101 protein-coding genes (2 of these 101 cut by a window edge) are annotated in these 115,343 nt (G+C 64.9%); 59 read left to right on the forward strand and 42 right to left on the reverse strand.

The genetic code is table 11. The features are described from left to right. Together J2808_RS16885 and J2808_RS16890 are read left to right on the forward strand one after the other, a co-directional pair. Positions 1–277, forward strand: partial view of a ParA family protein gene (locus J2808_RS16885; RefSeq protein WP_309818919.1) — the 3' end only. The gene continues 791 nt to the left of window position 1, outside the view; 277 of the gene's 1,068 nt are visible here — the last part of the coding sequence; its start codon lies off the left edge, out of view; it ends in the stop codon at positions 275–277. Between the two features lie 67 nt (positions 278–344). After that, positions 345–1,643: a ParB/RepB/Spo0J family partition protein gene (locus tag J2808_RS16890; RefSeq protein WP_309818921.1), complete on the forward strand. Its 1,299-nt coding sequence runs from the start codon at positions 345–347 to the stop codon at positions 1,641–1,643. A 6,122-nt stretch (positions 1,644–7,765) separates the two neighbouring features. Here J2808_RS16890 and trxA read toward each other — a convergent pair. From trxA to J2808_RS16915, 5 genes are all read right to left on the reverse strand, one after another. Continuing rightward, positions 7,766–8,092 carry a thioredoxin gene (trxA, locus tag J2808_RS16895; protein ID WP_164203803.1) on the reverse strand — a complete coding sequence of 109 codons (327 nt, stop codon included), beginning with the start codon at positions 8,090–8,092 and terminating at the stop codon, positions 7,766–7,768. Positions 8,093–8,128: 36 nt separating this feature from the next. After that, the gene (gene trxB / locus J2808_RS16900) at positions 8,129–9,085 is read right to left on the reverse strand and encodes a thioredoxin-disulfide reductase (protein ID WP_309818924.1); all 957 of its coding nucleotides are present in this window, start codon (positions 9,083–9,085) and stop codon (positions 8,129–8,131) included. 246 nt (positions 9,086–9,331) lie between these two features. Beyond that, positions 9,332–10,891: an ABC transporter substrate-binding protein gene (locus J2808_RS16905; protein WP_309818926.1), complete on the reverse strand. Its 1,560-nt coding sequence runs from the start codon at positions 10,889–10,891 to the stop codon at positions 9,332–9,334. Between the two features lie 182 nt (positions 10,892–11,073). Next, a complete protein-coding gene (murJ, locus tag J2808_RS16910) occupies positions 11,074–13,269 on the reverse strand; it encodes a murein biosynthesis integral membrane protein MurJ (RefSeq protein ID WP_309818928.1) in 2,196 nt (731 codons plus the stop codon). Between the two features lie 92 nt (positions 13,270–13,361). After that, positions 13,362–13,862, reverse strand: a complete 501-nt coding sequence (locus tag J2808_RS16915; RefSeq protein ID WP_397428084.1) for an NUDIX hydrolase — start codon at positions 13,860–13,862, stop codon at positions 13,362–13,364. A gap of 207 nt (positions 13,863–14,069) precedes the next feature. On the opposite strand from J2808_RS16915, the gene J2808_RS16920 reads away from it, so the two are divergent. The 15 genes from J2808_RS16920 (at position 14,070) to J2808_RS16990 (ending at position 32,990) form a co-directional block, all read left to right on the forward strand. Beyond that, positions 14,070–15,578 carry a CCA tRNA nucleotidyltransferase gene (locus J2808_RS16920; protein WP_309818932.1) on the forward strand — a complete coding sequence of 503 codons (1,509 nt, stop codon included), beginning with the start codon at positions 14,070–14,072 and terminating at the stop codon, positions 15,576–15,578. Further along, entirely contained in the window at positions 15,575–16,159 is a 585-nt protein-coding gene (locus J2808_RS16925) for a histidine phosphatase family protein (RefSeq protein WP_309818934.1), read from the forward strand. The genes J2808_RS16920 and J2808_RS16925 overlap by 4 nt, the downstream gene beginning before the upstream one ends. A gap of 580 nt (positions 16,160–16,739) precedes the next feature. Beyond that, on the forward strand, positions 16,740–16,883 hold the full coding sequence (locus J2808_RS16930; RefSeq protein ID WP_309818936.1) for a hypothetical protein: 144 nt from the start codon (positions 16,740–16,742) through the stop codon (positions 16,881–16,883). A gap of 63 nt (positions 16,884–16,946) precedes the next feature. Next, positions 16,947–18,413 carry a glycosyltransferase family 87 protein gene (locus tag J2808_RS16935; RefSeq protein WP_309818938.1) on the forward strand — a complete coding sequence of 489 codons (1,467 nt, stop codon included), beginning with the start codon at positions 16,947–16,949 and terminating at the stop codon, positions 18,411–18,413. Next, positions 18,406–19,848, forward strand: a complete 1,443-nt coding sequence (locus tag J2808_RS16940) for a phytoene desaturase family protein (protein WP_309818940.1) — start codon at positions 18,406–18,408, stop codon at positions 19,846–19,848. Before J2808_RS16935 ends, J2808_RS16940 begins: the two co-directional genes overlap by 8 nt. A 50-nt stretch (positions 19,849–19,898) precedes the next feature. Continuing rightward, on the forward strand, positions 19,899–21,884 hold the full coding sequence (locus J2808_RS16945; RefSeq protein ID WP_309818942.1) for a penicillin-binding transpeptidase domain-containing protein: 1,986 nt from the start codon (positions 19,899–19,901) through the stop codon (positions 21,882–21,884). A gap of 46 nt (positions 21,885–21,930) precedes the next feature. After that, on the forward strand, positions 21,931–23,613 hold the full coding sequence (locus J2808_RS16950) for an ABC-F family ATP-binding cassette domain-containing protein (RefSeq protein WP_309818944.1): 1,683 nt from the start codon (positions 21,931–21,933) through the stop codon (positions 23,611–23,613). A 122-nt stretch (positions 23,614–23,735) separates the two neighbouring features. Continuing rightward, positions 23,736–24,971: an MFS transporter gene (locus J2808_RS16955; protein WP_309818946.1), complete on the forward strand. Its 1,236-nt coding sequence runs from the start codon at positions 23,736–23,738 to the stop codon at positions 24,969–24,971. Positions 24,972–25,029: 58 nt separating this feature from the next. Next, entirely contained in the window at positions 25,030–26,526 is a 1,497-nt protein-coding gene (locus J2808_RS16960) for a bifunctional phosphatase PAP2/diacylglycerol kinase family protein (RefSeq protein WP_309818948.1), read from the forward strand. A 207-nt stretch (positions 26,527–26,733) separates the two neighbouring features. Beyond that, positions 26,734–27,696, forward strand: a complete 963-nt coding sequence (locus J2808_RS16965; RefSeq protein WP_309818949.1) for an ABC transporter ATP-binding protein — start codon at positions 26,734–26,736, stop codon at positions 27,694–27,696. A gap of 14 nt (positions 27,697–27,710) precedes the next feature. Beyond that, positions 27,711–28,598: an ABC-2 transporter permease gene (locus J2808_RS16970; RefSeq protein WP_309818951.1), complete on the forward strand. Its 888-nt coding sequence runs from the start codon at positions 27,711–27,713 to the stop codon at positions 28,596–28,598. Positions 28,599–28,618: 20 nt separating this feature from the next. Beyond that, positions 28,619–29,974 carry a sensor histidine kinase gene (locus tag J2808_RS16975; protein WP_309818953.1) on the forward strand — a complete coding sequence of 452 codons (1,356 nt, stop codon included), beginning with the start codon at positions 28,619–28,621 and terminating at the stop codon, positions 29,972–29,974. Beyond that, positions 29,971–30,660, forward strand: coding sequence for a response regulator transcription factor (locus J2808_RS16980; RefSeq protein WP_309818956.1), 690 nt, complete (start codon positions 29,971–29,973; stop codon positions 30,658–30,660). The genes J2808_RS16975 and J2808_RS16980 overlap by 4 nt, the downstream gene beginning before the upstream one ends. 81 nt (positions 30,661–30,741) lie before the next feature. Continuing rightward, a complete protein-coding gene (locus tag J2808_RS16985) occupies positions 30,742–31,632 on the forward strand; it encodes an intradiol ring-cleavage dioxygenase (protein ID WP_309818957.1) in 891 nt (296 codons plus the stop codon). 29 nt (positions 31,633–31,661) lie between these two features. Beyond that, positions 31,662–32,990, forward strand: coding sequence for a M18 family aminopeptidase (locus tag J2808_RS16990; RefSeq protein WP_309818959.1), 1,329 nt, complete (start codon positions 31,662–31,664; stop codon positions 32,988–32,990). A gap of 27 nt (positions 32,991–33,017) precedes the next feature. On the opposite strand, the gene J2808_RS16995 is transcribed toward J2808_RS16990, so the two are convergent. The 3 genes from J2808_RS16995 to J2808_RS17005 all read right to left on the reverse strand — a co-directional run bounded on the left by J2808_RS16995 (position 33,018) and on the right by J2808_RS17005 (position 37,662). Continuing rightward, positions 33,018–33,671: a NeuD/PglB/VioB family sugar acetyltransferase gene (locus J2808_RS16995; protein WP_309818961.1), complete on the reverse strand. Its 654-nt coding sequence runs from the start codon at positions 33,669–33,671 to the stop codon at positions 33,018–33,020. After that, the gene (locus tag J2808_RS17000) at positions 33,664–34,833 is read right to left on the reverse strand and encodes a DegT/DnrJ/EryC1/StrS family aminotransferase (RefSeq protein ID WP_309818963.1); all 1,170 of its coding nucleotides are present in this window, start codon (positions 34,831–34,833) and stop codon (positions 33,664–33,666) included. Before J2808_RS17000 ends, J2808_RS16995 begins: the two co-directional genes overlap by 8 nt. A gap of 141 nt (positions 34,834–34,974) precedes the next feature. After that, the gene (locus J2808_RS17005) at positions 34,975–37,662 is read right to left on the reverse strand and encodes a helix-turn-helix transcriptional regulator (RefSeq protein ID WP_309818965.1); all 2,688 of its coding nucleotides are present in this window, start codon (positions 37,660–37,662) and stop codon (positions 34,975–34,977) included. Between the two features lie 516 nt (positions 37,663–38,178). Between J2808_RS17005 and rpsF the strand changes: the two genes are divergently transcribed. The 4 genes from rpsF to rplI all read left to right on the forward strand — a co-directional run bounded on the left by rpsF (position 38,179) and on the right by rplI (position 39,975). After that, positions 38,179–38,484 carry a 30S ribosomal protein S6 gene (rpsF, locus tag J2808_RS17010; protein ID WP_011693941.1) on the forward strand — a complete coding sequence of 102 codons (306 nt, stop codon included), beginning with the start codon at positions 38,179–38,181 and terminating at the stop codon, positions 38,482–38,484. Between the two features lie 73 nt (positions 38,485–38,557). After that, on the forward strand, positions 38,558–39,136 hold the full coding sequence (locus J2808_RS17015) for a single-stranded DNA-binding protein (protein WP_131132000.1): 579 nt from the start codon (positions 38,558–38,560) through the stop codon (positions 39,134–39,136). Between the two features lie 129 nt (positions 39,137–39,265). After that, entirely contained in the window at positions 39,266–39,505 is a 240-nt protein-coding gene (gene rpsR, locus J2808_RS17020) for a 30S ribosomal protein S18 (RefSeq protein WP_003800144.1), read from the forward strand. Between the two features lie 17 nt (positions 39,506–39,522). Further along, on the forward strand, positions 39,523–39,975 hold the full coding sequence (gene rplI, locus J2808_RS17025) for a 50S ribosomal protein L9 (RefSeq protein WP_309818969.1): 453 nt from the start codon (positions 39,523–39,525) through the stop codon (positions 39,973–39,975). 172 nt (positions 39,976–40,147) lie between these two features. On the opposite strand, the gene J2808_RS17030 is transcribed toward rplI, so the two are convergent. Beyond that, positions 40,148–40,570, reverse strand: coding sequence for a DUF1801 domain-containing protein (locus J2808_RS17030; RefSeq protein WP_309818971.1), 423 nt, complete (start codon positions 40,568–40,570; stop codon positions 40,148–40,150). Between the two features lie 65 nt (positions 40,571–40,635). On the opposite strand from J2808_RS17030, the gene J2808_RS17035 reads away from it, so the two are divergent. From J2808_RS17035 to J2808_RS17045, 3 genes are all read left to right on the forward strand, one after another. Beyond that, on the forward strand, positions 40,636–41,496 hold the full coding sequence (locus J2808_RS17035) for a PhzF family phenazine biosynthesis protein (protein WP_309818973.1): 861 nt from the start codon (positions 40,636–40,638) through the stop codon (positions 41,494–41,496). A 104-nt stretch (positions 41,497–41,600) separates the two neighbouring features. Beyond that, positions 41,601–42,227 carry an FMN reductase gene (locus J2808_RS17040; protein ID WP_309819351.1) on the forward strand — a complete coding sequence of 209 codons (627 nt, stop codon included), beginning with the start codon at positions 41,601–41,603 and terminating at the stop codon, positions 42,225–42,227. A 70-nt stretch (positions 42,228–42,297) separates the two neighbouring features. After that, complete coding sequence (locus tag J2808_RS17045; protein ID WP_309818975.1) at positions 42,298–42,657, forward strand: TFIIB-type zinc ribbon-containing protein; 360 nt, start codon at positions 42,298–42,300, stop codon at positions 42,655–42,657. Here J2808_RS17045 and J2808_RS17050 read toward each other — a convergent pair. Beyond that, positions 42,654–43,226: a hypothetical protein gene (locus tag J2808_RS17050; RefSeq protein WP_309818976.1), complete on the reverse strand. Its 573-nt coding sequence runs from the start codon at positions 43,224–43,226 to the stop codon at positions 42,654–42,656. The genes J2808_RS17045 and J2808_RS17050 overlap by 4 nt on opposite strands. Before the next feature lie 2 nt (positions 43,227–43,228). Beyond that, a complete protein-coding gene (locus J2808_RS17055) occupies positions 43,229–43,684 on the reverse strand; it encodes a hypothetical protein (protein WP_309818979.1) in 456 nt (151 codons plus the stop codon). Between the two features lie 668 nt (positions 43,685–44,352). Here J2808_RS17055 and dnaB point away from each other — a divergent pair. Then, positions 44,353–45,735: a replicative DNA helicase gene (gene dnaB / locus J2808_RS17060; RefSeq protein ID WP_309818981.1), complete on the forward strand. Its 1,383-nt coding sequence runs from the start codon at positions 44,353–44,355 to the stop codon at positions 45,733–45,735. Positions 45,736–45,764: 29 nt separating this feature from the next. Here the strand turns inward: dnaB and J2808_RS17065 are convergent, their stop codons facing one another. After that, positions 45,765–46,733 carry an acyl-CoA thioesterase gene (locus J2808_RS17065; protein ID WP_309818983.1) on the reverse strand — a complete coding sequence of 323 codons (969 nt, stop codon included), beginning with the start codon at positions 46,731–46,733 and terminating at the stop codon, positions 45,765–45,767. Between the two features lie 80 nt (positions 46,734–46,813). Here J2808_RS17065 and aztD point away from each other — a divergent pair, with 80 nt between their 5' ends. Next, the gene (gene aztD, locus J2808_RS17070; RefSeq protein WP_309818984.1) at positions 46,814–48,133 is read left to right on the forward strand and encodes a zinc metallochaperone AztD; all 1,320 of its coding nucleotides are present in this window, start codon (positions 46,814–46,816) and stop codon (positions 48,131–48,133) included. An 85-nt stretch (positions 48,134–48,218) separates the two neighbouring features. On the opposite strand, the gene J2808_RS17075 is transcribed toward aztD, so the two are convergent. Next, positions 48,219–48,653, reverse strand: a complete 435-nt coding sequence (locus J2808_RS17075) for a DoxX family protein (RefSeq protein ID WP_309818986.1) — start codon at positions 48,651–48,653, stop codon at positions 48,219–48,221. A 125-nt stretch (positions 48,654–48,778) separates the two neighbouring features. Here J2808_RS17075 and J2808_RS17080 point away from each other — a divergent pair, with 125 nt between their 5' ends. From J2808_RS17080 to J2808_RS17090, 3 genes are all read left to right on the forward strand, one after another. Then, complete coding sequence (locus tag J2808_RS17080; RefSeq protein ID WP_309818987.1) at positions 48,779–50,128, forward strand: MATE family efflux transporter; 1,350 nt, start codon at positions 48,779–48,781, stop codon at positions 50,126–50,128. A 25-nt stretch (positions 50,129–50,153) separates the two neighbouring features. Next, positions 50,154–50,744 carry a hypothetical protein gene (locus J2808_RS17085; RefSeq protein ID WP_309818989.1) on the forward strand — a complete coding sequence of 197 codons (591 nt, stop codon included), beginning with the start codon at positions 50,154–50,156 and terminating at the stop codon, positions 50,742–50,744. 103 nt (positions 50,745–50,847) lie between these two features. Continuing rightward, positions 50,848–51,213 (forward strand): hypothetical protein, encoded by a 366-nt coding sequence (locus J2808_RS17090; RefSeq protein WP_309818991.1) that lies wholly within the window; start codon positions 50,848–50,850, stop codon positions 51,211–51,213. 50 nt (positions 51,214–51,263) lie between these two features. On the opposite strand, the gene J2808_RS17095 is transcribed toward J2808_RS17090, so the two are convergent. Further along, positions 51,264–51,809 carry a CGNR zinc finger domain-containing protein gene (locus J2808_RS17095; RefSeq protein ID WP_309818993.1) on the reverse strand — a complete coding sequence of 182 codons (546 nt, stop codon included), beginning with the start codon at positions 51,807–51,809 and terminating at the stop codon, positions 51,264–51,266. A gap of 71 nt (positions 51,810–51,880) precedes the next feature. Between J2808_RS17095 and J2808_RS17100 the strand changes: the two genes are divergently transcribed. Next, positions 51,881–52,882: an EamA family transporter gene (locus tag J2808_RS17100; RefSeq protein WP_309818995.1), complete on the forward strand. Its 1,002-nt coding sequence runs from the start codon at positions 51,881–51,883 to the stop codon at positions 52,880–52,882. Positions 52,883–52,952: 70 nt separating this feature from the next. Here J2808_RS17100 and J2808_RS17105 read toward each other — a convergent pair whose 3' ends face one another. After that, on the reverse strand, positions 52,953–53,216 hold the full coding sequence (locus J2808_RS17105; protein WP_309818997.1) for a WXG100 family type VII secretion target: 264 nt from the start codon (positions 53,214–53,216) through the stop codon (positions 52,953–52,955). 233 nt (positions 53,217–53,449) lie between these two features. Here J2808_RS17105 and J2808_RS17110 point away from each other — a divergent pair, with 233 nt between their 5' ends. After that, positions 53,450–53,722 (forward strand): DUF2277 domain-containing protein, encoded by a 273-nt coding sequence (locus tag J2808_RS17110; RefSeq protein ID WP_309819000.1) that lies wholly within the window; start codon positions 53,450–53,452, stop codon positions 53,720–53,722. An 11-nt stretch (positions 53,723–53,733) separates the two neighbouring features. Here J2808_RS17110 and J2808_RS17115 read toward each other — a convergent pair whose 3' ends face one another. The 6 genes from J2808_RS17115 to J2808_RS17140 form a co-directional block, all read right to left on the reverse strand. Continuing rightward, the gene (locus J2808_RS17115) at positions 53,734–56,253 is read right to left on the reverse strand and encodes a heavy metal translocating P-type ATPase (protein ID WP_309819001.1); all 2,520 of its coding nucleotides are present in this window, start codon (positions 56,251–56,253) and stop codon (positions 53,734–53,736) included. A gap of 25 nt (positions 56,254–56,278) precedes the next feature. Further along, complete coding sequence (locus J2808_RS17120) at positions 56,279–56,509, reverse strand: heavy-metal-associated domain-containing protein (RefSeq protein WP_309819003.1); 231 nt, start codon at positions 56,507–56,509, stop codon at positions 56,279–56,281. A gap of 70 nt (positions 56,510–56,579) precedes the next feature. Then, on the reverse strand, positions 56,580–56,927 hold the full coding sequence (locus J2808_RS17125) for a metal-sensitive transcriptional regulator (protein ID WP_309819005.1): 348 nt from the start codon (positions 56,925–56,927) through the stop codon (positions 56,580–56,582). A gap of 271 nt (positions 56,928–57,198) precedes the next feature. Beyond that, complete coding sequence (locus J2808_RS17130; RefSeq protein WP_309819007.1) at positions 57,199–57,717, reverse strand: universal stress protein; 519 nt, start codon at positions 57,715–57,717, stop codon at positions 57,199–57,201. Between the two features lie 61 nt (positions 57,718–57,778). Further along, a complete protein-coding gene (locus J2808_RS17135) occupies positions 57,779–58,564 on the reverse strand; it encodes a class F sortase (protein WP_309819008.1) in 786 nt (261 codons plus the stop codon). A 114-nt stretch (positions 58,565–58,678) separates the two neighbouring features. Further along, a complete protein-coding gene (locus J2808_RS17140; protein ID WP_309819010.1) occupies positions 58,679–59,356 on the reverse strand; it encodes an LPXTG cell wall anchor domain-containing protein in 678 nt (225 codons plus the stop codon). A 348-nt stretch (positions 59,357–59,704) separates the two neighbouring features. Between J2808_RS17140 and J2808_RS17145 the strand changes: the two genes are divergently transcribed. The 3 genes from J2808_RS17145 to J2808_RS17155 all read left to right on the forward strand — a co-directional run bounded on the left by J2808_RS17145 (position 59,705) and on the right by J2808_RS17155 (position 61,405). After that, entirely contained in the window at positions 59,705–59,905 is a 201-nt protein-coding gene (locus tag J2808_RS17145; RefSeq protein WP_309819012.1) for a hypothetical protein, read from the forward strand. A 74-nt stretch (positions 59,906–59,979) separates the two neighbouring features. Next, positions 59,980–61,125, forward strand: coding sequence for a WD40/YVTN/BNR-like repeat-containing protein (locus J2808_RS17150; RefSeq protein ID WP_309819014.1), 1,146 nt, complete (start codon positions 59,980–59,982; stop codon positions 61,123–61,125). Next, complete coding sequence (locus tag J2808_RS17155; RefSeq protein ID WP_397428079.1) at positions 61,079–61,405, forward strand: MoaD/ThiS family protein; 327 nt, start codon at positions 61,079–61,081, stop codon at positions 61,403–61,405. The genes J2808_RS17150 and J2808_RS17155 overlap by 47 nt, the downstream gene beginning before the upstream one ends. A gap of 2 nt (positions 61,406–61,407) precedes the next feature. On the opposite strand, the gene J2808_RS17160 is transcribed toward J2808_RS17155, so the two are convergent. Further along, a complete protein-coding gene (locus tag J2808_RS17160) occupies positions 61,408–61,644 on the reverse strand; it encodes a hypothetical protein (protein ID WP_309819018.1) in 237 nt (78 codons plus the stop codon). A gap of 169 nt (positions 61,645–61,813) precedes the next feature. Between J2808_RS17160 and J2808_RS17165 the strand changes: the two genes are divergently transcribed. Continuing rightward, entirely contained in the window at positions 61,814–62,293 is a 480-nt protein-coding gene (locus J2808_RS17165) for a hypothetical protein (RefSeq protein ID WP_309819019.1), read from the forward strand. A gap of 105 nt (positions 62,294–62,398) precedes the next feature. Here J2808_RS17165 and J2808_RS17170 read toward each other — a convergent pair whose 3' ends face one another. Both J2808_RS17170 and J2808_RS17175 read right to left on the reverse strand, forming a co-directional pair. Then, on the reverse strand, positions 62,399–64,093 hold the full coding sequence (locus J2808_RS17170) for an alpha-amylase family protein (protein ID WP_309819021.1): 1,695 nt from the start codon (positions 64,091–64,093) through the stop codon (positions 62,399–62,401). Further along, positions 64,090–65,112: a TIGR03885 family FMN-dependent LLM class oxidoreductase gene (locus J2808_RS17175; protein ID WP_309819022.1), complete on the reverse strand. Its 1,023-nt coding sequence runs from the start codon at positions 65,110–65,112 to the stop codon at positions 64,090–64,092. The genes J2808_RS17170 and J2808_RS17175 overlap by 4 nt, the downstream gene beginning before the upstream one ends. Positions 65,113–65,216: 104 nt before the next feature. Here J2808_RS17175 and J2808_RS17180 point away from each other — a divergent pair, with 104 nt between their 5' ends. Continuing rightward, a complete protein-coding gene (locus J2808_RS17180; protein WP_309819023.1) occupies positions 65,217–66,293 on the forward strand; it encodes an ATP-dependent DNA ligase in 1,077 nt (358 codons plus the stop codon). On the opposite strand, the gene J2808_RS17185 is transcribed toward J2808_RS17180, so the two are convergent. The 5 genes from J2808_RS17185 to J2808_RS17205 form a co-directional block, all read right to left on the reverse strand. Then, positions 66,250–67,956, reverse strand: coding sequence for an ABC transporter ATP-binding protein (locus J2808_RS17185; protein WP_309819025.1), 1,707 nt, complete (start codon positions 67,954–67,956; stop codon positions 66,250–66,252). The genes J2808_RS17180 and J2808_RS17185 overlap by 44 nt on opposite strands. Continuing rightward, the gene (locus J2808_RS17190; RefSeq protein WP_309819028.1) at positions 67,953–68,783 is read right to left on the reverse strand and encodes an ABC transporter permease; all 831 of its coding nucleotides are present in this window, start codon (positions 68,781–68,783) and stop codon (positions 67,953–67,955) included. The genes J2808_RS17185 and J2808_RS17190 overlap by 4 nt, the downstream gene beginning before the upstream one ends. Beyond that, positions 68,776–69,717 (reverse strand): ABC transporter permease, encoded by a 942-nt coding sequence (locus tag J2808_RS17195; RefSeq protein WP_309819030.1) that lies wholly within the window; start codon positions 69,715–69,717, stop codon positions 68,776–68,778. Before J2808_RS17195 ends, J2808_RS17190 begins: the two co-directional genes overlap by 8 nt. A 20-nt stretch (positions 69,718–69,737) precedes the next feature. After that, a complete protein-coding gene (locus tag J2808_RS17200) occupies positions 69,738–71,294 on the reverse strand; it encodes an ABC transporter substrate-binding protein (RefSeq protein ID WP_309819032.1) in 1,557 nt (518 codons plus the stop codon). Between the two features lie 416 nt (positions 71,295–71,710). Next, positions 71,711–73,030, reverse strand: a complete 1,320-nt coding sequence (locus J2808_RS17205; protein WP_309819034.1) for an MFS transporter — start codon at positions 73,028–73,030, stop codon at positions 71,711–71,713. Between the two features lie 230 nt (positions 73,031–73,260). Here J2808_RS17205 and J2808_RS17210 point away from each other — a divergent pair, with 230 nt between their 5' ends. The 16 genes from J2808_RS17210 (at position 73,261) to J2808_RS17285 (ending at position 88,728) form a co-directional block, all read left to right on the forward strand. Continuing rightward, on the forward strand, positions 73,261–74,091 hold the full coding sequence (locus J2808_RS17210; protein WP_309819035.1) for an IclR family transcriptional regulator: 831 nt from the start codon (positions 73,261–73,263) through the stop codon (positions 74,089–74,091). 140 nt (positions 74,092–74,231) lie between these two features. Continuing rightward, positions 74,232–75,113 carry a shikimate dehydrogenase gene (locus J2808_RS17215; protein ID WP_309819037.1) on the forward strand — a complete coding sequence of 294 codons (882 nt, stop codon included), beginning with the start codon at positions 74,232–74,234 and terminating at the stop codon, positions 75,111–75,113. Further along, on the forward strand, positions 75,113–77,065 hold the full coding sequence (locus tag J2808_RS17220) for a bifunctional sugar phosphate isomerase/epimerase/4-hydroxyphenylpyruvate dioxygenase family protein (RefSeq protein ID WP_309819040.1): 1,953 nt from the start codon (positions 75,113–75,115) through the stop codon (positions 77,063–77,065). The genes J2808_RS17215 and J2808_RS17220 overlap by 1 nt, the downstream gene beginning before the upstream one ends. A gap of 86 nt (positions 77,066–77,151) precedes the next feature. Then, entirely contained in the window at positions 77,152–78,027 is an 876-nt protein-coding gene (gene pcaH, locus J2808_RS17225) for a protocatechuate 3,4-dioxygenase subunit beta (protein WP_309819042.1), read from the forward strand. A 1-nt stretch (position 78,028) separates the two neighbouring features. After that, positions 78,029–78,589: a protocatechuate 3,4-dioxygenase subunit alpha gene (gene pcaG / locus J2808_RS17230; RefSeq protein ID WP_309819044.1), complete on the forward strand. Its 561-nt coding sequence runs from the start codon at positions 78,029–78,031 to the stop codon at positions 78,587–78,589. Next, positions 78,586–80,124: a lyase family protein gene (locus J2808_RS17235; RefSeq protein ID WP_309819046.1), complete on the forward strand. Its 1,539-nt coding sequence runs from the start codon at positions 78,586–78,588 to the stop codon at positions 80,122–80,124. Before pcaG ends, J2808_RS17235 begins: the two co-directional genes overlap by 4 nt. Next, positions 80,117–80,938 (forward strand): alpha/beta fold hydrolase, encoded by an 822-nt coding sequence (locus J2808_RS17240; protein ID WP_309819048.1) that lies wholly within the window; start codon positions 80,117–80,119, stop codon positions 80,936–80,938. The genes J2808_RS17235 and J2808_RS17240 overlap by 8 nt, the downstream gene beginning before the upstream one ends. Further along, positions 80,935–81,384 carry a 4-carboxymuconolactone decarboxylase gene (gene pcaC, locus J2808_RS17245; RefSeq protein WP_309819050.1) on the forward strand — a complete coding sequence of 150 codons (450 nt, stop codon included), beginning with the start codon at positions 80,935–80,937 and terminating at the stop codon, positions 81,382–81,384. The genes J2808_RS17240 and pcaC overlap by 4 nt, the downstream gene beginning before the upstream one ends. Beyond that, positions 81,381–82,589 (forward strand): thiolase family protein, encoded by a 1,209-nt coding sequence (locus J2808_RS17250; protein ID WP_309819052.1) that lies wholly within the window; start codon positions 81,381–81,383, stop codon positions 82,587–82,589. The genes pcaC and J2808_RS17250 overlap by 4 nt, the downstream gene beginning before the upstream one ends. Positions 82,590–82,591: 2 nt before the next feature. Further along, positions 82,592–83,251 (forward strand): 3-oxoacid CoA-transferase subunit A, encoded by a 660-nt coding sequence (locus J2808_RS17255; RefSeq protein WP_309819054.1) that lies wholly within the window; start codon positions 82,592–82,594, stop codon positions 83,249–83,251. Positions 83,252–83,253: 2 nt separating this feature from the next. After that, the gene (locus J2808_RS17260) at positions 83,254–83,922 is read left to right on the forward strand and encodes a 3-oxoacid CoA-transferase subunit B (RefSeq protein ID WP_309819055.1); all 669 of its coding nucleotides are present in this window, start codon (positions 83,254–83,256) and stop codon (positions 83,920–83,922) included. 24 nt (positions 83,923–83,946) lie between these two features. Further along, on the forward strand, positions 83,947–84,759 hold the full coding sequence (locus J2808_RS17265; protein ID WP_309819057.1) for an IclR family transcriptional regulator domain-containing protein: 813 nt from the start codon (positions 83,947–83,949) through the stop codon (positions 84,757–84,759). A gap of 103 nt (positions 84,760–84,862) precedes the next feature. Beyond that, positions 84,863–86,101, forward strand: a complete 1,239-nt coding sequence (locus J2808_RS17270) for a Re/Si-specific NAD(P)(+) transhydrogenase subunit alpha (protein ID WP_309819059.1) — start codon at positions 84,863–84,865, stop codon at positions 86,099–86,101. Then, positions 86,101–86,391 carry an NAD(P) transhydrogenase subunit alpha part 2 gene (locus J2808_RS17275; RefSeq protein ID WP_309819061.1) on the forward strand — a complete coding sequence of 97 codons (291 nt, stop codon included), beginning with the start codon at positions 86,101–86,103 and terminating at the stop codon, positions 86,389–86,391. The genes J2808_RS17270 and J2808_RS17275 overlap by 1 nt, the downstream gene beginning before the upstream one ends. Further along, a complete protein-coding gene (locus J2808_RS17280) occupies positions 86,388–87,761 on the forward strand; it encodes an NAD(P)(+) transhydrogenase (Re/Si-specific) subunit beta (RefSeq protein ID WP_309819064.1) in 1,374 nt (457 codons plus the stop codon). Before J2808_RS17275 ends, J2808_RS17280 begins: the two co-directional genes overlap by 4 nt. Positions 87,762–87,807: 46 nt before the next feature. Next, positions 87,808–88,728 (forward strand): diacylglycerol/lipid kinase family protein, encoded by a 921-nt coding sequence (locus tag J2808_RS17285; RefSeq protein WP_309819066.1) that lies wholly within the window; start codon positions 87,808–87,810, stop codon positions 88,726–88,728. Between the two features lie 22 nt (positions 88,729–88,750). Here the strand turns inward: J2808_RS17285 and J2808_RS17290 are convergent, their stop codons facing one another. Next, positions 88,751–89,599: an ACT domain-containing protein gene (locus J2808_RS17290; protein WP_309819068.1), complete on the reverse strand. Its 849-nt coding sequence runs from the start codon at positions 89,597–89,599 to the stop codon at positions 88,751–88,753. A 148-nt stretch (positions 89,600–89,747) separates the two neighbouring features. On the opposite strand from J2808_RS17290, the gene J2808_RS17295 reads away from it, so the two are divergent. Beyond that, positions 89,748–90,812, forward strand: coding sequence for an FUSC family protein (locus J2808_RS17295; protein WP_309819069.1), 1,065 nt, complete (start codon positions 89,748–89,750; stop codon positions 90,810–90,812). 65 nt (positions 90,813–90,877) lie between these two features. Here the strand turns inward: J2808_RS17295 and J2808_RS17300 are convergent, their stop codons facing one another. Then, a complete protein-coding gene (locus J2808_RS17300; protein ID WP_309819071.1) occupies positions 90,878–92,125 on the reverse strand; it encodes an MFS transporter in 1,248 nt (415 codons plus the stop codon). Positions 92,126–92,259: 134 nt separating this feature from the next. Between J2808_RS17300 and J2808_RS17305 the strand changes: the two genes are divergently transcribed. Both J2808_RS17305 and J2808_RS17310 read left to right on the forward strand, forming a co-directional pair. Continuing rightward, on the forward strand, positions 92,260–93,009 hold the full coding sequence (locus tag J2808_RS17305; RefSeq protein ID WP_309819072.1) for an IclR family transcriptional regulator: 750 nt from the start codon (positions 92,260–92,262) through the stop codon (positions 93,007–93,009). A gap of 120 nt (positions 93,010–93,129) precedes the next feature. Beyond that, complete coding sequence (locus J2808_RS17310; protein WP_309819074.1) at positions 93,130–94,320, forward strand: 4-hydroxybenzoate 3-monooxygenase; 1,191 nt, start codon at positions 93,130–93,132, stop codon at positions 94,318–94,320. A gap of 41 nt (positions 94,321–94,361) precedes the next feature. On the opposite strand, the gene J2808_RS17315 is transcribed toward J2808_RS17310, so the two are convergent. The 3 genes from J2808_RS17315 to J2808_RS17325 form a co-directional block, all read right to left on the reverse strand. Next, the gene (locus J2808_RS17315) at positions 94,362–95,003 is read right to left on the reverse strand and encodes a thymidine kinase (protein ID WP_309819076.1); all 642 of its coding nucleotides are present in this window, start codon (positions 95,001–95,003) and stop codon (positions 94,362–94,364) included. A gap of 105 nt (positions 95,004–95,108) precedes the next feature. Then, on the reverse strand, positions 95,109–95,852 hold the full coding sequence (locus J2808_RS17320) for an IclR family transcriptional regulator (protein WP_309819078.1): 744 nt from the start codon (positions 95,850–95,852) through the stop codon (positions 95,109–95,111). Then, entirely contained in the window at positions 95,849–97,321 is a 1,473-nt protein-coding gene (locus J2808_RS17325; protein WP_309819080.1) for an APC family permease, read from the reverse strand. Before J2808_RS17325 ends, J2808_RS17320 begins: the two co-directional genes overlap by 4 nt. Before the next feature lie 605 nt (positions 97,322–97,926). Between J2808_RS17325 and J2808_RS17330 the strand changes: the two genes are divergently transcribed. The 4 genes from J2808_RS17330 to J2808_RS17345 all read left to right on the forward strand — a co-directional run bounded on the left by J2808_RS17330 (position 97,927) and on the right by J2808_RS17345 (position 103,535). Further along, positions 97,927–99,870: a primary-amine oxidase gene (locus tag J2808_RS17330; RefSeq protein WP_309819082.1), complete on the forward strand. Its 1,944-nt coding sequence runs from the start codon at positions 97,927–97,929 to the stop codon at positions 99,868–99,870. Positions 99,871–100,071: 201 nt separating this feature from the next. Further along, the gene (locus J2808_RS17335; RefSeq protein WP_309819084.1) at positions 100,072–101,574 is read left to right on the forward strand and encodes an APC family permease; all 1,503 of its coding nucleotides are present in this window, start codon (positions 100,072–100,074) and stop codon (positions 101,572–101,574) included. A 122-nt stretch (positions 101,575–101,696) separates the two neighbouring features. Beyond that, entirely contained in the window at positions 101,697–102,347 is a 651-nt protein-coding gene (locus J2808_RS17340) for a DUF5134 domain-containing protein (RefSeq protein WP_309819086.1), read from the forward strand. A gap of 6 nt (positions 102,348–102,353) precedes the next feature. After that, positions 102,354–103,535 carry a cation:proton antiporter gene (locus J2808_RS17345; protein WP_309819087.1) on the forward strand — a complete coding sequence of 394 codons (1,182 nt, stop codon included), beginning with the start codon at positions 102,354–102,356 and terminating at the stop codon, positions 103,533–103,535. A gap of 51 nt (positions 103,536–103,586) precedes the next feature. Here the strand turns inward: J2808_RS17345 and J2808_RS17350 are convergent, their stop codons facing one another. The 8 genes from J2808_RS17350 to purB all read right to left on the reverse strand — a co-directional run. Further along, the gene (locus J2808_RS17350; protein WP_309819089.1) at positions 103,587–105,416 is read right to left on the reverse strand and encodes an ABC transporter permease; all 1,830 of its coding nucleotides are present in this window, start codon (positions 105,414–105,416) and stop codon (positions 103,587–103,589) included. Then, the gene (locus tag J2808_RS17355; protein WP_309819090.1) at positions 105,413–106,480 is read right to left on the reverse strand and encodes an ABC transporter ATP-binding protein; all 1,068 of its coding nucleotides are present in this window, start codon (positions 106,478–106,480) and stop codon (positions 105,413–105,415) included. Before J2808_RS17355 ends, J2808_RS17350 begins: the two co-directional genes overlap by 4 nt. 64 nt (positions 106,481–106,544) lie before the next feature. Beyond that, a complete protein-coding gene (locus tag J2808_RS17360) occupies positions 106,545–107,630 on the reverse strand; it encodes an extracellular solute-binding protein (protein ID WP_309819092.1) in 1,086 nt (361 codons plus the stop codon). A gap of 214 nt (positions 107,631–107,844) precedes the next feature. Continuing rightward, complete coding sequence (locus J2808_RS17365) at positions 107,845–108,279, reverse strand: acyl-CoA thioesterase (RefSeq protein WP_164203965.1); 435 nt, start codon at positions 108,277–108,279, stop codon at positions 107,845–107,847. Between the two features lie 88 nt (positions 108,280–108,367). Further along, positions 108,368–108,871 (reverse strand): GNAT family N-acetyltransferase, encoded by a 504-nt coding sequence (locus tag J2808_RS17370; protein WP_309819095.1) that lies wholly within the window; start codon positions 108,869–108,871, stop codon positions 108,368–108,370. 131 nt (positions 108,872–109,002) lie between these two features. Next, the gene (locus tag J2808_RS17375) at positions 109,003–113,877 is read right to left on the reverse strand and encodes an NAD-glutamate dehydrogenase (protein ID WP_309819097.1); all 4,875 of its coding nucleotides are present in this window, start codon (positions 113,875–113,877) and stop codon (positions 109,003–109,005) included. A 111-nt stretch (positions 113,878–113,988) separates the two neighbouring features. Further along, on the reverse strand, positions 113,989–114,660 hold the full coding sequence (locus J2808_RS17380; protein WP_309819099.1) for a histidine phosphatase family protein: 672 nt from the start codon (positions 114,658–114,660) through the stop codon (positions 113,989–113,991). Between the two features lie 128 nt (positions 114,661–114,788). After that, a protein-coding gene (gene purB, locus J2808_RS17385) for an adenylosuccinate lyase (protein WP_309819101.1) crosses the window boundary here: on the reverse strand, positions 114,789–115,343 show its final stretch. Its footprint extends 888 nt past the window's final position; the window shows 555 of its 1,443 coding nt (coding positions 889–1,443); the start codon falls outside the window, past its right edge — the gene reads right to left on this strand; the stop codon is at positions 114,789–114,791.

Raw genomic sequence — 115,343 nt, forward strand, 5'->3', positions numbered from 1 at the left:
GCTGAAGAACATCGAAATGATCCAGAAGCACTTGAACGCGGATCTCGTGGTCTCCACGATTCTCCTCACGATGTACGACGGCCGAACAAACCTTGCGGCCCAGGTAGCGGCCGAGGTCCGTCAGCACTTCCCTGACCAGGTCCTGGGTGCTGTGGTTCCCCGCTCGGTACGGATTTCAGAAGCACCGAGCTACCAGCAGACTGTGATGACGTACGATCCTTCCTCCAGTGGTGCCTTGTCTTACCTGGAAGCCGCAGCGGAAATCGCTGAGCGCTAGAATCTTCAAAAAACTGCAACAACTGGAGTCCGGCAATGCCTGACTCTTCCATCGGAGGGATTTATCCATGAGCGAGAAGCGACGTGGCCTAGGCCGCGGTCTTGGCGCACTCATTCCAAGTTCCGCCGCTGGTAACGGGTCGGGCAATGGGACATCTGTGTCGCGGCCCGTGGACCTCTTCTTTCCTGAAGGCCGCAAGAAAGTCGATCCCTCGCCCGTCGACGTGGACAATGGCGAGACGACGCCGATTGGATCCGGAGACTCCGTTGTAGCTCCGGAGAAGCAGTCACCGGCGAACGAACTTCCGGCGCCGAAGAACCAGGCTGCATCCAAGATTGATTCGCCCGCGAAGGCTGTTGCCAAGGCGACGGAGAAGACTGCAGGGACGAAGGCTCCGGCGAAAGCCCCAGTCAAAACCCGGGCGACTTCGGAGTCACCGGACGGCGCGTCGGTGCCGGCTGAACTGACGGTCGAGCCATCCTCCTCGGCGACGCCTGAAGCTGAAGCACTAAGCAGCAATGAGGACAACGGCGTCGACCTGGTTGAGGTACCCGGGGTTCGCTTTGCGGAGATTCCAGTCTCCGACATCCACCCGAACCGTAAACAGCCCCGCTCAGTCTTCGATGAGGACGACATGGCGGAGCTGATTCACTCTGTCCGCGAAATCGGCGTCCTCCAGCCAATTGTGGTTCGCACTTCAACCGAAGAGGGTGGAGAACCGTATGAGCTGGTCATGGGCGAGCGTCGGTGGCGGGCAGTACAGGCCGCGGGCATGGAAACCATCCCTGCAATCGTGCGGGATACGACGGACGACGACCTACTCAGAGACGCACTCCTGGAGAATCTGCACCGGAGCCAGCTGAACCCTTTGGAAGAGGCCGCCGCTTATCAGCAGCTGCTTGAGGACTTCGGAACCACACACGAACAGCTCGCAGACCGGATTGGGCGTTCACGTCCCCAGGTGTCAAACACGCTTCGTTTGCTCAAGCTCCCTCCGCTGGTCCAGCGAAGGGTTGCGGCCAGCGTTCTCTCGGCCGGCCATGCCCGCGCCCTGCTTGCCCTCCCCGATGCGGCCGCCATGGAGCGTCTTGCGCAGAAGATTGTGGCTGAAGGTATGTCCGTAAGGGCAACCGAAGAGGCTGTGACGTTGTACCAGGATCCGACGAAGCCGGCCAAGAACAACATTCCGCGCCCCGGTGCCCGCCATGAGCGGCTGGATTACCTGGCATCGTCTTTGTCGGACCGGTTGGATACTAACGTGAAGATCTCCCTTGGTGTCCGCAAGGGACGTGTGAGCATTGAATTTGCCAGTGTGGAAGACCTGAACCGCATTATGGAGGTTCTGGCGCCAGGGGCCGAAAACTAGCGCTTGGGGGAATCTGCAGCAAGCGGCTGCGGATTTCTGACAAAGGGAGGGACTGTTTCACGTGAAACAGTCCCTCCCTTATTTGCTTGCTGTCCCCTCATTCTCAGTGAAATCCCCATTGGAATGGTTTCCCCTGGAGCCAGCCCCAAGCGTCGTCATTCATTGAGACACCACAGGCACTGGTCCTGGTGGAGATTTTTCGGCATTTCACAATCCATTCCGATGGGCCCGTTGGCCGGAACTCCGCCAGAGAGGCTTGTAGCAGCCTCCTGCCGGCGACATGACCCTGGGATCTTGGGGCATGCGTCCGGGGATAACTACCTAGAAGGGACTAGGAACGAGTCGCAGGCCCAAGTGTCTGCGTTGACATGCGGAACCGTCCCAGGTGTGCCTACCTGCAGGTTTCCGGGCCAGCATCGAGCACTAGGTGCGCAGTCCATGGGAAGCGAGCGGTTGGCACCGGAGGGGCTCGCGATAGTCCCCTGTCTGCTTTCGTTCTTGGAGCGATGGTTGGCTTTCGACTCCCACGATACAGCGACAGCATCCACTGACGACAGCCGTGGAAAGGTTACATTAGATCTGTCTTGTGTGATCTGGGTAGTCTCTGCGCAGCCGCCCTCGTCATGACGCTTTCGGACCGGTTGGGTCACTTACGGCGGTGCAGTTTCACGTGAAACATCGGGGAGGGCACGGTGTACCTACCAGTGGCCAGTCAGTTGCAGGTTCAAGCGTGAAGGCGTGGGGCACGGCGGGATTGAACGGGCATAGCTGAACATCAAATGTGGTCGTCTCACCACACGATCTTGGGCAGTACTGACAAAGGAACCGAAGTCTGAGATCTTGGTGTCAGCCCCGTGATACTCCCCCCAAGGCGGCAGACAGTGCAACTGACAGTTAGGCGCACTAGCCGGGATTGCCTGCCGCCGATCCTTGCGCATGGGTTTCACGTGAAACATGAGCCGAAGTGGTCATGACGTGACGGGGTCCATTGCAACTTACAGTCTCAGACTATGGGTGAGCGGTTACGGCCGGCATTCTCAGTCGGCGCAGTCTGGTCCCCACACACTAGCTGGTCCCCCACACACACACACACACGAGCACCAGACAGGTGCCAGTTTCCGCTGCTCCGCCAGACTCCAGCCGTACACAGGTTGTCCAAAGCGCTAGAGGCAAGGCTTGGAACTCCCGGACCGTAGAGTTGTTGGTCACCGTCGGAGGCTCCATGGTCCCTGTTGAGACCCTTTGAGCGTGCCACAGGCTTCCTCGTTCCTGGTCAAGGACTAGGCTCCACGCGTGCGGCGCCACTCGATGTAGCGTCACTCGACGTTTGAGTCCCCGCACGGAGGACGGAACCAGCGTGCGTGAGCGCGCGGAATTAGGACTAAGGACGGGCTATCGATGTGCCCAGCAAGCACTTCCCGCACCCTAGGCCTCTGACGAGGAAGTCGCATTTGAGTACGAGGCGTCTTCGTTGTTCTGGGCCGGGATAGGCCTCCCCGGCCCTTCAGACTGGCTGGAGGTCTTCCATTGAACCAAGTGGCCCTTGCTGCCCTGATGTGTGCCCAGACTTTGCGGCCTGGACCTGGGCAACCGAGGCTTATGCGACAGTGAGGCCAGCTGCGGGCGACGGTGAGATGCAAATGCTTGGTTCCGGATCCGGTGCTGGTTCGTGGTGCTCCGGGTCTCAGCACCAGTCAGTTTGTCCAAAGCGCTAGAGGCAAGGCTATGAACTCCCGGCCCGTAGAGGTGTTGGTCACCGTCGGAAGCTCCATGGTCCTCTGTCGAGGTCCTTTGAGCGTGCCGCAGACTTGCTCGTTCCTGGTCAAGGACGAGGCTCCACGCGTGCGGAGCCACTCGATGTAGCGCCACTCGACGATTGAGTCGCCGCACGGAGGACGTAACCCGCGTGCGTGAGCGCGCGGAATTAGGACTAAGGACGGGGTAGCGATGTGCCCAGCAAGCACTTCCCGCAACATAGGCCGCTGACGAGGAAGTCACATTTGAATACGAGGCGTCTTCGTTGTTCTGGGCCAGGATAGGCCTCCCCCGGCCCTTCAGGCTGGCTGGAGGTCGTCCATTGAACCAAGTGGCCCTTGATGCCCTGATGCGTGCCCAGACTTTGCGGCCTGGACCTGGGCAACTGAGGCTGCTGCTACGACAGTGAGGCGAGCTGCGGGCGACGGTGAGATGCACTAATGCTTGGTTCCGGTTCTGGCTCGTGGTGCTCCGGGTCCCAGCACCAGGTCTAGTTATGCCTGAGATGGCACGTTGGTCTGTCAGGGACGGCGGTTCTGTCAGAGTAATGAGCAACCCCGTGCCATCCCTGTCTTGAGGCGGCGACCAGCGGCGGAGGTCATTGTTGAAGCCTGGAGGCCGCGCCAGGCCGACACCGGACAAACGTGGCTTATCGGTGCAGGCAACTAGTAGTGCCGTGGATGAAGCGGCGCCACACATCCCGCGAGGTGGCATTGCTCGGGCCGAACCATCGCTGCGAAACTGAGGCAGGGCCGATCTGTCGGGGCCGAATCGGTTGGCATTGATGCAGATGGCACTTTCAATCTGGTCCACGGCATTGCCGAATTGGTGGTGTTTGGTAAGTACACCTGATGGCCAGAAGAATGTGAAGTGGGCGTACGGCCTCGCCTGCGCTTTGTCCCATGAATCTCTTCAGCGAAAATGTACTCGACGGCCACCATTGTCGGGGCACGGGATACAGGCTCATAGGGAAGAGTGGAGGCCGAATTTAAAGTCCGGTGTTGGACTGAGTCAGTGGATATCGTTGTGGATAACTTTGTGGATAGGTGTCCTCGAACGAGGGCTGGATGGGCGCTGAGTTTACGGGAAAATGCCACCGCTGGATGTGGGCGAGAACCAGGGCCGCTGCCCCTAGCGGTGTGTTTCACGTGAAACACCAGGTGCCATAGGGCCGGCACGGCCCTAGCTGATGGAATCACCGACAAATGGTGGATTTAGCTGCAGTTTTCACTGCCAAATTAACGAAAGCCGGCGATGAAGGGCTCCCGGGTCACTGTCCCTTTCAGCTGAGATTTTTTGTGAGATCGGGCGCATCCTCTGGCCTGATTGTGATCGCCATCATTGTCCTTTTCGACCGGTGGATAACCCTGTGGAAACCGGTGTGGATATCGCTGTGGATAACTCTTGGGGATAAGCCGTCGAATGGAGCCGTCGCGGTGTGCGGGGAGCACTACGTTCAGTCCCAGCCAACAACGAATGCTGGGCGATGGAAAGATGACCGTCTGTTTTGTTCCCGCCGAGGGGAATCAGGATGCCCATACGCGAGGGAATATTGGCCCGGGGCCGCACAAGAACCGGCCCGGCGCCGCACAAGAACCGGCTTCTCCTGCCCGACCCAGGCAGTCAGGAATCGCTGGTTGGCTTTTGGTTCGTACCGCGCGACCAAGGCGATGACCCCCGAGCTGACTCTGTTGGGGCCGGCCGTATTGCCCTAGTGATTTGATCATCCGATGATTGGCTACGGCTGGAGTGGTGTGGGGGGCTGACGAGGGTGCGTAGGTCGATGAGTGTCGAGGCTTTGGCACTAGTGCGGCCTTAGCGAAGCGGTCACCGGTAACTACAGCGTCGGCGCCGTAGCACAGAATTGGTATGTTCTTCGTGGCGAACTCTTCTGCAGCATGCCACCTCCCCGCCTCCCCGCCTCGGCGTACCCGTTCGGTCCCCGTTCAATTGTTGGGGCGATGGTCTTGGTGTGGTTTTGCTTCCGTAAAGGAGGATCATGAGGCAGCCGCACATTTGATGAGTGATGTGCTTTGGACAGGCGAGGGCCCGCAGTATTTGAGGGGTCCTTGGCAAGGAACGGCGCTGCCAGTCGAACTAGGATGGGTCATCCGACGCCCTCGTCCCGGAGACAGTTTCACGTGAAACAATGACGGGCAGGTAGTGAATCTCCCGCACTACACGGGCCCGCTAGGTTTCACGTGAAACATAGCGGGCGGGGGAACACACCCCGTTCCGTAAGCGAAGGGCAACCCGCCCTGTTCCGTAAGCGAAGGGGAACCGACCCCGTCCTGTACGCGCCGGGTGGTGTCCCCTTCGTAGCGGTACTCAGAGCAGGTCAGTGTCGACCCTAAGTGGCAGTATCGACGTCGGTCCATCAACATCGATATATGAGATTCCGAGGGGAATCCATGGACACCCCCCGAGCTGGAACCCTGCAGTCTGTTGCCGTGCAGACGATGGAGTGGGCGATGCTCATGAGTGACGCAGGGACGCGCTCCACCGGTGAGTTAAAGGCTGTCTTCTTGAATATCGGTACTGGACCGTCCTCAGCTGACACCGCTATCACCCTCTGGCAGAGCGGTAATTGTATGTGCCATGCGCAGCCGGCCCACTGGAATCGGGCACCGGATGATTCCTTCATCGAGTGCCCTACCTGGGGATGGAAGAAATTGCACAGAGGAATGACTCGGGTTCGTCTGAGGCGCCGTAACGGTGAGTGTGTCGGCGTTATGACAGCGAGGTGTCAAGAAATGGTGTGCGCCTTACGTTGGCTTGTCTTTGGTGTTTCACCTACGACTCCGGCGGCGTTTGTCAGGTCGAGTGGCCCCCGAATCGTACAGACTTGATCCGCAGCGCAATTTCAGCACGCAAGACTCTCCGTGGATCGAAACGCGCGAGGCAGTAGGCGGATGCGACCAGGCCGGGTGCGGCCCTGTTCTGACATCCTTAGACGACACGAGGGCCGATTAGAGCCGTTCAGAACGGTCAGCTGGGTATGTTCGGTTCTGCTTCCCCAGTGCGCAGTACGTCAGACTGGCAGTCGTCGGAGCCCAGGTACAGATTGCTTGGTGCGGAGCGCCACCCTCCTCCTGATCGTTCATCCGCGAACGGCCAGACGGGAGGCGGGTACCGGGGACGGCCCTACAGCCGATTGAGAGCAATCGGTCTTCCTCGGGTCTGATGTTGTTCCACTTGGTCTGTCCATAAAGAAGCTATTTGGGTTTGTGAATTCCATGTTCAACGGCCACTCCCCTGCAGTGCCGACTAAGCAGTAAACCTTATTTTGTTGAGTATTTAAGAAGTGGCCCGTGCTTGTGTAGCCTCCCGACTTTTTGCCCCGGATAGGAACAGTGCATGCGGCGTCAAGTAAGGCCGCTCCTCCTGTCCCCTCTTGGTGAGTTTGGCCAGATGGGGTTCGGCGCACGTGGACGTCGATAGTGCTGCGCTCCTGGCAAAGACTGCGTTCGTATGTTTCACGTGAAACATCGCTTATTCGCATGTGCTGCAGCGGGACGGCTTCCTATACTACTTAGCCTGTCGCCGTCGAGGAACGGCGCGATTCTGGACTAACAATCGGGTCGCCGACCGGTTCGCCCACTCTTTGTCCCTGTGCCGGTTAGCCTCAATCGATGCTGGTTATTCACCCCACTGCCGCTCTAGCTAGCAGCAAAATTGGGTCAAGCCAGCCGGCGCGGTGGCGCAGCTTTGTCTTTGGCGGTCTCGACGTTCGTTCGTCGGGTCGGATATGTTTCACGTGAAACATTCACGCTAAGCGAGTGGATACCGGATGTGGCCCGACGGATTCAGCACAGCGCTGTCCTTCTGACGTATGGGCGGACGTGTAACGAGTAGCCTAGGGCGCAATTCGATGCCTCCCGTATTCCGGGCTCGGATCTCAACAGCGATCCATGCGCCCACAGGGCACGCGGCTTCCCTGCCGTCGTGGGCTGCCGTCTATCCGGAATCTAAGTACCGTCAATAGGGTTAGGGGGACCGTATTGAAGGCCCCGACTAACTCATCACGACAATCGAGTGTTTCACGTGAAACATGTGGACTTCACCGCTCGCCACCGGAGGTCCCAATTACTGGCCGATCCAGCGACACCTGCCGGCGCCTGATCCACCGTCCAGGAAGGCAACCTGGTACGACGCCTCATCTCAAACTCTCCAGAGCCGCCTGGACGCAGACCCCATCCGAACTAAACTCGGATTATTTTCATATGCATACATTAGACGGTGGCATAAATGCGTGTGGCCACCGCCTCATCGAGGCAGTGGCCACAATTCCCTACAACGGTGGTCGCAAGAGGTCGGCTCACGAACTTAGCGTCAAGGGCCGGACATCATCGCGGATTTGGTTTCCGTTAGGAAAGGACGTCAGCAAATTCCTTTTCGAAGAACTGCTTCGGTCGGGCTCCGATAACGGTGCCCTTCACTTCGCCACCCTGGAAGAGGTAAACGGCCGGAATGGACGTGATGCCGTACTCGGCAGCAATGCCGGGGTTGTCGTCAACGTTAACCTTCACGACGTCGACCTTCTCGCTGTACTCAACGGAAATCTCGTCGAGGATGGGTCCCAGCTTGCGGCAGGGTCCGCACCATTCTGCCCAGAAGTCCACAATCACCGGTTTGTCAGCGGACAGTACGTCCGTGCCGAAGCTTGCATCTGTTACGTCTTTAGCGTTGCTCATAGCTTTGTCTCTCTCTTCGAATGGCGGTGACGCGGATTACGCGTGCAGGTCTGCGAGGTAGTGTTCCACATCGATGGCAGCGACACAGCCGGAACCAGAGGCGGTGATGGCCTGACGGTAGGTGGGGTCAACAACATCACCGGCGGCAAAGACACCCGGGACACTGGTCCTGGAGCTCCGGCCGTCCACGGCGATGGTGCCCTCAGCCGTGATCTTCAGCGTGTCCTTGACCAAGTCAGTGCGGGGGTCGTTTCCGATGGCGACGAATACGCCTGTGACCGCGAGATCGGATACGGCGCCGTCCTGAAGGTTCTTGATCTTAAGGGCGGTAACTTTGTCCTCGCCAATGACGTCGTCCACGGTGCTGTTCCAGATGAACGAGATCTTCTCGTGGGCCAGGGCCCGGTCGGCCATGATCTTGGAGGCCTTGAGCGAGTCGCGGCGGTGGACTACCGTGACGGACTTAGCGAACTTCGTCAGGAAGAGTGCTTCCTCCATGGCTGAATCGCCCCCGCCGATCACCGCAATGTCCTGGTCCTTGAAAAAGAAACCGTCGCAGGTTGCACACCAGCTGACGCCATGACCTGACAGGCGCTTCTCATTGGGCAGCCCGAGCTCGCGGTACGCGGAACCGGTGGAGAGGATGATCGCCCTAGCCTGGAAGGTTTCGCCGGTACCAATGGTGACGGTCTTGATGTCGCCCTCGAGGTCCAGGGCGGTTACGTCCTCAAACTGGATTTCGGTGCCAAACCGGGCTGCCTGCTTCTCGAAGTTCTCCATGAGGTCCGGTCCCATGATGCCTTCGGGGAAACCTGGATAGTTTTCGACGTCCGTTGTGTTCATCAGTTCGCCGCCGGCAGTGACTGAACCCGCCAGGAGCAGGGGCTTGAGGTTGGCCCGGGCCGTATAGACCGCTGCCGTGTACCCAGCCGGGCCCGAGCCGACGATGATGACATCACGTACTTCGGACGCGCTGTTTTCTGCGTTGCTCACTGAACGGTGAACCTCTTCCTTAGTCGATGCGCCGGTTTTCTGGACCGGCCACATGGCACAACTGAATCTTGGTGGTGAATATTCCGGGCACCGCGCGAACGGGCGAACCGTGAACGGTCGCGGCGGAGTCGCCTCAACTGGATGCCCTCCCAGATTACCGTCTGGATACGGCTGAGCCGCGTCTGTTACCGCGGTAGCAATGCTCCGGCGGAACAGACACGGCTCACGCAGCGACGCAGGTCTCCGCTACTGGACCTTGATTTCGGCCAGACGGATACCGTAGCCGAAGCGGGTCTTTGGGGCCGCCAGCTTGGGCAGCGTCTTGATTGACACAATCACATACTGGGCTTCCACCGGTTTGGCCAGCGGCATGGTGAGATCGGTGGAGGTGAAGCTGTTGGTGCCCACCAGCTTCGCCCCGTCCAGTGACGGACGGTCGTTGGTGTAGACACTGAGGTTGCCACCCGAGGCTCCGAGCTGGGTCAGTGTGATGGAAGAAACCGTAGCGGGGCTCTTCAACTTCACAAACAGCGGTACGCCGTCGGTGGCCAGACCACCCCAACCTTCAGTGGCGAACTCCATGTCGGACCAGTAGCTGGCCGCGTTGCCATCAAACGCCTTCACGAGGTCCACGTCGTAGGTGGCTGCGAAGTCGAAATCGCCCTGGCGGGTGATGTCTTCGATGGCTGGCGGCACTGCCGGGGGTGCTGAACTCGGCTTCGCGGTAGGCGTTTCCGTGACTGGACCTGTGGTCCCGGCCGAATTGGGAGTGGGGTTGGCCTGAGGGGCGGACTGGAACAGGCTGCCCAGGTTGGTGAGGGCGAACACCAGCCCTGCAATGAGCACCACCGCCAACAGGCCACCCACGAGCCACCGCATGGACCTGGGCTCGCGCTCGGGCTCGTCGTCATCGTAGGCATCACTATCGCCGGATGGAGGCACTGCCGCCGCGGGCGACGTCTTCCGGGCAAGGGAAGGGAATGCGGCCGCTGCGCGATTGGACTGTCTGGCTGGCCGGGCCTCCTCTGCAGCGTCGTTGTAGCCAGTGTCCTGGTCGTCGTAGGAGTAGTCGTCCTCGGACCACAATGAAACCTTGGGTGTAGCGTCCGCGTCATTTTCAGGTCGGCCGGCCGCCCCAGCCTCGGAGCCGGACTCGCGCTCGGCGGGCTGCACCGGCTGCGGGGCGGTGCCATGTTGACGCGCAGCAGCAGCGGCGCCATCGACCGTCCCAGCGGCAACTCCGGTACCGGCGGCGGCACGAGCCGGTCCCGAAGCGGGGCGCGTGGCCGGACGGATCGGCGGCCGGGGCGGAACCACTGGCGGAACAGGTGGGGCTGAGCGGTAAGGGTCCACCTGGCTGGGGTGATTTGCCGAGTAGTTGATATAACCGGCATCGACGTTTTCTTCGTCGTCGTACGGTTCCGGCTCGTGTGAACGCGCCTGGCCAAAGATTTCGCTACCCAAGGTGTCCGTGAAGAACGGCTCAACATAGGGCGCATCGGACGCGACGACGAGATCGAGCAGGTCTGCCGCGGAGGTGTGGTTGGTGATGAGGTATGTGGCGGCCTCGGTGACACCGAGGTCAAGGACCTGCACGCTGCCGGGACGTTCACCGGTAGCAACCTCGCGGGCGCTCTGGGCAACCTGCTCGGTGTTGTCCGGGCCTGCGACCAGAATGCTGACCGGACGGTTGAGCACCTGGTCCACCCCGTCCAGCACCAGATCATGGTCGTGTGAGGTCAGTACTGTGGCTGTGACCTTGTAGCGGCCGCCGAGCACTGATCCAACGTCGATCGGGTGGGACACGTGTTCCTCCTAGACTGTCCGGGAATTGCCGGCGCAGATGATGACACCGACTGACAGCAGCCGGTCAAATGCCGGCCGGCCAGCCGGTTTTCGCTTGCCTGCAACAACCCCTGTTCACTGTCGATCCTAGCCGATTAGCCATAGGCGCCGCGGTCGACAGGCAGCCGGAAACTCCCGGAAGGTCACTTTTTCCGTTGCCGCCGGGGCTTGAAATGAGGGTTCTGACCGGGCTGCCCCTGGAAGGTGCGCCGGCCAGGCAGCGGTATCTCCTCGCGCAGCAGCCCACCGCGTGCGGTGCCGGGCACATCCTCGGCGGGAAGATATTCTCCGGAGGGCATAGTTGTGTTGTCCGCGGTATCGGCAGGAAGATTGGGTGCCGTTGGAATATGGCGCTCGGGCTCCGGTCCGGCGCGGAATGACGCGGCGTCGAATTCGCCCGAAATCCGCGGAATCAGGCCGGTATCCACCGAGACCGTGGCGCGTTCCGGCGTCGGACCTTCCGTTTCAGAACGGGAACCGGCCCCGGAAGCAGACGACGACGGCGTCCCCCGGTTTCCGTCTGACGGTCCCGCGCCGCCGCGCCCCAGCCGCCCGAGCAGGGGGCGGAGGAGATCGCGGAGTTCCTCGACGTGGAAAATCTTGAGCAGGAGGACATAGACCAGGAGCATGATGGGTCCAACGACTATCAGGGTCACCAGGGCTGCCAGCCGGTCGCTCCACGCGAAGCCGTCCGGGCTGTAGCTGCCCATCAGCCACAGGGCGCCAGCGCCGGCAACAGCTGAGCCGAGCGCGGCGTAACCCATCCGGATGTAAGAGTTAGCAATGCGTGGACCGTCGAGGTGGCCGAGCAGGCGGCGCAGGAAGAAGGCACTAATAACCACTGAGAGGATGTTGCCCACCATGTAGAGGATGGCGATCGCGTAGATGATCTGCCCCACCGGCATGAACTGGATGGCAAAAGCGCCGGCCACGTAGACGACGGCGAGAAGAAGCTGGATGTAGAACGGCGTGCGGGCATCCTCGTTAGCGTAGAAAACCCGCGACATCATGAAGTTGGCACTCATAAACGGCGTGCTGAGCGCCAGGATGGTCAGCGTCTGGGCCAGCATCACGCCGTCCTGACGCAGACCGCCGGAGAAGAACATACCCAGCGGTCCGGCCAGGGCGAAGAGCGCCAGCGCGCCGAACACGGTGGCCACTGCCATGGTCCTGAGCCCGTGCGAGAGCGCATCGCGCAGTTCCGCGCGGTTGCCGTCCTGCGACGCGCGGGTCATCCGGTTAAAGAGGACGGTGGCGAGGGACAGGGCAATGATGGAGTGCGGCAGCAGGTACAGCTGGCTGGCCACCTCCAGGACAGCGTTACCGGGCAGCACTTCCGCGGCCGGATCCCCCGCCTCTTTCAGCCGCAGGCGCTCCGCACCGGGAATGGTGGCGATGCGCATGACATACAGGAAAGCCAACTGCCCGACGGCGGCCGTCAGGAGCGTCCAGACGCTCAGCTTCGCTGCCTGGCCCAGGCCCACTCCCCGCCACCCGAATTTAGGCCGCAGGCCAAGCTTCAGGCGGAAGACGGGGATCAGCAGGATCGCAGTTTGGGACACAACGCCGATGGTGGAGAAGCCGGCCACGAGCAGGGTCTGGGTAGTACCCCAGTTATCCAGCGTGTGCGGGTTGACGGCGTTCTGGCCGAAGATCCAGATGAACATGCCCAGGCCGGCGATGCCCACGACGTTATTAAGGATGGGGGCCCACATGGCCGGGCCGAACGCACCGTTGGCGTTGAGGACCTGTGTGAGGAGGGCGTACAGGCCGTAGAAGAAGATCTGCGGCAGGCACCAGAAAGCGAAGGCAATGGCCAGGGTCTTTTGCTGGGGTGAGTATCCCTGGGTGGTCAGCTCAATGACCCACGGCGCGGCCAGCGTGACCAGCGCAGTGAGGCCCAGCAGCAGCAGGACCGCCAGGGTTAGCAGCCGGCTGATGTAGTCCGCTCCCCTGTCCGGAGCCTTGCTCGCCTTGATGATCTGCGGCACCAGCACGGCGTTGAACACGCCGCCGGCCACGAGCAGGAAGATCAGGTTGGGCAGGTTGTTGGCATTGATAAACGTGTCATTGACGGTGGAGCCCAGGCCGAGGGCGGCACCCAGCATCCAGGTCTTGCCGAAGCCCAGGAAACGCGAGACCAGGGTACCGGCCGCCATAATGGCGCTGGACCTTGTTTCGCTCGCACCGGTGGGAGCGCCCGGTTCGGTGGGAGCCGTCGGTTCACTAAGCGCTGGCTCGGTGGGAACCGGATCATCGGCCGGCGCCGTCGGCCCGGCCTCAGGCCCGCTGTGACCGGGGCGGCCTGCTCTATCGGAGGGGAAATTGGAAGCTGACATCGAGTTCATCGTCTCACTCGGACGCTGTTTGTTCTGCACCGAACCGGACGGCGCCGTCGTCCTTAATAGGGCACTGACCGCCGGTGGCAGGTTTAGAGGTGTTCGGGCAGGACGTCCCGGGCCAGGTCCGCGATGCGGCGCTCATTGGGGAAAGACAGCTTCCGTGCAAGCTCCCTAATGGGGACCCACGCAACATCCACGGCTTCATGATCGGGATCGTTTTCGATGGTGAGCTCACCGCCGGTGGCGCGCAACAAGTAATGGTGCACGGTCTTATGCACGCGGTGCCCGCTCACAGTGAACCAGTAGTCGATGCTGCCCAGCGGTGCCAGGATGTCGCCTTCGATGCCGGTTTCCTCGGCAATCTCGCGGACTGCCGCCTGATCGTTGTTTTCCTTGCCCTCCGGATGGCCCTTGGGCAGGCACCACTCCAGACGTCCGCCCCTGTTAAGTCGGGCAATGATCGCAACCCTGAGTTCGGCGTCGGACGTGTCCACCACTACCCCTCCAGCGGAGATTTCCTCCACCGTAGGCAGCGAGGCCGGAGCCGAATGCAGGGCAGGCGCGACGTGGGCACCAATTGCCGACGGCAACGGTGGGTTTGTCCTCCTGCCGGGAGCGCTCGGTACGGGATGGGCCATGCAGTCCACTCTAACGACTCTTGCCCAATCTTGATGACCGGAACATGACATCAAGATGGACTGCGTGTGACGCACTTTGAGGGCCCGTGAGCGAGTCGGCACGATTTTGACCAGATTTTGGCCTGCCAAGCCGCTGGTTTCTGACAAGCTTAAGTAACTATGGCGCACGCACATCACAAGACTGATTCCCACACCGTCGATTTCCAGGTGGACCCGGTGGTCCTGGAGCTCGGCCAGCGCTTTGTCGACGCCGGTCACGAGCTGTCGCTGGTGGGAGGTCCAGTTCGGGACCTCTTCCTGGGCCGTACGTCGCCGGACCTGGATTTCACCACGGACGCCACCCCGGACCAGACCGTTGCGCTGATCAAGAAATGGGCGGACAACTTCTGGGAAATCGGCAGGGCCTTCGGGACCATCGGCATGCGCAAGGCAGGTTTCCAGATCGAGATCACTACGTACCGGGCTGAGGCGTATGACCCCGAATCACGCAAACCTGTTGTGGCGTTCGGGAACTCGCTCACTGACGACCTGCTGCGCCGGGACTTCACCATCAACGCGATGGCCCTGCGGCTCCCGTCGCTTGAACTCGTTGACCCGTTTGGCGGTGTCCGGGACCTCCACGCCTCCGTGCTGACCACGCCCGGTTCCCCCGAGGATTCCTTCTCCGACGATCCATTGCGCATGATGCGCGCTGCCCGGTTTGCCTCGCAACTGGGCATTTCAGTGCACCCGGACGTCCGTCTGGCCATGAGCCAGATGGCCGAACGCATTACCATCATTTCCTCCGAACGCGTTCGCGACGAACTGGTCAAACTCATCTGCGGCGCACGCCCGAGAATTGGCGTGGACCTGCTGGTGGACACCGGACTGGCAGAATTCGTGCTGCCTGAAGTGTCCGCCCTGCGGCTGGAATCGGACGAGCACCACCGCCACAAGGACGTCTACCAGCATTCCCTGCAGGTGCTGGAGCAGGCCGCTGCCCTGGAAACCGATGCCGAAGGCGCAGTGCCGGCCCCCGACTTTGTGCTGCGGTTCGCAGCGTTGATGCACGACGTCGGCAAGCCGGCTACGCGGCGTTTCGAACCGGGCGGCGCGGTCAGCTTCCGCCACCACGACATGGTGGGCTCCAAACTCACGTCGAAGCGGATGAAAACCCTGCGCTTCGACAATGACACCATCAAGGCCGTCGCCCGGCTGGTGGAACTGCATATGCGCTTTTATGGCTACGGAGACGCTGGCTGGAGCGATTCCGCTGTCCGGCGCTACGTCACCGACGCCGGCCCCCTCCTGGAACGGCTGCACCGGCTGACCCGATCGGATGTCACCACCCGCAATCAGCGCAAGGCCGAACGGCTCGCCTTCGCCTACGACGACCTGGAAGACAGGATCGCCACCCTGCGGGAACAGGAATCCCTCGAGGCGGTCCGCCCCGACCTGGACGGGGCCCAGATCATGGCCCTCCTGAACCTCAAACCCGGTCCCGTAGTGGGCCGTGCCTATAAGTTCCTGCTGGAGGAACGGATGGAGCACGGACCGCTGCAGCCGGAGGATGCCGAAGCCCGGCTGCTCGCCTGGTGGGCACAGCAGCCCGAGGCGGCACCTCCGGTTCCGGAAGAAACAGAGCCAGCCGACGCCGTCGAACTTTCCCCGAATGAGGAGTCCAAATGACTGTTCCCACCTCTTTGCCCCGCCCCCAACTGTGGATCCTGCGCCACGGCGAGACTGAATGGTCCAAGAGCGGGCAATACACCGGCCTCACGGACCTCCCACTGACCGTCGAAGGCGAGCAGCAGGCAGTGGAAGCCCGGAAGGTGCTGGACCAGGTGGACTTTGACCTGGTTTTGACCTCGCCGCTCCGCCGCGCCCGGCGAACAGCCGAACTGGCCGGGTATCCTGATGCGCAGCACGAGCCGCTGGCGGTGGAATGGAACTACGGCGACTACGAGGGCATCAGCTCGGACCTGATCCGTAAGGACAACCCCGACTACCTGATCTGGACGCACGGCGTGCCGAATGGCGAAACGCTGGACGAGGTGGCAGCCCGGGCGGACAAGATTGTGGCCCGCGTGCTGGAATCCGGTCTCGACAACGTGCTGATCGTGGCCCACGGCCACTTCTCCCGGATCCTGACCGCGCGCTGGCTTGAATTGGCCCCCACTGAAGGACGCCACTTCATTCTGGGGACCGCAAAAGTCTGCACGTTGGGATGGGACAAAAAGACGCCGGCCATTGTCCGCTGGGGCCTATAAACACGCATTTATAAACTTTCTTGAAAATCTTTGAGAATTAACTGGCGGAGTGCCGCATTCGTACGGTATTTTTATTCGTGACCCCAGAGCGTCTCTGCCGGGGTCACGGCGCGCGTTGCCAGGCCAGGTGGCTGATGCAACGGCATAACAGAAAAGGAGGTTGGGAGAAATGATTACTTTGACTAGCGGATGGAAGATGACCATCACCGCCAACCCGGCCTCTGCTGCTTCTGCGCGCCTTTTTCGCGGAGTGTTTGCCTCCTAACGCCAATACCTGATTCCGCCTCCGTGGCGGCATCGCTGGTGCAGGAGCCATCTCCTCTGACTTCCTGGTCGTAGAGCCTCCAGCAGCGCCTCGGCGCTTCATCAATGCCGGCCCGTGAGGTAACGCAGCAACCCCATGCTTCGGAACCCTGCTTCCTGCTGGGTTCTACGACGCCGCCTTTTCAGGGGTCCGTTGTCGCATTTGCGAGCCACTCATAAACACCGGGCATTTCTGTGCCGAATTACCGCCTTATTGTTCCGACTTTAATTGGCGCTATTTGCCATGCCCAATTCTTTTCGAAAGGAGGTGACCGCCATGATCAAGAAGATCAAGAAGGCGATGTTCCTGCTGCGCCGGCCTGTCCGGGCTGACCGCCGCGAATTCAACGGGGAGCTGCTGGACCAGCGACGCGAAGACGTTTTTGTCCTGATGCACCAGCAAATGACCGGCCTGAACTGAGGCGCCCACGCCGGACGAATATCCCACGACCTGCCCGGGCATCACCCCGGTAAGCTCAAGGGCATGCAGGAGACGAAGTCACCGGGGCGCCCACAGCGTGCCCGCCTGGTTGTTCCCAGCCGCAGTGACCTGCTGCTGAAGAACTTCACGGAAGTGATAGGCGGGCCGATGGGCGCCCGGTCGGCGCCCGGCCTCCTCTCCCCCGGTGTGTTCACCGTGGAACGGGTGCTGATCATCCTGACTGTCCTGGCGGCGTTGGCGAGCCTCGCCGTAAAAAGCTACTGCCGGACCAACGGCTGGCACACCCCCGGCCAGTTCTACTCCACCTGCTATTCCGACTTCCCCGAGTTCTTCCGGAACCGCGGCCTGGGCGAGGACCCGTTCACGTTCCTCAGCCAGGGGAACCTCTTTGAATACCCGGCCCTTCTGGGGTTTATTGCCGGGGCCGTCGCCTGGCTCATCCCAGGCGACGGCGTAACGGACTCCCGGGTTCTGGGATATTTCGACGCCAATGCCACGCTGATCGCGGCCGTATGGATTGTTACCGTCCTGGCCACCGCCAGAATGTCGCAGCGGCGGCCCTGGGATGCGGCCATGGTGGCCCTCGCGCCGTGCATCGTCCTGGCAGGGACGATTAACTGGGACCTGTGGGCGGTTGGGCTGCTGGCCGCGGGCATGCTGTGTTTTGCCCGCGAGAGGCTGGTGCCGGCGGGCATCCTCTTCGGCCTCGCCGTGGCCACCAAGCCCTACGCCGCGCTGATTCTTGCCGCCATCTTCCTGCTGGCCGTCCGTACCGGGCGGATCAGGGCATTCCTGGTCACCGCCGGTACGGCCATGGTTGCGTGGCTGGCCGTTAACATACCCGTTGCGGTGGCCAATCCAGCCGGTTGGCGGCACTCCCTCGGAGCCACCCAATCGCAGGAGGCCGGCTACGGTTCGGTGTGGTTCGCCTACAACCTGGCAGCGCGGCGCCTCCGCTGGCAGGTGCTGGATCCGGCGGCCATTAACGTGCTGGCCCTGACCTTCTTCCTGCTGGCATGCGCCGCCGTGGCATTCGTGGCGCTGACGGCCCCCAGACGGCCCCGCCTGGCGCAACTGGCATTCCTGCTGGTCGCCGCCCTCATTCTGACGAACAAGGTCTACTCACCCCAGTATGTACTCTGGCTTATTCCGCTCCTGGCCCTGGCCAGGCCGCGGTGGCGCGATTTCCTGGTGTGGCAAGGGGCGGAAGGCCTTTACTGGGCGGCCATCTGGATGTTCCTGGCGCAGGTGACCAGCCAGGGCCCCACACAGCACAATATTGATATGCCCTATTACGTCTTGGCGGTGGCCGCACATATGTTTGCAACGGCATATTTGATACTCAGGGTGGTCTGGGACATCTACGACCCGAAATACGACCCCCTGCGCCGCCACCACCTCGATGATCCCCACGGGGGGCCATTCGACGGGCTGCCCGACCATTTGCGCTTCAGCCCATTCCGTCGCTCCGAGGCGGTTCTTCCACGGCGGGCGAAGCACCATGCCTGATGTCGCCGTCGTAGGATCCGGTCCCAACGGGCTGGCCGCCGCTGCCGTGATGGCCCGAGCCGGGCTATCTGTGGAAATCCATGAGGCGGCAGGAACTATCGGCGGCGGAACGCGCACGATCGAACTCATGCAGCCGGGGCACCTTCATGACATCTGCTCGGCTGTGCACCCCATGGCCTTGGCGTCCCCTTTCTTCCGCGACTTCGAATTGGAACGCCGGATAGACCTGGTGGTTCCGGAACTCGGGTTTGGCTCACCGCTGGACGGCGGGCGGGCGGCCCTGGGGTATCACTCTCTCGACCGGACAGTCGAGGGACTGGGCCGGGACGGAGCGGCTTACCGCAGGCTCCTGGGCCCTCTCGTCGGCCGCATCGACGGGGTCATGGAGCTGACGCAACACCAGTTGCTGAGGGTCCCCCGGGCTCCGGTGGCCGCCGCGCTGTTCGGGCTACGGACCTTCGAACAGGGATCCCCGCTATGGAATGTGCGGTTCCGGGAGCAACTGGCGCCTGCCTTGCTCAGCGGCGTGGCTGCCCATGCGGTGTCGCAATTGCCTTCGCTGGCCGCGGCGGGGGCCGGCCTGATGCTGACCGCCTTGGCCCACGCCCAGGGCTGGCCGATCCCCCGCGGCGGTTCGGCGGCCATCGCGGCAGCTTTGGTTACTGACATCCAGGCCCACGGCGGCGTGATCCGCACTGGGGAGCCCATCGACAGCCTGGAGCAACTCGGCGGTGCGCGCGCCACCTTACTGGACGTTGCACCGCGGGGGCTGTTGGACATCGCCGGCGACCAGCTGCCGGGCAAGTACCGGCGCTCCCTTGACTCCTACCGCTACGGGAACGGCTCCTGCAAAGTTGATTACATCCTGTCCGGCCCAGTTCCATGGGCTGCCCCGAAACTGGCGGACGCCGGAACCGTGCACGTCGGCGGCACGCGGGAGGAACTGGCACGTTCCGAGAATGAGGTTTCCGCCGGCAGGCACCCGGAACGCCCCTACGTGCTGGTGGCCCAGCCTTCGCGGTTCGATAGCGGCCGCGCGCCTGCCGGGCGTCACATCCTGTGGGCCTACTGCCATGTTCCCGCCGGATCAACGCGGGACATGGGCGAGGCCGTGACCGCCCAGCTGGAACGGTTCGCACCTGGGTTCCGGGACCTGGTGGTGGAAACGCATGTGACCACGGCCGCGGGACTGGCCAGCTACAACCGCAACTACGTTGGCGGCGACTTCAGCGCGGGCATCATGGATGTGCGCGGCCTCTTGCAGCGGCCCGTTATCTCCCCTGTTCCGTGGCGGACCCCCATCCCCGGCGTCTATCTTTGTTCTTCCTCCACTCCGCCAGGACCCGGAGTGACGGGGATGCCCGGCTTCTTCGCCGCGAAATATGCCTTAAAAGACATATTCGGCCTTAAGGTTCCGGCGCTGGGAATCTCGTAGAGGCGTTTACATGGGACTAAGCGTTTGCCGCGCTGGGGGATAATAGCGCCGTGGGGAACTCAAGAAAACTGTCACTTGCCATAGCTGGTCTCATCCTCGGCGCCTCCCTGGTGGCCTGCGACGACGGCAGAGGGGGTGCTGAAAGCGCGGCTAAGGAGTTTGCCGCCGCGGTGGCCGCCCTGGACGTCGGCTCTGTTGCCTTTGACGGCAAGGACTCTGCCGTGGCCAAACAGCAGGTCCTGGACGTTTTCAAGTCGCTCGATCCGGACAAGCCCACGGTGGAAACTGGGGAGCTGTCGCTGGATGGCGATACCGCGTCTGTGCCCCTGAACTACACGTGGAAAATCGGGTCCGGCGAGTGGAAATACACGGTCTCTGCCGAATTCACGAAATCCGGCGATAAATGGCTGACGGTGTGGAACCCCGCATCCTTGGTTCCAGAACTCGCCGAAAACGAAATCCTTACCAAAGGCATGCAGTCGCCCCAGCGGGCTGACATCCTGGGCGCCGGCGACGCGAAGCTGGTCACGTACCGCCCTGTGGTGAAAGTTGGCATCGACAAGCCACTCCTGGGCTCAGCAAACGCGTCCGCGTCCGCCACCAAACTGGCGGAACTGGTGGGCGTGGATTCCGCCGCCTACGCCGAGCAGGTTTCGGCGTCCGGAGCCGAAGCATTCGTGGCAGCCATCACCCTCCGTGAAGAAGGCCGAACCGTCACGGATAAACAAATCGCGGCCATCCCGGGTGCCCGCGCCATTCCCGAAAGCCTGCCGCTGGCGCCGAGCCGCACGTTCGCCCGGGCTGTCCTGGGTTCCGTGGGCGAGGCCACCGCTGAACAGATTGAAGCGTCAGGCGGGGAACTGACCGCGGGAGACATGACGGGCATCGGCGGCCTGCAACAGCAGTATGACGCCCAGCTCCGCGGCATCGACGCCGTGGTGATCCGTGCGCACCGGGCGGACCTTACCCGCGAGCAGATCAACGCCGCGGGAACTGATCCCCGCCGTGTGGTCTTCGAAACAGCACCAACCCCCGGTACACCCCTGAAAACCACCCTGGACCCGGCCCTCCAGTCCCTCGCGGAAACCACGCTGGCCGGCGTGGATCCGGCGTCGGCTATTGTGGCGCTCCGGCCATCCACCGGTGCCGTCCTCGCGGCCGCCTCGGGGCCCGGAAGCAACGGCTACAACACCGCGATGCTGGGCCAGTACGCACCGGGATCCATCTTTAAGATGGTTGATTCGCTCGCGATGATCCGCAACGGGCTGACCCCGGATTCGAAGGTAGAGTGCACCCCCACCCTCAAGGTGGACGGCCGCACTTTCAAGAACTCGGAAGGCTATCCGAAGGATTCCCTGGGCTCGGTTGCACTCCGTGATGCTTTCGCCCACTCCTGCAACACGGCCTTCATCGCTGCGCGGGACACTGTCACCCAAACCGATCTTGAAGCTGCCGCGGTTGCGATGGGCGTCGCCGTGGAGGCCCCGAAGCTCGGTGCCGTGGCATTCCTCGGCTCCGTCCCGGGCGAGGCCGCCGGCACAGAACATGCGGCGTCGATGATCGGCCAGGGCAAGGTGCTGCTGTCCCCGCTGGCCGCAGCCGTCATGGCCGGTTCCGTGGCCAAGGGCTCCCCCGTCTCACCGCAGCTGGTCCTGAACCCCGATGCCGGAGCCACGGGAGGCACTCCCGGAGAACCGACCGCGGAGGCCGCATCGCCGTCGTCCACTGTGACGCCCGAGGCGCCGTCCCAAGCGTCCGAGAAACCCATCACCGCCGAAGAAGCCGCGGCACTGTCCGACATGATGCGGGCCGTGGTCACATCGGGCCACGCCGGGTTCCTGTCCAGCGTGCCGGGGGAGCCTGTGGGCGCCAAGACCGGAACGGCTGAGTACGGCAAGGAAACACCGCCTAAAACGCACGCCTGGATTGTGGCGGTCCACGGCGACCTGGCCGTTGCCGTGTTTGTCGAGGATGGGGGCCTGGGCGCCACGACGTCCGGGCCGCTGCTCAAGCAGTTCCTGACCGCCGCCGGCTAACCCGCTCCGATGAGGTGTGCCGCGCGGGCGTGGGAAGATTGTTGGCGTGGCCCACATAGACGTTTCCGGTATTGACTACTTCCTCTCCGACGGCACCCAGCTCCTCAACGGCGTGACTTTCAAGGTCCCGGACGGCACCAAAACCGCCCTGATCGGACCGAACGGCACTGGCAAAACCACGCTGTTCCGGATCATCTCCGGCGACCTTGTCCCGGACGAAGGTGTGATCGGGCGTTCCGGGAACATGGGCATTATGCGCCAGTTTGTGGGCCAGGTCCGGGACGATTCCACCGTCCGCGACCTGCTGGTATCCGCCGCGCCGCCGGCACTGGCCGCGGCTGCCCGCGAGGTGGACGAGGCTGAGCTCGCCATGTTGGAGCTCGACGACGAACCCTCCCAGATGCGTTACGCCCAGTCCATCGTGGACTGGGGGGACGCCGGCGGCTACGACGTGGAGACCGTCTGGGACGAGGTCTGCATGGCCGCGCTGGGGCTGCCCTTTGACCGCGCACAGCACCGCCCGGCGTCGAGCCTTTCCGGCGGCGAGCAGAAGCGTTTGGTCCTCGAGGCCCTTTTCGCGGGGCCGGACGAACTCCTGCTCCTGGACGAACCGGACAACTACCTCGACGTGCCCGGGAAACGCTGGCTCGAGGACAAACTCAACGAGTCCAAAAAGACCGTCTTCTTCATCAGCCACGACCGCGAGCTGCTCAACAATGCCGCTGGCCGCATCGTCACCCTCGAACCGGGCATCAACGGCGCCGGCGCGTGGGTGCATGGTGGTAGCTTCGGCTCCTACGTCGACGCCCGCGCGGACCGGAACGCCCGCTTCGAGGAGCTCCGCAAACGCTGGGACGAGGAGCACGTGAAGCTCAAGGAACTCGTCAACATGTACAAAAACAAGGCGGCCTTCCGCTCCGACATGGCCAACCGGTACCACGCAGCGCAGACCCGTCTGGCGAAGTTCCTGGAAGCGGGTCCGCCCGAGGCACTGCCCATCGAGCAGAATGTGCAAATGCGGCTCAAGGGCGGCCGGACTGCCAAGCGCGCCATCGTGGCAGAGAAGCTGGAACTCACCGGGTTGATGAAACCGTTCTCCACCGAGGTCTGGTTCGGTGACCGCGTGGGCGTCCTCGGCTCCAACGGGTCAGGCAAGAGCCACTTCCTGCGGCTGCTCGCCACCGGCGGTACCGATCCGGAGCGGGAGCACCTGCCCGTTTCCGACGTCGAAATCGCCGAAGTGCCGCACGAGGGCACCGTGAAACTCGGCGCCCGCATCCGTCCCGGTTTCTTCGCCCAGACCCACGTCCGTCCGGACCTCCTGGGCAAGACCCTGCTGGAAATCCTGCACCGCGGCGACGAACACCGCTCAGGACTGGGCCGCGAGGCTGCTGCCGGAGCGCTGGACGGTTATGGCCTGGCCTCACAGTCGGAACAGAAGTACGAGTCCCTGTCCGGTGGCCAGCAGGCCCGGTTCCAGATCCTGCTCCTCCAGCTCTCCGGAGCCACGCTCCTGCTGCTGGACGAGCCGACCGACAACTTGGACCTGCACTCTGCCGAGGCGCTGGAAAAAGCCATCGACCACTTTGAGGGAACCGTCCTGGCCGTGACGCACGACCGGTGGTTCGCCCGCACGTTCGACCGCTTCCTGGTGTTCGGATCCGACGGCAAGGTCTATGAATCCGCGGAGCCCGTATGGGATGAAAAGCGTGTGGAGCGCGCCCGCTGACCCCCGACGTTCTCATACTCTCCTTAGGAAAGTGAGAGAACGTCGGTCATTTAAGCGCATCAGGTGAGAGAGGTTGGGCCAGGGCTCGGGTTGGATTTCCCATCGGTTGCTAGCATTCCAGCATGAAGACCGACATCTCCAGTACCTCGGCCGGCCCCTCCCTACGCGCTGCGGCTGCCGCCACTTTTGTGGTCTTCGGCGTCAATGGCTTTGTTTTTGCCAGCTGGGCTGCGCGGATCCCCGCGGTCACGGAGACGCTGCATCTGACATCCGGGCAGATGGGCACCCTGCTGCTGTGCACGGCCATTGGCTCGTTGCTGGCGCTTCCGACGGCGGGCCTTGTGGTGGGACGGATCGGCACCGCCAACGCTGTACGCGCAGCCGGGGTGCTGGCTGCACTGGCCGGCGTCGGGATAGCACTCTCCCTGTCAGCTGGATCGATTCCCGCCACTGCCGTGGCCCTGTTCTTTTTCGGCATCGGCATCGGACTGTGGGATGTCTCCCAAAACATTGAGGGTGCCGACGTCGAGCACAAGTTGCGGCGGACCATCATGCCCCAGTTCCACGCTGCCTTCAGCGGCGGGGCCTTTGTTGGTGCACTGATCGGTGCGGGGCTGTCGACCATCGGCGTCGGACTGCCGGAGCACCTGCTGGTCATCGCCGGGGTTGTGGTGGTGGTGGCACTGTTTGCGCCCCGCTATTTCCTCCCCCACGTGCCCGTGGAGGCTCCTGTCGACGGAGAGCCCAAGGCTGTGAAGGGCCCGTCCGCCTGGCGCGACAGCCGTACCCTGCTGATTGGCGTTGTAGTCCTCGGTGCCACCCTCACTGAAGGTGCAGGAAACGACTGGATCGCCAAGGCAACAGTTGACGGCCTGGGGACTTCAGAGTCCACCGGTGCCCTCATGTTCGCCCTGTTTGTCCTGGCCATGACCGCGATGCGATTCTTCGGTGGCCGGGTGATTGACGCCTACGGCCGCGTGGCAGTGCTCCGTGCCAGCATGGCCGCAGCAGCTGCCGGGCTCTGTCTGTTTGTGCTCGCCGGGAACGTCTGGCTGGCCGGCCTGGGAGCTGCGCTCTGGGGTGTCGGCGCGGCTCTCGCCTTTCCCATGGGAATGTCCGCGGCAGCAGACGATCCGAAGCATGCTGCGGCCCGGGTATCGGTTGTATCCACTCTGGGGTATATCTCGTTCCTTGCCGGACCGCCCCTGCTGGGCTACCTTGGGGACCTCACCGGAATCCACCTGGCCCTGCTCGCCATCCTCGCTCCGATAGTGGTTGCGCTGGTCCTCGCGGGAGCCGCGAAACCTCTTTCCTCCCCGCAACCGCAGGCGGCTGGTAAGGCCCAGGACTCGAACTAGGGCAGGACAACGTCCGCGGGTCCTCGAAGGCCGTGCTCACCGGGATTAGGGTGGAGAGATGCACACCAAGTGGCGCAAAGGACCGGGGTGGATCAGCCGCCTTGACCGGCATCTGGTCCGGGGTGTTTCCTCCTTCCCCGGAGGGAATCATGACACGTTCTTCCGCCGCCTCTCCGCGTCAGCCAACCACGGAAAGCTCTGGATGGGAGCTGCCGCGGTCATGGCACTGTTTCCGGGGAGGCCCCGCAGGGCCGCCCTGCACGGTCTGATCGCCCAGGCCGTGGCTTCCGCTGTGACCAACGCCGGCTTCAAAACATTGTTGCCGCGTACCCGGCCCCTGCCGGAGCACCTGCCGGTATTCCGGTTTGTCCATCCGCAGCCCACCAGTTCCTCCATGCCATCCGGACATTCGGCCTCTGCTAGCGCTTTCGCACTCGGTGCCGGACTGGTCAAGCCAGCCCTCGGTGCAGCACTGGCACCAGCGGCATTTGGTGTTGCCTATTCACGCGTCCACACGGGGGCGCACTGGCCCTCGGATGTATTTTTCGGCTCTGCCATCGGTGCGGCCGCCGCGCTGGTCACCCGCACGTGGTGGCCCGTTCGTCTCCCGTTTCCCGAGGTGACCCGAACCGTGACGGACGCCCCTGAACTGCCGGGAGGCTCCGGCCTCACCATCGTGGTGAACACCCTTGGCGGTTCCTTCACGGAGCAAACGGCTGCAGCCCTCCAAGAAGTATTCCCAGATGCGCATATAGAGTCGGTCCAGCCGGACGAGAGCCTCGCGGTAGCCATCCAGACCGCAGCGACATTGGACGGCACGCGCGCCCTTGGGGTGTGGGGCGGTGACGGAACCGTAGGCGCGGCGGCCGCGGCCGCCGTCGAGCATTCACTGCCCTTGCTGGTGTTGCCAGGCGGCACGCTGAACCACTTCGCACGCGATACGGGGACCGGGAGCCTCAAAGAGGCAGTCATTGCCGCAACCAGGGGTGAGGCCGCGCACGCAGACGTGGGCATCGTAACCGTCGAGCGCGGGCTGGCCGGAAACCCGGAGACGGCCGAACTCATCATGGTCAATACGGCCAGCGTCGGCCTGTACCCCGACCTGGTCCGGCGACGGGAACAGTTGCAGCCCGCCCTGGGCAAGCCGCTGGCCGGAGTGGTGGCCATGTTCCGGACCTTCGCCGTGGGAACCCCCAACACACTGATCGTTGACGGTACGCGGCACAAGGTCTGGATCGCCTATGTTGGGCGCGGCCGCTACTACCCCCGGGACCACGCGCCCCTGCTGCGGCCGGTGCTGGACGACGGCGTCCTGGACGTTCGGATGATCACCGCGGATGAATCCTTTGCGCGGCTGCGGCTCCTGTGGTCGGTGCTGACCGGAACGGTGGCGACGTCACGGATCACCCATCTGAGGGAGGCCACGGAGGTCCGCATTGAGTCGGAGGGCTCTCCGATGGCCTTGGCCGTCGACGGCGAAGCGCTGGCCGGCGTGCGCAGCGTCCGGGTCCGGGTGGAGCCGCGGGCCCTGACCTATTATTCGCCCCGGTCCTGAGCAGGGGGGCTTAAGGCCAGTGTTCCCCCGTGAAGTGGCCCTGGGCCCGCGTTGGTCCCCTGATCATCCGTCCGGATGACCCTGATTCGACCCTGAATCATCCCTGAGACAGGCGAAATCGGGGATTCCCGTCGGTAGCGTGGAGCGTACACACCCAAACGTCCCAGCATCCCGCAGCCTCCTGGCTGCTGTTCGAAGGAACACTCCATGATTGAGGCAACAGGCCTGAGCAAGGTCTACGGAAGCAAGACGGCCGTTGACGGCGTCAGCTTCACCGTCAAGGCAGGGCAGGTGACGGGCTTCCTGGGCCCGAACGGTGCCGGCAAATCCACTACCATGCGCATGATCATGGGACTGGACCGGCCGACGTCGGGCACGGTCACCGTGAACGGCCTGCACTATGCCGACCACAAGGCCCCCCTGCACGAGGTGGGTGCGCTGCTGGACGCGAAGGCGGTCCACACAAGCCGCAGCGCCTACAACCACTTGCGCGCCATGGCAGCCACGAACAACATTCCCACGGCCCGGGTCCATGAAGTCATCGAAATGACCGGCCTCGAAGCCGTGGCCAAAAAGAAGGCCGGCGGATTCTCACTGGGTATGGGCCAGCGCCTGGGCATTGCGGCCGCGCTCCTTGGCGATCCGCAGACCCTGATTCTCGACGAGCCAGTCAACGGCCTTGATCCCGAAGGTGTCCTGTGGGTCCGCAACCTGGTCCGCTACCTCGCCAACCAGGGGAAGACGATCTTCCTGTCCTCGCACCTGATGAGTGAAATGGCCCAGACGGCGGACCACCTGATTGTGATCGGCCGAGGCAAGATCATTGCCGATGCCCCCGTCCAGGAAATCATTGCGGGCACGCGCCAGGTCCGGACCCTCGTGCGCACATCGGCCGCCACGCAACTGTCGGCCCTGCTGGCGGGCAATGGAGTGACGGTGGACCAGAACGAGCAGGAAACACTGGAAGTGACCGGCCTGGATTCGCGCCAGATCGCCCAAGTGGCCCTGGACAACGCCGTGCTGGTCTATGAACTCACCCCACAACTGTCGTCTCTGGAAGACGCCTACTTCGACCTCACCAAGGACGAAGTGGAATACCACTCGCACCTGACCGGTGGACCAGCGGGCGCGTTCGCCCCGGAAGCCGCCCCGGCAACGGCAGGAAAGTAAAGAGGATGACCACCATGACTGATACCCAGACTTCCCGGGTCCGTTCCACAGCCGGCACGAGAGGGGTTACGTTCACCGGCGTGCTGCGGTCCGAATGGATCAAGCTGTGGTCCCTGATGTCCACCCGCATCCTGCTGCTCCTGACCCTTGTGGCCATTGTGGGCGTCGGTGCCCTCGCCGTCCTGATCCGGTTCTCCTTCCTGGACGAAATGACCCGGCAGGCAAGGGACCAGGGCCAGACTATGACGCCGGAAATGATGGCGCAGTCCTTCCCGCCGGGATCGGGCTTTGACCTCTACAACCTGCCCAACGCCGGCCTCCAGATCGGCATCCTGGTGTTGGGTTCGCTTGCTGTCTTGTTCATTTCATCGGAGTACGCCACCGGCATGATCCGGTCCACTATGAACGCCGTCCCGCGCCGCACTCCGGCCTTCGTGGCGAAGGCGATCATCCTTGCGGTCATCTCCTATGTCATCACCACCATCGCCGCCGTAGCCACCTTCCTGATCGCGATGCCGGTGTTTCAGGGACTGGGGTTCGACCTGGATTGGTCCACTGAAGGCGTGATGTACAGCGTCTTCACGGGAGGCCTCTACGTTGCCGGCGTGGCCCTGATTGGTCTGTCGCTCGGTGCACTGCTGCGCAACTCCGCCGGCGGCATCACCGTTCTGGTGGGGCTGTTCTTCGTCCTGTCCATCGCCTCCAGCTTCCTGACGCTGATCCCCGGTGATTTCTGGAAGTACGTGCCCCAGTACCTCCCGAGCGACGCCGGCGGGCGGTTCCTGTCCATCGGCCACACCGATGGCGTCATCGATCCCTGGCAGGGTGGCCTGATTTTCCTGGGCTACGTGCTGCTGTTCCTCGTTCCGGCGATGCTGGTGCTCAAGAAACGCGACGTCTGAGCTGAAGCTAGGCTCAGAGCATGAATGAAGCGGCACTGGTAAAGGACGCGTCGGCCGGACTGGCCGACGCGTCCTTTGCCGAAATCACGGCCAAGCGCCGTGGCCTGCTCCGGCGGTACCTTTACCAGCGTCCGCGCGTTATGGATGCAGTGGTTGCCGGCAGTTACACCCTTCTGGTGGCCCCCACCATAGTGGATGCCATCCTGCAGGGAGCCTGGCTGGCGGCGGCGCTCCTCCTCACGGTGGCAGGTGCGCTGTTTGTCCGGCGCTCCTATCCCGTGGCGCTGGCAGCATTCGTGGCGGTGATGGAAGTGGCGGTCACCCTGCTTCACCCGTGGGGCTCGAATGTCTCGGCGGGGCTGTGGTTCTCGCTCTACGCGGTGGCGGTGGTGCATACGCGCAGGTTCGCCCTGGTGACCATGGCGGCGGCAACGGCACCGCTTGCCCTGCTATACCTCCTTGCCGCGGTAACTCCCATGGAGAATTCCTTTGTCCGTGATGCCGCGAGCAACCCCGGGGACTTCCACCTCCTGACGAGCATCGCCACCGGCGCCACCATCGCCCTTTCCAACGTCATCGCCACCGGGATCGGCATCTCGGTGCGGCAGCGCCGGGAACACGAGCAGGAGATCGCGGCCTGGGCCGCGCGGACCGCCAGCCTGGCGTCCGTCAACGAACGGAACCGGATCGCCCGCGAAATGCACGACGTCGTGGCGCACTCCCTGACCGTCATGGTCAGCCTCTCCGATGGTGCCGCCGTCGTGGTCCGGAAAAGTCCCGACCGTGCCGGCGAGGTGCTGGGCGAGCTTTCGCGGACCGGCCGGACCGCGCTTGCAGACATGCGCCGCGTCCTGGGCGTCCTCCGGGACGACGCCGGAACGGCGCCGCGGCAGCCGCTCGCGTCCGGCGACAGCCTGGCGAAACTCCTGGAAGGCTTCCGCACCGCAGGCCTGCCCCTGTACTACTCACACACCGGACCCGCGCTGCCCAACGATGCGGCGTTCCAGCTGACCGTCTACCGGATCGTGCAGGAGTCACTGACCAACGTGCTCCGCTACGGCAGGTCACTCGGGCGGGTGGACGTCAGCATCGTCCGGGACGGTTCCACCGTCACCATCGAAGTGCTCGACGACGGCGCGGCAGCGGCAGGACAGGGCACCGCCGAGGGCAGCGGGCCGGGGTCGGGGCACCAGGGTGCGGGGGGTACCGGGTCGGGCCAGGGGTTGGCGGGCATGGCGGAGCGGGCGCGCATCTATGCTGGCACGGTGGAGGCCGGGCGCGGTGGCCGTGGCTGGCGCGTGCGTGCCGTCCTGAGCTGGCCGGGCGAGGACATTCCGGAATCTGAGCACGTTCCCCAACTGCAAGGCAGAGCATGACTGAGACCCAACCGATCACCGTCCTGCTGGTGGACGACCAGCCGCTGCTGAGGATGGGGTTTCGCCTCATCCTGGAAGGCGAGGATGACCTCAGCATTGTGGGGGAAGCGTCCGACGGCGCCGAAGCCGTCCGCCAGGTGCGTGACCTCAAGCCGGACGTGGTGCTGATGGACGTCCGGATGCCCGTGCTGGACGGCATCGAGGCAACGCGTGCCATCACCGCCACGGGGGCCTCCGCGCGGGTGATCATCCTCACCACCTTCGACGTTGATGAATACGCCTTCGCCGGACTCCAGGCCGGGGCATCCGCGTTCCTGCTCAAGGACGTGGCGCCGTCGGAACTGATCCAGGCCGTCCGGGTGGTGGCCAGCGGGGATGCCGTGGTGGCTCCGCGCGTCACGCAGCGGCTGCTGGAAACCTACGTCCGCGGTGCCGCCCGCCCCGCGGCCTCCACGCCGCGGGATCCCCTGCTGGAAGACCTGACCCCGCGCGAAACCGAGATGCTCGAAGCCATGGCCGAGGGCCTGTCCAACGCCGAGATCGCGCACCGGTATTTCCTGTCAGAAGCCACCGTCAAGACCCACGTCCGCAGGATCCTCACCAAACTCCACCTGCGGGACCGGGTGCAGGCAGTGGTCTACGCGTATGAAACCGGCCTGGTGGTCCCCAGCAATCCTGACTACTGACTCGGGCGCGGACTACTGACGCACAGCGTGGGCACAGGTACGGCCTATGCAAGCGACAGGGGCGGCGGGTTGGATTGAGCCATGAGCAATCACGTTCCCCATCCCAACCACGACCGTGGCCTCGAGTTTGACCTTTCCACCCTCATGAGCCGCCGCTCACTCGGCATGTTCTTCGGCGCAGGCGGCGCGGCAGCGGCCCTGGCAGCATGCACCCCCGGCGGGTCGGGCAGCACAGCCGGCACGCCGTCGTCGGCCGCCACGGAAAGTGCCGCCGCAAGCGCCGCAACAAGCACGACGGCGACCTCCACCACCAGCCCCACGCTCACACGTGCGATCGCCGAGTGCGGTGTGGGGATCCCCGAGGAAACGGCAGGCCCTTACCCCGGTGACGGCTCCAACGGCCCCAACGTGCTGACCGCCTCGGGGGTGGTCCGGCAAGACATCACCACAAGCTTCGGGACCGGCAGCGCCAAGGCCGAGGGCGTGCCGTTGACCTTCACCCTGACCCTGCTGGACAACGCCAACGGCTGCGTTCCCCTGTCCGGAGCGGCAGTTTACGCCTGGCACTGCGACCGGGAGGGAAGGTATTCCCTCTACGATTCGGGCCTGTCCAACGAAAACTACCTTCGCGGCGTCCAGGAGGCCGACGCCAACGGTCAGGTCACCTTTACCTCAGTCTTCCCCGGCGCCTACTCCGGGCGCTGGCCGCACATCCATTTCGAAGTGTTCGCGTCCATGAGCAACGCAACGGCCGCGGGACAGGTGCTGGCGGTGTCACAGATTGCGCTGACGAAGGCCGCCTGTGACGAGGTCTACGCCACGCCGGGCTACGAGGACAGCGTGGTCAACATGAATCGGACCACGCTGCAGTCGGACAACGTCTTTGGGGACGATGGCGGCATCTACCAACTGGCCACGATGACCGGCTCCGCCGCCACGGGCTACACCGCGGGCCTGAACGTCACCCTGTAGGCACCGGGTGCGGCGTTAGACTCGGAACCATGCCTTCACCTTCCGCCGCCGCAGACCATATCCATGACCTCGGCGCGTACGTCAGCGCATCGCCATCGAGCTTCCACGCCGTCCGCGAGGCCGCGCGCCGACTGGACGAAGCAGGGTTCACCGGCCTGAACGAGCGGGAACAGTGGGCCGGCGGGACGGGCTCGTTCTACTTTGTCCGCGACGGCGCCCTGATCGCGTGGGTGGTGCCGGAGGACGCCGGACCCACCACCGCGTTCAACATCCTGGGAGCGCACACGGACTCGCCGTCCTTCAAGCTCAAGCCCAAGCCCACCACGGGCGCGTTCGGCTGGCTGCAGGCCGGCGTCGAAGTCTACGGGGGCCCGCTCCTGAACTCCTGGCTGGACCGCGAGCTGCAGCTGGCCGGCCGGCTGGTCATGCTGGACGGAACCCAGCACCTCACGGCCACCGGCCCGATGCTCCGGTTCCCGCAGCTGGCCATCCACCTGGACCGCGCCGTCAACGACGGCCTCACGCTGGACAAGCAGCGGCACATGAACCCCGTGTGGGGGCTGGGCAACGCCGCCGACTTTGATCTGCTGGAGGTTCTTGCCTCGCATGTGCCGGGCGGCTCTGTTGATGCTGCACGGATCGGGGGGTACGACGTCGTCATTGCGGACACGCAGCAGCCCGCGGTTTTCGGGGTCAACGGGGAGTTCTTCGCCTCCGGGCGGCTGGACAACCTTTCGGCGACGCATGCAGGGCTGGCGGCGCTGATCGCGCACTCTGCCGCCGCTGCCGGCGGAGGATCTGGCGGCGGGTCCAGCGCCGGTGCGCCGATCGCCGTCCTCGCGGCCTTCGACCATGAGGAAATTGGCTCGAACTCCCGTTCCGGGGCCTGCGGTCCCATCCTTGAGGACGCACTGATTCGGATCTCCGACGGCCTCGATGCCACGGTGAGCCAGCGGCGGCAGGCTCTGGCGGCGTCGTTCTGCGTTTCAGCAGACGCCGGCCACGCCGTCCACCCAAACTACCCCGAACGGCACGATCCGGCCAACCACCCTGTCCTCAACGGCGGCCCGCTGCTGAAGATCAATGCCAACCAGCGGTATGCCACGGACGCCAACGGTGCCGCTTTCTGGGCACGGCTCTGCGGGGAGGCTGGCGTGCCCTACCAGGAGTTCGTCTCCAACAACGTGATGCCCTGCGGCTCCACTATCGGACCACTGACTGCCACCCGCCTCGGGATCAGGACGGTCGACGTCGGGGTGCCGCTGCTCTCGATGCACTCCGCGCGCGAGCTGTGTGGTGTGGAGGATCCGCATCGGCTGGCCGCAGTGGCGGAGCTGTTCTTCAGGACCGCGGCTTAGGGCCCGGCTGCCATCAGCCCGGGGGCTTCAAAGCCCGTAGCTGGAAGCTTCGTGGTCGATTCCGCGGGCCGGGACGCCTACCCAGGTTTCGCGGTCGGGCACTTTGCTGAGCACCGCGGCGCCCATGCCAACGGTCGCGTAGGCTCCCACCGATGTCCCTTCCCTGACGCTAGAATTCATCCCCAGGTGGGCTCCACGGCCAATCCGGACTCCGCCGCCCAGCGACACCCCGGCGTCGAAGGTCGCGAAGTCCGCCACGTCGTCGTCGTGTGTGAACGTCACGGACGGCATCACCACCACGTGTGAACCGAGGGTGACTGAGGCTGTCAGCGTTACATTGCGCAGGAGGATGCTGCCCCGGCCGATCCGGCACCCCTCCGGGCACTCCACAGTCGGGTCGATCGCGGTAGCGTACCGCGCCTCGTGCAGCCCCATGTCAGTGAGCCGCTCCACCACACCTTCACGCAATCTGCCCGAGCTGAGACAAACGAGGACGAACGCGTGCAAGTAGGCTGGCGCGTCATCGATGGTTCCCAGTACCGGCGCCCCGTCCACGGTGACCCCAGCCATCTGCTTGTCATCATCGAGCAGCCCTACGACGTCGTATTGACCACTGCTTCGCACCATAGCTAAAACTTCGCGGGCCAGGCCGCTCGCGGCGATCAGGATTAGCTCACTCATGGGCCACACCCGGGCCAGCGGTCTGGATGGTGTTGATGACACGGTTAATGCTGACCGTGTCCAGTTCGTGGAACACGGGCAGGATCAGCGTGCTGTCAGTAAGCCGCTCGGTGTGCTGCAGCCTTGCGTTGCCTGTGTCGCGCCAGCGGTAAGCCGGTTGCCGGTGCGCCGCCATGACGCCTCGCGTGGCTGAGATGCCGGAGTCAGCCAGCCGGGAGAGCAGTCCTTCGCGGCCGGCGGCAAACCCCGGCTGGACCTCAACCCAGAAGGACTGGAAGTTAGTGGTGCCGTAGGGCGGGTCCGCCACGAACCGCAGGCCTTTCAGGCCGGCCAGCCCGGCCACATACGACGCCGCGATTTCCCGACGCCGGGCCACCATCTGGGCGAGCCGCCGCAGCTGCACAATTCCGACCGCAGCCTGCATATCTGTCATCAGGTAGTTGAAACCGACTTCGAGATGGAGCCGTGGCGGTGACTGCACCGAGTCCTGCCGGTCCGTCGGGGGCAGGCCCTTGGAATGCTCGCGCAGGGTCCGGGCCCGCGCCGCCCAATCCGCCCGGTGCGTGGTGAGCATCCCGCCTTCACCCGTGGTGACGACTTTGTCCGAGTGAAAAGACCAGACGGTCAGGTCAGCCCCGCTGCCCACGGGACGGCCCTTGTAGAGTGAACCCACCGCGCAGGCGGCATCTTCGATCACGGTGATTTCGTGCCGGTCGCAGAGTTCCCGGATGGGGTCCAGGTCCACGGGCACTCCGCCCTGGTCCACCACAATGACGGCGCGGGTATCCAGGGTCAGCGCCGCGTGGATGGTCTCGGCTGTGGCGTTGCCACTGGCCGGGTCCACGTCGCAGAACACCGGTCGTGCCCCGACGTAAGTCACAGCGTTGGCGGTGGCGACGAAGGACAGGGATGGCACTACCACGTCGTCGCCCGGACCAATTCCGGCAACCACCAGCGCGAGGTGCAGCGCGGCTGTACAGCTAGATGTTGCGACGGCATGACGGACCTCCTGCGAGGCACTGAAGCCAGCCTCGAACTCCTTGACCTTGGGCCCCTGCCCAATCGAACCGGACGCGACCACCTCGGCAAGTGCTTTGGCCTCCTCGTCACCGAGCCATGGTTTCGTGATGCTGATCCGGGCAAGGACGGTCTCCGCAGTCATAGGGCACCTACTTTTCTTGTCGCGGCGGTCTCACGTGTTTGCAAAATCTAGTCCTAAGATGGCGGTTTTCACGGGGAAATCCGGGGCTATGTGGGTGGGGCGAACGAACAGTGTGGAAACTGCGGGGCCGTTTAGGTGCAGTTAAAGAAATGGAAGGACGTATTGCTCCCGGATGGCGGCTGACTTCCCGGTGGCTATGGCGGAGAGTTGCGCGCGGGATTCGATACCAAGCTTCCGATAGATGGCGGTGAGGCGAACTTCAACCGTCCGTACGGACACGAACAGGCTGGCGGCAATTTCCTTGTTCCGCATGCCGCGGGCCACCATTTGGGCAAGGGCGCGTTCGTGGTCGGCGAGTATCAGCATCGCTGGGTTGGCAGGCCCGCGGGCGGGCGCGATCTGATCGTCAAGTAGGAGCGAATCCACGTGCTGCGTCCACGCGTCGGCTCCGGCTTCGTCGAACAGGACCTTCGCTCGCAACAGGCCATCCCGGGCATCCCGCAGCCGCCCAACGGCGCTTAGCCGTTCTGCGTAGCATAGAAGGGTCCTGGCGCGCTCAAGCAGTGAAGCGTGGGAGTTTTCGCAGTCCAGTGCGACGTTGAAAAGGCGCAGCGACTCCTGACCGTCGGCCAGCATGGCGCGGCTGCGCGCCGCAGCAATCAGGAGCCAGGGGGATATCAGCCCTGCAGAGCGGCTCTCCAGACGTTGAAAGGCGTGGGTGGCTTCGCGGTGCCGCCCCAGCCGAACTAGGACCTCCACGAGGTCCGCATCGCAGCGGAGCAGCGTGGGATTGGCGAACCTCAGGCCGATCTCCGCGGCACGGGACAACTGGGCGCAGGACTCGGCCAGGTTGCCGCGCATCAGCGCGAAATGACCCTGGCAGGCAGCCAACTGGGCAGTGATGGCCGGATGGCTTTCTTCCCCGGCGAAATGCAGGGCCTCGGCCGCATAGGCCTGGGCAAGTACTTCATCGCCCAGGGAGTGAGCCCGCCACACCCGGAAAATGTGGCGCATCCCCCGGTGGTATTTCGTTTCGGGTTCGGTGCCCTCCAGGCCGTCGATGAGCCGGACAGCTTTCCGTACAGTACCCGCACGGATCTCATTGTCCACTGCTAGGTACGCTGCGGTTTGTCGCCAATTAATGCAGTCCTCCTCGGCGGAGTGCCGGACTATCGCGAACACCTCCTGGGCCAATTCATAGTTCTCGGCGTAGCTGAGCGTGCGGCCCTCCACCAAAAGAGCCGCCGGGCCCCCGGCCGCCCCATGTTTGCGGTGGAAATGTTCCGTGTTGCCCTTGATCGCCTCGATGAGCAGAGTAGCGCTGTCTGCCACCGCGAGGCAGTCCTCGGAGGCGGCGTCCCAGAAGTCCCGCGCCCGTTGGAGCAGGCTGTGGGCATCGCCCACCTCCCAGCGTTCGGCGTAATAGAGTGAACCGGTGGCCAGCAGGGTGGCCGCGTAAGTGGGGTCATGCTGGCCGAATTCCTTCACCAGGCGCAGCACCATGCTGGACCGGACGGCCGCTCCCTGCATGAACTGGATTTCGAAGGCTAGCCCGGCCAGCCGCAGGATCAGGGCCGGGTTGCGGGTCTCGCGCTGTGCCCAGTCCAGATATCGCTTGGCATAGACGAACTCCCCCCTCTTGAACAGGAGCTCGGCCACGGTGGTCAACCGCTCCGCCGTCTCCGCCTCGCAGGGTCTAATGGTGAGCGCGCGCTCGATGTACTCCACGGCAAAGGACACCTCCCCGCCGCGGATCATGTCAACCGCAAAGCGGAGGAGGTCAAACGGGGTCTGGCGCCCAAGCGCGCTGAAACTCAGGTGCCATCGGCGGGCATAAGGGTCGGCAGTACCGGCTGCCTCTGCCAGCGCGCAATGGCTGGCGTTCCGGAGGGCCGGTGACACGGTGGCGAAGACATAGCCCCGCAGCAGCTGGTCGACGATCTGCACGTGTGGACCGGACCGGTTGACCAGACTCTTGGTCCGGAGCTCATCCAGCCCTGTCCACGCCTCACGCGCAACCTTTTCCAAGGTTGCGATGTCGCTCCGGCAGGACAGGGACATCAGCTCCAGCACCTGCCGGGCGGGTAGCGTCAGGGACCCTACTATCGCGGTGTACTCGGCTTCAAAGCGGCCTTCGCAGGGCAAAGGAATGGGAAGCGTGTATTTCCCATCAGACTGGCGTTCCAGCAGGCAGGTGTAAAGCTCGACCGCGGCGAGCGGGTTGCCCTTGGTTGCCGCGGCTACCGCATGGACCGCCGTCGTTGCAGTCTGCCGCGCCGGGATCGACTCCAGTATCCGGACCGTGTCGTTGTAGTTCAGTGCATTCAGATGGAGGGCAGGGAGGCCGCCGAACGGGCTGTCCGGCGCTTCATCGCGCACGCTGATGAACAGTGCAATGTCCGTTCCGGCCAAGCGGCGGGAAAGGAAACCCAAGACCGCCTGGCTGTTGGGATCCAGTTGGTCCGCATCATCGACGACAATGACGGTCCGCGCGGACGAGCGCTGATGAAATCCATTAAGGAGCATGGTGGAAACGGCGGGAACATCGAGCGCGCCGGCTGAATCCCGCAAAAGTTCGTCCGCGAACCGGCTCAGGATGGGATCGTCGATGCCGTTCAGCAATGCTGTGAGGCCCGAAAATGGCCAGTCTGACTCCGAGGGACTTGCCCGCAGAAAAACGGTCCGGCAGTCGGAGAGGCGCGGAATCTCGGAGAGAAGCGCTGACTTGCCGAGACCCCGCCTGCCCACAATTGTCAGGGAGGATTCCTTCGACGTCCGGATGACGGACAGGATCCGGTCCAACTCCTTGTTCCGGCCTATTAATGACATCTGGTCCCCATCCATCGAAGAAGGAGACCTGTTTTGTTGCCTGGCAGTCCACATACAACTATGCCCGTACAGCCATCTGCATGACCGTGCGGGCAAGCTACCTGGCCGCATCTTTACGTCCAGATCGGTACCCAGCCGATGGATGCAAATATAGCTGCGATCCCAATGCGGCACCAGAGAATTATCGGGGATCAAGTACTCGTCTTTTTGACCGCTATTGGGCGTCTTCTACTTGTTTCGGGGCTCAGCGCGGCGCAGGGTTGACAGGATCCGCCGCCCAGGTTTACCGCCTGGTGGGTTTTCCACATAGCCGCACCCCGGCCTCCGTGCCGGAACGACGGTCGCCTAGCCTAGAGTCAAGCGCGAATCGCCTATCCGGTCCAAATGCACTAAGATATTGAAGTCTGTGCTGCGCCCTGCCTCCGTTCTGTTGGCCGGGCATTGCACGGCATCGCAAATGAACCTCCTGTTACGGAAATGCCGTAACCGCTTAGCCCAAAGGAGGTGGGTTCACATATGCGTCCTTACGAATTGATGGTAATCATCGACCCCGAGGTCGAAGAGCGTACCGTTGAGCCGTCGCTTCAGAAGTTCCTGAACGTCATCACCAACGATGGTGGAACCATCGAAAAGGTTGACATCTGGGGCCGTCGTCGACTGGCTTACGAAATCAAGAAGAAGTCCGAAGGTATCTACGCTGTGGTGAACTTCACCGCCAAGCCGGACACCGCCAAGGAACTTGACCGCCAACTGTCTCTTAACGAGACCATCATGCGCACCAAGATCACCCGCCCCGAAGAGCAGAAGGTTGTTGCTGAGTAATTTCAGCCCCAATTTTCATTCTTCACCCCGCAGGATCGAATTCTTCACCCAGGATCGAACAAGGAGGCAGTAGATGGCAGGCGAGACCACCATTACGGTCATCGGTAACCTCACCAATGACCCGGAATTGCGGTTCACACCGTCAGGTTCGGCAGTAGCGAACTTCACCATCGCTTCCACCCCACGCACCTTTGACCGCCAGTCCAATGAGTGGAAGGACGGGGAAACCCTGTTCCTCCGCGCAGCGGTATGGCGTGAAGCAGCCGAGAACGTCGCCGAGTCCCTCACCAAGGGCATGCGCGTGATCGTTTCCGGCCGTTTGAAGAGCCGTTCCTACGAAACAAAAGAAGGCGAAAAGCGCACCGTTATCGAGCTCGAAGTCGATGAAATCGGCCCGAGCCTGCGCTATGCCAATGCCAAGGTCAACCGCACCCAGCGCTCCGGCGGACAGGGTGGACAGGGTGGCTTCGGCGGCGGCAACAGCGGCGGTGGCTTCGGAGGAGGCAACTCTGGTGGAAACCAGGGCGGCAACTCCGGTGGCGGCTTCGGCGGCGGCAACCAGCAGGCTGCACAGGAGGATCCCTGGGCAACGCCCGGTGTCTCCAATGCAGGCGGCTGGGGCAACGGCCCCGATTCCGAGCCTCCCTTCTAACCACCAAAAATAAGGCCCGACGCCGGGACCGCCGAAGGTGCCGCAAGGCACCTGACGCGACTGCCGCCGTCGGACCACCACCATCCCGTGGATCAACATCCACGGGCTCCATAGAATAGGAGCTCCACGATGGCTAAGGCTGAACTCCGTAAGCCCAAACCAAAGTCCAACCCCTTGAAGGCCGCTGACATCACTGTCATCGACTACAAGGACGTAGCATTGCTGCGCAAGTTCATCTCCGACCGCGGAAAGATCCGCGCCCGTCGCGTCACTGGCGTCACGGTCCAGGAACAGCGCAAGATCGCCCAGGCAATCAAGAACGCCCGCGAAGTTGCACTGCTGCCCTACTCCGGCGCTGGCCGCGGCTAAGGAAGGGACTGACTAACATGGCAAAGCTCATTCTGACCCACGAAGTAACCGGTCTCGGTGCCGCTGGCGACGTTGTCGAGGTCAAGGACGGTTACGCACGTAACTACCTGCTGCCCCGCAACTTCGCCCTGACCTGGTCGAAGGGTGGCGAGAAGCAGGTTGAGTCCATCAAGGCTGCCCGCGCCGCCCGCGAGCACGCTTCCCTGGAAGATGCTCAGAAGCAGGCCGCTGCACTCTCCGCCAAGCCGGTCAAGCTCGTCGTCAAGGCTGGCGAGACCGGACGCCTGTTCGGCACCGTCAAGCAGGCCGACGTGGCCGATGCTGTTGAGGCCGCTGGCCTTGGCAAAATCGACAAGCGCAAGGTTGAACTGCCGGCACACATCAAGTCGGTTGGTTCCTACCAGGCCAACGTCCGCCTCCACGCTGACGTTGCCGCTGTGATCGAACTCGACGTAGTAGCAGGTAAGTAGTCTTCACGGCTATCCAGTCCTGAACTGCACGAAAAACCCCCGTTGCCGGACTCCGGCGGCGGGGGTTTTTCTGTGCCTTCCCCCTATGCAACGCGGGGTCACTTATTGCCCAAAAAGTGCCTCCGGAGGGGCATCAAGTGACCCCGCGTTGCTGTGTGTGGGGGTTGGGATGTCAGGGGCTGTGGAGGACCGTGGTCACGTGCCGGTAGCCGGCCCTGATCAATTCGGCCAACACGTCCTCGTCGACGTCCTCCAGCCTGTTCACGTACAGGCAGCCCGCGCCGGTCTTGTGCTTTCCGAGCCGGGGCAGCAGGTCCGCGGCCTCGGGTCCGTACGTCAGCCCATACAGTGAGAGGCTTGCCTTCCGGGGTGAAAAGCCCACTGCCACGGCGTCCCCCTCCCGGCCGCTCTTGTATTTATAGTGGTACTGCCCAAAGCCCACGATGGTGGGGCCCCACATCTCTGGTTCTTCACCGGTGATTTCCCTCATCAACTCCAGCAGTCGGAAGCCGTCCCGGTGCCGGACCGGATGCTCCACTGCCGCCAGGAATTCCTCCACTGACGCGCCGGTCGCCTGGGTCTTGTTTTCAGCCATGACGGAAGTCTGGCAGAGCCCGGGCCGCTTGTCAGCGGCGCCGCTCCGGGTGATAGCCTGCGGCGGTGAGACACAACCCTGGCCCCGCCCGCCGCCGTCGTCCGTTCACCCAGGTGGACGTGTTCACCGACGAACCCTACCGGGGCAACCCCCTTGCGGTAGTAGTCGATGCGGGAGGCCTCAGCACTGAGCAGATGCAGCAGTTTGCCAACTGGACCAACCTCTCCGAGACCGCCTTCCTCCTGCCGCCCACGCATCCCGGGGCTGACTACCGCGTCCGCATCTTCACGGCCCACGAGGAGTTCCCTTTCGCGGGCCATCCCACATTGGGATCGGCGCACGCATGGCTGGAGGCCGGCGGCGTTCCCAAGCAGGAAGGCGTTCTGGTCCAGGAATGCGGGGCCGGGCTTGTCCCGGTAATGCGCGACGAGGAGCTGCTGGCGTTCGCGGCGCCGCCCCTCACGCGCTCCGGGCCGGTCGCTGAGGAGGACATGGCGCGGATCGCTGCGGGCCTGCGCTTGCCCCGTCACGAACTTGTGGATGCCTCCTGGCTGGTCAACGGCCCCGAGTGGATCGGTGTGCTTCTGGAGTCCGCCGGGCACGTGCTCGGCATCCAGCCGGATTTCGCCGCCCTGGAAGACCTCAAAGTAGGTGTGATCGGCCGGCACGGCGCAGAAGCTGGACCCGACTTCGAAGTGCGGACATTCATTCCGGGCGACGCCGCAGCCGAGGAGCCCGTCACGGGCAGCTTCAACGCCGGCGCGGCGCAGTGGCTGATCGGCGGTGGCCGTGCGCCGGTGTCGTACACGGCTGCGCAAGGTACCGTGCTGGGCCGGGCGGGGCGTGTCCACGTAAACGCTGTCGGCGGCGACGTCTGGGTGGGAGGCCGTTCAACCACGTGCATCAGCGGAACTGTGGTGCTTTAGTGCCGCTGGAATAAACCCGCTGGAATAAACGCGGGATGCCGCCGGTTACCGTAGTACATGCAAACACATGTAGTGTAGTTAGTATCGAACCTGAGGAGTCCATGGTGGAGACCCGCCGCATCACTGTATTGTCCGCTGGCCTGGGCGTGCCGTCCTCGAGCAGGCTGCTCGCTGACCAGCTGGCTGCCGCCACAGAGCACCAGTTGGCGGACGCCGGCTACCAGGTGGCCGTGGACGTAGTTGAGCTCCGGGACCTCGCGGTGGACATCGCCAACAACTTTGTCACCGGCTACGCAGCTCCGCGTCTGGCAGAGGTTATCGCCGGCGTAGAGGCAACCGACGGCATCATCGCTGTCAGCCCGGTGTTCAGTGCGTCCTACAGCGGCCTGTTCAAATCCTTTATCGACGTCCTGGACCCCAAGTCCCTTGAAGGCAAAGCCGTCCTGCTGGGCGCCACCGGTGGCACGGACCGCCACCAGATGGTCCTCGAATACGCCATGCGTCCACTGTTCAGCTACCTGCGTACCCGGATGGCCGCGACGGCCGTTTTTGCCGGCCCCCAGGATTGGGGAAACGCCGACGACGGCGCCTTGCCCCTTTCGGACCGCGTGGAGCGGGCAGCGGCAGAGTTCGCCGGGCTCCTGAAGGGCGCGCAGCCTGGCCGGAAACCGGCCGTGGCGGAGTCGCTGCCGTTTGAGCAGCTCCTGGCGGGCATCTCCGGCGGACGGTAGCGGCTGGCTCCCCGGCGCCACAGGTTCGGGGTGGGCGAACTAACTGTTGCCGCCAGTCGTTGACCGGGACATGAAATGTCCTGTGGATTCTATTGACCTGATCATGAGCGAACGCAGCGGCGTGGAGATCGACTACTGCCCGCAGTGCCGTGGCGTCTGGCTGGACCGCGGCGAGCTGGACAAGATCATCGACCGCGTCAACGAGGCTACGGGCGGCAACGGTCCGACGCCACCCCGCCCGGCAGCCGCGTCTCCCGCTCCGGTTCCGCCTCCGCTGTATCCGAACTTTGAACCGCGCCGCGAGCAGCCGCGGTTTGAGCAGCCGCGCTACGACGACCGGAAGTACGGCAAGCAGGGCTACGACCGCGACCACGACCGCCGGCGGCCAAAGAAGAAGGAGGGCTGGCTTGGCGACCTGTTCGACTTCTAGTCGTCGAGGAGCGCGATGAACTCGCGGGCCTGCTTGAGGGAAATATCTGAGTGCTTGGTCAGGGCAGTGGCCGCGGCCTCCGTGTCACCACTGCGGGCCAACGTGCGGATCCGTCCGTAGATCTCATCGTTGAGCATGTTGCTGCTGACCTCACGCGTAACGTCGCCCTTGCTGGCAATGGCACGGTAGCGGTACGGGAACCGCTGGGGCGTATCGTCGTCGTCGGGCTCCGTTTCTGCCGCTCCGGGTTCCGGGCTCCGATAGGGCTGCGGGTGGGCGGCAAGCGCCCCCACGGCGTCCCGGGAGGCGCGCAGGCCGTCCCCCGTGGACTCGTAGTAGAACTTGATGGCAGCCATCGCCTGCCCCTGGGCAATCAACGCATACAACTTGCGGTGCTGGTCTTCGCTGAGCTTGCCGGCGACCAGGCGGGCCAGCTCGGCTGAGTCCGGCGCCGGGGCGCTTCTGGCCTGGCGGGCCGAAGCCTGACGTTTGCCGAACGCGCGGGCTGCCAGTGCTACGCCGGCGGCCACGACCGCAAGGATAATGACGGGGATCACGAGCGATTCCATTTCTAAAGCCGATCTATGTACTTCTTGGCGGTGGCCAGGTCTGTATGGGTTGCTTGGCGCAGGAGCTTGATGGCCTGGATCTTGTGCCCGTCGCGCGCCATCATCTGCAGCTGCATGGCAAGCTGTGGATCCAGCTGCCCGCCAGGGAGTGCCGACAAACTATAGGGGCCGGTCCCCGGCCCGGACTGTGCACGCCGTGCCGCGCGGGCGTGGTCTTCCTGCTGGGACTGCTGCTGCTCGTTCTGGCTCGGACGCGTATTGGCTTCGAGGCGTGCGCGCACCGCCGTAGCCACCCGTACCTGCTCTGCGTAGTGCTCGGCGGAGCGCCTGGCGAGGTCCTGCTGGTATTTTTCGGCATCCGAGGTCCCGGAATCGCGCGGCCTCAGAGCTGTTGCGAGCGTCCATAGAACTGCCACCAGGATTCCGGCCGGCAATAGCACCATCAGTATGTCGCCCATGCTTAGAGCTTATGCCAGATGGCCGTTATCCACAGCACATTCCTCATGTTGCATACAGCCCCGCCGCCGCGTCGTCAAAACCGGGCCGTCGCGTGTGAGGTTCATCATCAAGGCAGCATGGATTGGCCCGGCAGAGCCCTTAACCCGCCCTCGTATCAACAGAGCCGCCCTGCAAGCTGTGGATGAAGGTTCCCGAAAAGAATATTTAGTCCACATCCCGATGGGAACGTTTCCGCAGGTCAACCCCGCAAACGAAACCAAAGTTTTTTTATATCCACAGGGTCATGCACAGGCTGTGCACAAGCTATGCCGCGTAGTGCACAGGTTATCCACAGGCCGCCGGGGTTGCTGGCTTGGAGGCTGGCGCGGTGACGGCTACCGTTGCGGGATACCTGTTTTTGGGGAGCGAGGGAACGCCGCCGCCGACAGGCGGGACCACCCCGACGGCCCAGGCCTCGGCTCTGGACATACCTTCTGTGGATAACCTGTGGATTGTGGGGATAACTCCTGCGCGCGCCGCGCTGGTCCCATTGAGGCCGGACGGTCCTGGCTGTCAGTGGCCACTGGTAGACCTGAGGGTACGCCGCTCTGTGGAAACTCCGCGGGACGGTTCCCGCCAGGATAAATGGCTTACCGCCGCATCAGCGGCACAACGGAGGACGGCAGCTTTGTCAGTAACGCACCTGGACTCGATCGAGGGTACCCGCGGTTCGGAAGCCAGCCGTAAGCCTCCCCAGGACATTCCGGCGGAGCAGTCTGTACTCGGCGGCATGATGTTGTCCAAGGATGCCATCGCCGACGTTGTGGAAATCCTCCGTGGCCAGGACTTTTACCGGCCCGCACACGAGACCATTTATGAGGCGATCATCGACCTCTACGGCCGCGGTGAGCCCGCGGACGCCGTGACCGTCTCGGATGAACTGACCAAGCGGGCGGAAATCAACAGGATCGGCGGGCCTGCCTACCTGCATGAGCTCATCCAGACTGTCCCAACGGCCGCCAACGCCGGGTACTACGCCGAGATCGTGGCCGAGCGCGCGGTCCTGCGCCGCCTGGTCAACGCAGGCACCAAAATCGTCCAGCTGGGCTACGGCTCGGATGGTGAAGTCGAGGATCTGGTCAACCAGGCGCAGGCCGAGGTCTACGCCGTGGCCGAGCGGCGGACCGCGGAGGACTATGTGGTCCTCAAGGACGTCATGGAATCCACGGTGGACGAGATCGAAGCCTCGGGACACCGCGGCGAAGGCATGACCGGGGTGCCCACGGGATTTTATGAGCTGGATGAGCTCACCCACGGCCTCCACCCGGGCCAGATGATCGTCATTGCCGCCCGCCCCGCCGTCGGCAAATCCACTTTCGCCCTGGACTTTGCCCGGTCAGCAGCGATCAAGAACAACCTGGCCACGGTGATGTTCTCGCTCGAAATGGGCCGGAATGAAATCGCCATGCGTCTCCTGTCCGCCGAAGCAACCATCGGCCTCCAGGACCTCCGCAAGGGCACCATCAAGGACGAGCAATGGTCCAAGATCGCCACCACCATGGGCCGGATGAATGATGCCCCGCTCTTCATTGACGACAGCCCCAACATGTCGCTGATGGAGATCAGGGCAAAATGCCGCCGCCTCAAGCAGCAGCATGACCTTAAGCTGGTGATCCTGGACTACCTCCAGCTCATGAGCTCCGGCAAGAAGGTGGAATCACGCCAGCAGGAAGTCTCCGAGTTCTCCCGCGCGCTTAAGCTTCTGGCCAAGGAGCTCCAGGTCCCGGTCATCGCCCTTTCGCAGCTGAACCGTGGCTCCGAACAGCGCCAGGACAAGCGGCCCATGGTCTCTGACCTCCGCGAGTCCGGTTCCATCGAGCAGGATGCCGACATGGTGATCCTGCTGCACCGCGAAGACGTTTATGACAAGGAGTCACCGCGTGCCGGTGAGGCTGACATCCTGATCGCCAAGCACCGTAACGGACCCACGAAGGACATTGTGGTTGCCTTCCAGGGCCACTATTCGCGTTTTGCCAACATGGCCGCCGACGCTGGAGGCGGCGGCTTCTAAGCGGCCCACCCCGGGAGGAGCCGGCCGGCTCAGCCCTGCTGCAGCAGGTGGTTGGGCAGCCGGTTCCCCGGTGCCGTCCCGCGGATCTCGAGCAGTTCGCGGGCATGGGCGTGCAGGCGTTTGTCCTCTTCCGAGACCGGCACCCAGTGGGGGATGGACACCGAGTTGCCGTTCGCGTCGCGCGCCACCATCACGGTCAGGCAATAGGTGGTGAGGTTCAGTTCCCCGCCCTTGGGGTCGCCGGAGCGGACGTGTACCGCGATGTGCATGCCTTTCGTCCCCGTGTAGACCAGTCTGGCTTCCACTTCCACCACGTGGCCGATCAGCAGCGGCCGGTAGAAGCGCACGCCGCCGGAGAACACCGCCACGGTGTCCTTCCCGCAGTAGCGCGAGGCGCAGACATAGGCAGCTTCGTCGATCCACTTCATCACGATTCCGCCGTGGACCTTCCCGCCCCAGTTGACGTCGGTGGGCGCGGCCATGAACCGAAGCGTCACGCGTTCGGCCGTTCCGGCGTCGGTATATTCCTGGGCGTTCATGGCTTCGACGATCTGTTCACGGATCTTGATCCGCGCCAGGGCGTGGTCCCGCTCCTCGATCTCAGCGGCTGTCACCGGTTCGAACTGCTTGACGGGGATCGGCTTGCCGTCGTCGCCAACCGCCACGAAGATCACCATGCACTGGCTGCGCATCGTGGCCGGCCCGCCCTTGGGATCGCCGGAAGAGACCACAGTGCGGATGTGCATGGAGGAACGGCCCGTGTAGACGATGGTGGCTTCAACCTCCACCATGTCGCCGCTGTTCACCGGGTCAGCGAAGTGGATGTTGCCCACGTAGGCCGTGACGCAGTAGGACTTGGCCCAGCCCACCGCCGCGGCGTAAGCGGCCTTGTCCACCCACTCAAGCACCGTCCCTGCATCCACCGAACCGCTGTGGCCCACGTCCATGGGTGCGGCCAGGAAGCGGAGGGTTACGGAATTGGCCGCGGTCTCAGTCATGCTGCGATCTTACTGACGGCTGCGGTTACTTTGCGGTAGAGGCGATTTGCTACGCTAATGATAATCACTATCATTAAGCCATGCAGACAACTTCCCATCAGTCCGGCCCCCGGGCCAATCGCTCCCCTCTCCTCACGCCGGCACTCCTGGCCGTATCCGCTCTGGTCCTGGCGGGCTGCGGCACCGGCGGCGCAGGCTCCGCGGTGGGCCAGGGGTCCGCTGCTGCCACCAGCGGTGGAAATGAGACCAGGCCGGAGGCCAAGGAGGCCCCCGGCCCCACGCCGCGCCTTGTCTTGACCCACGATCAAGGTCTGTCCGTGCTGGACGCCAAGACGCTCGAATCCGTGGCGGAGCTGCCCATGGATGGCTTCAACAGACTGAACCCCGCCGGCGACGGCCGCCATGTGCTGGTGTCGGGCGGGGACGCATTCCACGTCCTCGATGCGGGCGTGTGGACGGAGGCGCACGGCGACCACGGGCACTCCTACGCCGCCGCGCCCCGGCTCACGGACCGGGCCTTCGCCGCCAACAAGGCCGGCCATGTGGTCACCCATGCGGACACAACGGTCCTTTTCAGTGACGGCTCGGGCACGGCCGAGATTTTTGACCCTGCCACGCTGGCGGGCGCTCTCGCAACGGGACTACCTCCCACGAGCACCTACACCGCTCCGGAAGCCCACCATGGCGTGGCCATCGGGCTGGAGGGTGGGAAGCTGCTGGTCACGCTGGGCAACGAGGAGGGCCACTCCGGCATGGCGCTGCTGGGCGCGCCGGATGCTGGGGGTGGACAGGACCGCCGGGAGCTTCTGCGGAACGAGGCATGCCCCGGCGTGCATGGCGAAGCGGTGGCAGGGGAGGCGACGGTGGTGGTGGGCTGCGAGGACGGCATGCTGATCTACCGCGACGGAGCCTTCACCAAGGTGCCCAGTCCCGATCCATACGGCCGGATGGGGAACCAAGCCGGAACTGCGGCCTCGCCGGTGATCCTCGGCGACTACAAGGTGGACCGGGATGCCGAACTTGAGCGGCCCACCAGGATTTCGCTGGTCAACACGGACACCGGCAAGCTGAAGCTGGTGGCCCTCGGGGTCAGTTATTCCTTCAGGTCCCTGGGGCGGGGCCCGGCAGGTGAGGCCCTGGTGCTCGGGACTGACGGGGCGCTGCACGTGATTGATCCGCTTACGGGGGAGGTCACCGCGGATATCCCGGTGGTGGGTGCGTGGGAGGAGCCCGAAGTGTGGCAGGATCCCCGCCCGGCATTGTTTGTCCTTGGCTCGAAGGCTTACATTACCGAGCCGGCCACGTCGAGCATTCATGCTGTGGACCTGAAGACGGGCAAGGTGGTCAAGAGTGCTGAACTGGCGCACGCGCCGAATGAAATGAGCGGAGTCGTGGGCTGACCGTTCCACGGGAAACGCTGTTAAGCGCGACGACGGTTGGGCACCAAGGTGCCCACCCGTCGTCGTTCTTGGTGAAGCTAAGCCGTTAGGCCAGGACTGCCAGTTTGTTGTTCATGCGGCCGAACAGCGCGCGGTCCACGGAAATGCGTCCGGCGCCGGTGAGGGCGAGGGCCAGGGCTGCCGCGCCGAGGAGGAGGACGAGTTCGTACCCGCCCTTGTCGGCGAAGACGCCTGCGGCGGCGTGCACCATGAAGAGGGCGCCGATCATGTTCACGGCCAGCAGGGCAGCGACAACGCGGGTGAGTACGCCCAGGATGAGGGCGATGCCACCGGCAAGCTCAAGGCCGGCGACGAGGGGTGCAGTGAGGTTGGCTGCTGGTACGCCCATCTGGGCGAACGCTGCCTGCGTGCCGGCGATGGTCCACTCGTTGAACTTCTGCCAGCCGTGGGCAGCAAAGAGGAAGCCGAGGGCGACGCGCAAGATGGTCAGGGCGGATGTGGTGAGGCGTGACTGGTTCATATTTCGAGTGTCCCGGATGGTTTGTTGAAGTGTCAACTAATTTGTGGGTTTTGTGTCCTTTGTCATGGCGCGGGGCGTCACGGAAGCCCGGCCGGGACGCCGGTGAAGCCCGCTAGGCTGGCTTTGTGCCCAACCAATCCGCCCCCGCCGTGGAACGTCCCGCCAGCCACGCCCGGGAGATCCTGCGGCTGGCCGTCCCTGCCTTTGGCGCGCTGATCGCCGAACCACTGTTCCTGCTGGCGGACTCTGCCATCGTGGGCCATTTGGGCGTTGCCCAGCTCGCAGGAGTGGGGCTAGCCTCCGCGGTGCTGCACACCGCCGTCGGCCTGATGGTATTCCTTGCCTATTCCACAACTCCGGCGGTGGCCCGCGCTATGGGCCACGGCCAGTTGGGAAAGGCACTCGCCGCCGGGCGCGACGGCGTCTGGCTGGCACTCCTGCTGGGAACCGTCCTTGCGGCGGCGGGGTTCTTCGCGGCTGAACCGCTGGTAACCCTGATGGGTGCGGAGGGCGATGTGCACGCCTTTGCCGTGGACTACCTGCGCTGGTCAATGCCCGGGCTGGTGGCCATGTTGCTGATTTTCGCCGGCACGGGTGTCCTCCGCGGTCTGCAGGACACCAGGACGCCGCTGGTGGTGGCGTCCGCCGGTTTTGCCCTGAATATTGTCCTTAATCTGTGGCTGGTTTACGGCCTGGGCTTGTCCGTGGCCGGCTCGGCGATCGGCACCAGCGTGGCGCAATGGGCCATGGCTGCCGTCTATCTGGTGATGGTCCAGCGGAATGCGGCGCGCCACGGCGTCAGCCTCCTGCCCAGTTGGGCCGGTATCAGGGCGATGACCCGCGTCGGTTCGTGGCTGATGCTCCGCACGCTGAGCCTGCGCATCGCCATCCTGGCCACGGTCTTTGTGGTCACCGGCCAGGGCGCCGTGAATCTCGCGGCGCACCAGCTGGCCATGACCATCTTTTCCTTCCTCGCTTTTGCCCTGGATGCCCTCGCCATCGCTGCGCAGGCACTGATCGGCAAGGAACTGGGGGCCTCCAACCCCGCCAAGGCTCGGCATCTCACCCGGACGATGATCCGCTGGGGTGCCGGATTCGGTGTTGTTACCGGGATCCTGCTGGCCGTGGCTGCACCCTGGGCAGGGGCGCTGTTCACGTCCGACGCCGCCGTCCAGTCGGTTCTGATGTACGCCCTGTGGATCCTGGCGGCGGGCCAGCCCATCGCCGGATACGTCTTTGTTTTGGATGGGGTGCTGATCGGAGCCGGCGACGCCAAGTACTTGGCGCTGGCGGGGGTGGCAAACCTCGCCGTCTACGCCCCGCTGCTGGTGGCGGTGGCAGCCTCCGGGGTTTCCGCGGCTGCCGGGCTGGTGTGGCTGTGGGCCGCATTTGCCTTGGCCTACATGACCGCCCGCGCCGTGACCCTGGGACTCCGCGCGCGGTCGGACCGCTGGATGGTGCTGGGTTCGCCATAGGACCCGCGGCCACTAAACTGGACCGGTGAACCCACCACTGACACCTGCAGACACAGCTGCCGGCACCGCCCAGCAGGCTGACCTGTGGAAGCCCGTCCTGCTCCGTGCCCTGGCTGCACTGGTCTTCGGGGCCGTGACGATCTTCTGGCCCGGGCCGTCCCTGGCGGTCATGGGCTGGTCCGGGGGACTGTACCTGCTGGCTACGGGCCTTCTGCTGCTCTGGGCAATCCCGAAGGCTGGCTTTGCCCGGGACGGCATGCCGGGCAAGATTCTCTCCGCGGCCGGGGCGGCGCTCACCGGTGCAGGCGCCGCGTTGGCCCTGCTGCACGGTGACAGGGTCTTCGGCATCGTCGCGGCCCTGGGTCTCGCCGTCGCAGGAGCGGTGGAGCTCTACTGCGGAATCCAGTACCGGGGCCGGCACGTGCTGGCCCGCGACTGGCTGGCGTCAGGCATCATCGGCCTCGGCACCGCGGCCACCCTTCCCTTTTTCATCAGCCTCGGAGCCCATGCCCTGCTCGGCGTCGCCGGCGGCGGGGCCATCATCTCCGGCGTGCTGTGGGTCCTGTCCGGGCTCACGTTGAGGCACGATGCCCGGACTGCCTCCCCGAAGCCGTAAACTAGAAGCAAACGTTTCTACCCGGTGTAGAAAACCCTGCGGGACAACCGCACACATACGAACCAGCGGGCCATAGCGGCGTGGCTGTAGGAGAGGAAATATCGTGGCAGACCAGAAACCAGGCAAACCGCGCAAGCTGCGGACCTCGGTGAAAGGGCCGCTGATGTTCTCCGCGTTCTGGGCCGTACTCACCTTCGTTTCAGTACTCATTTTCGCCTCGGGCGGCAGCTCCCACGAGCCGCGGTTCGATCTTGCGTTCACCGGCGCCGGCATCGCGTTCATTGTCACGCTGGTTATTGCGGCCATGCTTTCCATGAGCCATAAGGAAAACGCCGAGCACCTGGGCAAGGGCTCCGGGGTCAACCTCAGCTCGGCCAAAAAGTCATCGCATGGGTTCGGCGGCCACGGCCAAGGCCAGCAGGGCGGCACTTCCGGGGCGCCTGACGCTGACGGACCAAGCCACTCCTAGCTCGCCGGCGCCCCCACGCGCGCCAGGCCTGGTGAGGCGGAGGCCTCCATCTAGCGCACCGCAGCCTGCCTCGCTCGGTAGGCGGCGACATGCGCGCGGTTTGCGCAGTTTCCGGTATCGCAATACCTTTTCGACCGGTTGCGGCTGAGGTCCAGGAGTACCGCATCGCAGTCCTCCGCCTCGCAGACCAACAGCCGGTCCATCTCTTTGCTTCGGATGACGTCCACCAGGGCCATGGCAGCCTCAGTGCTCATCCGGTCTGCCAGGGGCGCTTCCATGGTGGTGGCGTGCAGATGCCAGTCCCACCCGTCATGCTTCATCAGCTGGGGGAGGGCATTCGCCTCCCGCAGCAGCCCGTTAACAGCGGCCACCGCAGTGTCCTCATCGACGGTCCACAGCGCCGCCAGCCGGCTGCGCAGCTCATGGACGCTGGCCAATTCCGCCGCATCCCGCGTACGGGAGCCGCTGAACCGCTCCTTTTCAAGGAAGAGATCCAGCTCCGCCTCGGTGGCTAACGTTTCCCGTCCGTTCGCGGCCGTGTTGATCAGGTTGACCACCGTGCGCAGGGCAATCTCAGTGTCAGGGGCAAAAACCATCTTGACTCCTTACTCGGTCGGGGCGTAATGTCAGGACCATAACCCCACTTTACTCCTGACAGGAGGCGACGGTGTCTGCCGCCCTCAACCCCGCACCTGCGCGGGAACTCCTTGGCTCCGGCCTGGGTATCGCATTGTTCTCGTCGGCCGTCTTCGGACTGTCCGGCTCTTTCGCGAAGGCACTCCTGGAGAGCGGCTGGTCTCCCGGCGCGGCTGTGACGGCCCGGCTGACCGGCGCCGCGCTGATCCTTGCCATCCCGGCCATCCTGGCATTGCGGGGACGGTGGCACCAGCTGCGGGACAACTGGGTCACCATCGGCCTTTTTGGCCTGATCGGCGTGGCCGCGTGCCAACTTTTCTACTTCAACGCGGTGGAGCGGCTCTCCGTGGGGGTTGCCCTGTTGCTTGAGTACCTCGCCCCGGTGCTCATTGTGCTGTGGCTGTGGGCCGCCAGCCGCAAACGCCCAAGGGTGTCGACTTTCGGCGGAACGGTGCTGTCCCTCGCCGGCCTGGTCCTGGTACTCGACCTCACCGGCAGCGTCAAAATTGACGGCGTCGGGGTCCTCTGGGGATTGGCCGCCGCGGTGTGCCTGGCCATTTATTTCTTCATCACGGCCAAGGAAAACGATTCACTGCCGCCCATCGTCCTGGCGTCAGCCGGACTGATGGTGGGTGCGGCCGTCATGTGGATTGCCGCAGCCACGGGACTGCTTCCCATGGCCTTCAGTACCGCGGACACCCGGCTCGGGCCCTGGATTGCGCCCTGGTGGGTTGCCCTGGGCGGCCTGGTGATCCTGGCGACTGTCCTGGCCTACGTGTCAGGCATCATGGCTGCCCGCGCGCTCGGCTCCAAAGTTGCGTCCTTCGTCTCGCTGACTGAGGTGCTGTTCGCCGTGATCTGGGCATGGCTGCTTCTGGGTGAACTTCCCGGCGTCATCCAGCTTTTGGGCGGATTGCTCATTGTTGGCGGCGTGGTCCTGGTGCGGCTGGATGAGCTACGCCCCGGTGCCGTGGTTTCCACCGGGGAGCCTGCACCGCTGGATCACGCGAACGACGTCGAACCCGTCCCCTAAGCGCCGACGCCCTTAAACGCGCGAGGGCCCGGACACTCTGTGGTGTCCGGGCCCTCCGTCAAGGTGGTGGCTAGCGTGAAGCCTGGTCCTGCTCGTTGGCGTTCTGGGTTGCCTTCGTGCCGGCATCCTTCAGCGCCTGGATGACCTGGTTCAGAGCACTGGTGTGCGTGCTGCTCCACTCGCTGCGGAAGAGCTTTGCGTCCGGGCCTTCCCACGTGGTGCTGTCCAGCATGCGGGAAAGGTTAATCCGCTGCTGCTCGATTTCCGAAGCACCGGACTGCAGCCTCGTGCCAAGAGTCCTGAGCTGCTCTACATCTGCGCCCCAAATAGCCATCAGTTTCTCCTCATATGTCATTGGATCCGATCCAGATCGGCATCCCCAGCGGCCCCCGGCTCATCCGGAAGATCCATTACCTAGAACCTATCCCGGCCCCCAAACAGTGTCGATGGGCACGCCTGCCCATGCGCAATATCGGTGGTTGGGCTTGTCGAAACCTGGATCCCGACAAGCTCGATCACTGCAGGGCAGGGGTCGATTCCAGGCGTTCCAGAGCCTAGCATGGCGGTATGTGCCGGAATATCCGAACCCTCCACAACTACGAACCGCACGCTACCTCCGAGGAGGTGCACGCCGCCGCCCTGCAGTACGTCCGCAAGATCAGCGGCAGCACCAAGCCGTCCAAGGCCAACGAGGACGCCTTCGAAGCGGCAGTGCACGAGATCGCCCACATCACGCAGCACCTGCTGGATTCGCTGGTGACGCACGCACCCGCCAAGGACCGAGAAGAAGAGGCTGCCAAGGCCAAGGCCCGGGCAGCCGTCCGCTTCGGCACCGCCTGAGCGGGGCGTCCCTAGCCGGTTGGGCCCGGCGCAGACTCTTTGCCGAAGCTGCGCAGCCGCAGTGAGTTGGCCACCACCAGGACTGAACTCGCCGCCATCGCGGCACCGGCGATCATCGGGTTCAGAAGGCCCAAGGCGGCCACCGGAACGCCGATGGCGTTGTAGAAGAACGCCCAGAACAGATTGGTTTTGATGGTGGCCAGCGTCCGCCGCGAGAGTTCGATGGCCTGGGCCACCTGGCCGAGGTCATCGCCCATCACGGTGAGGTCCGCCGCTTCAATGGCCACATCCGTGCCTGACCCCATCGCGATGCCCAGATCAGCCTGGGCCAGCGCGGCGGCGTCGTTAACGCCGTCGCCGGCCATGGCCACCGTGGCACCGCCGGCCTGGAGCTTCCTCACGGCCTCGACTTTTCCGGCCGGCAGTACGCCTGCGTAAACATCACCGGGGGAGATCCCGACGGCGGTGGCCACTTGCCTTGCCACTGCGGCGTTGTCACCGGTCAGCAGGATGGGCCGCAGTCCCAGCTTCTTGAGCCGCGCGATTGCTGCCGCGGAGCCCGGCTTGACGGTGTCCCGGAGACTGATGATCCCGGCAGGTGAACCGTCCACGGCCACCCAGATTGCCGTGGCACCGGTCGCCTCCGCGGCGGCCAGCGTCTCCTGCTGCGCTGGGGAAATGCTGACGCCGTTTTCGCTGAGCCAGCCGCTGCGGCCTGCGAGGACAACGCGCCCGTCCACGGTTCCGGCCACTCCGCCGCCCGGCGCTGAACGGAAGTGCTCGACGGCGGGAAGCCGTCCGCCGTCGTCGTACCCGGTTTGTCCCGGCAGGGCTGCTGCCGCGATGGCGTGGGCGATCGGGTGCTCCGAGGCGGCCTCTACAGCGCCCGCCAGCCGCAGCACGTCCCGGCTCTGGTGACCGTCAAAAGCCAGGGTGTCGTCCACGGCGAGCTTTCCGCTGGTGACGGTGCCGGTTTTGTCGAGCAGGATGGTGTCCACGGTGCGGGTGTCCTCGAGCACCTGCGGGCCTTTGATCAGGATGCCCAGCTGGGCTCCCCGTCCGGTTCCGGTGAGCAGGCCCACCGGGGTGGCAAGCCCCAGCGCGCAGGGGCAGGCAATGACCAGGACCGTGACGGCGGCGGTGAACCCGGCCCGAAGCTCGGCTGGATCAATCACCGGGCCGCTGAGGAAAAGCCAGAGACCAAAGGTGAGCACCGCTATGGCAAGGACGATCGGAACAAAAACGGCGCTGATCCGGTCGGCGAGGCGCGCGATAGGGGCCTTGCCGGTCTGCGCCTGCGATACCAGCCGGGCCATCTGGGCCAGCGTGGTTTCAGAACCCACCCTTGTTGCCCGGACCAGCAGGCGGCCGGAAGTATTGATCGTCGCGCCGGTGACCTTGCTCTCCGGGCCCACCTCTACCGGGACGGACTCGCCGGTCAGCAGCGAAGCGTCCACGGCGGAGCTCCCGTCGATCACCACGCCGTCGGTGGCGATCTTCTCGCCGGGGCGGACTACCACGACGTCTCCCACCCGAAGCTGCCCGGCAGGGACCTTTCGCTCGGAACCGTTGTCCAGGATGGTGGCGTCCTTGGCGCCCAGGTTCAGCAGCGCCTTGAGCGCGTCGCCGGCCTTCTGCTTGGCGTTCGCCTCCAGGAACCGGCCCAGCAAAAGAAAAGTAGTGACCACGGCGGCGACTTCAAAGTACAGGCCGCCGGATTCCATTCCTTCCATGGCCGGATGCTCGGTCATGCGGGGGTCGAGGGCCAGTTGCCAGACACTAAAAAAGTAGGCGGCGGCGACGCCGATGGAGACGAGCGTGTCCATCGTGGAGGCAAGATGGCGCGCATTGATGGCCGCAGCACGGTGGAAGGGCCATGCCGCCCAGCTGACCACCGGAAGGGCCAGCAGCCCGGCCACCCAGCCCCAGTTGGCGAACTGCAGCGCCGGGACCATCGAGATCAGGAACACGGGAACCGTCAGGACTGCGGCCACGATGAGCCGCGGCCTCAGTTGGGCGGCGGCGGGGCCATGGGCCATGTGGTCACCTTGCGCACCGCCGTCGCGTGCCGTGTGGTCTCCATGTGCGAGGCCCTCAACACCGTGGGCCATGTGGTCACCAACCTCGGCGCCACCGGCGACATTCTCTGCATGCTCGCTCATTCTTCGCTTAGACGCATGCTGCCGCATGTCCCCGGCGTCGCCGCTGTGCCCGTCTCCCAGAGGGTCGTGCTGACCTTGGCCGTGATCGGCGTGTGTGTGCTCGTGCGCGTCGTGAGTGTGGGTGGGGGACTGGCGGACTGTTGCCCTGTAGCCCGTGGCGTTGACTGTGTCCACGATCTGCTGGTCGGTGATGCCGGCCGGGACGGTGACGTGGGCGGACTCCAGCGGGAGATTCACCGAGGCTTCCACGCCGTCGAGCTTGCCGAGTTTCCGCTCCACGCGGTTCACGCAGGAGGCGCAGGTCATGCCCTCGATGTCCAGTTCAACCACCCGGCTGGCCGCCTGGTTCAGTAAGTGTTCGGTGCTCATGGGGGATCCCCCGATCTGTACTCGTTTAAGCGTTGTTGGCTACAACCAGGTAGCCGGCCTCGGCCACTGCTTCACCGATCTCGGCCGGCGACAACTCCTGGCTGGACGTGATGGTGACGGTTGAGATGCCCCCGGCGTTGAGGTCGACGTCCACCTCTTCGACCCCGGCAAGCGACTCAATTTCTTCACTGACGGAGGAAATGCAGTGACCGCAGGTCATGCCGGACACGCTGACGGTGGTGGTGATGGTGCTCATGGGTGGCTCCTTGGGGAGGGTCGGCGAATGGCCGGTTGGTGGATGCTGTTGAAGGCGTTACCTGGCGGCGTCAGCGCAGGAGGCGGCCGATGGCCTCCGCCGCCTCCTTGACCTTGACGTCGATGGCTTCCGCCCGAAGGTCAGGATCAGGTTCTGCGGCAGCGCCTACCACGCAGTGTCCGATGTGCTCTTCCACAAGTCCAAGGCTTACGGCGTGAAGGGCCTTGGTGACTGCGGAGACCTGGGTCAGGATGTCGATGCAGTACTTGTCTTCGTCCACCATCCGGGCGATCCCCCGGACCTGGCCCTCGATCCGCTTGAGCCTGCGCAGATAGGCGTCCTTGTTGGCGGTGTAGCCGTGCAGCGGGGCGGGGGCGGCGCCTGCGCGGTTGGCAACGGTTGCTTGTGGAGATTCCATGATCTCAACATATACCCCATGGGGGTATCGCGCAAGTACCCCCTAGGGGTATCAAAGGGGCTGATTTTGACCACAAAAAAGCTCCGGAGTGCGTTATTGGGGGATACGCACTCCGGAGCAGTCTTTGGGCAGAATCTCCCCGGCCCGCGGCCGGATCTCTCTGCATGAATTAGCTTACTTGCCAGTATGGCTGTCCGCCACCACCTCGAATAACTACTTTCGCTTTATTATCCCGAGGCTGTCTCGGGCCCCTCCTGGGCGGGGGCGGGACCTACTCGCGGTCCTGGTGCGCCGGCCTCCGGTAGGGGACCACCAGCACGGGCCGGCTTTGGTGATGGGTCAGCCACAGACCCACCGAACCGTTGAGCATTTCGGAGAGCCGGTGCGACAGGCCCCGCTCTGACGTGCCCACGATGATCATGGGGACGTTGCTTTCCGCGGCGAGCCGGGCGAGTGCACGGGCAGGGTCCCCCGCCAGGGTGCGCAGCGTCCATTCCACGGGCACGCCTCCGGTGCCGGCATTGGCCACGGTACTTTCGATGACCGCCTTGAGGTCGGTGGTCACCGCGCGGACGTCCTCGTCATCCTGGCCCGGGTGCAGCGACAGGCGATGCGCGGACCTGCCCGGATCCCATTCCACCAGATAGCTGGCCTCGTCAACGTAGGCGCACAGCAAAGGCGCCGACAGCCTGGCCGCGAGGTTTGCTGCCGTAGTCAGCACCTCCGGATGCTGATTGGGCAGCACGCCCACCAGGAGAGGGGGCGGGCCACTGAACCGTTCGGGAGTCATAACCCCATTTTGTGCCCGACGGCGGTCGTTGAACAGGCCCAGAGGGGGCGGATCGGGCGGACTACGCGACGGCTGGCGATGCCGAGACCACCACGTTCTTCCCCCACGGATCTTCGGTGTAGCAGCTGATGAGCACAACACGGCTGGGCACCATGTCCCAGATGGGGCTGTCCTTCAGACCGGCCTTGAGGTAGGTAGTGACACTGTCCACGCGGTAACGGATGCTGCCCGTTGCCGTGACCACATTGAACTCGTCGCCTTTGGCCGCGGCGGAGCTGAGGTGGTTGAAGGGCGCGTCCCGGTCTTCCCAGCTGTGCCCAATGATGTAGGTGGTGTTGCCCGAGCCGTTGCCCGGAACTCCGAACGGCGTCAGCCAGTACCCGTCCATGGTGGATGGCGGCACCACGGTGCGGCTGGCCGCCGCAGAGGCATCCGGTTCGAGTGGGTGGACCGCGGTGTCGATCGCTGCCGCCGGGTAGAGGATGCGCAGCGGCGCGGATGCATCCGGGAGAACCGGCCCGGGGGCGGCGGCAACTGGAGTTGGGGTGGCTGCGGACGTCCCGGAGGAGGCCACAGCTGGCTGTCCCGTGCGGGACAGTGGCCACGGAATGGACGACGGCGGGCCAACGGACAGTGCCGGCCCTCCCGCGGCGTGCACGCTGGCAGTTCCTGGGTTGCCGGTGTCCAACTCGTGGAGCAGCGGACCGCCGAAGGTGAGCGAAAGGAAACCCAGGACGCCGCACACAAGGATGGCGAGGTCTCCCCGGTTCCACCCCCGAACCCGGCTCCACCCGGGCCCGGGCAGGACGCGACCGGGGGCGCCATGCCTGCCTGACTGCTTTGCCATGATGCCCCCTTGCCAGTGCAGATGTTCAGGTGCAGAAGATTGAGAGAGTGCTGAGGGCGTCCTGCCAGGCCTGGCAGGACGCCCTCAGTGGAGTCGTCGGAAGCGCTGGTGGCGTCAGCCCGCCGTCGGCGATTCCGTACGGGACTTGCGCCGCACCGCAACCACGGCGCCCGCACCCAGCAGGACGCCCAGTCCGGCCAGCCAGGTGGTGCTGTCCCCGGTTCCGCCAACGGACGTTTGCGCGTTGAAGCCTTCGTTAGTGCCTCGGCTGACGGCCGCTGCCGGCGCCTGGGCAACTGCGCCCTGAGGAGCGGCGACCTGGCCTGCAGGCGTCTGCGCGGCCGGGGTGAGCTTGACCGGGGTCTTAATAACCACGGTCGGTTGTTCCTCCTCGGCGGTCGGCTCTTCGTCGTCCACGGACGGCTGTTCTTCGCCGGGTTCCTCTTCGCCTGGCTCCTCGTCCACGGGTGGCTGTTCCTCGCCGGGTTCCTCTTCCGCCGGCGGCTCTTCCTCGGCCGGCGGTTCCTCTTCAACCGGTGGAGTCACGGCAAGGCACGGCAGCTCAGGATTCGCGCCCGTAGGCCAGTTCATGCCGTTGGGCAGCAGGTCATTGGGCGGGATGACATCTTGCAGATGAATAGTGTGGCCATTGGGTGCACCCAGCGCGTGAATGTCCACGCTGATTGGTTGCCCGTCGTGACAGATGGTGACGTCGTTGGCCGCGTACGCCGGGGCCGTAACGCTGAGCAATGCCAGCCCTGCGACCCCCAAAATTGGTAAGGCTCGTTTCATGGTGTTCTCCCCAGTTGTTTGAAACGGACCATGACGAGGGGACGTAGCAGTTTCCTTATGCCCCAGCAGCACGGTCAGCTTGCTTGTTATTTCAGGCTAGGGCTGGCGGCAGGTGCAGGTCGTGAGTAGGGGGTACTCGTCTTTTGCAACCGCTGACCTGCGGCGATACCTGTTTCTACGCGGAAACGGAACGCGCTCCCGGAATTGGACACCCGGGTTGCGATTTCAATGCCTTGGTCCGGGCCCTAGGCGGAGCTCACACCGGTGGCGTGGCTCCGGTATCCCGCACCCTTGAACGGAGACTTGCCCGCGCCTAACGTTGAGTCATACGAAAGATGGGTGACGGGCATGGAAATCTACATGTGGTGGCTGGACCTGGACCTGGATAGCAAGGAATGGCTGCGGGAGAACCTCCGTGCGGCGGAACTGCCGCTGAAGGTGTTGCAGGGCATTGCCGAGGCAGGCGGACCGCACCCCGAGACGCCCGTTGCGGTCCTCACGGAGGCGGACTGGGATTTCATCGAGACCCAGTCCGAATTTGTCGACTGAGCCGTCGGCGCCCCCGTCGGCTTAGCCCCACATAGCCGAACAAACCGTTGCGGCCCCCCGGCCGTGGTGGTTGCATGGGGTGCATGGCAACCGCAGAGAGTTTTGTCCTGGCAATCGGGACCAAAAAAGGCCTTTGGCTGGCTACGAGCCAGGACCGGCAGTATTGGTCCTTCTCAGGCCCGCACTTCCTCATGAGCGAAATACCCAGTATCGGCATAGACACCCGGGATGGCCGGACGCGGATCATGGTGGGCGTCAGATCCGAGCATTGGGGTCCCACGGTGGCGCACTCGGATGATCTGGGAGCCACCTGGACCGAACCCGAAAAGGGGGCCATTACTTTTCCCGAAGACACGGGCGCGGCGGTGGAACGGATCTGGCAGATCTACCCGGACGCAGAGTCGCGGCCAGGCGTGGTCTGGGCAGGGGCCGAGCCGATCTCCGTCTGGAAATCGACCGACGGCGGCGAGCACTTCGAGCTCAACCGCGGACTCTGGGACCATCCCCACCGCAGCGAATGGGGCGCGGGCTACGGCGGGGCGGCCGCCCACTCCATCGTGGTCAATCCCGCGGGGGACAACGTCCACATCGCCATGAGCACTGGGGGCGTGTACCGCTCGCTCGACGGCGGAACCTCCTGGGAGCCCCGGAACAAGGGGATCTCGGCCTACTTCATGCCGGATCCCAACCCCGAGTTCGGCCAGTGCGTGCACAAGATCGCGGCGGATGCCACCGTCGAAGGCCGCCTGTACGCGCAGAACCACCACGGCGTCTACCGCACGGACGATAACGGCGAGAACTGGAACTCCATCGCCGAAGGCCTCCCGGCGGACTTTGGCTTTGTGATGCTCACCCACCCCCGCCGGGAGGGGACTGCCTGGGTTGTCCCGCTGGTGGCCGACAGCGAGCGGAACCCGCCGGAGGGCAAACTTGCCGTGCACCGCACGGACGACGCCGGGGCCACCTGGAAGCGGCTTGACTCCGGGCTGCCCTCGGGCGAATACAACAGCGTGCTGCGCGACGCCGCGTCCGTCGATTCCGCTGAACCGGCGGGCGTCTACTTCGGAACACGCGGCGGCACGGTCTACGCCAGTGCTGACGAAGGCGAGACGTTTGCGGAGGTGGTTTCGCACCTTCCGGACGTCCTGTGTGTCAGGGCAGCCGTGATCTCTGATGAGTTGCTGCCGGTTCCGGAAACGGCAGCAGCCCACAGTGCCTGACATCAGTGTGGTGCTCCCCAGCGTCCTGCAGCCGCTGGCCGGCGGGCAGTCCATTCTGACTGCGCCCGCCGAAGGGCCTTTGACGGTGGGGAAGCTGCTCGAAACTGTGACCGGGGATTACCCGGTGCTGGCGCGGCGCCTGCGGGACGAAACCGGGGCACTTCGCCGCTACGTGAATATTTACGTGAACGGCGACGAAGTGCGGCGTCTCCAGGGCCTGGAAACTGAGGTGGCTGCCGGTCAGGAGGTGCTGGTTATCCAGTCAGTGGCCGGCGGCTAGCCTCAGGCGACCCGCCACACGCTGCATTCGTCCGTGTTGATGGCCTTCCGAGAGCCGGTGTGGTGGTCCATGATCCACACAACGCCGATGCCGGGGGCTGTTTCCTGGACGCTTCCGCGGCGGATGACCACGTCGTCGTAGTTCGGGCCCACTGACAGGCGGGCTTCGATTTCGTCGCCGCGGTGGAGCTGGTCCAGGGCACGGATTCGGGTTACATGGGCTTTGGCTTCCTTCAACATGGCGGGGGCCTCCTGGCTGGAGCTGATGCCTGCACTTGCCGGCTATTCCAGTGTGGCGGCGCTTTGTTGCAGGCTGGTTTCCTGACGGTTAGGGCCCGGTTAGTTCTCTGCGCCGGGCCGGTTTCGGCCGCCAGCAACTCTTCGGCGAGTGGATGCCTAAGGTGGTGGCATGGAGTTCGCAGAGGGAATCTGGACCGGAGTGCTGGCCGCGGCGGCAGTGGCGCCGCTGGCGACATTCGGGGTGGTCCTGGTGGCCTATCTGACCTACCGGCAGAAAGCGCACGCGGATAAGCGGGACCAGTGGTGGAAGCGCGCCCAGTGGGGCATCGACTCCGCCCTGAACGACGCCGATCCGCAGCGGCGGCTGGCTGGCATCAAAGTCCTGGTCCAGCTCATTGGCAGCGATCTGGCCACGCCGGAGGACGCTGACCTGATGAGCGCACTGGCAGTGGGGATCCAGGACCAGGAGTTGGGCCGGCCCCCGCGTGAGGCCCGGACAACCGGGGTGCGTGCCGATGGACCGCCTGGCACCCGTCACGAAGTGCGGCTTGATTCACGGGACCAGACAGTGGTTGTGGACTCCGCGGCGGCGGCCCGTATTCTCCGCGAGGCCGAGAAACTCATCGCAGTTCCGCGGCCTATGGCATGACTGCGCCCCCGCCGGGAGAAGAGCGCGCCCGCGCCGGGACGGCAAGCGATGATGAGGCTGCAATGACGGGCCCTGGGCGAATGACGGGCCCTGGGCGTCAACCCATCACGGCGCCAGCCGATCACCCGGCTGCTGCACCCGGAACCACCGGTACCCGTAGCGGCCCAGCTCAACCGTGAAGCCGCCGTCGGGCTCCAGCGGCACGTTGCCGCCGTCGAGGACATCCAGCAGCAAGGCCCCCTTGTAGGCCCGCGTCGGCCCGTCCTCGGGTGCCACAGTCCCGGTGACCTTTGCCTTTGCGGTGCCGAAGTTGTGCAGCAGCACCATGGTGCCTCCGTCCGAGGTGCAACTGTGGGCAAACACCGCGGGTTCGGGCTGGTCGATCAGCGCGAATTCGCCCCAGCCCAGCTCAGGGGATTCGCGGTAGCGCTGGATCAGAGTGGCCATGAAGTTCCAGAGGGACTCCGGGTCCCGTTTGGCCGCGGCGGCGTTCACGTGGTCCGGGCCGAATTCGCCCCGGACCAGCGGGGCCACCAGGTCGGAAACCTTTGCGTCGGAGAAGCCACCGTTTTTTGTGTTGTTCCACTGCATGGGGGTGCGCACGGCTGACCGGCTTTTTTGCCGCAGGTCCTCTCCCATGCCGATTTCCTCGCCATAGAAAAGGACAGGGGTGCCGGGGAGGGAGAACATCAGCGAGTACACCATCCGGATCCTTTCGGCGTCACCGCCGAGCATCGGCGGGATCCGGCGGCGGAGTCCGCGGCCGTAGACCTGCATGTTCTTGTCGGGACCAAAAGCGGCGAAGACCTCTTCGCGCTCGGCGTCGTTGAGCTTGTCCAGGGTGAGTTCGTCATGGTTGCGGACAAACATGGCCCACTGGTTGTCGGGATGCAGCGGCGGGCGGCTCTTCAGGTTTTCCGCCAAGGGACGCGCATCATGGCGGGCGAGGGCAAGATACAGGTGCTGCATGGTCATGAAGTCGAACTGCATATTCAGCTCGTTGCCCTCTTGGCCGCCGAAGTACTCCAACTGCTCCTTGTAGGGCAGGTTCACCTCGCCCAGCATCACCGCACTGCCGTTTCGCCGGCTCAGGAAGCTGCGGAGCGCGCTGAGGTACTCGTGCGGGTCGAGGTTCGCGGCCTCGTCCTTGGGCTGGCCGCGGGTTTCGAGGAAGAAAGGCACAGCGTCCAGCCGGAAGCCGTCCAGTCCCAGTTCGAGCCAGAGGCCCATGGCCTTGGCGATTTCGTTCCGGACCTTGGGATTGGTCACGTTCAGGTCCGGCTGGTGCTCAGCGAACATGTGCAGGTACCACTCGCCGGTGGCCTCGTCTTTGGTCCACAGCGAGGTCTGCTCGCCCGGGAACACCACTTCCGAGGACGTGTCCGGGGGAGTGTCTGCCCGCCAGACGTAGTAGTCACGGTAGGGGTTGTCCTTCGACTTGATTGCTTCCAGGAACCACGGATGCTGGTTGGAGGTGTGGTTAACCACGAAGTCGGCGATCACCCGCATGCCGCGGTCCTTGGCGCTGCGGATGAATTCCACCAGGTCCCCCATGGTGCCCAGCCGGGGATCCACGGTGAAGAAATCCGTCACGTCGTAGCCATCGTCGCGGTCCGGGGAGGGGTAGAACGGCATCAGCCAGATGCACGTCACGCCCAGCGCTGCGAGGTAGTCCACACGCTGGGTGAGGCCGGCGAAATCACCGGTGCCGTCGCCGTCGTCATCGAAGAAAGTCTCCACGTCCAGGCAGTAGATGACGGCATTCTTCCACCAGAGGTCAGAGGTTTCGGCGATCCTCACGGCGTGGCCTCCACCCGTGACTGGGCCGCTGGAGGTTGGGCCCCTGCTGCCGGAACGGGCGCCCGGCGCAGCTGAGGCAGCACCTCAGCCGCGAATGCGTCGATGAACGGGGCCTGGTGCTGCCCCACAAAGTGCAGGTACAGCTCGTCGAACCCCAGCGCGACGTAGCCGGCCAGCCACTCGGCGTGCCGGTCCAGGCTGGCGGAGATGTTCACCGACTTCCGGACCTGCTCCTCGCCGATGTGGCCGCTGACGCCGTCGAAATGGGCGGCGGTGGGCAGGTCCCACGGGACGGGAGGAGCGAACGTGTTCGTCCGCCACTGGTCCAGCGCAAAGGCTAGGGCATCCTCTTCCCGCGGCGCCCACGACAGGTGCACCTGCAGGACCGCTTTGCCCTGTCCGCCATTGTCCCGGTAGGCGGCGAGCATGTGCTTCAGCTTCTCCGGCGGCTGGTTCACCGTGACCAGGCCGTCCGCCCAGTCCGCGGCCCGGCGGGCCGTCTCCACGCTGATGGCCGGGGCGATCAGCGGCGGGGGAGGCTCCGGAACATCCCAGATCCGGGCCTGTTCCACGGTCACCAGCCCGTGATGGGTCACCTCCTCGCCGCGGTGCAGGCGGCGGATGATGTCCACGCACTCCTCAAGCCGCTGCTGGCGGGTCTCCTTGGGCGGCCAGGCATCCCCGGTGACATGCTCGTTCATGTTTTCGCCGCTGCCGGGCGCAATCCAGAACCGCCCCGGAAACATGGCTCCCAGGGTTGCCGAAGCGTGGGCGATCATGGCGGGATGGTAGCGCTGGCCCGGCGCCGTCACCACCCCGAAACGAAGGCCGGTGGTGGCCAGTGCGGCCCCCAGCCAGGACCACGCAAAGCCGGAATGACCCTGCCGGGCCGACCACGGCTCGATGTGGTCGGAGCACATGGCGGCATCAAAGCCTGCCTGCTCCGCATACTGGACGTCCTTGAGCAGCTGTCCGGGACTGATCTGTTCATGGGAGGCATGGAAGCCGAGAGTGACCATCGTTAAGGTCTACAGGGCCGCCGCGTTCCGTGTCGAGGCTTCCAACTGGGCGTTTGCGGATCCGGGCCTACCGCCGCCGTGCCTCCCGGGCAAGAATGGGGCCTATGAAACTTCCCGTGATGCCGCCCGTTTCGCCCATGCTCGCCAAGGCTGTCAGCGGAATGCCCGGCGGCGCCCTGAGCTATGAGCCGAAGTGGGACGGTTTCCGGTCCATCATCTTCCGCGATGGGGACGAACTGGAGATCGGCAGCCGCAACGAGAAACCCATGACCCGGTACTTCCCGGAGCTGGTGGAAGCCCTCAAGGAGAACCTGCCCCCGCGCTGTGTCCTGGACGGCGAGATCATCCTGGTGGGCCAGTCGGGGGACCGGCTGGACTTCGACGCCCTGCAGCAGCGCATCCATCCGGCGGTCAGCCGGGTGAAGCTCCTGGCGGAGCAGACCCCGGCGTCGTTTGTGGCTTTCGACCTGCTGGCGCTGGGCGATGAGGACTACACAGGCCGGCCCTTTTCAGAACGACGGACCGCACTGGAAGAGGCGCTCGCCGGCAGCAAGGCACCCGTCCACCTCACGGCCGCCACGCTGGACAAAAACACCGCCGAGCAGTGGTTCCGGCAGTTCGAGGGCGCAGGACTGGACGGGATCGTGGCCAAACCGCTGGAAGGCAGCTACCAGCCGGACAAGCGGGTGATGTTGAAGGTCAAGCACGAGCGGACGGCCGACTGCGTGGTTGCCGGTTACCGGGTGCACAAGAGCGGGCCCGACGCCATCGGCTCGCTGCTGCTGGGTTTGTACAAGGACGACGGCGGCCTGGCAAGTGTGGGCGTGATCGGCGCCTTCCCGATGAAGCGCCGGCTGGAACTGTTTGAACAGCTCCAGCCGCTGGTCACGGACTTCGACGGCCACCCGTGGGCCTGGGCAAAACAGGCGGAAGGCGAACGGACCCCACGCAACTCCGAGGGCAGCCGGTGGAGCGCCGGCAAGGACCTGTCCTTTGTGCCGCTGCGCCCGGAACTCGTGGTTGAAGTCAGGTATGACCACATGGAGGGTGAGCGCTTCCGGCACACTGCCCAGTTCTCACGCTGGCGGCCGGACCGGGATCCCGAATCGTGCACGTACGCCCAGCTGGAGGAACCAGTTAACTTCGACCTGGCCTCGGTGCTTGAGACTGGCCGGCCGTAGCCGTTGGTATGCCCTGACCGGGCGCGCGGGGCGCACGGGGCAGTTCCGTCGCGTCCAGCACGGTCCACAGCCCGTCCGCCCGGCACGGGATCGAAGCTTCAACGAGCGCCTGGCTGTGCGGGTGCGTGGGTGCTGCGAAGAAGTCCTTGGTTTCCGCCACCTCGATCACTCGGCCCTGGAGCAGGACCGCAACCCTGTCGCACATGTACCGCACCACGTCCATGTCATGTGAGATGACGATCAGGGACAGGTTGTGTTCCCGCTGCAGCCGCAGCAGCAGGTTCAGGATGGTCCGCTGCGTGAGGGCATCCAGTGCCGAGGTGGCTTCGTCGCAGATCAGTATTTGCGGCTCCAACAGGAGGGCGCGGGCGATGGTGGCGCGCTGGAGCTGGCCGCCGGAGCATTGGCCCGGGCGCTTGTCCAGCAGCGCGGCGTCCAGTTCCACCTCGGCCATCACCGCGGCGGTCCGCTCGTCGCGCTGTTCCTGCGAAAGGGCACGATGTGAGCGAAGCGGGGCCTGCAGGCTGGCCCGCAGCGTCATCCGCGGGTCAAAGGCGCTGTGTGGTTCCTGGAACACCAGCTGGACGGCCGTGGCCGGGCGGGGGCCCGCTGCATCCAGCAGGCGGGTGATGGATCCTGTGCTGGCCGCCTCCAGGCCTACGATGGCCTTGGCCAGGGTGCTCTTGCCGGAGCCGGACTGGCCCAAGACACCGAGGATTTCCCCGCGTCGCAGGCTCAGCGATACATCCTGCAGGGCGGCGTGGCCGAGCTTTCGCCGGGACCCGAAGTGCTTGCCCACGCGGTCCAGAACCAGGACTTCCCGGTCCGTGGACGGCGGACGACGGCGGGACTCCGGCGCCAGGCGCGCGGCGGCCAGCAGCTCCCGTGCATAGTCTGTCCTGGGACGGGTCAGAAGCTCGCCGGCCGGGCCGGCCTCCACGATTCTTCCGGCGTTCATCACGAGCACGCGGTCGGCGAAGGCGGCCACCGAAGCGACGTTGTGGGTGATGTAGAGAATGCCCAGGCCGCGTTCCCGGCGCTCCCTGTCCAGTAACTGCAGGATCTGGCGCTCGAGCACTTTGTCCAGCGCCGACGTCGGCTCGTCCGCCAGCAGCATCCCGGGCCGCCCTGCCAGCGCAAGGGCCGTCATGGCGCGCTGGGCCATGCCGCCCGAGAGCTGGTGTGGATAGGCCCGGACTCCCTTGAGGGGGTCCGCGAAGCCCACCTCCTCGAGCAGCTCCAGCGCCTTGTTGCGTGCCTTCGAGCCACGCAGGCCGGCATGGAGCCGCAGCGGTTCCTTGAGGTGCTGTTCAATGGTCCGGTTCGGGTTGAACATGCGCTTGGGCTGCTGGAACAGCATCCCCAGCTGGCCGCCGCGCACGGTATTGAGCTCATTTTCGGATGCCTTGGTCAGATCCAGGCCCCCGAGCCGGATGGATCCGCCGGTGACGTCCAGGCTTGGCGGCAGGAGCTGGAGGCAGGACATCGCGGTCAGCGTCTTGCCGGAACCGGAACCGCCCACCAGGGCCACGAATTCCCCGGGGTCCACCGATAGGGAGACACCCGAGAGGATGGGACTGCCGTGAGTCCCGCCGTCGGGCGCCCTGTGACTTACCTCCAGGCCATCCAGGACCAACCCGTTGTTCCGTGTGCCGCCGCTCATTTTCCTGCCGCCTGCGGCATAAGCAGCGGCGCCGCGGCCATGTGGGCTGCCCGCTGGCCAATCAGGGTCACGCAGAGGGCCACGGTGAAGATGACCAGGCCGGGGGCAAGGATCCCCATCGGGGCGCGGTCCGCGAAAGGCTGGGCGGCTGCCAGCATGGAGCCCCAGTCCGATTGCGGCGGCTGGACGCCGAGGCCCAGGTAGGAGAGCGCGCCCACGCTGATGAGCAGGTGCCCGAAGCGGAGCGTGGCCTGCCCCAGGATCGGCGCTGCGAGGTGGGGCAGGACGTGCCGGAAGATGATGAACGACGGCGGGCAGCCCACCACGCGCGCTGCCTCCACAAAGCCCCGGGCTGAGACGTCGTAGGCCAGGGTCCTCGCGAGGCGGGCAAAGGGTGTCCACCCGGTGACCGTCAGTGCGAGCAGCAGCGGACCGAAGCCGGTGCCAAGCGCCGCCACGATGAACAGCGCCACCACCATTTCCGGCAGCGCAAGCAGCACATCGTTGGTACGGGTCAGGAATTCGTCCACCCAGCCCCGCCGCCTGGCACTGAGGATACCGATGCCTACGCCCAGCAGGCAGGTCAAAAGGGTGGCCAACGCGGCCACGGACATGGAGAACTGGCCGCCTTCAAGGATCCGGCTCAGGGTGTCCCGGCCCAGGTTGTCCGTGCCCAGCCAATGCGCCGCTGAGGGCGGCGCCAGCCGTTCCGCCAGGTTCTGCCCGGCGGGCGGGTAGGGCGAGATCCAGGGCGCCAGCAGCACTGCCAGCACAATGACGGCAAGCACAGCGGCTGCGATGGTGGTAACGGTAAACCGGCTACGCAAGGGTTCCTCCCACTGTGCGGCTGAGGAAACGGTGCATAAAGTCGGCCAGGGTGGTCACGCCGACAGCGAGGGCCACCACAACCACCACGCCGCCCTGGGCGAGGGGGATGTCGCTGTTGACGACGGCGTCGAAGAGCAGCCTGCCCATCCCGGGTACGGCGAAAATGACCTCCACAATGACCGATCCGCCCAGCAGGCCGGCGAACCACACCGCAAACAGGGTTGTGAGCGGCACGAGGCCGTTGGGTACCACATGCCGGAGGATGGCCTGGCCCTGGCTCAATCCCCTGGCGCGCGCCGCCGGCACGTGCTCCGCGGCGGCGGCATCGATGATGCCGGACCGCACGGCCGAGGTGAAGAAGCTGATGGGGCGCAGGGCCAGGGTCAGGGCCGGCAGGACCGCGGATGAGAGATCGTTCCAGCCGGCGGTCGGCAGCACGGACAGCTTCAGCGCGAACACCAGCACCAGCAGAGGGGCCACCCAGTATTCCGGCATGGCGATCAGGGCCTGGGTCACTGCCGTAATGCCCTTGTCTGCGGTGCTTCCCGGCCGCAGCCCGGCAATGATTCCCAAGGGAAGCGATACGGCCGCAGCCAAAACCAGGGACATGGTGACCAGGCTGAGCGTGACGGAAAGTGCCGGCAGCACTTGCTCCGCCACCGGGGTGCGGCTGACGAAGGACAGTCCCATGTCTCCGCTGAAGAAATCCCCCAGCCAGCGGAGGTACTGGACCGCCAGGGGGTCGTTCAGGCCCAGGCTCTCGGTGAGGCCCCGCACCGCGGCCTCGTCCACCGCGTCGCCGGCCACCCGGGACCGGATGATTTTCCGGACCGGATCCCCCGGCGTGAAGTACGGGATCAGGAAGACCGCAAACGAGGACACCACAACGGCGGCCACCAGGGTGGCCGTCCGTTTGGTGATGAACTGCAGCATATGCGGCGGGCTTCGGGGTTCTAGGAGCCGGACTTGGCCGTCTTCGCCGTCAGGACGTAGCGGGACAGCGGGTCCTGGACGTAGGAGAGGACGTTGGTGCCGATGGCGTCCGTTGCCTGTTCGTTGACAAGCCAGGCGTTGACCGCCTTGTCCTGGAGGATCTGGCCCGCCTCGGCGTAGAGCTTGTAACGCTCGGTGGTGTCCACAGTGGTGGCAGCCTGAGCGATGATCCTGTCGTACTCCGGGTCGCAGAAGTGGCTCAGGTTGTAGGTGCCCTTGCACGTGTAGTCGGCGGTGAGGAAGCCGATGGGGTCGGCGATGTCGATCAGCCGGTTCCGCTGGCTGAGCAGCATGTCGTAGTTCCCTGCCAGGACGTCCGGCTCCGCTGCCGCGTACTCCTTGGACTGGATGGTGACGGGGATGCCGATACTTTGGAGGTTTTCCTGCACGACCGCGGCAACGTCGGCGAATTCCGCCCGCTCCACGATGGCGATGATTTCCAGCGGACGGCCGGCGGTGTAGCCGGCGCCGGCGAGCAGTTTGCGGGCTTCCTCAAGGTCCTGCTGCTGTTTTTCCTGCTTTTCGCCTGCCCAGGGCTCGGATGGCGCAAACGGTCCCGCGGCCGGGAGGGCGGCACCTTCGTAGACGCTGGCAGCGAGGGCATCGAGGTCCAGGGCTTCCCGGATCGCCTTGCGGGTGTCAACGTTGTCCAGCGGTGCGCGGCCGTTGTTCATGTACAGCGTGGCAGTGCGGGGAGAATCGGCACCCAGGACGGTGACGCCGTCGTCCGCTTTCAACGCTGCAAGGCTGGCGACGGGGATGGACAGCGAGATGTCCGCTTCGCCGGTCTGGACCTGCGCGGCGCGGGTGGCGCCGTTGGTGATGAAGCGGATTTCGGCGCCGGCGAGCTGCACGTCCCCGCCCCAGTAATTCTCGTTGCGGTCCAGTGTCAGGGACTGCTTCGCCTTCTCGGAGACGGGAGTGAAGGGCCCGGTGCAGTGGCCGAACGGATCCACGCCCTCAGCCTTGTAGGCGGCCGGTGACAGGATGCCGGTGTTGACGCTGGCGAGCCGGTAGGGCACCAGCGGGTTTTCGGCAGGCGTGCTGACCCGGACGGTCTGGGCATCCACGGCGGCGACATTGCTGATCATGGTGCGGTTGAAAGCGCGGGCCGGAACTTTTGCGTCGAGCACGTGGTTCAGTGCCGACACCACGGATTCGGCGGTGAGTTCCGTTCCGTCCTGGAACTTGACGCCCGGCCTGATGCTGAAGTCCCAGTCAAGGGGTGAAGACTGCTTCCATTCGGTGGCGAGGGAGGGGACCACCTTGCCTGCGGCCTGGTCATAGCTGGTCAGCGTCTCAAGGCAGCCGGACAGGGAAAGGATGTAGGCCGCATCGGACTCCAGGGCCCAGTTGGCCACGGGCGCCCGGAAATTGTCCACCACGATCCGCTGGCTGGTGTCTGCCTTGGCGGTCGCCTGGCCGGGCTGTGTCTGGTTACCGCTGAAACCGCACCCCGACAGGGTGAGCGTCAGCGCTGCAGCGATGAGGGGGGAGAGCCGAAGGAAGGAACGCACACGAAACCGCCTTGCAGGGCTGCCTCAGGGGGGGCAGCGAAAAATGGGGACCACTTAGGGTAGCCTCACCTGTGCACGAACAAGAACTTCGTGTCATCCCGCTTCCCGTTCATGTCGGTTCAGGTCCGTTCGGGCGCGCCGCTGTGGAAGGGGCCACCTAGAGTTTTTGGAAGCCCCCTTGCGAACGGAATCCCAAGCTCGGCGCAGCCTTCCACGCCGTGGAGCCGGAATGAGGGTGGACGGCGCCGGCCGGACAAGCCGGGCGGGGGATGCGGATTTCGAACGCATTTACTCGTCGCGGGACCTTGGTCCGGCAGGGACAAGGAGAAGCCCGGCGCGTCCTGGGGACACGCCGGGCTTGGCCGGTGGGCAACCGGGCTGGAAGGGCCGGGTTGCCCGTCCCGGCCCGCGGGGGCCTACTTCAGGCCGAGCTGCCGGGTGGGGACCTTGAAGGTTTCCTTGGCCGTCAGGGCGGAGAAGGCGGCGATGCCGCAGATAACGGCGGTGAAGATGCTGATCTGGACCCAGCCGCCGGGCCTGATGCCGCCCATGGCTGCCACGATGGCGGGAGCAAAACCGGCCATCAGGAAGCCGAGCTGCGTGCCGATCGCCAGGCCGGAGAAGCGGACCTTGGTGCTGAACATCTCGGCGTAGAAGGACGGCCAGACCGCGTTGGAAGCGGCGTAGCCAAAGGAGAAGAACCCGATGGCGGCGAGGAACATCAGCGGAGTGCTGCCGGATTCCAGGCTGAGCAGGAACACCGGGGTGAGGACCGCGCTGGCCACGGCGCCGTAGATGAAGACCGGCTTGCGGCCAATCTTGTCGGCGAGCATGCCGAACAGCGGCTGGGTGCCGAGTGCCACCAGGTTGGCACCAACTACCAGCCACAGTGTGGTGGTGCCGTCCACTCCGGCGACGGTCTTGGCGTAGCTGATGGCCAGGGTGCCGAACACGGTGGATACTGCGGCGATGAACGCGCAGGCAATAACGCGGAGGACGTCACGCCAGTGTCCCTTGAGGAGATCGGCGACGGGGAGTTTGGCGATCTGGGCCGTCTTCTGGGCTTCCTCGAAGGCCGGGGGTTCGTGCAGCGTGCGGCGGATGAAGAACGCAACCATAACCACCACGGCGCTGAGCCAGAACGGGACGCGCCAGCCGATGCCGTACTTGATCTCGTCCGGGAGGGCGAGGACGGGGATGAAGACGAGGGCGGCGAGGATCTGGCCGCCCTGCGTGCCGGTGAGGGTCCACGAGGTGAAGAACGAGCGGCGGTTGTCGGGTGCGTGCTCAAGCGTCATCGAGGAGGCGCCGGCCTGCTCGCCGGCGGCGGAGAGGCCCTGGCAGAGCCGTGCCAGCACCAGCAGAGCCGGAGCCCACCAGCCCACGGTGTTGAAGTCGGGGAGGCAGCCGATGAGGAACGTCGAGGCGCCCATCAGCAGCAGCGTGAACATGAGGACCTTCCGCCGGCCCACGCGGTCACCGAAGTGGCCCAGGATGACGGCTCCCACCGGGCGCGCCACATAGGCAAAACCGAAGGTGGCGAAGGACATGACAGCCGCGTTGGCGCCGGCGTCCGGGAAGAACACCGTGGGGAAGATCAGTGCCGCCGCAGAACCGAAGATGAAGAAGTCGTAGTATTCGACGGCGCTGCCCAGGAAGCTGGCGAGGGCTGCTTTCTTTGGCGTCCCGGCCGGGGCAACTGTGCCCTGCCCGGCGGACGGAAGTGTCTGGCTCATTGTGTTCCTTTGATGTGACGACATTGTCGCGGATGGATCTGGAGAAGCGCAGCCGCACCTGCCTGTGCTGGCAGAGGCGGTGCAGCTGGTGTCCGTTGAAAGACCCGGACCAGTAGCCACATGGTGGGAGCTACTTGTGCGATACAGCAATGATGGCTGTGAGCACAGTCACTTGTCAAGAAAATAATCACCATCTAGAAATAGTTCCCACGATGTGGCAACATCGAGTTATGAGTGTGAATCAAACCACAGCCGATGACGGCGTTGTTCCCGACGATGACAGTGCCGCCGGGTTGAAGCCCAAAGCGGACCGTACTGACATGGTGGGCAAGGCCTTGGGCCTGCTGGTCCTCCTGGGTGACGAGCCCCGCGGTGCCAGCGCCGCGGAGATCTCCCGCCGTGCTGAGCTCCCCTTCAGCACCACGTACCGCCTGCTGGGCTCCCTGACCAGGGACGGCTTTGTGGATTATGAGCCGGACGGCCGCCGCTACCACCTGGGCCTGCGGATCTTCCAGCTTGGCCAGCGGGTCTCCCAGCATCACGGCTTCGCAGGCGCGGCCATGCCGGTGCTTCGCCGCGTGACCGAGCAGACGGGGGAGGCCACCATCCTCAGCGTTCGCGACGGCCACCACCACCTCACCGTCAACAAGGTGGACGGCCCGCAGATGTTCCGGGTGACCAGCGACCCGGGCCACCTGGGTGCCCTGCATGCGACCGCCGTCGGGAAGGCTCTCGTGGCGTTTGCGGACGATGCGGAGCGGGAAGCCCTCATTGAGGAGCTCGAGCTGGCACCGCTCACGGAGCGCACCATCACCGACCGTGCCGCCTTCCGCGCCGAAATGGACCGGGTCCGCCGCCAGGGATATGCCGTGATGGATGAGGAAAACGAGAACGGGATGCGCGCCGTGGCCGTGCCGCTGCTCAACTCCCAGGGCCACGCCTTCGCCTCGCTTGCCACGGCCGTCCCCGTCTTCCGCCTCAGCATGGAGGGCCTCCTGGCCCACGTACCCCTGCTGCAGGACGCCGCTGCCGAGCTGGCTGCCCGCCTGCCCCAGCGCTAACCGCATTACTCAAATGTTCGCATGTAGAACAAGCGTGCGATAAGTGAACAAGTGTTGTACTGTAATCCCTATCACCTGGCCCGCAGTGTCCGCCTTGAGCGCCGCCGCCCGCCACGTGCCGTATCAAAGGAGCTGCCCGGATGAGCAATCGAACTGAGTCCTACCTTGTGGGACTGGTCGGCGACGGCGTTATGCCGTCACTCACTCCTCCCATGCACGAACGCGAAGGCGATGTCCAAGGCCTGCGCTACCTCTACCGCCCCATCGACCTGCTGGAGCTCGGACTGTCCGGCGACGCCGTGGGGGATCTGCTCAAGAGCGCCCGCAGCCTCGGGTTCAACGGCCTGAACATCACCCATCCCTGCAAGCAGCTGGTCCTCCAGCACTTGGACGAGGTCTCGCCGGACGCCCTCCGGCTCGGCGCCGTCAACACCGTGGTGATCGAAGACGGCCGCTTCATCGGGCACAACACCGACTTCTCCGGCTTCGCCGCCGCCCTGGCGTCAGGCCTTCCGGGGGCACGGCTGGACCGCGTGGTCCAGCTCGGCGCCGGAGGTGCCGGCTCCGCCGTCGCCTACGCCCTGCTCACCGCCGGGGTGAAGACGCTGGACCTGGTGGACACGGACGCTGCCCGCTGTGCGGCGCGCGCCGCAGAGCTGGCCGGCTTCTTCCCGGACCGCACCATCACACCGCGTACGACGGCGGAGCTGCCGCAGCTGATGCCGCTGGCCGACGGTCTGGTGCACTGCACGCCGGTAGGCATGGCCGCCCATCCGGGCGTCCCACTGGACCTGGACCTGCTCGAATCCCGCCACTGGGTCGCGGACATCGTCTACCGCCCCATCGAGACCGAACTTGTCCTGGGTGCCCGCGCCAAGGGCTGCGAGGTCCTGGACGGTGGCCGGATGGCCGTGGGCCAGGCGGCGGACTCCTTCCGGATCTTCACCGGACTGGAAGCCAATGCGGACCGCATGCGCGGCCACTTCCTGGAGCTTGTGGCCCAGGAAGAGGTGGCTGCCTGATGCGCACCGGAATCGCCACGGTCTGCCTCTCCGGCACCCTGAAGGAAAAGATGCAGGCCTGTGCGATCGCGGGCTTCGATGGCATTGAAATCTTTGAGCAGGACCTGGTCACCTCCCCCGTCACGCCCGAGGACGTCCGCAAGATGGCGGCGGACCTTGGCCTCACGCTGGACCTCTACCAGCCTTTCCGCGACTTCGACAGCGTGTCCGAGGACCTGCTCACAGCCAACCTCCGCCGTGCCGAAGCCAAATTCAAACTGATGGCGCGGCTGGGCATGGACACCATCCTGGTCTGCTCCAACGTGGCCACCGCCAGCATCGACAGTGACGACCTCCGGGCCGAGCAGCTCGGCCGGCTGGCCGCATTGGCAGGGGACTACGGCGTAAAGGTTGCCTACGAGGCCCTTGCCTGGGGCAAGTACGTCAACGACTACGAGCACGCTCACCGGCTGGTGGAGGCCGTGGACCACCCCAGCCTGGGCACCTGCCTGGACTCCTTCCATATCCTCTCCCGCAACTGGGACACCGCGCCCATCGAGGCCTTCAGCCCGGAGAAGATCTTCTTCGTGCAGGTGGCGGACGCCCCGAAGCTCTCGATGGATGTCCTGTCCTGGAGCCGGCACTACCGGGTGTTCCCTGGCGAGGGCCAGTTCGAGCTCGCCAAGTTCATGGGACACATCGTCAGGGCCGGCTATAGCGGACCAGTGTCGCTGGAGATCTTCAACGACGTCTTCCGTCAGTCGGACGTGGAGCGCACCGCCGTGGACGGCATGCGCTCGCTCATCTGGCTGGAGGAACAGAGTGCCAAATGGCTCGAAGCCAACGCCCCGGCGCTTGCCGCTGCGGGCGCCGGCGCCGTCGGCACTGTTACCGCAGCCCGCCGTCGTTATCCCATGGAACTCGCCACGCTCCCGCAGGTGGCCGAACCGGCTGGCTACAACTTTGCCGAGGTCAAGGCGGCCGACACGAAGGGCCTGGAAACGGTCCTCGGCCAGCTCGGCTTTGAGTTCAACGGCCGGCACCGCACCAAGGACGTTCAGCTGTGGACCATGGGCCACGCCCGCCTGATCGTCAACGAAGGGTCCTCCGCGTCCGGGGACAACCTGGCGGGCACCACCGCCGATGCGTCACCCGCCATTGCCGGTTTGGGGTTCGACGTCGACTCCCCGGTGATTGCCTCCGCCCGGGCCCAGCAGCTCAAGGCCCCCGCAGTACCGCGCAAGAGCCAGGCCAACGAGGAAGTGTTCCAGGGCTTCGCCGCGCCGGACTCCACGGAGATCTTCCTGTGCCAAGGCAGCCCGGACGGCACCGCCGCCTGGACGAGTGAATTCGGGGAGGCTGCCAGTGAGTTCGGTGAGGGGCGGGAGGTTTCGCCTGCCGGTGGCACGGCGGTGATCGACCACGTCAACCTGGCCCAGCCGTGGCAGCACTTTGACGAGGCCGTTCTCTTCTACACCAGCGCCCTTGCCCTGGCGCCGCAGCCGTTCGCGGAGGTGCCCAGCCCCACCGGCCTGGTCCGCTCGCAGGTGATGGTCACGGGCGACCGCTCGGTGCGGCTGGTGCTGAACCTGGCGCCGCTCACGCAGCAGGACGGTTCCGGCGCCGGCCAGCGGAAGACGTACCAGGAACACATCGCTTTCGCTGTGGATGACCTGGTGACCACGGCGAGGGACTGCAAGGCCCGCGGACTGGAGTTCCTGGAGATCCCGGCGAACTACTACGAGGACCTGGACGCCCGGTTCGGCCTGGCGCCGGACTTCCTGGCGACGCTGCAGGAGCTGAACCTCCTCTACGACCGGGATGCTGACGGTGAATTCCTGCACTTCTACACCGCCACCGTGGGCAGTGTGTTCTTCGAAATGGTGGAACGCCGCGGCAACTATGACGGCTACGGGGCGCCCAACGCCCCCGTCAGGCATGCCGTCCAGTACGACCTCCTGCACCGCCCCTAAGACAACCCTTTTCCCAAACCAGCCCAACAAATCAGACCCCACCAAGCCCTACCAAACCAGCAAAGCAACCACGAAAGGAGCCAACCGTGCCGCAGGACATCAACACCCAACAGCTTGAGACCGACGAGTTCGTACCGGCCGCCGAACCCCACGCCGCGCGCCTCCCCCTGGACCGCGCCATTGAAACCCAGGCGGATCTCAGTGCAGAGATCAGCGCCCTGGGCGAGGCCTATGCGCGGGCGCTCAAGGACGGCGGCCCGGCCGAGACCCAGCCCCGCCTGGACTACGCACCCTACCGCAGCAGCATCCTCCGGCACCCCACCAAGAGCCTGCACCACGCGGACCCGGAGACCATCGAGCTGTATTCGCCGGCGTTCGGGCACCAGGACGTGCACGCGCTCGAAGCGGACCTGACCATCCAGCACAACGGCGAGCCCCAGGGTGAGCGGATCATCGTGGCCGGCAAGGTCCTGGACGGCGACGGCCGCCCGGTGGCCGGCCAGCTCGTGGAGATCTGGCAGGCCAACTCGTCCGGCCGCTACATCCACAAGCGCGACCAGCACCCGGCACCGCTGGACCCCAACTTCACCGGCGTGGGCCGCTGCATCACCGGCCCGGACGGCTCCTACCGGTTCACCACCATCAAGCCCGGCGCCTACCCGTGGAAGAACCACCTCAACGCCTGGCGTCCGGCGCACATCCACTTCTCAATGTTCGGCACCGAGTTCACCCAGCGCATCGTTACCCAGATGTACTTCCCGGGTGACCAGCTGTTCCCGCTGGACCCCATCTACCAGTCCATCGTTGACCAGGACGCCCGCGACCGCCTCGTGGCCACCTACGATCACGACCTGACTGAGCCCGAGTGGGCCCTGGGCTACAACTGGGACATCGTCCTGACCGGTTCCAAGCGGACCTGGACCGAAAACGAAGCGCTGGGCGCAGCAGGAGACGAGGAATAACGTGACTACCACCAAACTTGTTGCCACCCCGGGCCAGACCGTTGGCCCGTTCTACGGCTACGCCCTGCCGTACGAGAAGGACAACGAACTCCTGGCCCCCGGCTCGGCCGGCTCCATCCGCCTCCAGGGCACTGTCTACGACGGCTCCGGCGAAGCGATCCCGGACGCCATCCTTGAAATCTGGCAGCCCGACGCCGAAGGCAAGATCGTGCAGCGGACGGGCTCCCTGGTCCGCGACGGCTACACCTTCACCGGCTGGGGCCGCGGCGCCGTGGGCAACTCCGGCGTGTACACCTTCACCACTGTGAACCCCGGCCCCACCGAGCCCGGCGCAGCACCCTTCATCTCCGTGGCCGTGTTTGCCCGCGGCCTGATGAACCGGCTCTTCACCCGCGTTTACCTGCCCGAGAACGGGGAAGCCCTCGCCAAGGATCCGCTGCTGAGCTCGCTGGATCCGGAACGCCGGAGGACCCTGATCGCGCGCCGCGATCCCGATGGTGGACTCACGTGGGACATCCGTTTGCAGGGTGAGGGCGAGACAGTCTTCCTGGACTTCCAGTGACGGACGCTGCCCTGGGCAACTTCGGAAGCGCGGCCGACGGCGACGTCGGCCTGCTGAGTCCTGTCTCGGCGTCGCCCCTGGTGGCGGCGCTGACCGGTGACCGTGCGGTGCTCGCGGCGATTCTCGCCGTTGAGTCCGGCTGGGCCGCGGTACTGGAGAAAGCGGGCCTTGCGCCCGCCGGTTCCGCCGCCGTCGTGGCTTCCGCCGCGCAGGCGGGCCGCTACGACGCAGCGGGCATCGCGCTCCGGGCCCAGGGCGGCGGCAACCCCGTCATCCCGTTGCTGGCGGACCTGCGGAAGCAGGTTTCGGCGCTGGATGCCGCCGGCATCGGGGCCGGCGGTGTTGGTGCACTGCGTGCGGTGCACACCTCACTGACCAGCCAGGACGTGCTGGACACCGCCCTGATGCTGCTGGCGCGCAACACCGTTGAGGCTCTCCTCGGCGACTTGAAAACCACGACGGCGGCGCTCGCCACCCTGGCGGAAAAGCATGCGGACACGCTGGGCGTGGGCAGGAGCCTGACCCAGCACTCCCTGCCGTTCACGTTCGGGCTGCGGGCGGCGCAGTGGTTCCAGGGGCTGGCGGCCGCCGGCAGGCAGCTCGAAAATAACCAGTTCCCGGTGCAGTTCGGCGGCGCAGCAGGAACCCTGGCCGCGGGCACGGTGCTGACAGCCGGCACCTCCGCTACGCCCTTTACCCTTGCCGGTTCCCTGGCCAAGCAGTTGGGCCTCGCCCCTGCCCCGGCACCGTGGCACACGAACCGGCTGACCATCACGTCGCTCGGCAATGCTTTGGCGGCCGTGCTGGGCGCCGCGGGCAAGATCGCCACGGACGTCCTGTTCCTCAGCCGGCCCGAAGTGGCCGAACTTGCCGAACCGCGCGCGGCGGGCCGCGGCGTGTCATCGGCCATGCCGCAGAAGCAGAATCCGGTGCTGTCCGTCCTGGTCCGCAGCGCCGCCCTCCAGGCCCCGCAATTGGTGGCCCAGTTGCATCTGGCCACGGCCAACTTCAACGACGAACGCCCGGACGCAGCCTGGCACACCGAATGGCCTGCGCTCCGTGAACTGCTGAGGCTGGCGTTGGGCGCCGCCGGGCACCTCCGCGAGCTTGCCGAAGGCCTCCAGGTTTTCCCGGACGCCATGCGCCGCAACCTGGACCTCGCCGGACCGCTGCTCCTGTCCGAAGGGGTGGGCGCAGCAGTAGCCCCCCTCCTGGTCGAGAAGGATGGCCGCACCGGCAAGGAACAGCTGCAGGACGTGGTGGACCGGACCCTCGCCGCACCAGCCGCCGAGCAGGGCGCCACCTACCGGCGGCTGCTCCGCGAGGCGGTCCCCGTGGGTTCGCTCACGGACCTGCGGCTGGACGAACTCCTGGATCCGGCCAGCTACCTGGGCCAGTCAGCTGAGATCTCCAGTCGGATCCTGGCCGCGTACCCCGACTTCGCCCCAGCCCATCCCGGGTCTGCAGACCCCGTGTCGTTGACAGACCCCGTGTCATCAACCAACCCCGACCCGAACGGAGCCAACCGTGGCTAAACCGACCCTGAAGGCAGTTCTGCTTTCGCCCGAACGAGGCCTGGGCGAACGCCCGCTGCTGGTAGTGGGCCCCTCGCTGGGCACCTCCTCCGCCATTCTGTGGGGCGGGACGGCGGCGCTGCTGGCGAACGACTACGACGTTGTGGCGTGGGACCTGCCCGGCCACGGAGTCTCGCCCAAGGCCGCCGAGACCTTCGACGTCGCCGCCCTGGCGGACGCCGTGGTGGACCTGGTGGATTCGATCGCCCCCGGCGAATCCTTCCACTACGCCGGCGTCTCCCTGGGCGGAGCCACCGGCCTGCAGCTGGGCATCAAGCACGGCGAACGCCTCAAGAGCCTGTCCGTCCAGTGCTCCGGCGCCAAGATCGGCACCCCCGAAGGCTGGCTGGACCGCGCGGAACTGGTGCGCGGCCAGGGCACGCCGGTGGTCATCCAGGGCTCGGCGGAACGCTGGTTCGCACCCGGGTTTATGGACCGCCAGCCGGACCTGAGCAGCCGGCTCCTGCACTCCCTCCGCGATGCCGACCGCTTCAGCTACGCTTTCTGCTGCGAGGCCCTGGCGGGCTATGACGTCCGCGCCGAACTCGGCAGCATCACGGTCCCCACGCAGGCTGTTGCAGGTGTGGCGGATACTGTTGTGCCGCCGTCGTTCGCAGAAGAAATCGCTGCCGGCATTACCGCCGGGGGAGGCACTGCGAATGCTGTATCCCTGGACGGCGTGGCGCACCTGGCCCCCGCCGAGGCACCCGCCCACGTTGCCGAACTGCTGCGGAGCCTTATCACCTGGAGTGAAGCGCGCGGGGCGGCCAAATGAGCACCCTCGGCAGCGCAGAACGGCACGGCGTGGTCCAGCCGGATGCCACCAGCCAGGAAATTTACGACGGCGGCATGGTGGTCCGCCGGGAAGTGCTCGGCGCCGCGCATGTGGACCGGGCCAACGCCAACAAGGATGAGTTCACCGAGGACTTCCAGGACATGATCACGCGGATCGCGTGGGGTGGCATCTGGACCCGGCCCGGCATCTCCCGCCAGATGCGCTCCGCCGTAACCATCACGGCGATGGTGGCGCACGGGCACTGGGAGGAGCTGGCCATGCACATCCGCGCGGCCATCACGAACGGCCTGAGCCGGGACGAGATCAAGGAAATCCTGCTCCAGACCGCCATCTACTGCGGTGTCCCGTCCGCCAACACAGCTTTCAAGACAGCACAGCAGGTATTCCATTCCATGGACCACGCAGAAACGGATAGCAACTCATGAACCAGGCTTTTGTTTACGACGCCGTTCGCACGCCGTTCGGGAAGTTCGGCTCCGGCCTCGCGGCCGTGCGTCCGGATGACCTTGCCGCGCACGTGATCAAGGAATCCGTGAAGCGCGCCCCGGGGCTGGACCCCGAGCGGATCGACGAGGTGGTCTTTGGGAACGCCAACGGCGCCGGTGAGGAGAACCGCAACATCGCCCGGATGGGCACGCTGCTCGCCGGCCTGCCGGTCTCGATCCCCGGGACGTCCGTGAACCGGCTCTGCGGTTCCTCCCTGGATGCGGCGATCATCGCCTCCCGCCAGATCAACGCCGGCGACGCCGAGCTGATGCTGGTGGGCGGTGCCGAGTCGATGTCCCGCGCCCCCTGGGTGCTGCCGAAGACCGAGAAGCCCTACCCGGCCGGGGACATGACCCTGGCCTCCACCACGCTGGGCTGGCGCCTGGTGAACAAGGCCATGCCCAAGGAATGGACCATCTCCCTGGGCGAGGCCACCGAACGGCTCCGCGAGAAGTACGGCGTGACCCGCGAGGCGCAGGACGAGTTCGCCGCGAACTCCCACAACCTCTCCGCGGCCGCGTGGGATGAAGGCTTCTACGACAACCTGGTCACCCCGGTCCCGGGCACCGACCTGGTCCGCGACGAAGGCATCCGTGCCGGGTCCTCGGCGGAGAAGCTCGCCGGCCTCAAGACCGTGTTCCGGACCGAGAACGGCACCGTCACCGCCGGGAACGCATCCCCGCTGTCCGACGGCGCCTCCGCGGCCTGGATCGGCTCCGAGAACGCCGCCGGGCTGCTGGGCCTCGAACCCCTGGCCCGCATCGCCGGCCGCGGCGCGCACGGCAACGATCCGCAGTTCTTCGGGTACGCCCCCGTGGAGGCCGCGAACAAGGCCCTCGCGAAGGCGGGCATCAGCTGGGACCAGGTGGGCGCCGTCGAACTTAACGAGGCGTTCGCCGCGCAGTCCCTGGCCTGCATCAACGCCTGGGGCATCGACCCCACGATCGTGAACCGGCACGGCGGTGCGATCGCCATGGGCCACCCCCTCGGCGCGTCCGGCACCCGGATCCTGGGCACCCTCGCCCGGTCCCTGCAGGCCTCCGGTGAACGCTGGGGCGTCGCCGCGATCTGCATCGGCGTGGGCCAGGGCCTCGCCGTCGTCCTCGAAAACGTCACCGCCGGTAACGGCACAGGAAAGGCATAACCATGCTGAATTTTGTTGATTCCGTCAACGAGGCCGTGTCCGGCATTAAGGACGGTTCCACCGTGATGATCGGCGGGTTCGGCAACGCCGGGCAGCCGTTCGAACTGATCGATGCGCTGATGGACTGCGGCGCCAAGGACCTGACCGTGGTGAACAACAACGCCGGCCAGGGCGATCAGGGCCTGGCCCTGCTGATCAAGGAAGGCCGGGTCAGGAAGATGATTTGTTCCTTCCCGCGGCAGTCCGACTCCTGGCATTTCGACGCCAAGTTCCACGCCGGCGAGATCGAGCTGGAACTCGTCCCGCAGGGCAACCTGGCCGAGCGGATCCGCGCCGCCGGTGCCGGGATCGGCGGGTTCTTCACTCCCACCGGCTACGGCACCATGCTGGCCGAGGGCAAGGAAACCCGCATCATCGACGGCCGCGGCCAGGTGTTCGAATCACCCATCCACGCCGACGTCGCACTGATCAAGGCGCTGAAGGCCGACGGCGTGGGGAACCTCGTGTACCGCAAGACCGCCCGGAACTTTGGCCCCATCATGGCCGCCGCCGCCAAGCACACGGTGGTCCAGGTCTCCGAGATTGTCCCCACCGGCGGGCTCGACCCCGAAAACGTGGTCACCCCCGGAATCTACGTCAACAGCATCGTGAAGGTGGCCTGACCATGAGCACCGCAACTTCCATCCAGACGTCCGACAAGCCCCTGGGCCGCGACGCCCTCGCCGAACTCGTGGCGCGGGACATCGCCCCGGGCTCCTTCGTGAACCTCGGCATCGGCCAGCCCACCCTGGTCTCGAACTACCTCAAGCCGGAGCAGAACATCACGCTCCACACCGAGAACGGCATGCTGGGCATGGGCCCGGAAGCCACCGGGGACCAGATCGACGGCGACCTCATCAACGCCGGCAAGATCCCCGTGACCGAACTCCCCGGTGCGTCCTACTTCCACCACGCCGACTCGTTCGCGATCATGCGCGGCGGGCACCTGGACATCTGCGTGCTCGGCGCGTTCCAGGTCTCGGCCACCGGCGACCTTGCCAACTGGCACACCGGCGCCCCGGACGCCATCCCCGCCGTGGGCGGCGCGATGGACCTGGCCACCGGTGCCAAGGACGTCTTTGTGATGATGACGCTCCTGACCCGCGAGGGCGCCTCCAAGATTGTGGACGCGTGCACCTACCCCCTCACCGGCGTCGGCTGCGTGACCCGCGTGTACACGGACAAGGCGGTGTTCCTGACAGGGCCCGACGGCGTCACTGTCCGCGAGACGTTCGGCTGCACCCTGGAGGAACTCCAGGAACTGGTGCCGGTCCCGCTGAAGACCGCAGAGTAGTCAACGCCCCTAGGATTGATAACCATGACCAACGCACCAGCAACTGCACGGACCGCTCCCCAGGCGAGCGATCAGTACGTGCAGTCGCTGGCGCGCGGGCTGGCCGTCATCCGCGCGTTTGATAACGAGCACCCGGTCATGACCCTCACCGAGGTGGCGGCCCGGACGGACCTGACCAGGGCCACCGCCAGGCGGTTCCTGCACACGCTCGTTGAGCTGGACTATGTCCGGACCGACGGCAAGACGTTCGCGCTCACGGCCAAGGTCCTGCAGCTCGGCTACGCCTACCTCTCCGGGCTGTCCCTGCCCCAGCTGGCCCAGCCGCACCTGGAGGAACTGTCCCTCAAACTGGGCGAGTCCACCTCGGCGGCCGTGCTGGACGGGACGGACATCGCCTACATTGCCCGGGTGACCACGCGCCGGATCATGAACGTGGGCATCACGGTGGGAACCCGCTTCCCGGCCTACGCCACGTCCATGGGCAGGGTGCTGCTGGCCGCCCTGCCTCCCGCAGGACTCAAGGAGTACCTTGCCGCCGCGGAAATCAAACCGCTGACGCCGAAGGCGCTCGGAACGGTTCCGGAGCTGCTGGCAGTGCTGGACTCTGTCCGGGAGCAGGGCTGGTGTTTGCTGGACCAGGAGCTGGAGCCGGGGCTGATGTCCGTGGCGGCGCCGGTGTACGACGGCCCCTCCAAGGTGGTGGCGGCGATCAATGTGTCGCTGCAGGCCCAGTCCGTGGCAGCCCAACCCGACCCCGAGGCTTACCTGGCTGCGGTCGCCCGGGAAACTGTGGCCACGGCGAAGGTCGTCTCTGCGGACCTCACCGCGCGGCGATAGCCCTCGTACCTAACACCCGCGGCGGACCCGGCACAAAATGAGTGCATATCCCGCACGGTGGGTCATAGACTCGAGCCAACTACGTCCGTAAGGGAGTTGGCGGTTGAAACTGGGCATACCGCGGGAACGGCATGAGGGTGAGCGCCGTGTTGCCGCCACACCGGAAACGGTCATGCAACTGGCGGGGCTGGGCCTTGACGTCCTGATCGAAGCCGGCGCCGGTGCCGCCGCCGGCCATTCAGACCACGACTATGATCGTGCCGGCGCTCGGATTGTCCCCACCCTCCAGCCCGCTGACCTGGACATCCTGGTCCACGTCCGGCCGCTGGAAACCGCGATGGCGATGGCCCTGAAAAGGGGCGCCGTCACCGTGGGCCTGGCCTCGCCGTCGTCCGAACTCGCAACGGTGCAGGCGCTTGCGGACGGCGGCGTCACCTCCTTCGCCCTGGAACTGGTGCCCCGCATTTCCCGCGCCCAGTCCATGGACGCCCTCAGTTCCCAGGCCCTGGTGGCCGGGTACCGCTGCGTGCTGGAGGCGGCCATCCGGCTACCCAGGTTTTTCCCGCTGTACATGACCGCCGCCGGAACCGTCCCGCCGGCCCGCGTCCTGGTGCTGGGTGCCGGTGTTGCCGGGCTGCAGGCCATCGGCACCGCCAAACGGCTCGGGGCCCGTGTCTCCGCCAATGACATCCGGCCCGCCTCGGCCGACGAAGTCGCATCGATGGGCGGCACCTTCATCAAACTGGACCTGGAAACGGCCGAAGCCTCGGGCGGCTACGCCCGTGAGCTCAGTGCGGACCGCGGCGCCCTCCAGCGTGAACTCCTCGCCCCGCATGTCGCCCAGGCAGATGTCCTGATCACGACGGCGGCCGTCCCCGGCAGGCGCGCACCGCTCCTGGTGAGCCGCCAGATGGTGCAGGGCATGCGCCCCGGTTCCGTCGTCGTCGACCTCGCCGCTGAGTCCGGCGGCAACGTGGAAGGTGCCGTTCCCGGCCAGGACATCCTGGTGCCCACCGCCGACGGCCAGGGCCATGTCACCCTGGTGGGGCTGAAGGACGCGCCGTCCGCGATGGCCTCGGACGCGTCCCGCCTCTACGCCAAGAACGTGGCCAACCTGCTCGCCCTCATGACCCGCGACGGTACGGTGGCGCCTGATTTCGACGACGACGTTATCGCGGGTGCCTGCCTCACGCACGACGGCGGGGTGCGGCACCTGCCCACGGCCGAGGCGCTGGCAGCGCTCATCCCTGCACTGCCGGACCATGCGCCGAGCGTTCAGGATGACGTGATTCAGAACCTCCGCGTGCAGAACGACAGGGTCCGGAACGAGGGGGGAATCTGATGGATGGCATGAGCCTGCTGACAGTCACCGTGCTGGCGGTGTTTGTTGGCTTCGAGGTGGTCTCCAAGGTCTCCAGCACCCTGCACACACCCCTCATGTCCGGCGCCAATGCCATCCACGGCATCATCCTGGTGGGTGCCATCATCGTGGCCGGCCAAGCCGCCGACGCCTGGGTCCTTGCCATCGCGCTGCTGGCCGTGGTGCTGGCCACCGCCAACCTCGTGGGCGGCTTTGTGGTCACCGACAGGATGCTGCACATGTTCCGCGGCCGCAGGGAGGACGCAAAGTGAGCCTCCTCGATCCGGTCTGGACCTCCCTGCTCTACCTCGCCGCCGCAGTCTTCTTCATCCTGGCACTCCGCGGCCTCAGCTCTCCCCGCACCGCCCGCCGCGGCAACCTGATCGGCGCCTTCGGCGCGCTGCTCGCCGTCGTGACGGTGTTCCTGTCGGCGCGGCTGGAGAACATCCCCTGGATCATCGGCGCCATCGCGGTGGGAACGGCAGTGGCCGCCCCCGTGGCGCGGCGCGTGAAAATGACCCAGATGCCCCAGCTGGTGGCCCTGTTCAACGGGGTGGGTGGCGGCGCCGCAGCACTGGTCGCGCTCCTGGAGCTCAGCCACAACGCAGACCCGTGGGTGCGCCTCGCCATCGTCTTCACCCTCCTGGTGGGGGCCGTGTCCTTCGCCGGTTCCGGGGTCACGTTCGCCAAGCTCCAGGAACTCATGACCACCCGCCCGGTGGTGTTCCCCGGGCTCCCCGTGGTGATGGCCGCGGTGCTGCTCACCGCGGTGGGCACCGCCGTTGCCGTCGTCCTCACCGGTTCCCTGGCGCTTGCGGTGCTGCTCATGGTGCTGGGACTCGCCGCCGGAGCGCTGCTGGTCTTGCCGGTGGGCGGGGCCGACGTGCCAATCGTCATCTCGCTCCTGAACGCCTTCACCGGCCTCGCGGTGGCGGCCTCCGGCGTGGTGCTGGGCAATGTCCTCCTGGTGGTGGCGGGCACGCTGGTAGGTGCCTCCGGTACCATCCTCACCCGGGCCATGGCCGCGGCGATGGGCCGCAGCGTGGCCGGCATCCTGTTCGGTGCCTTCAAGGGAGGCTCGACGGCGGGATCCACCGCCGTAAGCGAACGTCCCGTCAGATCCTCCAGCGCGGAGGACGTGGCGGTGCTCCTGGGCTACGCGCAGCGGGTGATCATTGTGCCCGGCTACGGCCTGGCCGTGGCGCAGGGCCAGCACACCGCCGCCGAACTGGCGCTGGCACTGGAAGCCCGCGGCATCGACGTGGACTTCGCCATCCACCCCGTGGCCGGCCGGATGCCTGGGCACATGAACGTGCTCCTGGCCGAGGCCAACGTGCCGTACGAGTCGCTCAAGGAAATGGGTGAGATCAACTCCGAATTCCGGACCGCAGACGTGGCGCTGGTGGTGGGCGCCAATGATGTGGTGAACCCGGCCGCGAAGACGTCCTCCGGCTCGCCCATCTACGGGATGCCCATCCTGGAAGTGTCCGACGCCCGCCAGGTGATCTTCCTGAAGCGCTCCATGCGGCCCGGGTTCGCTGGCATCGAGAACGAACTCCTCTACGAACCGCAGACGTCCCTGCTCTTCGGCGACGCCAAGGATTCATTGGCGAAGGTACTGGGGGCCGTGAAAGCGCTGTAGCAAGTAGCCTTTGCATAGGCATTATTCAACTTCACCGAAGGACACCATGACTGCCAACAACTCCACCGGCCTCAAGCGTGCGGCCATCATCATCAACCCTGCCAAGCCTGTGGACGTTGACGTCGAGGCCCTCGCGGCCAAGCACTGCACGGAGAACGGCTGGGGTGAGCCCATTTGGCTCGAAACCACCAAGGAAGACCCCGGCGTCGGCCAGGCGAAGGAGGCACTCAAGCTAGGGGCCGACGTCGTTATTGCGGCCGGCGGCGACGGCACCGTGCGCTGCGTGGCTGAGGTCCTCGCCGGCGGCGATGTGCCCATGGGGCTGCTTCCGTTCGGGACGGGCAACCTCCTGGCCCGCAACCTGGGCATGGACGTCACTGACTTTGACGGTGCCATGGCAGGGGCGCTGGCGGGAACTGACCGGAAAATCGATGTGGTCCGTGCCCGCCGGAACGACCCCGACAAGGAGCAGGTCTTCCTGGTCATGGCAGGCGTCGGCTACGACGCCACCATCATGGCCGACACCAACGAGGACCTCAAGGACAAAGTGGGCTGGCTGGCCTACGTGGACGCCGGCATCCGGAACCTGCCCGGCAAGCCCATTAAGGCCACCATCGCGATCGACGGCAAGGACGTGGTGCACCGCGGCGTCCGGAGCGTCATGGTGGGCAACTGCGGCAAGGTCCAGGGCGGACTGGAGATTTTCCCCGAAGCCAAAATGGACGACGGCCTGCTGGATGTAGCCGTACTCGCCCCCCATCACGGCAAGCTGGGCTGGCTCTCGGTGATCGCCGGCATGATCGGCAAGGGGCGGGGCAAGGACACCGCGGTGGAGTACTACCAGGGCAAATCCGTGGAGATCACACTGGAACACAACGACGACTACCAGCTGGACGGCGACCACGAGGGCGAAGGCAAGCACGTGGCCATGACCATCGAGCCGGGCGCGCTCACCGTCCGTATGTAACCCTCCCTGCCGCCTGCATGGGTTAGCCGGCTGACATGGGGTGGGCCGACGCCGGGCGGTGGGCCAGGATTTCGGCGAGCTCCGCGAGCCGGTGCGCGCGGGCCGACTCGGCGGGCGTGAACGGCTCGCCGGGACGGGCAAAGATGATGGGGCCGTGCCAGGCAGTGGGGATCTTCAGGCGGGTGCCGGCATCGTGCCTTTCCAAGGCAGCCTCGGCCGGCGTGAGAACCCGCGCACGCAACAGCTCGGCCACTGCCAGCGGCAGTTCGTCCGGTGCATCGGCGATCCTGGCAGCGAGGCTCAGCGCCTTGGTCTGGCCGTCCGCCATGGCCAGGGCGGTGGTGGGCCACACCTTGGAACGGGAGCCGCCGCCGTCGTGCAGTGCCTCCAGCAGTTGGCGTTCACTCAGGTTCCCCGGCGCCGAGAGCACAAACTCGTCCAGCACGCCGCCGGCCACAGGGTGGACATGAATGCTCAGGATGTTGGTGTCGAGGCGGGCCAGCGCCCGGGTGACCTTCTGCAGCGCACCCGGCTGGTCCAGCAGGACCGTGCGCGCCCGCCACAGAGCCGGGGCGGTGCCCAGCCTCCTGCGGTGCCTGAGCGCCGGGGCGTGCAGCCAGCCACGCAGGATCCGGGCCGCGGACGGCTCAGCCACCCAGATCACCAGCACGGTGGCAGTAAGGGTGAGGACCAGCACTTTGGCCAGGTACGGCAGGTGCGTTTCCACCACAAGGGCGTGGACCAGCAGCTCAATGGGGAGCATCACGGCGACATTCGCCAATGTGAGGCGGGTCTTGGTGGGTTCGGGCATCAGGCCGCAGACTTCGCAGCTCAGGTCAGCCGTGGCAGGGATGCTTGCGGTGGGCTTCATGCCCTAAGGATTGCTTGGGGGTGTTTCGGCGGTGTTGCCCGGCCGTTCCGATCGTGGGAACAGGCTGCGGCGTAGGATCGATGTGGACGTCAGCGCCGCCGCCCGCCAGAGAATGACCAGCTGTACTGCAGGAAGGCGCCATCAGCACGTGAAGATCCTCGCTGAGATGTTCAGCATCGCTCCCGCCAACAAGGACCACCACCCGGCCATCCGGTGCGCCGTGGGAGTGTTTGTCCCCCTGATCACGCTGGTGCTGCTGGGCCGGCTGGACCTGGCGATCTTCGCCACGTTTGGTGCGTTCACCGGGATTTACGGCCGCGGTGAACCTCACGGCATCCGGTTCGCCCTGCAGCTCCGTGCCGGCCTGCTGATGCTGGCCGTCATCCTGCTGGCAGCGCTCGCGGCCCGCGCCGGTGGGGCCTGGGGGCTGGACAGTTCCGCCACGACCTGGCTCCTGGTCCTGGCCACAACGCTCGTGGCCGGCGGCTGTTCTTTGGCCATCTCCTGGCTTCGGCTGCGTCCGGCCGGCTCGCTGTTCCACATCTTCGCTTTCGCCGCCATCGCGTCCATCCCCAACCAGCCACCGGTATGGGAAGGCATGCTGGTGGCAGCACTCTCCACCGCCTTCTGCCTGCTGATCGGGTTCTCCGCGCGGGTCCTGCCGAGCCACCGCACGCCGTGGGTGCGTCCGCGCCCCATCCGGCGCACGGCTGATGAGCGGCGGACGGCCTGGCTGGAGGGCCTGGGCTACCTGGTGGCGGCCGGACTGGCCGGCGCCCTCGCCACCTGGGCGGGACAATGGCTGGGATTCGGCCACAACTACTGGGCGATGGTGGCCGCAGTGGTCCCGCTGGTGGGGCACACCACCCGGCACCGTGTCAGCCGCGGTGTGCAAAGGATCATTGGCACTGTCCTGGGGCTGGCACTGCTTGCCGCCATCCTGCTGCTCGGCCTTGCACCCTGGCAGACGGTGCTGATGATCGCTGTCTGCCAGTTCGGCGCGGAGCTGTTCATCGCCCGCCAGTACGTGCTGGCGCAGCTCTTTGTCACCCCGCTGGCTTTGATCTCCACGCTGCTGGTGGTGCCCGCGTCGCCCGCCGTTTTGCTCCGGGACCGCATCATCGAGACATTGATTGGTGCCGCCGTCGGAATTTCCGTGGTGCTGGCACCGCTGGTGTGGCGGCGGCTGCGCGGGGAACCCCTGCCGGCATGACCGGCGGCGGTACCCACCCCTTTCGGGCTTGCTCGCAGGACTGACCTTCAGGGCGCCCGACGGCGTCAGTTTGGTTGGGTGCCGACGCCTGCGGAACGCCCCGGGGCAACTTTGATCGCATGGGGCACGGCCACCAGTGCCAGGACGGCAATAACGGCGGCTCCTGCGAAGGCGTAAAAGCCCCACGGGTAGGCGATTCCCGCCGCCACCAGTGTTCCGGTCACTGCCGGTCCCATGATGGCGCCCAAGCGGCCCACGCCGGCCGCAAATCCCAATGCCGTGGCACGAAGCCTGGCGGGGAAGAGCTGGCTGACCCACGCGTAGACCAGCACCTGGGAGCTGAACACAAAGACGCCGGTGACAAACACTGCGGCGTTGAGCAGCAGCTCGTTCTGAATCTTCACGCTGAGGATTGCCAGGAGGACTGCCGAGAGCCCGAACCACAGCAGGACGATTCTCTTGGTGCCGTGCTTGTCGGCCAGGATGCCGGCCACTACCAGGCCCGCTACTGCGCCCACGTTCAGGACCAGCAGGAGCACCAGCCCCGTGCTCACGGTGTAGCCGGCGGCGGCCATGAGCTGGGGCAGCCAGGTGTTCAGGCCGTAGACCAGGAGCAGTCCCATAAAGGAGGCGATGCCGATGCCCAGTGCCACCAGCGGGTACGGCTTCTTGGCCAGGTCGCGGAAGGACGCACGGTTTTCGACCGCGGCCGGCTCGTTCGCCTGCGCAGGCGCGGGCGGGAGGGTCTCGGGCAGCTTGAACCACAGGAACGGGGCCAGTGCGAAGCCTGCCAGGCCGCCCACCACGAACATGATCCGCCAATCGGGAACCACCAGGATGGCAAGGAAGGCCGTGGCCACGGCGCCCACGTGGTAGCCGGTCATGGTGAGGGTAGTGGACTTGCCGGCCGTTCCCGGCCGTGCGTAGTCGTTCATGTAGGCCAGTGCCGCGGGAAGGCAGGCGCCGAGGCCCAGGCCGGCGAGCATGCGGAAGATACTGAAGAGGGCGACATTCGGGGCGAACACCACAGCGAGGGTGAAGAGGGAGAACCAGAGAACGCAGGCCACCAGCAGCCGGCGGCGTCCGAACCGGTCAGACAGCGGGGCGATGAACAGGGCGCCGATGCCCACGCCTACCAGTGAGATGGTGGCCGCGAACGTTGCCCCCACCGCATCGAAGCCCAGTTCGTTGGTTTTGATCAGCGTGGGGATCACGGTACCGAGGACCACCAGGTCGAAGCCGTCCAGCACCATGGCCAGCCAGCACAGCCACACCGGCCATTTGGATCGTTGGTGGAGTGTCGTCGTTGGCATGGCAAACCTCGGTGGATCGTGAGCGGCTGATCGTAGGCACAGCTCGCGTCGCGCGGCTGTGCAGCATTACTGAGAGTTCTATCACCCAGACGTGTAATCTAGGTCAAGTCCTCCCATTGAATGGAAGCTTGAACATGGCAAATTCCCTCTCCGGAGACTCGGTTGTGGACCGCGTAGTCCGTGTTATCTCCGCGTTTCCCGAGGGTTCCGGAAGCCTGCAGCTCTCCGAACTGGCCACCCGCTCAGGCCTGCCGCTCACTACGGCCCACCGGCTGGTCCGGCAGCTTGCGGCGCACGGGCTGCTGGAAACCGGCGGCGGCGGGACGGTCCGGCTGGGGTTGCGGCTGTGGGAACTGGTAAACCGGAACTCACCCACCCTGGCTTTGCGGCAGGCTGCCATGCCATTCATGGAGGACATCCAGCAGGTCCTCAACCAGAACGTAAACCTGGCGGTGCTGGACGGCTGGGAGGCCCTGTTCGTGGAACGGCTTTCCCGCCGTGGATCCGTGGCAAACCGGGCCCAGATCGCTGGCAGGATGCCGGTCCACGTCTCCTCCGCCGGCCTCGCCCTCATGGCGCACCAGAGCAAGGCGGTCCAGGGAGAATATCTGGCGCAGTTCGTGGATCCGGATGGAAAGGTGACGGCGGAAACCGTGCGGACGCTGCTTGCGGAGACCGCACACACCGGATTCGCCCAACTGGCCGGTGTAGTCGACCCGGACACGTGGGGCATTGCCGTCCCTGTGATCGACAGCCGGCAGCACACCGTGGCAGCCCTTGGTGTGGTGGTTCCCCTCCACGAGGTCCGGCTTCAGGCCCTGGTTCCAGCGCTGCAGACTGCCGCCCGCGGCGTCGCGCGCCGCCTGCGGGATTCGGCTCCCTAGCTACCTTCCGTTCAACGGAATTTGTATAACGCTGATCACAGTCTCAGGCGCACACTGTTAGCCAGTCCCACCTACCGGCCCGCCGCCAGCGCGGAGCCCCGCAGCGAAGCGAGAACTGTCATGGCACAACGCGAAGTCATCACCACCCAGGTGGCCATTATGGGCGCCGGTCCCGCCGGCCTGATGCTCTCCCATCTCCTGGCAAAGGCCGGCATCGAATCAACCGTGATCGAGGTCCGCAGCCATAAGGAGATTTCCGAAACTGTCCGGGCCGGAATCCTGGAACACGGCACAGTCAACCTCCTTGTGGATAGCGGAGTCTCGGACCGTGTGCTGCGCGACGGCGACCGGCACGACGGCATCGAGCTGCGGTTCAACGGTGAAAGCCACCGCATCGACTTCAAGGACCTCGTGGGCGAGTCCGTGTGGCTTTACCCGCAGACGGACGTTTTCTTGGACCTCGCCGCACGGCGGAAGGCCGACGGCGGCGACGTCCGTTACAGCGTCACGGACACCACCGTCCACGACCTCGAGGGTAAGCCGAAAATCTGGTTCACCGACTCGGACGGCGTTGAGTGCGAGATCCAGGCCGAGTTCCTGGTGGGTGCGGACGGTTCGCGCAGTTACTGCCGGCGGCAGGTGCCCGAGGCCTCGCGGACGCAGTATTTCCACGAATACCCCTTCGCCTGGTTCGGCATCCTGGCCGAAGCCCCGCGCAGCTCCGATGAGCTGATCTACGCCAATTCCGACAACGGGTTCGCCCTGATCAGCCAGCGGACCGAAACCGTCCAGCGGATGTACTTCCAGTGCGACCCCAAGGAAAACGTGGCCGAGTGGGACGATGAACGGATCTGGGCCGAGTTCCGCAGCCGGGTCAATGGCAACGGCTTTGAGTTGAAGGAGGGTCCGGTCATCGACAAGATGGTCCTGCCGTTCCGGAGCTTTGTGCACACCCCCATGCGGCACGGCAACCTGTTCCTGGCCGGCGACGCCGCCCACACGGTTCCCCCCACCGGCGCCAAGGGCCTGAACCTGGCCATCCAGGACGTCAAGGTGCTTTTTGAGGGACTGGAATCCTTCTACAGCAACGGTTCAACGGCGTTGCTGGACGGCTTCAGCGACCGCGCCCTCGAGCGTGTCTGGAAGGCGCAGCAGTTCTCCTACTGGATGACCACCATGCTGCACACCCCCACCGACGCCGACGACTTCACCCGCGCCCGCCAGCTCGGCGAACTCAACTCGGTGGTCTCGTCGAAGCACGGTATGGCCTACCTGGCCGAGGCGTACACCGGCTGGCCCGGCGCACACTAAGTCCGGGACGCTGAGCAGCAGGGGCGCAAAGCGACCGGAGGCTAGGCTTCCGGTCGTTTTGCGCCCAGCCGTCCTCCGGATACCTCGAGGTAGCAGGAACCGCAAAGAGATTCATACCAGACGTCCTGGCCGTCGATGGCGACCTGGTCGCCGTCGAACACTACCTCGTTGCCCACGCGCCGGGTGTTGAAAATGGCCTTGCGCCCGCAGCGGCAAATGGTCTTGAGCTCTTCCAGCGTGTGGGCGACCTCCATCAGCCGGCGTGAACCCGGGAACGCGTGCGTGAGGAAGTCGGTCCGGATGCCGTAGGCCAGCACCGGCACGTTGTCCAGGACGGCGATGCGGAACAGGTCGTCCACCTGGTCCGGGGTGAGAAACTGCGCTTCATCCACCAGCAGGCACGCCACCGGCTTCTGGTCCACGTGCTCCAGGAGGGCATTGGGGTCATCGCCGGCCGCATGGGCGGCGTAAAGGTCGCGCACGGACGTCTCGGGGGAGATCAGGAAGTCCACGGACCGGGTCATGCCCAGCCGGGACACAATGTCGGTATCGCCTTTGGTGTCCACATCGGGCTTGGCCAGCAGGACACGCTGGCCCCGCTCCTCGTAGTTGAAGGCGGCCTGCAGGAGCCCGGTGGACTTTCCCGAGTTCATGGCGCCGTAGCGGAAATAGAGCTTGGCCAAGGGGGTCCTTTCAATGAGTCCGGCTATCGATCCTATGCCGAATATCCCCCAGCCACGGCAGCAGGTCATGGGGCACCGCAGTGCCAGTGAATCCGCTCCAGGCAGTCAGAACAGGAGTGGTGCCAGCCGAGTGGTCAGTTCCCGGGCTGCTTCCGCGTGTTCGCAGATGGTGGTGAAACGTTCTGCGGGTCCGGTGAGGCAGAGTGCTGCGCCGACTGGCCCACCGGGCAGTCGGACTGGAAGGGCCAGGCTGGCGGATCCTGCTTCGAGTTCGTTGATTTCCGAGGCCTGGCCTGTGCGCCTTATTTCCGCCAGTTGCTCTTCCAGCCGGCCACTGTCGGTAATGGTGTGCTCTGTCAGCTTCACCAGCTGGCCGCCCGGAAGTGCGGAGGCCGCATCGCCCAGTTCAGCGAGCATCAACTTCCCTGCGGCGGAGGTGTGTGGATAGCGGAGCATCTCGAATGACGAGTGCAGCGGATAATCAGGGTCTTCATCGGCAACCCTGAGGGAAGCGCTCCTGAACATAAAAAGATGCACTGCGAATCGGTTTCCCCGCCGGAACTCTTCTATGACGGTGCGGGCCGCGGTGGGAACTGTTGGCGGGGTCGCCGCAGTCACCAGGCCTGAAATCGCGTGTCCGAGCGCGAATCCGCGGAGATCAGATGTGCGGACCAGATATTCGTCGCCGACAAGCGCATTCAATATCCGGTAGGCGGTGGCCGGAGGCATGCGCAGGGAGTCGGTGATCTCTTTCGCCGTTGTCCCGGTGCCGTACCGTGCCACGACCTCCAAGATCCTCAGTGAGTTGGATGCTGAGCCGGAACCGGAGTGTGAGGGCCTGTAGGTCATTTGATCGGCCCGCCATGGAACAGGTCTGATTCCCGGGTCTCGTCGTAGATCCCCACTGACGCCAGGCGCATGGGTAACCGGCGGTGAAGGAACATGGCGTAAATGACGCTGGCCAGGAGGACCCCGCCGTAGATGAGGGTCTGCAGGTTGCCTGTTCCAATCGATGTTGTCGCAGCCGTCCACAGCACCGCACAGAGGACAAAGGACGTCGCTGCTCCAAGGACCCAGCTGGCGTAAGTGTTCTCGCCGATCCTGCGCAGGAAAAAGGGCAGGGACGCGCTGGCCAGGACATAGGACCCAAGGTATCCGTAGGCGCCAAGCGTGAAGAGGTTGGCGAGGCCCTGCTCAGGACTTGCTCCGGAGATGACAATCGCGATGGGAACGATGGCAACAAGCGGCATCACGGCCAGGATCGCCGTCGAGGGTGTCCGAAAAACGTGATGTGTCCGGCCGACTGCCCGTGGGGCGACGCCTTCCCTGCCCATGCAGAAGAAAATTCGGGCCAGGGCGTTCACAGATGCGATGGCGCACGCAAACCACGATGCGGCGATTCCCAGGTCAAGGACTGCGGCGAACACCGGGGAGGTCTGGGAAAACAGGTCAGACAAGGGTGTGGAGCTGGCTGTTATGTCTGATGGTGCATCTCTGAGGGCTACGTCCTGGGCGGTCGCGGCAAGGAGGTAGAGCACGCCCGCCAGAATGGGGGTCCAGGTAATCGCCCGTGGCACGCTGACAAAGGGTTTCTGCGCCTCGCCTCCGAGTGTGGTTGGGCTTTCGAAGCCAACAAAGGCACTGACGGCCACCACGATTGCGATCGATAACGAATCAAAATGTCCGTTCCAGGCAAACACAGTCCCGAGATTGACGTTCGGCTCGTTGAAGGCGAAATAGACCACCATGAGGACGGCGAGGATACCAATTGAAATGGATTCCATTAACAGCGTGGCCCAAGCGGATAACTGGATCCCCCTGACCATAAGGAGACAGGCGCCGCCTGCGGCGGCAAGAATGACCAGCACCGTGACAACCTTGGCATCGGCCACCGGGATGCCCAGGTTGATGAACAGCTCAACGACATATGTGCCCACAGCCAACAGACTGGCCATGGCCACGAGGCCGTACCCGAAGATGGCCGACCAGCCGGCGGTAATTGCTGTCCGTTGGCCAAGCCCCTTGGCTGTGTAACTGTAGAGCCCGCTGACGGCAGCCATGCGCTGGGCCATCGGTCTCAGACAGAAGGCAACCAGGATCATGACTGCCATGGCCGCGCCGAATGTCAGCACAAGGTTCGGTCCGGCGGACCCAAAGACAAGACCCGGAAAGATCAGGGCCGGAATGACGGTCATGGCACCCGCGGGCGCCACGTTGGCTACTGACTGCGCGAAGACGGGCAGGAAGGAAAGCTTCCGGCGTCTCAGGCCCTCCACCGGCGAGCGGGGCGTGATGAAGCGATCACCGCGTGCAGACATGGGACCACCTTTCCCTCCGGCGTGCAGGCTCGTCTTTGATTTCGCGTGACACGGGTCACTGGCCTGAGGTGCAAAACATTAGCATTCCCTGCCCCGATGACGGGTGCGAACGCGTTTATGAATGTTTCCAGCATGTTAACTGCGGTGGGAAAATTCAGCCTCAAATTTCTCACGGGCCGGCACTCTCTGCCCGCTTCAGAATGTTTCCAACATGTTAACTGCGACGGGAAAATGCCGCGGTGAATTTCTCACGTAAATATGCACAAAAGCCTCGCCTGACCGAGTTGAATGACGTAGTTTTCTTACACAGACGGAATGCGAGTGATCCGCATCACGCCAGCAGGGCCCGGAGTAGAGCCCCGCTGACACTCTGGAAATAGAGGATGCCGATTGCAAGCGATCCCTTCTCCGGCCTCAGTCGGTTCGGGGAGGGTCTTTTAACGCAGCATCGTAGGCACGAAAGAATTAGCAGTTCTGGGAAATCGAAAGATTAACAGTTCTGATATTCCGTGGATGTTTTGTCCCTTATCCCGCGATGGCAATAAAACCAATGCTGGCTGCCAGCTATAAGAGCCGTCATTTTGATTAGAAACCAAGGAGAAACAATGACTCTCAACACTGAAATCCACACCGAGGTTGGGGTGGCGCACCCTCTCGATCCGCTCTCCCGTGAGGAGATTTCCCGGGCCGCCGCGATCCTGAAGGATGGCCCGGCCGCGGCCGAGTCGTTCCGCTTCATCAGTATTGAGCTGCGCGAGCCGGAGAAGGAACTGCTCCGGACCGGCGCCGCGACCCTCCGCGCAGCCGACGCGGTCCTGGTCAACCGGGCCGAGGGACGCTCCTACGAAGCGATCGTGGACCTGGACTCGGGCATCGTCTCCAAATGGACCCAGCTCGCCGCGAACATCCACCCCCCGTTCATGCTGGACGAATTCGCCGAGGGTGAAGAGAGCTGCCGGACCAACCCCGAGGTCCAGGCCGCCCTGGCCAAACGCGGCATCACCGACATGTCCCTGGTCTGCTTCGAACCCTGGTCCGTGGGCTACTTCGGCGAAGACAACGAGGGCCGGCGCCTGATGCGCGCCCTGGTCTTCGTCCGCGAGGAAGCCGACGACAGCCCCTACGCCCACCCGATCGAGAACTTCATCGTCATCGTGGACCTGAACTCCGGGGAAGTGGTCAAGGTCGAGGACGACCAGGCCATCCCCGTCCCGTCCGCGAGCGGGAACTACCTGCCCAAATACGTCGGCGAAGCCCGCACCGACCTCAAACCCATCGCCATCACCCAGCCCGAAGGCGCGTCCTTCACCGTCACCGGAAACCACGTCCAGTGGGCCGACTGGTCCTTCCGCGTCGGCTTCACCCCCCGCGAAGGCCTGGTCCTGCACCAGCTCAAATTCCGCAACAAAGGCGTCGAACGGCCCGTCATCAACCGCGCCTCACTCTCGGAAATGGTCGTCCCCTACGGAGACACCGCCCCCGTCCAGGCCAAGAAAAACGCCTTCGACTCCGGCGAATACAACATCGGCAACATGGCCAACTCCCTCAAACTCGGCTGCGACTGCCTCGGCGAAATCAAATACTTCGACGGCATCACCGCCGACAGCCACGGCAACCCGCTGACCATCGAGAACGCCATCTGCATGCACGAGGAAGACGACTCCATCCTCTGGAAGCACTTCGACTTCCGCGAAGGCACCGCCGAAACCCGCCGCTCCCGCAAACTCGTCATCTCCTTCATCGCCACCGTCGCGAACTACGAATACGCCTTCTACTGGCACCTCTTCCTCGACGGGTCCATCGAATTCCTCGTCAAGGCCACCGGCATCCTCTCCACCGCCGGCCAGAAACCCGGCGAAAAGAGCCCCTACGGCCAGACCCTGAACAACGACGGACTCTACGCCCCCATCCACCAGCACATGTTCAACGTCCGCATGGACTTCGAAATCGACGGACCCACCAACGCCGTCTACGAAGTCGACATGGAAATCCCCGACCACAACCCCACCCACACCGCGTTCATGGCCGTGGACCGGCTCCTGGAAACCGAACAGGCCGCCATCCGCAAAACCGACTCCGCCAAACACCGCTTCTGGAAAATCGCCAACCGCGACAGCAAAAACCTCGTCAACGAACCCGTCGCCTACCGCCTGATCCCCACCGACGGCATCCAACTCGCCGCCGGCGACGAATCCTACGTCAGCAAACGCGCCCAGTTCGCCCGCAACAACCTCTGGGTCACCGCCTACGACCGCACCGAACGCTTCGCCGCCGGCGAATTCCCCAACCAGGCCACCGGCGCCGACGACGGCCTGCACATCTGGACCCAAAAAAACCGGAACATCGTCGACCAGGACCTCGTCGTCTGGTACACCTTCGGCATGCACCACGTCGTCCGCCTCGAAGACTGGCCCATCATGCCCCGCCAAAACATCGGCTTCATGCTCGAACCCCACGGCTTCTTCGACCAAAACCCAACCCTCAACCTCCCCAGCAACGACAACCGAACCGAAACAACCAACACCGCAACCTGCTGCACCACCGACTGACAATCTTTAACTGAGTCCGCGGGAGCGCGGGGATTCGTCACGGCGCTCCTGCGGACTCGTCTCGCCACAAGGGCGAAATCCTCTCGGACCTTCCTACGTGCTTGGACGTTCGCGCATCGGGGTCCGTCCCATACTCACTGGCCGCCAAAGGCGTCCAGGCAGTAAAGATCACACGACGTTCAGTTCATCAAAGGAGATGTTATGAGTGAAAATCGTTTGGATGAAGCGGATCACCTGAAAAGGTCGATTAACTGGAAGCAGGGTGCGGCCATCGCATTGGGTGTTCCCATGCTGATTCTGCCCTCGTTGGGCTACCTGCCGATGTATGTGTCCGCCGCAGCAATTCTTATCTGGGGAATATCCGTTCTTCAAGGGTTTATGCAGAACGCCGCGTATGCCGAGATGGCCACCACCTTTCCCAAGGCCTCTGGTCTGCCAGGCTTCGCGCAGCACGTCTTCCGCACCGAGAACTACAAAGGCAAGTACGACAGAGGCAAACTGATCGGCGGCTTTACCGCCTGGAGCTACTGGTTTGGCTGGAACCCGATCCTGGCGATCTTCGCCATCACGGCCGGCAGTTACCTGCATGGCCTGTTCCCGGTGCTGGGCGAGACATTCACCGAGTATCAGCTGGCCTTGATCTCAGGACTGGTGATCTTCACCGGGTTGTTCATCGTGAACTGGTTCGGCCTCAAGGACGGCGCCATCCTGGGCTACATCCTGGCGGCCATATCCCTGATACCGCTGGTCATCCTGGCCGTGGCACCCTTTGCTACCGGACACGTTGAGCTGACCAACATCACCGGCAACTGGTGGCCGGCTGACTGGGCCTGGGACATGCACCACATCCTGATGCTCTTCGGCATCTTTGGCATCGCCCAGTGGAGTGCCTGCGCCTGGGAAACGGCAGCCATCTACGGCCCCGAATACAAGAAACCGTCCAAGGATCTCCCCAAAGCGCTGCTTGCCTGCGGCATCATCTGCTTCGCTTTGTATGTCCTGCTGCAGGCTGCAGTTATCGGCGTGCTGGGTGTCGAGGGTGTCCAGGCCGAGTCTGTCTCGCCCCTGATCCCCGTGGCCCAGGCCGTCTTCGGCCAAGCCGGTTCAGTCATCACCATCATCATGCTGATCGCCGCCATGATCCTCATCATCCAAACGGCCTACCTGGGTTCCTCCCGAGCCATGCACTCCATGTCGACGGAGGGCAACCTGCCCAAAGTCTTCGGCAAAACCAACCGCCACGGGACCCCGTTCATTGCCATGCTGGTGATCGGAGCCTTCAACCTGGTGCTGATCTCCATGGGAAACGCTGCGGCAATTCTTGCCGCGTCAGCAATTGGTTACACCTGCGCCAACGGCATCAGCCTGTTCGCATACGTCAAAGCCGCAAGGCATCCGGCCTTCGCAAACCTGGAACGGCCCTTCAAAGCGCCCAAGGGCTGGAAACATGTCGCCATGATCTTTGGCCTCTTCAATGTGCCCCTGTGTGTGGTTGGCGTGGTGTACCTCAACAGCCTGGAAATCGGCTGGACCTCAACCTGGGTTGGCTTCCTCGTATTGGCGCTCTACCTGCCCATCTGGCTGTATTCCCAGCATGAATCGCGGCGCGCGAAATCCGAGGCAGCCACTGCTCCCGAGTCGGATCACGCTGTCGAGGATCGGGATCGGGATCGGGATCGGGAAAAGGTCCTGGACCTTACCTAAACGGAACCGGCAACCTAAGGCTTCCCGCCTGCTGTCACAGTCATGTCCCCGGTGCGGTCGATAGCCGCACCGGGGACATGACCCGCATCTAACCCAAACCCAGTAGTGAGAGTGTGATCCGCGTGTTCAATGTCCCCGCAATTACCTGGACCCTCACGGCCGTCCTGCTGCTTAGCGGAAGCTATCACTTCCTGCAGGCGACAAAGTCCCACCAGCTCACGGACCGGGTAAACAATATTCTTCATGCCCTCATGAACATCCTGATGGCGGCCATGTTGTGGAACCTCGTGCCCTCGACCATGCTGGCCCAGATTGCTGTCCTCGCCGGCGCGGCACTGTGGTTTGTCATTCAGGCGGTCGCCCGGCCGGAGTTCAAAATGCTCTGCGCGGGCAGCCAAGGCAGGCTAAAGTGCGTCTACCACAGCCTCAGCATGGCCGGCGCTGCTGTCATGGTCGCAATGATGGGCCTGGCCACCACCGGACACGCTCCGGCAGGGGCATTACCAATGGCGCACGCCCATCACTCGATGACCCCGGCAGCCCCCAGCACGGCTGCAGCAACCCTTGGTCACTCACCAGGACTGGCGATCGTGCTGACACTGTTATTCGGAGCCGCGGCCGTGGTTTTCATTCTCCTTGTGCTGCGTTTCGGGGCAGCAAAAACCAGTCACCGCCATGGCACGGCGTCAGGGCGCTCCGCCCGCACAGCGCATGGGCTCGAAGCCATCGGTGCCGCCGTCATGGCCCTCATGTTTGCCACCATGTTGGCATGAGCCGCCATGAACCCGCTAGCGTTGAGCCTCATTGAGCTGGGAGCCGTTGTGTTCTCCCTCGGCCTGTTGGCCAGGCTGGCGGGAAAGATTGGAATGTCACCTATCCCGCTGTATCTCTTGGGCGGCCTCGCCTTTGGCACTGGCGGGATTGTTGAGCTCGAAGGCATGGCGGACTTTTCGCATCTTTTTGGGGAAATCGGCGTCATCCTGTTGTTGTTTATGCTCGGGCTGGAATACACGGCTTCGGAGCTTTTCACCGGACTGCGGAGATCGTGGCAAGCCGGTCTCCTTGACCTCATCCTGAACTTCCTGCCGGGGGCAGCGCTTGCCCTTTTTCTGGGTTGGGGGATCGTGGGCGCCATGGTGATGGGCGGCGTCACCTATATCTCCTCGTCGGGCATCGCGGCGAAGGTGATCAATGATTTGGGCTGGCTAGGCAACCGCGAAACCCGTGTGGTGATCTCGCTCCTTGTGTTTGAAGACCTGACTATGGCGGTATATCTTCCCGTCCTCACCACCATTCTTGCCGGCGTCAGTTTCCTCGGCGGGCTCACAACCGTGGGCATCGCGCTGGCTGTCGTGAGCCTGGTCCTTCTGGTTGTACTCCGCCACGGACACCATGTGTCAAAGGCTGTCCACAGCGAAAACTCAGAGGTGTTCCTCCTGAACGTCCTGGGCGCGGCGCTGCTTGTAGCCGGCGTGGCATCAGCCATGCAAGTGTCAGCGGCAGTGGGGGCCTTTTTGCTCGGCATCGCGATCTCCGGCGTCACCTCACACAATGCCACGCGCATCCTGGCACCGCTGCGGGACCTCTTTGCCGCGATCTTCTTTGTGGCGTTCGGGCTGAACACTGATCCTGCTTCCATTCCGCCAGTGCTTGGCTGGGCCCTCGTCCTCGCTTTTATCACCGCGGCCACCAAGATGGTTACCGGTTTCTGGGCAGCGAAGCGGGTGGGCATTGCCCGCCCTGGCCGTCTCCGTGCCGGAGCCGCGCTTATAGCCCGCGGGGAATTCTCGATCGTCATCTCCGGACTGGCAGTGGCATCCGGTGCCGTCAACCAAGAACTGGCGGCCATGGCTACTGCCTATGTGCTGGTCATGGCCGTTGTGGGCCCGTTGGCCGCTCGCTACGTCGAACAGGTGGTGGAAATCGTGCTGCCGCCAGAAGATGTCGTTGCGAAAGTCTAGACAGCTGTGCCCAGGAAGTGCAGATGGCAGTTGGCTTTTGCCTAGGATTCCTTAGCGCGATGGAGCCGATGGCGCCTTGGTGGCCGGCACTTCAGCGAGGGAACGAGCTGCAGCAGGTGCGGCTAAGGCGGGGAGCGCACGGACGCCCTTGCCTTTCGAACCGCCCGTGCCTTTCGCACGGCGCCGGCTGGTCCGCCCGTAGACCAAATACATGGTCAGCCCCGTGATGATCATCAGCAGCACGGTGTAAACAAACGTGTTCGCCACGCCCTGCACGCCTTCTGCGCCGTCGGTGTTCGCTTTGATCACCAGTCCCAGCGGCTGGACCAGCGGGTGCGCCAGGAAGATCGCGGTGTCGTAGTCATCCAGCATGCTGTTAAAGTTCAAAGCGGCGATGGCTGCGGCGGCAGGTAACACCAGGGGCAGCAGGATACGCCGGAACACATAGAGGGTCCGCGCGCCCATGATGGCGGCGGCTTCCTCCAACGAGGAATTGACCGACGCGAACGAAGCCTTGAGCATGCGCAGCGTGAAGGGGATCTTGACCGTCACGAACGCAATCAGCAGGATCACCGTGGTGCCGGTCAGGACGGCGCCGCCCACCAGGGGGTTGGGGTGGTCGTAGCTGATGATGAGCCCCAGGGCCAGCAGGGCTGAGGGCAGGATCCAGGGGATGTGGAGAAGGTACTCGAAAAGGGAGCTGACCCAGTTCCGGTATTTCTGCAGGAGGCGGGCCACGAACAGGAGGCCGCCCACGGCAATCACCGCGGCGAGTGCACTGTAGATGACGCTGATAATGAAAGGCCGCAGGCCGGACTCCTGCGTCAGCACGCGGACGTAGTTGTCCAGGGTCAGGCTGCCCAGCGAGAGCTGCCCGGTCTGGATGGCTGCTCCGTCAGCGAAGGAATAGAGCACGATCAGCAGTACGGGCAGGCTGTACACCGCGAACAGCAGATAAGCGATCACGTGCACGGCGGCGTTGGCTGCCCGGTTGGTGATCTGCTGCTTCTGCAGGGCTGACGAGACTTTAGACACCGAGAAGTAGGTGCCGCCCTTCTCCAGCCGGGTCATCACGGCCAGCATCAGGATGGTGGCCACGCCCAGGATAACGGCCAGCAACGCCGCCAGGTCCCGCGAGGTGGGGCTGTTGGTGAAGGTCAGGATCATTGGCGTGATGGTCTGGAAATCGCGGCCCCCCAGTACCTGCGGAGCGCTGAGTGCGCCCAGCCCGGTCAGGAAGGACAGGATGGTGACGGCGAACAGCGTGGGCTTGAGCATGGGCAGGACCACCCTGCGCAGGATGGTCCAGGTGGAAGCCCCCAGGTTTTTGGCGGCCTCGATGGTCTGGTAGTCCACGCCCTTGAGGGCATTGGCAACGAAAAGCATGTGGTTGGTGGTGGTGGCGAACGTCATCACCACCAGGACCGCGAAGAAACCGGAGAACCACGCCGCATCCATGCCGGGAAAGACCTTGAGCAGCAGGGACGTGACAATGCCCTTATCCCCATAGATGAATTTGTACCCCGCCGCCAGCACGATGCCGCCGTAGATGAACGTGGAGGCGTACCCCAGGAACAGAATCCTGGAACCCCGGATCTTGAAGTAGTGCGTGACCAGCACAATGAAGATGCCCACCACGTTCACCGTGATGGACAGCGCCACAGCGAGCAGGAAGCTGTTGCCCAGGGACTTCATGGCGCGCTGGGAGGAGAAAAGTTTCTCCGCGGCGCGTCCCGAGAAGCTGCCGTCCGGGAAGAACGTGGCGATCAGGACGTTCAGGTTCGGCCACACCAGGAATGCGGCGATAAACCAGGTGAGGACCGTTCCCACGATCAGGATGAACGGGGAGCGGAGCATGCTTTTCGCGGAGGTCCCGCTCATGGCAGGGCCACCGCTTGCTCCCGCCTGTCCAGGGCCTTGCCGGTGTCCGGGTGGTACTGCAGTACGTGTCCCGGCTGGACGTAGACGGTGGTTTCCGCTCCGGCCTCCGGGTGGGCGGCGCCGTCTTCCTTAACCAGCAGGCGGAGGTCCGCGCCGTGGCTCCGCACAATGTAGCGGCTGTGGAGGCCGTGGTAGGTTCGCGAAACTACCTGTCCGGAAAGCCCGACGGCGGTGCCTCCGTTGGCGGGCTGCGTCAGTGATGCTTTTTCCACGCGGAGGTAGGAGTTGGCGGCGGGGCTGAGGCCCGCGCCGGAGAGCCTGTTGAGCTCAGCGACGAACTCCGGGGTCAGCGGCGAACTGTCACCGATGAAGTTGCAGACAAATTCCGTGGCAGCGTCGTCGTAAATGGACTGCGGCGTCCCCACCTGCTCCACCACGCCCTTGTTGAAGACGGCCACCCGGTCGCTCATGGCCAGGGCCTCATCCTGATCGTGCGTGACATACACGGTGGTGATGCCGAACTCGCTCTGCAGGTCTTTAAGCTGCTGCCGGAGTTGGTGCCGGAGCTTGGCATCAAGGTTGGACAGCGGTTCATCCAGCAGGAGGATCTTGGGCCGCAGCACCAGCGCCCGGGCCACGGCCACGCGCTGCTGCTGGCCGCCGGAGAGTTCCGCCACGTTCTTGTGCAGCTGCTCATCGCTGAGCTCCACCCGGCGCGCGATGTCGCGCACCAGGCGGTCACTCTCAGCAGACTTTTCCTTGCGGACCCGCAGTCCGAACGCGATGTTCTCCCAGACGCTCATGCTGGGGAACAGGGCATAGTTCTGGAACACCATGCCCACTTGCCTCTTGTCACTTGGAAGCCGGGTGACGTTCTTCCCGTCCACATGGACTGTGCCCGCAGATGGTTCGATGAAACCCGCCAACGTGCGCAACGCCGTCGTTTTACCGCACCCTGAAGGGCCAAGCAGCGTGAAGAACTCGCCGGGTTTGACGTGCAGGTCAAGGTTCGGGATGGCGACGAAATCGCCGAAGCTAACTTCGATGTTGTCTAGGCGGATCATGGGTACCTGTCTGAGGGAAGCCGGCTGGCCCGGCAGCGGTGCGGGGACGAGGCGGTAGGTGAGCCTACTGCATGTATTCGAGCTCGATCTTCTCCACCCAGGCGCCCATGTTCTCCTGGACGAATTGCCAGTCGATGTCCTGCTGCTTCACGCTCGCGAAGAACTCCAGCACGTCAGGGTTGGCCTGCTCTGCCGCTACCTTGTTGACCGGCATCGAGTTGAACTTCTTGGCGAAGGCAGCCTGCACGTCCGCGCTGCCGAACCAGTCGATGAACTTCAGTGCCTCGGCCTTCTTGTCCGTCCCCTTCACCAGGGCGATTTGCTCAACAGCGAGTGGAACACCGACCGAGGGAACCACCGTTTCGGCGTTGACCTTGAATGACTTTTCACGCTCGGCAATGATCGAGGACGGCATCTGGCCCATGTCCACTTCGCCCGAAGCTATCCGTGCGAAAAGGTCGGTCTTGGCCACGGCGGGGCTGCCGTTCTGGAAGTACTGCTCCACCTGCTTCCAGCCCTCGTCGGAGATGCCAAGGTCACCGGAATCGTCCTTGTAGCGGGAGAGGATGCCGGCGAAAACCAACTGCGCTGTTGCGGTTCCCAGCCCGGTAACCCGCTCGTAGCGGGACTTGAATTCGTCCTTGGTCCAGAGATCCGTCCAGTCCTTGGGCGCGGCGTCGGCGCTGAACTTGTCCGAGTTGTAGCCGAGGAGGATGGCCTGCTTCACCAGCGGCCAGTACGCCTTGCCATCGCCGGTGTCTCCCACTGCCGTGTCCACTTCGCCGGCCCACGCCGGCTCGAAGGCCTCAATGGCACCGGCGGCCTTGATCTGGGCGAAGTACATGTTGTTCAGTCCGAAGGCGACATCGGCGATGGGATTGTTCTTCTCCGCGATGAGCTTGTTCGTGGCGTCTGCGCCGCCGGCTCCCACCACCTCGACCTTGAAGCCGGCTTTAGTGGCCTCCGCGGTCAGCCAATCGCCGCGTCCCTCGCCATTGGAGTTCGTGTAGACCACCAGGGTTTCGCCGGAAGGAACAGTTGACGTGGAGGAGGGCGCCTCGGACGCCGCCGGGGTTGCAGTGCCGGCGCCGCAGCCGGCCAACAGGGTGGCGGCGACGGCGGCTGCCATCAAAGTCTGGAATTTACGCACGATCAGGACTCATTTCTGGACTTGGCTCGGAGCATGGTCCGGCAAGCCTATAGCTGGACTCGACGGTTGGGGGCGATTGAATCTATCGATTCGATAAACAGCCCGGCTGTCGAGTCTGGTCCCATTGCCGGAACATTCAGGGCACGGTGCGTAAACGCGCGGTGAACGTTGCAGGGAAGGGGGGGCGGGTCCCAGAAGTCGGGTGCCGCCGTCGTCAGTCCTGGTTGAGCGTCTCGGTGAGGTGGTGCGTCGGAATCCTGTCCCGGTCGTAGGTGATTTCGGTGTAGCCGTGCGGCTCGGGCTGGCCGGAGGGGCTGAGGTTCACAAAGACGATCTGCTCAATCGTGAGGATGCTCTGGCGCGTGATCATGTTGCGGACTTCGGCCCGCATGGTCAGCGACGTGCGGCCGAAGCGCGTGGCCGTCAGCCCCATCTCGATCAGGTCGCCCTGGACGGCAGAGCTGACGAAGTTGATTTCCGAGATGTATTTGGTCACCGCGCGCCCGTTGCCGAGCTGGAGGATGGCGTAAATGGCCGCTTCCTCGTCGATCCACTTCAGCAGGCTGCCGCCGAACAGGGTGCCGTTGGCATTAAGGTCCTCGGGCCGGACCCATTTGCGTGTCCGGAAGGTGATGTCTGCTGATTCCATAGGGCGAGGTTAGCCCACCGTGCCGGACGCTGCGCAGTGGCGGGCGCCGTGTGACGCGGCGCCGGCCTGGTGTCCGTCCCGGTTCGGTTCAGGCCATGGCCGTGTGGGCGGCGCTGTGCGAGTCGATCAGCTTCGCATAACAGTACGAGTGCTCCATGCCGATGTAGGCGCCAAAGTTGGGCACTGGTTCAAACCCGGAGTTCTCGTAGAAGTTCCGGCCATCGGGCTGGGCTGAGCCTGCTTCGGCCTTGATCCTCGTGATCCCCTGCTTGTGGGCCTCGGCTTCGAGGGCGGCCAGGATGGAGCTGGCAACGCCCGAGCCGCGCGTGTACGGGAGCACGTAAAGCCGCTTGATTTCCGCCGTAGTGTCGTCCAAAAGCCTGAGTCCGCCGCAGCCCACGGGCTGGCCGGAGCCTTTGTCGTACGCCACGAGGAAAACAGCGCAATCAGCGCCCGACGGCGGGGTCCCGGGTTCGTGGTCCGGCGTACCAAAGCGGGCGTCCAGTTCGGCCTGCTGGGCACTCCGCAGATCGGCGCCAACAGGGTTGGCCCAGGTCACGGCCCTGATGTTGAGACGGGGGTTGGTCTGCATGACTGCCTCGATTCGCCGAAGGGTTATGCCTGATAAGCCTAAGAGGGCAGGGTTACCGCGGTGTTTCCTCCGCGTAAGCGCCCAGATAACACTGGGCCAAGCGCCCAGGGAACGGCCGGCGGTGCAAGGCGTTACTGGCGCACCAGGGTCCGCAGGAGCTTGAGCGCCACGGAGATCGACGCGATGTCTACCTGGCCGGGGCCGGTGACCTCGGCGAACGTATCCTTGATGCGTGCCAGTTGCTCCTGATGGCCGCGTTCCCACGCCACGATCCGTTCCACGGCATCCGCTCCGGGCGGGGTGTCCGTCTGCATTACCGAAACGGTCATATCCGCTACGGCCGAATAGACGTCGTCCCGCAGGGACGCACGGGCGAGGGTTTCCCAGCGGCTTTGGCGCGGCAGATCGGTGATGCGCAGGAGCAGGCCCGCGGCGTCAATCCGTTGGAAGACCGTGTAATACAGGTCGGTGATGGTGGTGAGCGGCTCGTGCACCTGTTCGGACACGAGGGAAATGTCCAGCAGCCCGAAGCTTTCCAGCAGGTCGGAGGCACGCACGGCCACGTCCTCCGGCAGTCCCCCGCTGTTCCAGTGCGCGAGGCGGTTCTGCACGCGGTCGATGTCGGAGCCGCGCAGGTAGTCAGAGGTCTTGGTGCGGAGCAGGTCAAGGGTGGGCATGATCCTGCCCAAGGCAGTGGCGATCGGCTGGTCGCGGTGGTCATGGGTCACGTACCAGCGCGTAGCCCGGTCGAGGACGCGGCGCATGTGGATGGCAATCTCGGCCGCCAGCTCACTGGGCACGTCCGGCGGCAGCGCGGCGAGCCGGTCCATGATGGAGGTCAGGCCGAAAGCCTCGCGGGCCACCACGAAGGCCCGCGCCACCGCGGCTGCCGTGGCTGTGGTTTCTTCCTTCGCACGGAAGGCAAAGGTGATGCCGCCGAGGTTGATGATGTCGTTGGCCACTACGGTGCAGATGATCTGGCGGCGCAATGGGTGGGAGTCCAGCTCGGATGCGAAACGTTCGGACAGCTGGTGGGGGAAGTAGCCGCGCAGGGTCGCTTTGAACCACGGGTCGTCGGCCAGGTCGCTGGCCGTGAGCTCCTTGGCGAGCTCGATCTTTGCGTAGCCGGCCAGCACGGCCAGCTCGGGCGAGGTCAACCCCTTGCCTGCCTTTAGCCGTTCGTTGAGCTGGTCCGTGCCGGGCAGTGCCTCCTGCTCCCTGTCCAGGTCGGAGGCCTTTTCAAGCCAGTCCATGGTCCGTTCGAACCCGGGGCTCCATTCCAGTACCAGGTGCCTGTCATTGAGCAGGAGGACATTCTGGTCAGCGTTGTTGGCCAGCACCAGCCGGGATACTTCGCCCGTCAGCGAGTGCAGGAATGCGCCGCGTTCCGTGGCCGCCATGCGCTGCGCGGCGATCATCCGGTCCACAAAGATCTTGATGTTGACCTCGTGGTCCGAGCAGTCCACTCCGGCGGAGTTGTCGATCGCGTCCGTGTTCAACAGGGTTCCGCCCAGGGCGGCCTCGATCCGGCCGTGCTGGGTGATGCCGAGGTTGCCGCCCTCCACGATCACCCGGGCACGCACCTGGTTGCCGTCAACCCTGATGGGATCGTTGGCTTTGTCGCCCACATCGGGGTTTCGCTCGAAGGCTGCCTTGATGTAGGTCCCGATCCCGCCGTTGTACAGGAGGTCCACCGGAGCCCGGAGGATGGCCTGCAGGAGCGCATGCGGCGGCATGACGGTTGTTCCCGCCGGCAGGGCAAGGCACGTCCGGACCTGATCGGTGATGGCAATGGCCTTCGCGGCGCGGGAATGGACGCCACCACCCTCGCTGATCAGCGACGAATCATAGTCGGCCCAGGCTGAACGCGGCAGGGCAAAGAGCCGCTGGCGCTCCCGGAAGGAGGCTCCGGCGTCGGGAGCGGGATCGAGGAAGATGTGCCGGTGGTCAAACGCCGCCACGAGCCTGATGTGGGGTGAGAGCAGCATGCCGTTGCCGAAGACGTCCCCGCTCATGTCCCCGATGCCGGCGACCGTGAAATCCTGCGCCTGGGGATCCTTGCCCAGCGCGCGGAAATGCTGCCTGACGGACTCCCAGGCGCCGCGGGCCGTGATGCCCATCTTTTTGTGGTCATAGCCCACCGAGCCGCCGGATGCGAAGGCGTCGCCGAGCCAGAAGCCGTACTCGGCAGCAACGGCATTCGCGGTGTCGGAGAACGCCGCAGTGCCCTTGTCCGCTGCCACCACGAGGTAATAGTCGTCCTCATCGTGGCGCACCACCAAGGGTGGCGGCACCACTTTTCCCCCGGCCGGCGAGACCACGAGGTTGTCCGTGAGGTCCAGCAGCCCGCGGATGAAGATCCGGTAGCACTCGGTTCCTTCCGCGAACCAGCCGGCCCGGTCCACCGTTGGATCGGGCAGCCGCTTGGGATAAAAACCACCTTTGGCGCCGGTGGGGACAATAACGGAGTTCTTCAGGTTCTGGGCTTTGACCAGGCCCAGGACCTCGGTCCGGAAATCCTCGCTCCGTTCCGACCACCGCAGGCCGCCGCGGGCCAGTTCGCCGAAGCGCAGGTGGGCGCCTTCCACCCGGGGCGAGTAGACCCAGATCTCGAACTTCGGCCGGGGAAACGGTGCGTTGGCGATGGCCGCCGGGGTGAGCTTGAAGCTCAGGTGCGGCTTGTCCTGGAAGTAGTTGGTGCGGAGCGTGGATTCGATCAGGTTCATGAAGGTGCGCAGCAGCCGGTCGGCGTCGAGGACCGGGACTGCCTCGATGGCGGCCAGGAGTTCGGTGCGCGCTGCGGCCGTTTCGCGGAACCGGGCAGGCGCGTCCAGGGCGGGATCAAACTTCGCATGGAACAGGGCCAGGAGAGCGTGGGTTGCCCGGACATTTGCCTTGAGGGTATCGGCCATAAATCCGTAGGACGTGGTGGTGCCCAACTGCTGCAGGTACTTGGCATAACTGCGCAGGAGGGCCGCCCGCCGCCAGCCAACTCCTTCCGTGATGACCAGGGCGTCGATGGCATCCGACTCGATGTCCCCGCGCATCGCGGCGCGGAAGGCCTCGGCCAGCAGCCCGCTGCTGGCTTCGGGATCCACCCCGGCCGGATATTTCACGTTGAGGTCGTACAGGTACAGGCTCTGGCCTGTTGCGCGGTGAATTTCGAACGGCCTCTGGTCTACTACCTCCAGGCCCAGGTTGTGCAGGAACGGCAGGATGTGGCTGAGGCTCCGCGGACGGGTCAGGTAGAGGCGGATCCTGGCTTCGGCAGGCAGTTCCGCGGCGCCCTTCGGCCGGGAGACTGCCAGCATCGGGTCGTCGTACGGCCGGCCCCCGGTGCCGTCCAGGTCGAAGGCCTCGAAGCTGGTGACGTCATGGAGCGCGTCCTCCGGCCGGTAGTCCGCACGGTAGGCGGGCGGAAATGCGTCGGACCACAGGCGCGAGATCCGGGCGGCCTCCGCGGCAGGAAAACGGTCGCGGATCAGTTCGTCAAGGCCCTCGGTCCAGGAACGTGTGGCGGCGATCAGGTCCTGCTCCAGGCGGGCAGGGTCAACGGTGGCAGGGTCGACAGTGGAAGGGCCGACGACGGCGGGCCCGCCGCCTGCGCTGAGGTCGCTTCCTGCGGGGGTGCTTTCCCGGGCGGTACCGTCCCGGCCGGGGGTTTTTGCCGTCCTGAGCCGGAAGAAGATCCTGGCCATGGGGGATTCGGAGAGCCGCACCTCGAATTCGATGGAGGTGGGGTGGAAGGCTTGCGTGAACACCTGCTCCATCTGCAGCCGGACGGCGGTGCTGTACCGTTTGCGCGGAAAGAAAACGAGCGCCAGCACGAATTTGCCCAAATTATCCGAACGGAGGAACACCCGGGTCTGGCGGAACTGCTCGGCCCGCATGATTTCCTGTGCCAGCCGGCTGAGTTCCGGCACGTCAACCTGGAACAGTTCGTCGCGGGGGATGGCCTCCAGGACCGCCAAAAGGTCCTTTGCCTGCTGCGAGTCCGGTCCGGCGCCGAGCTGGTCCCGGACCGCGATCAGCTTTTCCCTGATTACCGGAATCCGCCGCACGGATTGGTGCTCGGCACTGGGGGTGAAGAGCCCCAGAAAGCGCCGTTCCCCTGCAAGTTGGCCGCTCGGGTCGAAGGACTGGAGCCGTATTTCGTCCAGGAACGATGCCCGGAGGACGGTGGAGCGAAGATCCGAGGTGGCCAGCTTGAGAACCTGCGGACCCGGGAGCCCAGGTTCCGCGGTGCCTGGGTCCGTCCCGCGCAGCAGGCCCAGCCCGGAACCCGGGCGGGCGGTGAGCAGATCCCGGCCGGCCGCCGTCGTCAGTTCATGCTCGCTGTAGCCCAGGAACACAAAGTTGCCGGCCGCCAGCCAGCCGAGCAGGTCGCGGAGCTGCTGGGCTGTTGGGACGGCGCCGGGCCGTAGGTTATCCGCCGCGGCTATGGCGTCGGACAACTTGGCGTGGATGGCCTCCTGATCCCGGGCTGCCGCGCGCACGTCTGCAACCACGCTATGCAGGCGCCGGGTCAGCTCCGCTGCTGCCCCGGAATCGGCGAGCCTGCCGATTTCCATGCCCACCCAGACCTCGGGCGTTTCGCCATCAGGAGCCGCGATACCCGGCAGGAATCCTTCCCGCACGTGACCCGGATGAACCCCCTGCAAGGCATGCGTTGCGGGGTCGCGGTGGACCAGGAACGTCGGATGGACCAGGAGGCGGATGGGGGTGTCTTCACGGGTGAGCTCCGCGGTCACCGACTGGACCAGGTACGGCAGGTCCTCGGCCACCACCGCCACCACGCTGGTGTCCAGTTCGTCCAGGATCCCGACGGCGGCCTGTCCGGGAGGGCGCCGGGCGGCAAGTTCCAGATGGTGGGCGGCCCGGGTCCGGAGGGTTTCGGGGTCGTAATTGTGCAGGTCCTCGGCGGCTACATGGGCATAGTATGCCGCGAGGAAATCCCCGTCCGGCTCCACCGAACCGGCCTTAGCCTGCCCCGATGTCCGTGCCATGCAAGTGCGCCTCCACCGCGCGGGAGGCTCCCGGGATTCCGGTCCCCGCGCCTACCCTTCATCATGGCCGGATGAGGCGGGGCCGTCCAGTACCAGGAGCGCCGGTGCGGACTACTGTGCATCCCCCATGGGGTCTTCGGCCGTCGGATCCGCCAGGGCGAGGCCGCCGATGGGGCTGCCGTCCCAGTGGATCAGCTTCCAGCCGGCGTCGGGGTCACCTTCCACGGCCACGATGCCCGTGTTGGCCAGGATGTGCCGGGCTACAAAATCGGCGTCGGCGTCGGCGGCGCGCAGGCCCGTCCAGGTGCGGATTGCGGCGCCGTGGCTGACCACGGCGGCAACGACGGAGTCTCCGTCGCGGGAGGCCCGTTCGGCAATCCGGGCGATGTCGGCGTCGTACCGTTCAAAGAATTCGTGGCCGTCCGGACCGGCGGGCATCCTGCGGTCCAGGTCGCCTGCCGCCCACGCGAACACCGTGCCCATATAGCGCTTATGCGATTCGTGGTCCGTGAGCTTTTCCAGCGCCCCGGCCTCGATTTCGTGCAGGCCCTCCAGCACGTCGATTTCAAGGTTCTGCAGCCTGGACAGCGGGGCCGCGGTGATCTGGGTCCGCACCAGCGTGGACGCGTAGAGGGCGCTGATCTGCTCGTTGGCCAGGGACCGTGCCATGGCCTCAGCCTGCCGTTCTCCCAGTTCCGTGAGCCCCGGCCCCGGGTGGGCGGTGTCCAACTGGCCGAGTACGTTGCCGGGGGTTTGTCCGTGGCGGATGAGGAGCAGCTTCATGACTCCAGTTTCGCACTCCACATGGGCCGTACCGCCCAAGGCCGCGGCCGGCGCAACCGGAAACGGCGGCGCCGGGTCCTCATGAGCCCGGCGCCGCCGTCGTACTTCTCTTGGTGTTGGAACACGTCCTACTTGAGGTGGTCCACCAGCTGGTCCGCGATGCCGGTGTACTTGCCGGGCGTGAGGGCGAGCAGCCGCGCCTCGGCGTCGGCGGAGAGGCCCAGGCTCTGGACGAATTCCTGCATGCGGGCGCCGTCCACGCGCTGGCCGCGCGTAAGGTCCTTGAGCCGTTCGTAGGGGTTCTCCATGCCTTCGACGCCGGCGATCGCTTCGGCGCGCATGACCATCTGGATAGCCTCGCCCAGGACTTCCCAGTTGGTGTCGAGGTCGCCGGCGAGGACGTCTTCGGCGACGTCCAGCCGGTCCAGGCCCTTGGCCACGTTGGAGATGGCGAGCAGGGAGTGGCCGAATGCCACGCCGATGTTGCGCTGGCTGGAGGAGTCCGTGAGGTCGCGCTGCCAGCGGGAGGTGACCAGGGTGGAGCCGAGCACGTCCAGGAGGCCCGAGGAGATTTCCAGGTTGGCCTCGGCGTTTTCGAAGCGGATCGGGTTGACCTTGTGCGGCATCGTGGAGGATCCCGTGGCCCCTGCAACGGGGATCTGGGCAAAGTAACCGATGGAGAT

It is taken from the genome of Pseudarthrobacter sulfonivorans, from assembly GCF_031454915.1.
In the GTDB taxonomy this organism is placed as follows: Bacteria; Actinomycetota; Actinomycetes; order Actinomycetales; family Micrococcaceae; genus Arthrobacter; species Arthrobacter sulfonivorans_C.

Bases quoted from the DNA above. Each gene is read 5' to 3' on its own strand.
- J2808_RS17285 (WP_309819066.1), top strand. From the start codon at position 87,808: ATGACTGCCAACAACTCCACCGGCCTCAAGCGTGCGGCCATCATCATC.
- J2808_RS16995 (WP_309818961.1), bottom strand. From the start codon at position 33,671: ATGAGTGAGCTAATCCTGATCGCCGCGAGCGGCCTGGCCCGCGAAGTT.
- J2808_RS17345 (WP_309819087.1), top strand. From the start codon at position 102,354: ATGAACCCGCTAGCGTTGAGCCTCATTGAGCTGGGAGCCGTTGTGTTC.
- J2808_RS17125 (WP_309819005.1), bottom strand. From the start codon at position 56,927: ATGGAATCTCCACAAGCAACCGTTGCCAACCGCGCAGGCGCCGCCCCC.
- J2808_RS17195 (WP_309819030.1), bottom strand. From the start codon at position 69,717: ATGCTGCAGTTCATCACCAAACGGACGGCCACCCTGGTGGCCGCCGTT.
- J2808_RS17260 (WP_309819055.1), top strand. From the start codon at position 83,254: ATGAGCACCGCAACTTCCATCCAGACGTCCGACAAGCCCCTGGGCCGC.
- J2808_RS17065 (WP_309818983.1), bottom strand. From the start codon at position 46,733: ATGACTGAGACCGCGGCCAATTCCGTAACCCTCCGCTTCCTGGCCGCA.
- J2808_RS17330 (WP_309819082.1), top strand. From the start codon at position 97,927: ATGACTCTCAACACTGAAATCCACACCGAGGTTGGGGTGGCGCACCCT.
- murJ (WP_309818928.1), bottom strand. From the start codon at position 13,269: ATGTCAGCTTCCAATTTCCCCTCCGATAGAGCAGGCCGCCCCGGTCAC.
- J2808_RS16930 (WP_309818936.1), top strand. From the start codon at position 16,740: ATGATCAAGAAGATCAAGAAGGCGATGTTCCTGCTGCGCCGGCCTGTC.
- J2808_RS16965 (WP_309818949.1), top strand. From the start codon at position 26,734: ATGATTGAGGCAACAGGCCTGAGCAAGGTCTACGGAAGCAAGACGGCC.
- J2808_RS17105 (WP_309818997.1), bottom strand. From the start codon at position 53,216: ATGGCTATTTGGGGCGCAGATGTAGAGCAGCTCAGGACTCTTGGCACG.
- J2808_RS17375 (WP_309819097.1), bottom strand. From the start codon at position 113,877: ATGGCACGGACATCGGGGCAGGCTAAGGCCGGTTCGGTGGAGCCGGAC.
- J2808_RS17265 (WP_309819057.1), top strand. From the start codon at position 83,947: ATGACCAACGCACCAGCAACTGCACGGACCGCTCCCCAGGCGAGCGAT.
- J2808_RS16890 (WP_309818921.1), top strand. From the start codon at position 345: ATGAGCGAGAAGCGACGTGGCCTAGGCCGCGGTCTTGGCGCACTCATT.
- J2808_RS17370 (WP_309819095.1), bottom strand. From the start codon at position 108,871: ATGCAGACCAACCCCCGTCTCAACATCAGGGCCGTGACCTGGGCCAAC.
- J2808_RS16955 (WP_309818946.1), top strand. From the start codon at position 23,736: ATGAAGACCGACATCTCCAGTACCTCGGCCGGCCCCTCCCTACGCGCT.
- rplI (WP_309818969.1), top strand. From the start codon at position 39,523: ATGGCAAAGCTCATTCTGACCCACGAAGTAACCGGTCTCGGTGCCGCT.
- J2808_RS16940 (WP_309818940.1), top strand. From the start codon at position 18,406: ATGCCTGATGTCGCCGTCGTAGGATCCGGTCCCAACGGGCTGGCCGCC.
- J2808_RS17300 (WP_309819071.1), bottom strand. From the start codon at position 92,125: ATGCCAACGACGACACTCCACCAACGATCCAAATGGCCGGTGTGGCTG.
- J2808_RS17325 (WP_309819080.1), bottom strand. From the start codon at position 97,321: ATGTCTGCACGCGGTGATCGCTTCATCACGCCCCGCTCGCCGGTGGAG.
- J2808_RS17310 (WP_309819074.1), top strand. From the start codon at position 93,130: ATGGCACAACGCGAAGTCATCACCACCCAGGTGGCCATTATGGGCGCC.
- J2808_RS17115 (WP_309819001.1), bottom strand. From the start codon at position 56,253: ATGAGCACCGAACACTTACTGAACCAGGCGGCCAGCCGGGTGGTTGAA.
- J2808_RS16920 (WP_309818932.1), top strand. From the start codon at position 14,070: ATGGCGCACGCACATCACAAGACTGATTCCCACACCGTCGATTTCCAG.
- J2808_RS17135 (WP_309819008.1), bottom strand. From the start codon at position 58,564: ATGGCAAAGCAGTCAGGCAGGCATGGCGCCCCCGGTCGCGTCCTGCCC.
- J2808_RS17075 (WP_309818986.1), bottom strand. From the start codon at position 48,653: ATGAACCAGTCACGCCTCACCACATCCGCCCTGACCATCTTGCGCGTC.
- J2808_RS17255 (WP_309819054.1), top strand. From the start codon at position 82,592: ATGCTGAATTTTGTTGATTCCGTCAACGAGGCCGTGTCCGGCATTAAG.
- J2808_RS17185 (WP_309819025.1), bottom strand. From the start codon at position 67,956: ATGAGCGGCGGCACACGGAACAACGGGTTGGTCCTGGATGGCCTGGAG.
- J2808_RS16935 (WP_309818938.1), top strand. From the start codon at position 16,947: ATGCAGGAGACGAAGTCACCGGGGCGCCCACAGCGTGCCCGCCTGGTT.
- J2808_RS17320 (WP_309819078.1), bottom strand. From the start codon at position 95,852: ATGACCTACAGGCCCTCACACTCCGGTTCCGGCTCAGCATCCAACTCA.
- J2808_RS17210 (WP_309819035.1), top strand. From the start codon at position 73,261: ATGAGTGTGAATCAAACCACAGCCGATGACGGCGTTGTTCCCGACGAT.
- J2808_RS17160 (WP_309819018.1), bottom strand. From the start codon at position 61,644: ATGTTGAAGGAAGCCAAAGCCCATGTAACCCGAATCCGTGCCCTGGAC.
- J2808_RS16980 (WP_309818956.1), top strand. From the start codon at position 29,971: ATGACTGAGACCCAACCGATCACCGTCCTGCTGGTGGACGACCAGCCG.
- J2808_RS17335 (WP_309819084.1), top strand. From the start codon at position 100,072: ATGAGTGAAAATCGTTTGGATGAAGCGGATCACCTGAAAAGGTCGATT.
- J2808_RS17350 (WP_309819089.1), bottom strand. From the start codon at position 105,416: ATGAGCGGGACCTCCGCGAAAAGCATGCTCCGCTCCCCGTTCATCCTG.
- rpsR (WP_003800144.1), top strand. From the start codon at position 39,266: ATGGCTAAGGCTGAACTCCGTAAGCCCAAACCAAAGTCCAACCCCTTG.
- J2808_RS17095 (WP_309818993.1), bottom strand. From the start codon at position 51,809: ATGGTTTTTGCCCCTGACACTGAGATTGCCCTGCGCACGGTGGTCAAC.
- J2808_RS17150 (WP_309819014.1), top strand. From the start codon at position 59,980: ATGGGGTGCATGGCAACCGCAGAGAGTTTTGTCCTGGCAATCGGGACC.
- J2808_RS17145 (WP_309819012.1), top strand. From the start codon at position 59,705: ATGGAAATCTACATGTGGTGGCTGGACCTGGACCTGGATAGCAAGGAA.
- J2808_RS17140 (WP_309819010.1), bottom strand. From the start codon at position 59,356: ATGAAACGAGCCTTACCAATTTTGGGGGTCGCAGGGCTGGCATTGCTC.
- J2808_RS17250 (WP_309819052.1), top strand. From the start codon at position 81,381: ATGAACCAGGCTTTTGTTTACGACGCCGTTCGCACGCCGTTCGGGAAG.
- aztD (WP_309818984.1), top strand. From the start codon at position 46,814: ATGCAGACAACTTCCCATCAGTCCGGCCCCCGGGCCAATCGCTCCCCT.
- J2808_RS17055 (WP_309818979.1), bottom strand. From the start codon at position 43,684: ATGGGCGACATACTGATGGTGCTATTGCCGGCCGGAATCCTGGTGGCA.
- J2808_RS17130 (WP_309819007.1), bottom strand. From the start codon at position 57,717: ATGACTCCCGAACGGTTCAGTGGCCCGCCCCCTCTCCTGGTGGGCGTG.
- J2808_RS16925 (WP_309818934.1), top strand. From the start codon at position 15,575: ATGACTGTTCCCACCTCTTTGCCCCGCCCCCAACTGTGGATCCTGCGC.
- J2808_RS16990 (WP_309818959.1), top strand. From the start codon at position 31,662: ATGCCTTCACCTTCCGCCGCCGCAGACCATATCCATGACCTCGGCGCG.
- rpsF (WP_011693941.1), top strand. From the start codon at position 38,179: ATGCGTCCTTACGAATTGATGGTAATCATCGACCCCGAGGTCGAAGAG.
- J2808_RS17165 (WP_309819019.1), top strand. From the start codon at position 61,814: ATGGAGTTCGCAGAGGGAATCTGGACCGGAGTGCTGGCCGCGGCGGCA.
- J2808_RS17175 (WP_309819022.1), bottom strand. From the start codon at position 65,112: ATGGTCACTCTCGGCTTCCATGCCTCCCATGAACAGATCAGTCCCGGA.
- J2808_RS17120 (WP_309819003.1), bottom strand. From the start codon at position 56,509: ATGAGCACCATCACCACCACCGTCAGCGTGTCCGGCATGACCTGCGGT.
- J2808_RS17220 (WP_309819040.1), top strand. From the start codon at position 75,113: ATGCGCACCGGAATCGCCACGGTCTGCCTCTCCGGCACCCTGAAGGAA.
- J2808_RS17305 (WP_309819072.1), top strand. From the start codon at position 92,260: ATGGCAAATTCCCTCTCCGGAGACTCGGTTGTGGACCGCGTAGTCCGT.
- trxA (WP_164203803.1), bottom strand. From the start codon at position 8,092: ATGAGCAACGCTAAAGACGTAACAGATGCAAGCTTCGGCACGGACGTA.
- J2808_RS16960 (WP_309818948.1), top strand. From the start codon at position 25,030: ATGCACACCAAGTGGCGCAAAGGACCGGGGTGGATCAGCCGCCTTGAC.
- J2808_RS17215 (WP_309819037.1), top strand. From the start codon at position 74,232: ATGAGCAATCGAACTGAGTCCTACCTTGTGGGACTGGTCGGCGACGGC.
- J2808_RS17045 (WP_309818975.1), top strand. From the start codon at position 42,298: ATGAAATGTCCTGTGGATTCTATTGACCTGATCATGAGCGAACGCAGC.
- J2808_RS16970 (WP_309818951.1), top strand. From the start codon at position 27,711: ATGACTGATACCCAGACTTCCCGGGTCCGTTCCACAGCCGGCACGAGA.
- J2808_RS17155 (WP_397428079.1), top strand. From the start codon at position 61,079: ATGAGTTGCTGCCGGTTCCGGAAACGGCAGCAGCCCACAGTGCCTGAC.
- J2808_RS16975 (WP_309818953.1), top strand. From the start codon at position 28,619: ATGAATGAAGCGGCACTGGTAAAGGACGCGTCGGCCGGACTGGCCGAC.
- pcaC (WP_309819050.1), top strand. From the start codon at position 80,935: ATGAGCACCCTCGGCAGCGCAGAACGGCACGGCGTGGTCCAGCCGGAT.
- J2808_RS17365 (WP_164203965.1), bottom strand. From the start codon at position 108,279: ATGGAATCAGCAGACATCACCTTCCGGACACGCAAATGGGTCCGGCCC.
- J2808_RS17355 (WP_309819090.1), bottom strand. From the start codon at position 106,480: ATGATCCGCCTAGACAACATCGAAGTTAGCTTCGGCGATTTCGTCGCC.
- J2808_RS17015 (WP_131132000.1), top strand. From the start codon at position 38,558: ATGGCAGGCGAGACCACCATTACGGTCATCGGTAACCTCACCAATGAC.
- J2808_RS17205 (WP_309819034.1), bottom strand. From the start codon at position 73,030: ATGAGCCAGACACTTCCGTCCGCCGGGCAGGGCACAGTTGCCCCGGCC.
- J2808_RS17000 (WP_309818963.1), bottom strand. From the start codon at position 34,833: ATGACTGCGGAGACCGTCCTTGCCCGGATCAGCATCACGAAACCATGG.
- J2808_RS16985 (WP_309818957.1), top strand. From the start codon at position 30,742: ATGAGCAATCACGTTCCCCATCCCAACCACGACCGTGGCCTCGAGTTT.
- J2808_RS17030 (WP_309818971.1), bottom strand. From the start codon at position 40,570: ATGGCTGAAAACAAGACCCAGGCGACCGGCGCGTCAGTGGAGGAATTC.
- J2808_RS17380 (WP_309819099.1), bottom strand. From the start codon at position 114,660: ATGAAGCTGCTCCTCATCCGCCACGGACAAACCCCCGGCAACGTACTC.
- J2808_RS17050 (WP_309818976.1), bottom strand. From the start codon at position 43,226: ATGGAATCGCTCGTGATCCCCGTCATTATCCTTGCGGTCGTGGCCGCC.
- J2808_RS17005 (WP_309818965.1), bottom strand. From the start codon at position 37,662: ATGTCATTAATAGGCCGGAACAAGGAGTTGGACCGGATCCTGTCCGTC.
- J2808_RS17275 (WP_309819061.1), top strand. From the start codon at position 86,101: ATGGATGGCATGAGCCTGCTGACAGTCACCGTGCTGGCGGTGTTTGTT.
- J2808_RS17110 (WP_309819000.1), top strand. From the start codon at position 53,450: ATGTGCCGGAATATCCGAACCCTCCACAACTACGAACCGCACGCTACC.
- J2808_RS17290 (WP_309819068.1), bottom strand. From the start codon at position 89,599: ATGAAGCCCACCGCAAGCATCCCTGCCACGGCTGACCTGAGCTGCGAA.
- J2808_RS17180 (WP_309819023.1), top strand. From the start codon at position 65,217: ATGAAACTTCCCGTGATGCCGCCCGTTTCGCCCATGCTCGCCAAGGCT.